At 50.1% G+C, this 115,343-nt stretch carries 109 protein-coding genes and 1 pseudogene (2 of these 110 only partly in view); 47 read left to right on the top strand and 63 right to left on the bottom strand.

Going from position 1 to position 115,343, the window contains the following annotated elements:
• The 5 genes in view from BM331_RS05935 to def are tightly spaced (at most 25 nt apart) and all read right to left on the bottom strand, a layout consistent with a single transcriptional unit that may run on beyond the window.
• Positions 1-487, bottom strand: partial view of a sensor histidine kinase gene (locus BM331_RS05935; protein WP_074927929.1) — the 5' end (the start) only. Its footprint begins 1,691 nt before the window's first position; only the first 487 of its 2,178 coding nucleotides appear in the window; it begins with the start codon at positions 485-487; the stop codon falls past the left edge of the window.
• A 9-nt stretch (positions 488-496) separates the two neighbouring features.
• On the bottom strand, positions 497-1,105 hold the full coding sequence (locus tag BM331_RS05940) for a DUF4390 domain-containing protein (protein ID WP_074927931.1): 609 nt from the start codon (positions 1,103-1,105) through the stop codon (positions 497-499).
• Between the two features lies 1 nt (position 1,106).
• The gene (rsmB, locus tag BM331_RS05945; protein ID WP_074927933.1) at positions 1,107-2,387 is read right to left on the bottom strand and encodes a 16S rRNA (cytosine(967)-C(5))-methyltransferase RsmB; all 1,281 of its coding nucleotides are present in this window, start codon (positions 2,385-2,387) and stop codon (positions 1,107-1,109) included.
• Between the two features lie 12 nt (positions 2,388-2,399).
• Complete coding sequence (gene fmt / locus BM331_RS05950; RefSeq protein ID WP_074928172.1) at positions 2,400-3,350, bottom strand: methionyl-tRNA formyltransferase; 951 nt, start codon at positions 3,348-3,350, stop codon at positions 2,400-2,402.
• Positions 3,351-3,375: 25 nt separating this feature from the next.
• Positions 3,376-3,882 (bottom strand): peptide deformylase, encoded by a 507-nt coding sequence (def, locus tag BM331_RS05955; protein WP_074928171.1) that lies wholly within the window; start codon positions 3,880-3,882, stop codon positions 3,376-3,378.
• Positions 3,883-4,057: 175 nt separating this feature from the next.
• On the opposite strand from def, the gene BM331_RS05960 reads away from it, so the two are divergent.
• The 4 genes from BM331_RS05960 to BM331_RS05975 all read left to right on the top strand — a co-directional run bounded on the left by BM331_RS05960 (position 4,058) and on the right by BM331_RS05975 (position 9,469).
• A complete protein-coding gene (locus tag BM331_RS05960; RefSeq protein WP_074927935.1) occupies positions 4,058-5,086 on the top strand; it encodes a LysM peptidoglycan-binding domain-containing protein in 1,029 nt (342 codons plus the stop codon).
• 96 nt (positions 5,087-5,182) lie between these two features.
• Entirely contained in the window at positions 5,183-6,304 is a 1,122-nt protein-coding gene (gene dprA / locus BM331_RS05965) for a DNA-processing protein DprA (protein WP_074927937.1), read from the top strand.
• Positions 6,305-6,384: 80 nt separating this feature from the next.
• Positions 6,385-6,843: a Smg family protein gene (locus BM331_RS05970; protein WP_074927939.1), complete on the top strand. Its 459-nt coding sequence runs from the start codon at positions 6,385-6,387 to the stop codon at positions 6,841-6,843.
• A 127-nt stretch (positions 6,844-6,970) separates the two neighbouring features.
• Entirely contained in the window at positions 6,971-9,469 is a 2,499-nt protein-coding gene (locus BM331_RS05975) for a DNA topoisomerase III (protein ID WP_074928175.1), read from the top strand.
• Positions 9,470-9,522: 53 nt separating this feature from the next.
• Here the strand turns inward: BM331_RS05975 and BM331_RS05980 are convergent, their stop codons facing one another.
• Positions 9,523-9,774: a hypothetical protein gene (locus BM331_RS05980; RefSeq protein WP_074927941.1), complete on the bottom strand. Its 252-nt coding sequence runs from the start codon at positions 9,772-9,774 to the stop codon at positions 9,523-9,525.
• A gap of 493 nt (positions 9,775-10,267) precedes the next feature.
• On the opposite strand from BM331_RS05980, the gene aroA reads away from it, so the two are divergent.
• The 6 genes from aroA to pyrF all read left to right on the top strand — a co-directional run bounded on the left by aroA (position 10,268) and on the right by pyrF (position 15,671).
• Positions 10,268-11,569 carry a 3-phosphoshikimate 1-carboxyvinyltransferase gene (gene aroA, locus BM331_RS05985; protein WP_074927943.1) on the top strand — a complete coding sequence of 434 codons (1,302 nt, stop codon included), beginning with the start codon at positions 10,268-10,270 and terminating at the stop codon, positions 11,567-11,569.
• A gap of 79 nt (positions 11,570-11,648) precedes the next feature.
• Positions 11,649-12,323 carry a (d)CMP kinase gene (gene cmk, locus BM331_RS05990; protein WP_074927945.1) on the top strand — a complete coding sequence of 225 codons (675 nt, stop codon included), beginning with the start codon at positions 11,649-11,651 and terminating at the stop codon, positions 12,321-12,323.
• 102 nt (positions 12,324-12,425) lie between these two features.
• A complete protein-coding gene (gene rpsA / locus BM331_RS05995) occupies positions 12,426-14,138 on the top strand; it encodes a 30S ribosomal protein S1 (protein ID WP_074927947.1) in 1,713 nt (570 codons plus the stop codon).
• Between the two features lie 9 nt (positions 14,139-14,147).
• A complete protein-coding gene (locus tag BM331_RS06000; protein ID WP_074927948.1) occupies positions 14,148-14,465 on the top strand; it encodes an integration host factor subunit beta in 318 nt (105 codons plus the stop codon).
• Positions 14,466-14,827: 362 nt separating this feature from the next.
• On the top strand, positions 14,828-14,962 hold the full coding sequence (locus BM331_RS12375) for a LapA family protein (RefSeq protein ID WP_177217842.1): 135 nt from the start codon (positions 14,828-14,830) through the stop codon (positions 14,960-14,962).
• Positions 14,963-14,975: 13 nt separating this feature from the next.
• Complete coding sequence (gene pyrF / locus BM331_RS06010) at positions 14,976-15,671, top strand: orotidine-5'-phosphate decarboxylase (protein ID WP_074927952.1); 696 nt, start codon at positions 14,976-14,978, stop codon at positions 15,669-15,671.
• Here the strand turns inward: pyrF and BM331_RS06015 are convergent.
• The 6 genes from BM331_RS06015 to BM331_RS06035 form a co-directional block, all read right to left on the bottom strand.
• Positions 15,666-16,706: a phytoene/squalene synthase family protein gene (locus BM331_RS06015; protein WP_074927954.1), complete on the bottom strand. Its 1,041-nt coding sequence runs from the start codon at positions 16,704-16,706 to the stop codon at positions 15,666-15,668. The two genes, pyrF and BM331_RS06015, sit on opposite strands and share 6 nt — an antisense overlap.
• Before the next feature lie 21 nt (positions 16,707-16,727).
• Positions 16,728-17,981 carry a diaminopimelate decarboxylase gene (gene lysA, locus BM331_RS06020; protein WP_074927956.1) on the bottom strand — a complete coding sequence of 418 codons (1,254 nt, stop codon included), beginning with the start codon at positions 17,979-17,981 and terminating at the stop codon, positions 16,728-16,730.
• The gene (gene lptM, locus BM331_RS12175; protein WP_371265341.1) at positions 17,978-18,100 is read right to left on the bottom strand and encodes an LPS translocon maturation chaperone LptM; all 123 of its coding nucleotides are present in this window, start codon (positions 18,098-18,100) and stop codon (positions 17,978-17,980) included. The genes lysA and lptM overlap by 4 nt, the downstream gene beginning before the upstream one ends.
• A gap of 96 nt (positions 18,101-18,196) precedes the next feature.
• Complete coding sequence (locus BM331_RS06025; RefSeq protein ID WP_083414698.1) at positions 18,197-18,799, bottom strand: ABC-type transport auxiliary lipoprotein family protein; 603 nt, start codon at positions 18,797-18,799, stop codon at positions 18,197-18,199.
• On the bottom strand, positions 18,796-19,701 hold the full coding sequence (locus BM331_RS06030; protein ID WP_074927960.1) for an MlaD family protein: 906 nt from the start codon (positions 19,699-19,701) through the stop codon (positions 18,796-18,798). Before BM331_RS06030 ends, BM331_RS06025 begins: the two co-directional genes overlap by 4 nt.
• 27 nt (positions 19,702-19,728) lie before the next feature.
• Positions 19,729-20,556 (bottom strand): inositol monophosphatase family protein, encoded by an 828-nt coding sequence (locus BM331_RS06035; protein ID WP_074927962.1) that lies wholly within the window; start codon positions 20,554-20,556, stop codon positions 19,729-19,731.
• Between the two features lie 50 nt (positions 20,557-20,606).
• Between BM331_RS06035 and BM331_RS06040 the strand changes: the two genes are divergently transcribed.
• The gene (locus BM331_RS06040; RefSeq protein WP_074927964.1) at positions 20,607-21,350 is read left to right on the top strand and encodes an RNA methyltransferase; all 744 of its coding nucleotides are present in this window, start codon (positions 20,607-20,609) and stop codon (positions 21,348-21,350) included.
• Between the two features lie 83 nt (positions 21,351-21,433).
• Here BM331_RS06040 and BM331_RS06045 read toward each other — a convergent pair whose 3' ends face one another.
• A complete protein-coding gene (locus BM331_RS06045; RefSeq protein ID WP_074927966.1) occupies positions 21,434-22,048 on the bottom strand; it encodes a glutathione S-transferase in 615 nt (204 codons plus the stop codon).
• Between the two features lie 138 nt (positions 22,049-22,186).
• On the opposite strand from BM331_RS06045, the gene purB reads away from it, so the two are divergent.
• From purB to dnaJ, 4 genes are all read left to right on the top strand, one after another.
• A complete protein-coding gene (gene purB / locus BM331_RS06050; RefSeq protein ID WP_074927968.1) occupies positions 22,187-23,563 on the top strand; it encodes an adenylosuccinate lyase in 1,377 nt (458 codons plus the stop codon).
• A 136-nt stretch (positions 23,564-23,699) separates the two neighbouring features.
• The gene (grpE, locus tag BM331_RS06055; RefSeq protein WP_074927970.1) at positions 23,700-24,290 is read left to right on the top strand and encodes a nucleotide exchange factor GrpE; all 591 of its coding nucleotides are present in this window, start codon (positions 23,700-23,702) and stop codon (positions 24,288-24,290) included.
• Positions 24,291-24,353: 63 nt separating this feature from the next.
• The gene (gene dnaK / locus BM331_RS06060; protein ID WP_074927972.1) at positions 24,354-26,294 is read left to right on the top strand and encodes a molecular chaperone DnaK; all 1,941 of its coding nucleotides are present in this window, start codon (positions 24,354-24,356) and stop codon (positions 26,292-26,294) included.
• A gap of 198 nt (positions 26,295-26,492) precedes the next feature.
• Positions 26,493-27,602: a molecular chaperone DnaJ gene (gene dnaJ, locus BM331_RS06065; protein WP_074927974.1), complete on the top strand. Its 1,110-nt coding sequence runs from the start codon at positions 26,493-26,495 to the stop codon at positions 27,600-27,602.
• A 61-nt stretch (positions 27,603-27,663) separates the two neighbouring features.
• Here the strand turns inward: dnaJ and BM331_RS06070 are convergent, their stop codons facing one another.
• The 4 genes from BM331_RS06070 to BM331_RS06085 all read right to left on the bottom strand — a co-directional run bounded on the left by BM331_RS06070 (position 27,664) and on the right by BM331_RS06085 (position 33,761).
• Positions 27,664-31,008, bottom strand: a complete 3,345-nt coding sequence (locus BM331_RS06070; RefSeq protein ID WP_074927976.1) for a mechanosensitive ion channel domain-containing protein — start codon at positions 31,006-31,008, stop codon at positions 27,664-27,666.
• A gap of 313 nt (positions 31,009-31,321) precedes the next feature.
• Positions 31,322-31,888: a TetR/AcrR family transcriptional regulator gene (locus BM331_RS06075; RefSeq protein WP_074927978.1), complete on the bottom strand. Its 567-nt coding sequence runs from the start codon at positions 31,886-31,888 to the stop codon at positions 31,322-31,324.
• A gap of 87 nt (positions 31,889-31,975) precedes the next feature.
• Positions 31,976-33,157 (bottom strand): flavin-containing monooxygenase, encoded by a 1,182-nt coding sequence (locus BM331_RS06080; RefSeq protein WP_074927980.1) that lies wholly within the window; start codon positions 33,155-33,157, stop codon positions 31,976-31,978.
• Positions 33,158-33,218: 61 nt separating this feature from the next.
• Positions 33,219-33,761, bottom strand: a complete 543-nt coding sequence (locus BM331_RS06085) for an OsmC family protein (RefSeq protein WP_074927982.1) — start codon at positions 33,759-33,761, stop codon at positions 33,219-33,221.
• A gap of 308 nt (positions 33,762-34,069) precedes the next feature.
• Here BM331_RS06085 and BM331_RS06090 point away from each other — a divergent pair.
• Positions 34,070-34,372: pseudogene (locus BM331_RS06090) on the top strand (transposase); the annotation flags it as partial.
• A 384-nt stretch (positions 34,373-34,756) separates the two neighbouring features.
• On the opposite strand, the gene BM331_RS12380 reads toward BM331_RS06090, so the two are convergent.
• Genes BM331_RS12380 through BM331_RS11850 form a run of 3 tightly spaced genes read right to left on the bottom strand, consistent with a single transcriptional unit; the run spans position 34,757 to position 37,576 of the window.
• Positions 34,757-36,451 carry an Eco57I restriction-modification methylase domain-containing protein gene (locus BM331_RS12380; protein ID WP_074927985.1) on the bottom strand — a complete coding sequence of 565 codons (1,695 nt, stop codon included), beginning with the start codon at positions 36,449-36,451 and terminating at the stop codon, positions 34,757-34,759.
• The gene (locus tag BM331_RS06100) at positions 36,448-37,419 is read right to left on the bottom strand and encodes a XamI family restriction endonuclease (RefSeq protein ID WP_074927987.1); all 972 of its coding nucleotides are present in this window, start codon (positions 37,417-37,419) and stop codon (positions 36,448-36,450) included. Before BM331_RS06100 ends, BM331_RS12380 begins: the two co-directional genes overlap by 4 nt.
• On the bottom strand, positions 37,409-37,576 hold the full coding sequence (locus tag BM331_RS11850; protein ID WP_021446695.1) for a hypothetical protein: 168 nt from the start codon (positions 37,574-37,576) through the stop codon (positions 37,409-37,411). Before BM331_RS11850 ends, BM331_RS06100 begins: the two co-directional genes overlap by 11 nt.
• 224 nt (positions 37,577-37,800) lie before the next feature.
• On the opposite strand from BM331_RS11850, the gene BM331_RS06105 reads away from it, so the two are divergent.
• On the top strand, positions 37,801-38,100 hold the full coding sequence (locus BM331_RS06105; protein ID WP_074927989.1) for a helix-turn-helix domain-containing protein: 300 nt from the start codon (positions 37,801-37,803) through the stop codon (positions 38,098-38,100).
• Between the two features lie 97 nt (positions 38,101-38,197).
• Here the strand turns inward: BM331_RS06105 and BM331_RS06110 are convergent, their stop codons facing one another.
• The 11 genes from BM331_RS06110 to BM331_RS06160 form a co-directional block, all read right to left on the bottom strand.
• Complete coding sequence (locus tag BM331_RS06110) at positions 38,198-38,428, bottom strand: type I toxin-antitoxin system ptaRNA1 family toxin (RefSeq protein WP_074927991.1); 231 nt, start codon at positions 38,426-38,428, stop codon at positions 38,198-38,200.
• 64 nt (positions 38,429-38,492) lie between these two features.
• Positions 38,493-38,741, bottom strand: coding sequence for a hypothetical protein (locus BM331_RS06115; RefSeq protein WP_074927993.1), 249 nt, complete (start codon positions 38,739-38,741; stop codon positions 38,493-38,495).
• Between the two features lie 4 nt (positions 38,742-38,745).
• Positions 38,746-40,323 (bottom strand): P-type conjugative transfer protein TrbL, encoded by a 1,578-nt coding sequence (trbL, locus tag BM331_RS06120; protein WP_074928177.1) that lies wholly within the window; start codon positions 40,321-40,323, stop codon positions 38,746-38,748.
• 10 nt (positions 40,324-40,333) lie between these two features.
• Entirely contained in the window at positions 40,334-40,570 is a 237-nt protein-coding gene (gene trbK / locus BM331_RS06125; RefSeq protein WP_074927995.1) for an entry exclusion lipoprotein TrbK, read from the bottom strand.
• A 12-nt stretch (positions 40,571-40,582) separates the two neighbouring features.
• Complete coding sequence (gene trbJ, locus BM331_RS06130) at positions 40,583-41,362, bottom strand: P-type conjugative transfer protein TrbJ (RefSeq protein ID WP_074927997.1); 780 nt, start codon at positions 41,360-41,362, stop codon at positions 40,583-40,585.
• Positions 41,363-41,577: 215 nt separating this feature from the next.
• Positions 41,578-41,742: a FitA-like ribbon-helix-helix domain-containing protein gene (locus tag BM331_RS06135; RefSeq protein WP_074927998.1), complete on the bottom strand. Its 165-nt coding sequence runs from the start codon at positions 41,740-41,742 to the stop codon at positions 41,578-41,580.
• Positions 41,743-41,802: 60 nt separating this feature from the next.
• Positions 41,803-43,596 carry a TraI/MobA(P) family conjugative relaxase gene (gene traI / locus BM331_RS06140; RefSeq protein WP_074928000.1) on the bottom strand — a complete coding sequence of 598 codons (1,794 nt, stop codon included), beginning with the start codon at positions 43,594-43,596 and terminating at the stop codon, positions 41,803-41,805.
• Entirely contained in the window at positions 43,593-43,967 is a 375-nt protein-coding gene (gene traJ, locus BM331_RS06145; protein ID WP_074928002.1) for a conjugal transfer transcriptional regulator TraJ, read from the bottom strand. Before traJ ends, traI begins: the two co-directional genes overlap by 4 nt.
• Before the next feature lie 21 nt (positions 43,968-43,988).
• Positions 43,989-45,458, bottom strand: coding sequence for a hypothetical protein (locus BM331_RS12190; RefSeq protein WP_256214836.1), 1,470 nt, complete (start codon positions 45,456-45,458; stop codon positions 43,989-43,991).
• Positions 45,445-46,296, bottom strand: a complete 852-nt coding sequence (locus tag BM331_RS06155) for a helicase RepA family protein (protein ID WP_074928004.1) — start codon at positions 46,294-46,296, stop codon at positions 45,445-45,447. The genes BM331_RS12190 and BM331_RS06155 overlap by 14 nt, the downstream gene beginning before the upstream one ends.
• Position 46,297: 1 nt before the next feature.
• On the bottom strand, positions 46,298-46,525 hold the full coding sequence (locus tag BM331_RS06160) for a helix-turn-helix transcriptional regulator (RefSeq protein WP_074928006.1): 228 nt from the start codon (positions 46,523-46,525) through the stop codon (positions 46,298-46,300).
• A gap of 245 nt (positions 46,526-46,770) precedes the next feature.
• On the opposite strand from BM331_RS06160, the gene BM331_RS06165 reads away from it, so the two are divergent.
• Positions 46,771-47,601 (top strand): hypothetical protein, encoded by an 831-nt coding sequence (locus tag BM331_RS06165; protein ID WP_218154552.1) that lies wholly within the window; start codon positions 46,771-46,773, stop codon positions 47,599-47,601.
• Positions 47,602-47,845: 244 nt separating this feature from the next.
• Here BM331_RS06165 and BM331_RS06170 read toward each other — a convergent pair whose 3' ends face one another.
• The 15 genes from BM331_RS06170 to ilvD all read right to left on the bottom strand — a co-directional run bounded on the left by BM331_RS06170 (position 47,846) and on the right by ilvD (position 69,122).
• Positions 47,846-53,893, bottom strand: coding sequence for an ATP-binding protein (locus BM331_RS06170; protein ID WP_074928179.1), 6,048 nt, complete (start codon positions 53,891-53,893; stop codon positions 47,846-47,848).
• A gap of 144 nt (positions 53,894-54,037) precedes the next feature.
• Positions 54,038-54,532, bottom strand: coding sequence for a tyrosine-type recombinase/integrase (locus tag BM331_RS12435; RefSeq protein WP_442753233.1), 495 nt, complete (start codon positions 54,530-54,532; stop codon positions 54,038-54,040).
• Between the two features lie 2 nt (positions 54,533-54,534).
• Positions 54,535-55,122, bottom strand: coding sequence for a tyrosine-type recombinase/integrase (locus BM331_RS12440; RefSeq protein WP_442753234.1), 588 nt, complete (start codon positions 55,120-55,122; stop codon positions 54,535-54,537).
• Between the two features lie 305 nt (positions 55,123-55,427).
• Positions 55,428-56,987 (bottom strand): glutamine-hydrolyzing GMP synthase, encoded by a 1,560-nt coding sequence (guaA, locus tag BM331_RS06180; protein ID WP_011635259.1) that lies wholly within the window; start codon positions 56,985-56,987, stop codon positions 55,428-55,430.
• 12 nt (positions 56,988-56,999) lie between these two features.
• Complete coding sequence (gene guaB / locus BM331_RS06185; protein ID WP_074928010.1) at positions 57,000-58,463, bottom strand: IMP dehydrogenase; 1,464 nt, start codon at positions 58,461-58,463, stop codon at positions 57,000-57,002.
• A gap of 124 nt (positions 58,464-58,587) precedes the next feature.
• The gene (locus BM331_RS06190; protein ID WP_074928012.1) at positions 58,588-58,953 is read right to left on the bottom strand and encodes an exosortase system-associated protein, TIGR04073 family; all 366 of its coding nucleotides are present in this window, start codon (positions 58,951-58,953) and stop codon (positions 58,588-58,590) included.
• 45 nt (positions 58,954-58,998) lie between these two features.
• Positions 58,999-59,664, bottom strand: a complete 666-nt coding sequence (locus BM331_RS06195; protein ID WP_074928014.1) for a histidinol-phosphatase — start codon at positions 59,662-59,664, stop codon at positions 58,999-59,001.
• Between the two features lie 136 nt (positions 59,665-59,800).
• Positions 59,801-60,466 (bottom strand): DnaA regulatory inactivator Hda, encoded by a 666-nt coding sequence (hda, locus tag BM331_RS06200; protein WP_074928015.1) that lies wholly within the window; start codon positions 60,464-60,466, stop codon positions 59,801-59,803.
• Between the two features lie 159 nt (positions 60,467-60,625).
• Entirely contained in the window at positions 60,626-61,687 is a 1,062-nt protein-coding gene (locus tag BM331_RS06205) for a GNAT family N-acetyltransferase (protein ID WP_074928017.1), read from the bottom strand.
• Positions 61,688-61,808: 121 nt separating this feature from the next.
• Positions 61,809-63,083, bottom strand: a complete 1,275-nt coding sequence (locus BM331_RS06210; RefSeq protein ID WP_074928019.1) for an MFS transporter — start codon at positions 63,081-63,083, stop codon at positions 61,809-61,811.
• An 82-nt stretch (positions 63,084-63,165) separates the two neighbouring features.
• The gene (rfbC, locus tag BM331_RS06215; protein ID WP_074928021.1) at positions 63,166-63,711 is read right to left on the bottom strand and encodes a dTDP-4-dehydrorhamnose 3,5-epimerase; all 546 of its coding nucleotides are present in this window, start codon (positions 63,709-63,711) and stop codon (positions 63,166-63,168) included.
• An 80-nt stretch (positions 63,712-63,791) separates the two neighbouring features.
• Positions 63,792-64,760, bottom strand: a complete 969-nt coding sequence (locus BM331_RS06220; RefSeq protein WP_074928023.1) for a 2-hydroxyacid dehydrogenase — start codon at positions 64,758-64,760, stop codon at positions 63,792-63,794.
• Positions 64,761-65,028: 268 nt separating this feature from the next.
• Positions 65,029-65,340 (bottom strand): c-type cytochrome, encoded by a 312-nt coding sequence (locus BM331_RS06225; RefSeq protein ID WP_074928025.1) that lies wholly within the window; start codon positions 65,338-65,340, stop codon positions 65,029-65,031.
• A 23-nt stretch (positions 65,341-65,363) separates the two neighbouring features.
• On the bottom strand, positions 65,364-67,433 hold the full coding sequence (locus BM331_RS06230) for a thioredoxin domain-containing protein (RefSeq protein ID WP_074928027.1): 2,070 nt from the start codon (positions 67,431-67,433) through the stop codon (positions 65,364-65,366).
• Between the two features lie 15 nt (positions 67,434-67,448).
• Positions 67,449-69,122: a dihydroxy-acid dehydratase gene (gene ilvD / locus BM331_RS06235; RefSeq protein ID WP_074928029.1), complete on the bottom strand. Its 1,674-nt coding sequence runs from the start codon at positions 69,120-69,122 to the stop codon at positions 67,449-67,451.
• A gap of 132 nt (positions 69,123-69,254) precedes the next feature.
• On the opposite strand from ilvD, the gene lgt reads away from it, so the two are divergent.
• The 4 genes from lgt to dapE are packed head-to-tail and all read left to right on the top strand — an operon-like array spanning position 69,255 to position 73,228.
• The gene (gene lgt / locus BM331_RS06240; protein ID WP_041353581.1) at positions 69,255-70,091 is read left to right on the top strand and encodes a prolipoprotein diacylglyceryl transferase; all 837 of its coding nucleotides are present in this window, start codon (positions 69,255-69,257) and stop codon (positions 70,089-70,091) included.
• Between the two features lie 24 nt (positions 70,092-70,115).
• Entirely contained in the window at positions 70,116-71,261 is a 1,146-nt protein-coding gene (locus BM331_RS06245) for an MlaE family ABC transporter permease (RefSeq protein WP_011635245.1), read from the top strand.
• Positions 71,261-72,043, top strand: coding sequence for an ABC transporter ATP-binding protein (locus tag BM331_RS06250; RefSeq protein ID WP_074928031.1), 783 nt, complete (start codon positions 71,261-71,263; stop codon positions 72,041-72,043). Before BM331_RS06245 ends, BM331_RS06250 begins: the two co-directional genes overlap by 1 nt.
• Positions 72,044-72,091: 48 nt before the next feature.
• On the top strand, positions 72,092-73,228 hold the full coding sequence (dapE, locus tag BM331_RS06255) for a succinyl-diaminopimelate desuccinylase (protein WP_074928033.1): 1,137 nt from the start codon (positions 72,092-72,094) through the stop codon (positions 73,226-73,228).
• 139 nt (positions 73,229-73,367) lie between these two features.
• Here the strand turns inward: dapE and BM331_RS06260 are convergent, their stop codons facing one another.
• The 5 genes from BM331_RS06260 to BM331_RS06280 all read right to left on the bottom strand — a co-directional run bounded on the left by BM331_RS06260 (position 73,368) and on the right by BM331_RS06280 (position 78,273).
• Positions 73,368-73,838 carry a signal peptidase II gene (locus BM331_RS06260; protein ID WP_074928035.1) on the bottom strand — a complete coding sequence of 157 codons (471 nt, stop codon included), beginning with the start codon at positions 73,836-73,838 and terminating at the stop codon, positions 73,368-73,370.
• Positions 73,839-73,976: 138 nt separating this feature from the next.
• Complete coding sequence (locus tag BM331_RS06265; protein ID WP_218154554.1) at positions 73,977-74,615, bottom strand: FmdE family protein; 639 nt, start codon at positions 74,613-74,615, stop codon at positions 73,977-73,979.
• Positions 74,616-74,792: 177 nt separating this feature from the next.
• Entirely contained in the window at positions 74,793-75,974 is a 1,182-nt protein-coding gene (locus BM331_RS06270) for a CynX/NimT family MFS transporter (protein ID WP_256214837.1), read from the bottom strand.
• An 87-nt stretch (positions 75,975-76,061) separates the two neighbouring features.
• Positions 76,062-77,057, bottom strand: a complete 996-nt coding sequence (gene lhpI / locus BM331_RS06275; RefSeq protein ID WP_074928039.1) for a bifunctional Delta(1)-pyrroline-2-carboxylate/Delta(1)-piperideine-2-carboxylate reductase — start codon at positions 77,055-77,057, stop codon at positions 76,062-76,064.
• Between the two features lie 79 nt (positions 77,058-77,136).
• A complete protein-coding gene (locus tag BM331_RS06280) occupies positions 77,137-78,273 on the bottom strand; it encodes an alkene reductase (RefSeq protein WP_074928041.1) in 1,137 nt (378 codons plus the stop codon).
• Between the two features lie 827 nt (positions 78,274-79,100).
• On the opposite strand from BM331_RS06280, the gene BM331_RS12015 reads away from it, so the two are divergent.
• The 7 genes from BM331_RS12015 (at position 79,101) to BM331_RS06295 (ending at position 83,394) form a co-directional block, all read left to right on the top strand.
• Positions 79,101-79,562, top strand: coding sequence for a hypothetical protein (locus tag BM331_RS12015; RefSeq protein WP_218154555.1), 462 nt, complete (start codon positions 79,101-79,103; stop codon positions 79,560-79,562).
• Positions 79,563-79,577: 15 nt separating this feature from the next.
• Positions 79,578-80,105 carry an SNF2 helicase-associated domain-containing protein gene (locus tag BM331_RS12020; RefSeq protein ID WP_218154556.1) on the top strand — a complete coding sequence of 176 codons (528 nt, stop codon included), beginning with the start codon at positions 79,578-79,580 and terminating at the stop codon, positions 80,103-80,105.
• A gap of 53 nt (positions 80,106-80,158) precedes the next feature.
• Positions 80,159-81,172: an SNF2-related protein gene (locus BM331_RS12025; RefSeq protein WP_218154557.1), complete on the top strand. Its 1,014-nt coding sequence runs from the start codon at positions 80,159-80,161 to the stop codon at positions 81,170-81,172.
• The gene (locus tag BM331_RS12030) at positions 81,172-81,783 is read left to right on the top strand and encodes a DEAD/DEAH box helicase (protein ID WP_218154558.1); all 612 of its coding nucleotides are present in this window, start codon (positions 81,172-81,174) and stop codon (positions 81,781-81,783) included. The genes BM331_RS12025 and BM331_RS12030 overlap by 1 nt, the downstream gene beginning before the upstream one ends.
• A gap of 3 nt (positions 81,784-81,786) precedes the next feature.
• Positions 81,787-81,930, top strand: coding sequence for a hypothetical protein (locus BM331_RS12035; protein ID WP_218154559.1), 144 nt, complete (start codon positions 81,787-81,789; stop codon positions 81,928-81,930).
• A 51-nt stretch (positions 81,931-81,981) separates the two neighbouring features.
• Positions 81,982-82,713 carry an SWIM zinc finger family protein gene (locus BM331_RS06290; RefSeq protein WP_218154560.1) on the top strand — a complete coding sequence of 244 codons (732 nt, stop codon included), beginning with the start codon at positions 81,982-81,984 and terminating at the stop codon, positions 82,711-82,713.
• 108 nt (positions 82,714-82,821) lie between these two features.
• Positions 82,822-83,394 carry a peroxiredoxin family protein gene (locus tag BM331_RS06295; RefSeq protein WP_074928043.1) on the top strand — a complete coding sequence of 191 codons (573 nt, stop codon included), beginning with the start codon at positions 82,822-82,824 and terminating at the stop codon, positions 83,392-83,394.
• Positions 83,395-83,694: 300 nt separating this feature from the next.
• Here BM331_RS06295 and gloB read toward each other — a convergent pair whose 3' ends face one another.
• Positions 83,695-84,462 (bottom strand): hydroxyacylglutathione hydrolase, encoded by a 768-nt coding sequence (gloB, locus tag BM331_RS06300; RefSeq protein ID WP_074928045.1) that lies wholly within the window; start codon positions 84,460-84,462, stop codon positions 83,695-83,697.
• Positions 84,463-84,521: 59 nt separating this feature from the next.
• Between gloB and BM331_RS06305 the strand changes: the two genes are divergently transcribed.
• From BM331_RS06305 to dnaQ, 3 genes are read left to right on the top strand one after another with little or no spacing between them, the layout of a single operon-like run.
• Positions 84,522-85,256, top strand: a complete 735-nt coding sequence (locus tag BM331_RS06305; protein WP_074928046.1) for a class I SAM-dependent methyltransferase — start codon at positions 84,522-84,524, stop codon at positions 85,254-85,256.
• Positions 85,257-85,313: 57 nt separating this feature from the next.
• Entirely contained in the window at positions 85,314-85,802 is a 489-nt protein-coding gene (gene rnhA / locus BM331_RS06310; RefSeq protein WP_074928048.1) for a ribonuclease HI, read from the top strand.
• An 11-nt stretch (positions 85,803-85,813) separates the two neighbouring features.
• Complete coding sequence (gene dnaQ / locus BM331_RS06315; RefSeq protein ID WP_074928184.1) at positions 85,814-86,521, top strand: DNA polymerase III subunit epsilon; 708 nt, start codon at positions 85,814-85,816, stop codon at positions 86,519-86,521.
• Between the two features lie 155 nt (positions 86,522-86,676).
• Here dnaQ and BM331_RS06320 read toward each other — a convergent pair whose 3' ends face one another.
• Positions 86,677-88,065: an aspartate aminotransferase family protein gene (locus tag BM331_RS06320; protein ID WP_074928050.1), complete on the bottom strand. Its 1,389-nt coding sequence runs from the start codon at positions 88,063-88,065 to the stop codon at positions 86,677-86,679.
• Between the two features lie 412 nt (positions 88,066-88,477).
• Between BM331_RS06320 and BM331_RS06325 the strand changes: the two genes are divergently transcribed.
• From BM331_RS06325 to BM331_RS06390, 14 genes are all read left to right on the top strand, one after another.
• Positions 88,478-88,894: a nitrosocyanin gene (locus tag BM331_RS06325; protein WP_074928052.1), complete on the top strand. Its 417-nt coding sequence runs from the start codon at positions 88,478-88,480 to the stop codon at positions 88,892-88,894.
• A 292-nt stretch (positions 88,895-89,186) separates the two neighbouring features.
• Positions 89,187-89,612: a nucleoside-diphosphate kinase gene (gene ndk / locus BM331_RS06330; RefSeq protein ID WP_074928054.1), complete on the top strand. Its 426-nt coding sequence runs from the start codon at positions 89,187-89,189 to the stop codon at positions 89,610-89,612.
• A gap of 37 nt (positions 89,613-89,649) precedes the next feature.
• Positions 89,650-90,789 carry a dual-specificity RNA methyltransferase RlmN gene (gene rlmN, locus BM331_RS06335; protein ID WP_074928056.1) on the top strand — a complete coding sequence of 380 codons (1,140 nt, stop codon included), beginning with the start codon at positions 89,650-89,652 and terminating at the stop codon, positions 90,787-90,789.
• A 36-nt stretch (positions 90,790-90,825) separates the two neighbouring features.
• The gene (pilW, locus tag BM331_RS06340; protein ID WP_256214838.1) at positions 90,826-91,626 is read left to right on the top strand and encodes a type IV pilus biogenesis/stability protein PilW; all 801 of its coding nucleotides are present in this window, start codon (positions 90,826-90,828) and stop codon (positions 91,624-91,626) included.
• Positions 91,616-92,692, top strand: coding sequence for a helix-turn-helix domain-containing protein (locus BM331_RS06345; protein ID WP_074928058.1), 1,077 nt, complete (start codon positions 91,616-91,618; stop codon positions 92,690-92,692). The genes pilW and BM331_RS06345 overlap by 11 nt, the downstream gene beginning before the upstream one ends.
• Before the next feature lie 34 nt (positions 92,693-92,726).
• Positions 92,727-93,971, top strand: coding sequence for a flavodoxin-dependent (E)-4-hydroxy-3-methylbut-2-enyl-diphosphate synthase (gene ispG, locus BM331_RS06350; protein ID WP_074928060.1), 1,245 nt, complete (start codon positions 92,727-92,729; stop codon positions 93,969-93,971).
• Positions 93,964-95,226 carry a histidine--tRNA ligase gene (hisS, locus tag BM331_RS06355; RefSeq protein ID WP_074928062.1) on the top strand — a complete coding sequence of 421 codons (1,263 nt, stop codon included), beginning with the start codon at positions 93,964-93,966 and terminating at the stop codon, positions 95,224-95,226. Before ispG ends, hisS begins: the two co-directional genes overlap by 8 nt.
• 22 nt (positions 95,227-95,248) lie before the next feature.
• Positions 95,249-95,890, top strand: coding sequence for a YfgM family protein (locus BM331_RS06360; RefSeq protein ID WP_074928064.1), 642 nt, complete (start codon positions 95,249-95,251; stop codon positions 95,888-95,890).
• Positions 95,890-97,119 carry an outer membrane protein assembly factor BamB gene (gene bamB, locus BM331_RS06365; protein WP_074928067.1) on the top strand — a complete coding sequence of 410 codons (1,230 nt, stop codon included), beginning with the start codon at positions 95,890-95,892 and terminating at the stop codon, positions 97,117-97,119. The genes BM331_RS06360 and bamB overlap by 1 nt, the downstream gene beginning before the upstream one ends.
• A gap of 51 nt (positions 97,120-97,170) precedes the next feature.
• Positions 97,171-98,577 (top strand): ribosome biogenesis GTPase Der, encoded by a 1,407-nt coding sequence (gene der, locus BM331_RS06370; protein ID WP_074928069.1) that lies wholly within the window; start codon positions 97,171-97,173, stop codon positions 98,575-98,577.
• Positions 98,578-98,820: 243 nt separating this feature from the next.
• The gene (locus BM331_RS06375) at positions 98,821-99,153 is read left to right on the top strand and encodes a VOC family protein (RefSeq protein ID WP_074928071.1); all 333 of its coding nucleotides are present in this window, start codon (positions 98,821-98,823) and stop codon (positions 99,151-99,153) included.
• A gap of 59 nt (positions 99,154-99,212) precedes the next feature.
• Positions 99,213-99,629 carry a hypothetical protein gene (locus BM331_RS06380; RefSeq protein ID WP_074928073.1) on the top strand — a complete coding sequence of 139 codons (417 nt, stop codon included), beginning with the start codon at positions 99,213-99,215 and terminating at the stop codon, positions 99,627-99,629.
• Between the two features lie 89 nt (positions 99,630-99,718).
• The gene (locus BM331_RS06385) at positions 99,719-100,459 is read left to right on the top strand and encodes a Dph6-related ATP pyrophosphatase (RefSeq protein WP_074928075.1); all 741 of its coding nucleotides are present in this window, start codon (positions 99,719-99,721) and stop codon (positions 100,457-100,459) included.
• A gap of 28 nt (positions 100,460-100,487) precedes the next feature.
• Complete coding sequence (locus BM331_RS06390; RefSeq protein ID WP_011635180.1) at positions 100,488-100,829, top strand: putative signal transducing protein; 342 nt, start codon at positions 100,488-100,490, stop codon at positions 100,827-100,829.
• A 268-nt stretch (positions 100,830-101,097) separates the two neighbouring features.
• Here BM331_RS06390 and BM331_RS06395 read toward each other — a convergent pair whose 3' ends face one another.
• The 10 genes from BM331_RS06395 to rpmH all read right to left on the bottom strand — a co-directional run bounded on the left by BM331_RS06395 (position 101,098) and on the right by rpmH (position 114,677).
• The gene (locus BM331_RS06395; RefSeq protein ID WP_074928077.1) at positions 101,098-104,292 is read right to left on the bottom strand and encodes a multidrug efflux RND transporter permease subunit; all 3,195 of its coding nucleotides are present in this window, start codon (positions 104,290-104,292) and stop codon (positions 101,098-101,100) included.
• Positions 104,293-104,309: 17 nt separating this feature from the next.
• A complete protein-coding gene (locus BM331_RS06400; protein ID WP_074928079.1) occupies positions 104,310-105,518 on the bottom strand; it encodes an efflux RND transporter periplasmic adaptor subunit in 1,209 nt (402 codons plus the stop codon).
• Between the two features lie 83 nt (positions 105,519-105,601).
• The gene (locus BM331_RS06405; protein ID WP_256214842.1) at positions 105,602-107,083 is read right to left on the bottom strand and encodes an efflux transporter outer membrane subunit; all 1,482 of its coding nucleotides are present in this window, start codon (positions 107,081-107,083) and stop codon (positions 105,602-105,604) included.
• A gap of 631 nt (positions 107,084-107,714) precedes the next feature.
• Positions 107,715-109,832 (bottom strand): polyribonucleotide nucleotidyltransferase, encoded by a 2,118-nt coding sequence (gene pnp, locus BM331_RS06415; RefSeq protein ID WP_074928082.1) that lies wholly within the window; start codon positions 109,830-109,832, stop codon positions 107,715-107,717.
• Between the two features lie 177 nt (positions 109,833-110,009).
• Complete coding sequence (gene rpsO / locus BM331_RS06420; protein WP_074455931.1) at positions 110,010-110,279, bottom strand: 30S ribosomal protein S15; 270 nt, start codon at positions 110,277-110,279, stop codon at positions 110,010-110,012.
• A 295-nt stretch (positions 110,280-110,574) separates the two neighbouring features.
• Positions 110,575-111,930 (bottom strand): tRNA uridine-5-carboxymethylaminomethyl(34) synthesis GTPase MnmE, encoded by a 1,356-nt coding sequence (mnmE, locus tag BM331_RS06425; RefSeq protein ID WP_371265343.1) that lies wholly within the window; start codon positions 111,928-111,930, stop codon positions 110,575-110,577.
• A gap of 70 nt (positions 111,931-112,000) precedes the next feature.
• Positions 112,001-113,842 carry a membrane protein insertase YidC gene (gene yidC / locus BM331_RS06430; protein WP_074928087.1) on the bottom strand — a complete coding sequence of 614 codons (1,842 nt, stop codon included), beginning with the start codon at positions 113,840-113,842 and terminating at the stop codon, positions 112,001-112,003.
• Between the two features lie 92 nt (positions 113,843-113,934).
• Complete coding sequence (gene yidD / locus BM331_RS06435) at positions 113,935-114,144, bottom strand: membrane protein insertion efficiency factor YidD (protein ID WP_074928089.1); 210 nt, start codon at positions 114,142-114,144, stop codon at positions 113,935-113,937.
• A complete protein-coding gene (gene rnpA / locus BM331_RS06440) occupies positions 114,141-114,506 on the bottom strand; it encodes a ribonuclease P protein component (protein ID WP_074928091.1) in 366 nt (121 codons plus the stop codon). The genes yidD and rnpA overlap by 4 nt, the downstream gene beginning before the upstream one ends.
• A gap of 36 nt (positions 114,507-114,542) precedes the next feature.
• Positions 114,543-114,677, bottom strand: a complete 135-nt coding sequence (rpmH, locus tag BM331_RS06445) for a 50S ribosomal protein L34 (RefSeq protein WP_074928093.1) — start codon at positions 114,675-114,677, stop codon at positions 114,543-114,545.
• 334 nt (positions 114,678-115,011) lie between these two features.
• Between rpmH and BM331_RS06450 the strand changes: the two genes are divergently transcribed.
• On the top strand, positions 115,012-115,343 hold the 5' portion of the coding sequence (locus BM331_RS06450; RefSeq protein WP_074928095.1) for a DUF5658 family protein. The gene runs 133 nt beyond the window's last position; 332 of the gene's 465 nt are visible here — the first part of the coding sequence; it begins with the start codon at positions 115,012-115,014; its stop codon lies off the right edge, out of view.

The following is a 115,343-nucleotide window of genomic DNA, read 5'->3' on the forward strand; positions in this document are numbered from 1 at the left end:
TTTGTGATTGAATCAGAAGCTGATTCAAGACGGTCAAAGGAAATGATGACGGTTCAGCCAGATCGATTGCGGCGCCCCGTGCTTTTTTCTGCAATTCCTCCAACAGATTATCCAGTATCGTTTGCCCCAGCGTTAGCCCGCCTTCCAGTGCGCGATCCACTTTGACATCAAACCAGGATTCAATACTTTTTCCCAAAAACTGTACTGAAATACCATACACCAGCGCGCCGGGCAGAATGGCCATCAGGGAAAAAACCATCAGAAGCCGCAACGCTAGTTTTGAACCAAATACACCAGTCTTGAGTCTGCGCCGTAATCGTCCGAGCAAAAATACAACGATTCCGATCAGAAGCAGCAGAAAAATTACGATGCTAACAATCAGCCAGCGGTAATGACGCTCAAAAAATTCGGTATTGGCCCCGGCTGAAGCTAACAGGTATAGCATGATGATGCTTAATCCCGCGACAACGAAAATAACGTATTTCATAAACGGGCTCTAGCGATAATCAGATTCGTTGTCGGCTTCGGGGGCAGGCGGAAATGTAACCTGCCAGACTTTCTTTTCGGAGCTGAGGTTCCAGTCCTGGGTATCAAGCCATTCCAGTTGAAACGGTTTAGATAGCCGTGAGACATCCAGCCATACCTGCAGAACTGCGGTGTAGGTAGTGTCGGGGAGGAGTGGGGTGTGTTCCCTGATCAAAAGATCTGACTGGTGTCCCAAAGCCTGTAATGCAGCTTTTAGCGTTGGAAAATTTTGTGACTGGCCGTGTTGAACCAGGCGATATTGCCTGGTTAACGCCTGATAGCTGAGCGTGGTTCTTTCTTTATAGCGAGCGACTTCTTCATTCAGCCAATACCAGCGCGGTTTCATAATCAAAAGCCGGGTGACGAAATAAAGATCAACCCCTTTTTTCAGGGCTTGCTTCATCGTTTTACTTAAACCAATGTCAGCCTGGACATCGATATAAAAGCGTTCGCCTGATTCTTTAAGCTGGAAGGACTCTATTTCTATATGTCCTTTGGCGGCAAGCGTGGTTGATGAAAACAGTGCGATTAACAATAGAAATACGATGCTGAGCCAGGAATTCCTTATGACAGCGTACATGTCAGTTTTTTTGGAACAGGGCATAAAAGAAGCCATCATGGTGCGGCCCCGGCAGCAGTTGGCCGTCGTTAATTTCTTCGTGGGAACAGGGCAACCTGCTGGCATCCTGATGGATTGACAGGAATTTTTCAGCAACCAGGTTATTTTCTTCGCTGAATACGGAGCAGGTGGCATACAGCAGTTTTCCTCCACGCTGCAATAATAGCCATAATTCATTCAGTATGGCTGTCTGTACCTGTGCAAAATTACCTATATCACCTGGTCTTCTGAGCCATTTGATATCCGGGTGGCGGTTGACCACGCCTGAAGCGGAGCAGGGGACATCAGCCAGAATTCGATCATACAATTGGCCGTCCCACCATTGCGACGGATGCATTGCATCACCACAAATCAACTGATAATTAGTTATTTGCAGGCGAGAGAAATTTTCTGTCAGTCTGGTAAGCCGATCTTCATATTTGTCCAGCACCGTCAATTTGATATTTTCAGTCAACTCAGCCAGATGGGTACTTTTCCCGCCTGGCGCGGCGCAAGCATCCAGCACGCGCATCCCTGCTTTGACATCCAGCAGGGGAGCGGCAAACTGTGCACCGGCGTCCTGTATAGTCACCAGTCCTTCGGAAAATTTGGGTAATTTTTCCACAGCGACCGGCCTGATAAGTTGCAGGGCGTTGTCTCCCAACCATTCAGAACCAATACCCTGAGCATCCAGCATTGCCTGATAATGATTCACCGAGGTGCGTAACGAATTAACGCGTAAAATCATAGCAGGGTGCTCATTGCCTGCGAGCAGAATGGCCTCGTAGTCCTGCGGATATTGCTGACGCAGTTTGTCAATCCACCATTGCGGATAGGAATAGCGGGCGACTTCATTGACTTTGATTTGATCAAGCAACGAAGTGCGCTGGCGCATGAAATTACGTAACACAGCGTTGATCAATCCCGATGCGGCAGGATTGCGTGTGATTTTTCGGGAAGATGACACGGCATGATCGACGATGGCGTGTACCGGGGCTTTGCTGTAACAAAGCTGATAGAGCGCGATTGTCAACAGGTAATGAAGTGATTTGTCTTGTACCGGTTTGTTTAATAATTTGTGAAGGATGGCGTCGATTTGGCCATAATGGCGGAGCGTGCCATAGGCAATGTCCTGAATGGCGCCACGTTGCTGGGACGTAAGTCGGGAATTGATCTGCCAGATGTTACGCAATACTTCGTTCAGATTGGCACCTGCAAAAACCTCCCCGATTGCCTGTATAGCAAGCAATTGAATTTCAATCATTTTTAAGAGAAATCACAGGTGATCCTGTGTGGTTTTCTGGAAATATTCTCCAGGTTGTAAAGGGTGTCCGGCAAGGAATTGTGCAGCAGTCAGTTTTTTCCCACCCGCTTTTTGCAGAATGCTGATGGATAAAGTATCTCGTCCGCATGCCACGATTATTCCGTTGTGGTCAGCAGCAATAATTTCACCGGTCTGGTGGGTGTCGCTGCGATTGACGATATTGGCTTGCCACAGTTTGATCATACTTCCATGCAGGCTGGTAAATGCACCAGGATACGGATTAAATGTCCGGATCATCCGGTCAATATGAGCGGCATCACGTGTCCAATCGATCTCGGCCTCGGTTTTTCTGATTTTTGCTGCATAACAGGCATTTGCATTATCCTGTAACGTGGGAGTCAGTTTGCCCTGGTCCAGCAATATCAGGGTTTCCACAATACATTGACCACCCAGATCAGCTAGCTTGTCATGCAGGGTGGCTGTGGTGTCATGTGGCTTTATGAGAAACGCGCGTTTCAGCAGAACCGCTCCGGTATCCAGCCCTTGATCCATTTGCATGATGGAAATACCGGTTTCTGCATCGCCCTCCAAAAGAGCGCGTTGAATAGGGGCGGCGCCACGCCAGCGTGGCAGCAGGGAGGCGTGGATATTGATGCAACCGTGACGCGGAATACGTAATACTGCTTCTGGCAATATTAGTCCGTAGGCCGCGACAATCATTACATCAGGCTTGAGTGTTTCAAGTTGTGCTTGTATGTCCGGTGACTTTAATGTTTCTGGTTGTAACAGCGGAGTGTTGTATTGCTGCGCCAGTATTTTGACTGGGCTTGCCTGTAGTTTCATGCCGCGTCCAGCCGGTCGATCCGGTTGGGTCAGGACTAGGGAGATATCGAATCCTGATTTTTGTAATGCTTCCAGGGCTTGCGCCGCAAAAACGGGAGTGCCTGCGAAGATGATTTTCATGCGTGACCGTGCTCGCTGGATCTGGTCAGGCAATTTGTTTACGCGCCTGTTTTTTTAGCTTGCTCAGAATACGGGATTGCTTGAAAGGTGACAGATATTCGACAAATACCTTACCGATAAGATGATCCATTTCATGTTGAATACAAACCGCTAACAATCCGGTTGCATCCACTTCAAATGATTTTCCGTCAATATCAGTTGCTCGGACAGTAATCTGCTCGGCACGGGAAACTTTGTCAAAAATACCGGGTACGGAAAGACAGCCTTCCTGTGCTTCCGATTTTCCTATGCTGGCGATAATTTCCGGATTGATTAAAACCAGCAGTTCATCACGGATTTCGGAGGTGTCAATAACAACGACTCGCTTATGTACATCCACCTGGGTGGCTGCCAGACCAACACCAGCAGCGGCATACATGGTTTCAGCCATGTTGCTGACCAGGGTGCGTATTTCCTGAGTGACCGATGGCACGGCGGCTGCAATTTTATGCAACCGTTCATCGGGATATCGAAGTATGTTCAGAATTGCCATAACAAATTTGCATAGTTCAAATACTGGAGTTTTTGGGGAAGGCTCTATCATTGTGTACCGGTCAATTTTTATGATTAACCCGGTGCTCTGCCCAGTCTGGTGATTTTGTGGCTCGTCCGGAACAAACAAAATAACTTTACTCTTCCGGGTACCTTGATGGAGATGAAGAACCCTTATGCGTACTTTGACAATTATATCTGCGATTTTGTTTATCAGCCTGTTTTCCGGGTTGTCTTCTGCGGCTGGCGAAACCAGATTGCGAGAGAATGCACCTGAGCGTTATCAGGTTGTTCCCGGTGATACGCTTTGGGGAATTGCTTCCCGGTTTCTCAGAGAACCGTGGCGCTGGCCTGAAATCTGGCAGATGAACCGTGAGCAGATCAGAAATCCGCATCGGATTTATCCAGGAGATGTCATCATCGTGGAAAATACTTTGTATGGCAGACGTCTGAGAATGGCAGGTGAAAAAGGTACAGTCCGCCTTTTTCCCGGGATTCGCATTGAGGAGTCATCGATGCGGGCCATTCCCAGTATTCCAGCCGAGAAAATTGAACCCTTTCTGAGTCAGCCACTGGTAATTGAAAAGGGCAGATTGGATGGAGCACCTGTTATTTTAGGAGCAAGTGATGATCGGGTGATTCTGAGCACTGGTGACAAAATTTATATACGTGATCTGCCTGTTGATCAGGGTGTGATCTGGCAAGTGTTTCGTGACGGGAAGGCGTTGACTGATCCTGATCGCGATAATCGCATCCTGGGTTATGAAGCAGTTTATCTGGGGACTGTTGAAATTACTGATTTTGCAGCTATCAGTACCGCAAGAATTTCTCGCTCAGTACAGGAAATTCTGAAAGGAGATCGTCTGCTTCCGCTTTCATCGGCAAAAATAGACAATTACCTGCCGCATGCCCCTGATTTTTCTGTGGCCGGTCGAATCATTTCAGTCTATGGTGGAGTGAATGAAATTGGCGAGAATATGATTGTCACGCTTAATCTGGGGGGCAACAGCGGTATTGAGCCGGGGCATGTATTGGCTGTTTATCACGAGAATAACATTCGGTCGCATGAGGGAAAGCAGATTAATCTACCTGATGAGCGGGTGGGTTTGGCACTGGTTTTCCGTGTATTTGACACGGTTTCCTATGCACTGATTATGCAGAGTACCCGGTCAATCAAGGTGGCAGATGTCGTAAAAACGCCCTGACAAGGCGGTGTAAAGTTACTATACTCGCCCGCGTGTTAATTTTTGCAATACAGCTTTTCAGTTACTTAAAGTTGTTATCGGGGTGAGCTTTTTTCTATGCAGATTGACCGGGATATTGAATCTTGGCTGCGCCTTGGCCTGACAGAGGGTGTGGGGAGTGGAAACTTGCGCCGATTGCTGGTCGCTTTTGGCGATCCGGCTGAGGTACTTGCTGCAAACCAGCAGGCGCTTGAAGGTATCGTAAAAAAAACAGTTGCCACCAGTATTTTTCAGCGCAAAGTGGATGAGGATAAATTTGCCAGAACTATTGAATGGCTGCAAAATCCGCTTAATTCATTGATTACGTTGGCAGATCCAGATTATCCGGAACTTCTGCTCAATATCCCTGATCCCCCTCCAATCCTGTATTTTAAAGGCCAGCGGAAATTTTTGGCGCGACCGGCCCTGGCAATTGTCGGCAGTCGCAATGCAACGCCGCAGGGATTTGCAAATGCCGATGCCTTTGCCGAGGCTGCCAGTAACGCAGGATTCTGTGTGGTCAGTGGTCTGGCGCAAGGTATTGATACAGCGGCCCATCAGGGCGGGTTGCGCGGCGCGTCTTCCAGCATGGCTATTGTTGGCACCGGACTTGATCTGGTCTATCCCTCCAGGAATCGTGAACTTGCCCATAAGTTGGCAGATGAGGGTGCTTTGATTTCCGAGTTTCCCTTGGGGGTGCCCGCCATGAGCAAAAATTTTCCGCGCAGAAATCGTATCATCAGCGGTATGTGTCATGCATGTCTGGTGGTGGAAGCTACGTTGTATAGCGGATCACTCATTACTGCCAGGCTGGCGCTAGAGCAAGGGCGTGATGTAATGGCAATACCCGGTTCCATTCATTCTCCTCTGTCAAAAGGCTGTCATGCATTGATTAAACAGGGCGCAAAACTGGTTGAGAATATTCAGGATATTCTGGATGAGTTGAATCATCAGCCGGTACAGCAAATCGAATCCACTCGGGCTGATCATAATGAAACGGGTGGATCGGCAAGTACAAATGGTGATTGCATTGATGATGCCGGGCTACTAATATATTTTGACTATGATGCCATCGATATTGATACGCTTTGTACACGCAGTGGCTTGACGGTTGAGATGGTATCCGCCATGCTGTTGACCTTGGAATTGGAAGGCAGGATTGGTAGTCTTCCCGGGGGAAAATACCAACGTGTTCGCTGATTCATCGAGTATTTGGTGGTATTCGTTACCCTGTTTCAAGTGTCTTATAGTGGTTTTAATTTGAGGCTGCAGGGTGGGCTATGTTCGATATTCTTGTTTACTTGTTTGAAAATTACTTCGATACCGGAAACTATCCGGATCCTGCTACGTTGACCCGGAAATTAACCATGGCTGGCTTTGATGATGAAGAAATTACGCTGGCACTTGACTGGTTATCCGAATTTTCTCATCACGATGCGGAAGGTTATCTGGCTGGGTTGGCTGAAAGTAATTCAATGCGCCATTTTACAAAAGAAGAAATGGAGATTATTGATACGGAAGGACGCGGATTTATTTTTTTTCTTGAACAGGCTGGTGTCATTAATCCGTTGCAACGTGAATTGTTAATCGACCGGGTCATCCGTATGGATGGTGATACCTCCAGCGTGGAAAAGATAAAATTGGTGGTGCTGTTTGATCTCTGGATTCAGAATCAGTTGGCTGACAGCAATACCATCGAAAAATTATTTGTAGTCAGTGATTCCCACCAGCGGCACTGATGTTTTGCAGGCACTCTTTTCATCAAACCCGTTTATGACCAGCAGCCAGGAAATCGGATAATTTGATCGACTGACGTAGCTCGTGTGTCAGTTGTTCATTGTGTCTGTAGCAGTTTATAAGTACCTTATGAGTAAAAAACTAATTATCGCTGAGAAGCCTTCTGTTGCTAATGATATAGCGCGTGTCCTGGGCGGATTTACCAAGCAGGGTGACTATTTCGAGAGTGATGAATATGTCTTGTCCTCTGCAATCGGGCATTTGCTGGAACTGATTGTTCCGGAAGAATATGAAGTCAAGCGAGGAAAATGGAGTTTTGATCATTTACCCGTTATTCCTCCACGCTTTGATCTTGCTCCGATCGAGAAAACTATGGATCGCCTCAAACTGTTGAGCAGGCTGATCAAGCGCAAAGATGTTGATATGCTAATTAATGCCTGCGATGCAGGGCGTGAAGGTGAGCTGATCTTTCGTTATATCGTGCGTCATACCGGCAGCAAAAAACCGATTAAACGTTTGTGGCTGCAATCTATGACACCGGTGGCCATACGGGAAGCTTTTACAAATCTACTGGAAGATAGCGAAGTGCAGCCTCTGGCAGATGCAGCCGTCAGCCGTTCTGAAGCGGATTGGCTGGTGGGTATTAATGGCACACGTGTCATGACTGCATTCAACTCGCAAGAAGGCGGATTTCATAAAACGACAGTCGGGCGTGTACAAACGCCTACACTTGCCATACTGGTTGAACGGGAAGAGGCGATCAAGAAGTTTGTGGCCAGGGACTATTGGGAGATTCATGCTGTTTTTCAGGCAGAAAGTGGCTCCTATAAAGCGAAGTGGTTTGATGAAAGCTTCAGCAAGCGTAAGGATGAATCTGAATCCAGAGCGGATCGGATTTGGGATCATGCCAGGGCTGAAGCGATTCGGGATAAATGCCATGGGCGAACCGGGATTGTTTCCGAAGAAAGCAAACCGGCCAGGGAAAACTGTCCTTTACTATATGATCTGACCAGTCTGCAACGGGAGGCCAATAGTCGTTTTGGTTTTTCTGCTAAAACGACGCTAGGACTTGCTCAGGCCTTGTACGAGAAACATAAGGTGCTGACTTATCCTCGTACTGATTCGCGTGCACTCCCTGAAGATTATCCGGAAACAGTCAGGGATACGCTGCAGGCGCTAAAAGAATCACATTATGATCAGTTTGCCAGTCAGATTTTAAAATCTGACTGGGTGAAACCGAATAAACGGATTTTCAATAATGCAAAGGTTTCAGATCACTTTGCGATTATCCCTACAGCGCTTGTTCCAAAGAAGCTCAATGAAGCGGAAGAGAAGCTCTACGATCTGGTAACCAAACGGTTTTTGGCAATTTTCTATCCGGCGGCCGAGTTTTTGATCACCACCCGCATTACAAGGGTGGAAGATGAACCTTTTAAAACGGAAGGCAAGGTTTTGGTGCATGCTGGCTGGCAGACTGTTTATGGCAAGGTGGAATCTGTCCGGGGGCAGGAAGAAGAGTCAGTGCTGGTGGCAGTGACACCGGGCGAAGCAGTTCTGGCCCAGGAAGTGACTGCGGTTGCCAATCAAACGCGTCCCCCTGCCAGATATAACGAATCCACGTTGTTATCCGCGATGGAGGGTGCCGGAAAACTGGTGGAAGATGAAGAATTGCGTGCAGCCATGAGTGCTAAAGGGTTGGGTACACCCGCTACACGTGCAGCCATCATAGAAGGCTTGATTCATGAAAATTATGTTGAGCGTGCAGGAAGGGAGTTGCAACCGACAGCCAAGGCATTCTCGCTAGTGACTTTGTTGCGGGGAATCAAGGTTCCCGAGCTGATTTCACCCGAGTTGACCGGAGACTGGGAATTCAAGTTACGTCAAATTGAGCAGGGCCAGCTTAAGCGTGATGTCTTCATGGAGAAGATTGCCACGATGACCCATCATATCGTCGAGCAAGCTAAAAATCATCGGGGTAAGACTATCAGCGGAGATTTTGCAACTCTCCAGGTGCCTTGTCCTAAATGCAGTGGCGTAATAAAGGAAACCTATAAAAAATTTCAATGTCAGCAATGTGATTTTGCGTTGTGGAAGATTTTGGCAGGACGGCAGTTCGAGGTAAATGAAATGGAAACTCTGATTTCCACCCGCGAGGTTGGTCCTTTGTCAGGTTTTCGAAGCAAGATGGGGCGTGCATTCAACGCTCTTGTCAGGTTGACGGATGATCATGAAATGAAGTTTGATTTTGGCAATGAAGCCACTCAAACAGAAGAGGAGGTCGATTTTTCGGCGCAACACACGCTTGGAAAATGTCCTCAGTGTGGCCATTCTGTATATGAACACAAGTTATTTTATGTTTGTGAGAAGGCGGTAGGTACAAGCTCCTCCTGCAGTTTCAGAACTGGAAAAATTATTCTGAATCGTGCTATCGATACGGAACAGGTAATCAAACTGCTTCAGACGGGTAGAACCGATTTGTTGACAGGATTTATTTCCAAGAAAGGGCGGCCTTTTTCTGCTTACTTGGTTGTAGGACCGGAAGGCAAGATCGGATTTGAGTTTGAGCAGAAAAAAATAAAGAGCAAGCGTGCTGACGCTGTTCCGGAAACCGGCAAAGCAGTTTCTTGATCTGACCGGTAGATATCTTTCATTTTTTGTGTGTTTCCGGAACAGGCGTCAGGTTAGCCATATATATAAATAATATAGCGAACGATACCTGAAATAGCAGTGATAAGGATGGACAGGCTGCCTACCAGCGCAAGTCCTTCGACCACGAAGAAAGATAGTGCGTGTCCCAGGCTCCTGTATTCCATTTCTCCGGATTCATTACGGTGCCGGTCTTTGCGAATTTTAACCCAATAGAGAACCATGAAGGCAATCGGAAGGGCCAGTATCGAATAAAGCAAGTTGGCTATTGGTGCGGTATCTTCCATCAGTTAACCTCGTTGAATATGAATAAAGTTATTATAAGAAAAGGGTTGTATTGTATTTGATCTGAGGTGGCTTTAGTAGGGTCGGTTGCGTTAATGTTTCGGTGACAGATGTGAATTGTTAATTTATAGGTAAGTCATTCAATAAGGATCTGTTCAAGATCTTGATCAAGGGATACAGTGCAAGGCAAAATTAAACAAGAAAGCAGAGCATACTTGTGAAGTATATGAGAATTTTTAGTTCAATTTCAACGCCGTAATGCGCCCTTCAGTGAGATATTGAACAGATTCTAGGGGTTGTCGGTACAAAAAATATCCGGAGCCTAAGCGGGTAGAATTCGGCTAAATAATCTAAAAACAGAATTACCACTTTAATGTACATTTGCCTAATTTGAAAATGATTCACGAAGCTGAATCAACTATTGTTGAACGAATGAAAAGAAATTATTGTGTCTTGATTGGTTCTTGCCTTTTGCTGGTAGAAGGTCGCTAGCTTATGGAATGGCTTGATCTTCCTCTGGTTCGTTGTGCAACAGGTAAGGTGCGTTTGCCGGGTTCGAAAAGTATTTCTAATCGTGTTCTTCTGTTGTCTGCACTTGCTGAAGGTACTACCGTAATTAGCAATCTGCTCGAATCTGATGATACTGAGCGGATGTTGGATTCTCTAAAGATGCTCGGGATAGCTGTTACTCGCACTGATGAAGGTCGTTATCTGATAACGGGGTGCAGTGGAGGATTTACCGTAAAAGAAGCTGAACTGTTTCTGGGCAATGCCGGAACAGCCTTTCGTCCGTTAACTGCGGTACTGTCATTGATGCATGGTCATTATTATCTCTCTGGTGTGCCACGTATGCATGAGCGGCCGATTGGCGATTTGGTGGATGCGTTACGTCAAGTTGGGGCTGTAATTACCTACCTTGAGCGAGAGCATTTTCCTCCATTGGAGATCCATCCGGCTGCAATCCACCCAGCTGATATTCTTATCAATGGAAATATTTCCAGTCAGTTTCTCAGCGGATTGCTGATGGCGCTGCCTCTGGCTGGTGAGCCAGCAACCATCATTGTTAACGGTACACTTATCTCGCAACCCTACGTAACGCTCACCATTGCGCAAATGGCCCATTTTGGCGTACGGGTTGAACAGGAATCCTGGCTGCGTTTTATCGTGCCGGGGAATCAGATTTATCGCAGCCCGGGAAAGATCGCTGTTGAAGGGGATGCCTCGTCTGCCTCCTATTTTCTTGCTGCTGGAGCTATAGCAGGTGGATCGGTGCGTGTTGATGGCGTGGGGCGCGATAGTTGTCAGGGAGATATTCGTTTTGTTGAAGCGTTAGAAGCGATGGGAGCTTGTATCAAAATAGGGAGTGACTGGATAGAATCCAGTGCCCCAGGTTGTGGGCCTGGCGGTAAGGTTTTAAAGGCGATTGATTTTGATTGTAACCATATCCCTGACGCTGCCATGACACTGGCTACAACCGCATTGTTTGCGCAAGGGACAACTACGCTCAGGAATATAGCAAGTTGGCGAGTCAAGGAAACAGACCGGATCGCTGCGATGTCAACAGAGCTTCGCAAGCTGGGTGCTCAAGTGGAATCTGGCGATGATTTTCTGCGGATCACGCCACCGGGCGGTTCTTTGGCGGCTAATGCAGTGATCGATACCTACGACGATCATCGGATGGCGATGTGCTTTTCCCTGATATCCCTGGGCGCACCAGTGCGCATCAATGACCCGCATTGTGTGGCTAAAACTTTCCCGGATTATTTTGAAAAATTCGCAGCAATTACACACCAATAATTTCCAGCAGTGTATTGAACCCGAATTTTACAAGCAACAATTTAAATGCCGGAAGTATCTTGCTTGGATCGAGTGAATCATGAAAAATCAATATGTTCCGGTAATTACACTGGATGGTCCTTCCGCATCAGGGAAAGGTACAATCGCCCGTCTTGTATCACAGGCGCTCGGGTTTCATTACCTTGATAGTGGTGCACTTTATCGTCTGGTGGCGCTGGCTGCTATGAAGCGCAATGTAGATGCCGGTGATGAGCAAAGAGTGGTTGGTATTGCCCGGTGTCTGGATGTGTCTTTCATAGATTCATCAATTCGGCTGGACGGGGAAGATGTAAGTGATGAAGTCCGCGCAGAAGCATGCGGAGAGTATGCTTCTAAAATCGCACAATATTCTGCGCTCAGAGTAGAGCTGCTGGGGCGCCAACGGGATTTCCGCAAACTACCGGGTCTGGTGGCTGACGGACGCGACATGGGATCGGTCATTTTTCCTGACGCCACTTTGAAAATTTATCTTACTGCCAATGAAGAAGAGCGCGCGCGTCGGCGCCATAAGCAGTTGATGGAGAAGGGAATAAATGCTAACATCGCGAATCTTGTCCTGGCTCTTCACGAGCGTGATGGGCGTGACAGCAAGCGTGCTGCGTCGCCACTGCAACAGTGTGAGGATACACGTTTGCTGGATACAACTGGCCTCAATATAGATCAGGTTGTCGGCAAGGTATTGGGTATGTATGCTGACTCCGGTAGTGTTGAGTGACTTTGGAATTTAAGTTTTTCTGTTGTTATTTTTTTATTAACCAACCAACCTGTCCCCTTTTGTTTTTTAGAGGGGAATTGTTTACGATCGGGTATTTTTTAAATGACTATTGCAACCAGTGTAGCGGATTCTACAGAAAGCTTTGCCGAACTTTTCAATGAGAGCCTTTCGCATAAGGAAATGCGTGTGGGTGAAGTGATTACTGCTGAAATTATTCGTGTTGATTACAACTTTGTTGTGGTTAATGCAGGGCTTAAATCCGAGAGCTATATCCCGATTGAAGAATTCAAGAATGACAGGGGTGAGGTTGAGGCTCATGAGGGCGACTTTATCAGTGTTGCTATTGAAGCGCTTGAAAATGGTTATGGTGAAAGCCGATTGTCGAGAGACAAGGCAAAACGCCTGAATGCCTGGTATGAGCTGGAAGATGCAATGGAAAAAGGCACGATTGTTACCGGTATGGTTAACGGAAAAGTAAAAGGCGGTTTGACGGCCACAATCAATGGTATTCGTGCTTTTCTGCCAGGCTCCCTGGTGGATATCCGTCCGGTTAAAGACATGACGCCTTATGAAAACAAGGAAATGGAATTCAAGGTGATCAAGCTTGATCGCAAGCGTAATAATGTGGTTGTATCCAGGCGTGCAGTGCTGGAAGAGACTCAGGGAGCCGACCGGGATGAGTTACTGGCCAGTTTGCAGGAAGGGGCGGTTGTCCAGGGAATTGTCAAGAATATTACGGACTACGGTGCATTTGTCGATCTAGGTGGTATTGATGGATTGCTGCACATTACCGATCTTGCTTGGCGTCGTGTCAAACATCCAACTGAAGTTATCAATGTTGGTGATGAAGTTTCTGCCAAAATCCTAAAATTTGATCAGGAAAAAAATCGTGTCTCCCTGGGGTTGAAGCAACTCACGGAGGATCCGTGGATTGGTCTTTCCAGGCGCTATCCTCAGGGTACACGCATGTTCGGCAAAGTTACCAATATGACTGATTATGGTGCCTTTGTTGAAATTGAGCAGGGTATCGAGGGCTTGGTACATGTCTCGGAAATGGACTGGACCAACAAAAATGTTTATCCGTCCAAAATTGTGCAGTTGGGTGATGAAGTCGAAGTCATGATTCTTGAGATTGATGAAGATCGTCGGCGTATTTCACTGGGCATGAAGCAGTGCAAACCTAATCCTTGGGAAGAATTCTCAGTGAGTCACGAAAAAGGCAACAAAGTGACTGGTCAAATTAAATCCATTACAGATTTCGGTTTATTCATCGGATTGCCAGGGAATATTGATGGTTTAGTACATCTGTCCGATCTTTCCTGGATTCAGCCAGGTGAAAAAGCAATCAGTGAATTTAAAAAAGGTGATGAGGTGGAAGCTGTAGTGTTGTCCATCGATGTAGAGAAAGAGCGTATTTCTTTGGGTATCAAGCAGTTGGAAGGTGATCCCTTTAATATTTGTGTCGCTTCACATGATAAAGGCAGCCTTGTCAAGGGTACTGTAAAATCTGTGGATGCCAAGGGTGCCGTTATTGCGCTGACGGATGATGTAGAGGGTTATTTGCGCGCTTCTGAACTTTCTCGTGACAAGATCGAAGATATCCGTACTCGTGTTAACGAAGGGGATGAGCTTGAGGCCGTGATTATTAATATTGATCGCAAGAGTCGAAGTATCAGTCTGTCAGTTAAAGCCAGGATCCAAGAGGAAGAAGATAAAGCGATCAGATCGCTGGCCCCATCTCCAGCCAGTGCGGGTACTACTAATCTGGGTGCATTACTTAAAGCCAAGATCGATAGTAAATCTTCAGAAGAATAAAAGCTGGTTATGACGAAATCCGAATTGATTTCCAGGCTGGCGGAACGCTTTCCGCAGCTGCTGGCAAAGGATGCAGAATTAGTCGTCAAGATTATTCTGGATGCAATGGCCAAAAGCCTTGCCAGAGGGGAACGTATCGAGATTCGTGGATTTGGCAGCTTCGATCTAAATTACAGGCCTTCACGTGTTGGGCGTAACCCTAAATCAGGTGAAAAGGTTCATGTGCCGGAGAAATATGTTCCTCACTTCAAGGCAGGTAAAAAAATGCGAGAACTGATTGATTCCAGCCATAAACAGCACGGCCTGTTTGATCAGGCTACAGGTTAGAAATCCGTGTATCTTGAAAATAACGCTGCATCAGCAGGAAGCGTGTTTCATTTTTTTTCGATTTTTATTGCATAAATCTACAATATGCCCTGGAATCGTGAATTACTGATCACGCTTTCCTGCGTGATTGCTTGGAACAGGTAGGTTTTCCGGGTATGTTGCAATCAGATAAATAAGTGAGAGCGGGTTTAGGTTTATTATCTGGAAAATCTAATTGGAGTTGCTATCAGGTTATCCTGATGGTCTCATCTCCCTTTATTTTACTTTTCTGAGTTGAATCAGAAGAAATGCGCATATTTATGACCCTTGTACGCCTGATTGTCTTTTTGTTTCTACTCAGTGTTGCTGTCAAGAATTCTGAGATGGTGACAATACACTATTATCTTGGAATGGAATGGGAAGTCCCTGTAGTAGTCGTGCTTTTCCTTTGTTTCACAGTAGGCGCCCTGTTCGGATACCTATCCTGCCTCATTAAAAAAATCCGTAAAACCCCCTGATATTACTGGCTATATGAATGATCCGCGTATTATCGTCGCACTGGATTTTTCTGACCAAGGTACGGCGTTAAATTTTGTAGCTACGCTGGATAGCAGACTTTGTCGAGTTAAGGTTGGAAAAGAACTTTTTACCCTGGCAGGGCCACAGTTGATCGAGAAATTGATGCGACTGGGCTTTGATGTTTTTCTTGATTTGAAATTTCACGATATTCCGAACACTGTTGCGGCGGCCTGTAGTGTTGCGTCTAGTTTGGGTGTATGGATGATCAATGTACATGCGCTAGGAGGAAGCAAAATGCTGCTTGCTGCCCGACAGGCATTGGACGGGAAGAGAACCAGACTCATCGCTGTAACCTTGCTTACCAGTATGAATCATGATGACTTAAGTGAGATAGGTATATCTGGACCGCCGGAAATCATCGTGCAGCGACTGGCTCTGCTTGCACAGCGTTGTGGTTTGGATGGCGTGGTTTGTTCGGCGCTGGAAGCAGCTAATCTGAGAGAGGTGGCAGGTAAGGATTTCTGGCTGGTAACTCCCGGTATTCGATCATCAGATGATAATAAGGATGATCAGGCAAGGGTTGCGACGCCGACTATGGCAATACGGAACGGGGTTAGCTACCTTGTGATAGGCAGGCCGATTACCCGCTCACCAGATCCGCTTAAAGCACTCCAGCGATTTAATGACGAGATTGTTGCAGTTTTATAATTCAGTAATTTGTACTTCTGGCAGATTTCTGGAAGATATTGCAAAAACCTTTCTAAGTGCCCAGTCCTGACTGGCCAGAAGACTGGTGATTAAAACGGTTGCTTTGACGCTCCTGCGAGAAATTTTCACCTGCACCCCAGCAGTAAAATTACGCTTGTTATTAATTCTATTCAAAGTAAGTACAGCCATACCTATCGCCCACAGACAGAAGCGGCGTATCCCTGTTTCATGCGATGGGATCAGACAGGTGTAGATCATTGCGTTGTGCAGATGTGATTTTGCAATACCAATCAGGACACCTAGCCCATCATGGAAACCTTGTGCGCAATGGCCTGGTTGTAAATTATCGAGATCAAACCCTTCTTCCAGAAAAATATCTCTTGGCAACCAGCATGCTCCCCGCTTTCTATCTTCCCAGATATCTTTCAGAATATTGGTCATTTGTAATCCCTGACCAAAAGATACAGCCAATTTCATCAGGGTTGATTTATGTTGATTGATTTCCGGGGAATAATCACAGAATAATTCAGTTAGCATTTCACCAACTACACCGGCAACGTGGTAGCAATACAGATCCATCGCGGCCAGGTTTTCAAGTCCTGCCAGAGATTCTTTTTCCTGATATGCGGCCATTCCCTGCCCCATGATGCGAATACAACGTTCCAGCGCCTGGCGCTGCACAGCATTGAAGCTGTGTGTCATTCGAATAACGGCAGGGGTATTCTTGATGAGATCATGCTCTGCTGGAATAGTATGTTCTGAAAGTAGAGGGTACAAGGCTTGTGCAAAAATTTCAGCTTCAACGCTACCGCTGACGACCTTGGTGAACATTCCGGCCAGTTCACGTGTTTGCTCCAGCGTCAGGGCGCTGTCATCCTCAACTGTATCAACAATGCGACATAACAGATAGGCATTCCCTATCACTGCACGCAATGCTGGCGGCAATTGGGGAATAGTTAGTGCGAAAGTGCGCGATACGCCTTGCAGGATGAATTCCTGGTAGCGCACATCGTCGAGTGTGGTGATATCCGACATAATTGGAGTTATATGCGGGTTTCAGGTTGGTATCTTTTCCAGAGCATACAGATCTTCTATTGTTTCACGTGCGCGAATGAGATGTACCGAGCTGCCGTCCACCATGACTTCAACTGCACGTGGGCGGGTATTATAATTTGAGCTCATACTCATGCCATACGCGCCTGCAGACATAACAGCCAATAAATCATTATTTTCCAGAGTCAGGTTACGGTCATGGCCGAGAAAATCGCCTGTCTCGCAAACAGGTCCGACGATCTGGTAAATTTTTGTCTCTTCTGTGCGTCTGGTGATTGGCAATATTGAATGGTAGGCCTGGTACAGAGCTGGCCTCAACATGTCGTTCATTGCAGCATCAACAATTGCGAAATTGCGGTGTGGTGCGTGTTTGAGATAATGCACCCGGGTCAGTAGCAATCCCGCATTCCCTACCATTGAACGTCCTGGCTCGATAAGCAATTGCTGCGGATAATTTTCTGTAGCCGCGCATAATGCCTTGACATACTCCTCTATCGTGGGAGGGGTTTCCAGATCATAACGAACTCCCAGTCCTCCACCGAGATCCAGATGCTCAATGGAAATACCTGTTGCTTGTAATCGTGCCAGCAAATCCAGCATTTTATGGGCTGCTTCAATGAATGGCGCAATTTCAGTCAATTGCGAGCCAATATGACAATCCAGCCCTGAGACACGGATAAAGGGGAGCTGTTGCGCTATTGCGTATATCCGTTCAGCCTCTGCAGTCGGGATACCAAACTTGTTTTCTTTCATTCCTGTGGAAATGTAAGGGTGAGTGTTGGCATCCACATCCGGGTTGACGCGCAGGCTGACCGGCGCAATTTTTCCCATTTGTCCGGCAATTTCATTCAATGCGATCAGTTCCATTTCTGATTCAACATTGAAACAGAGAATATTGGCCGCCAGTGCTATACGAATTTCCTCAAATGTTTTGCCTACTCCAGAGAAAACCGTTTTTTGCAGATCGCCTCCTGCTTTCAATACTCGCTGCAATTCCCCGCCAGAGACGATATCAAAGCCGCTGCCCAAGCGAGCAAGCAGGTTCAATACAGCAAGATTTGAATTGGCTTTTACCGCGTAGCAGATCAGATGGTTTCTCTGACCGAAGGCGCGATCAAAGGTTTGGTAAGCTGTGCGGATTGCCGCACTTGAGTAAACATAGCAAGGGGTGCCAAATTCAGCTGCAATTGCTGTCAGTGGAACTTCTTCTGCAAAAAGCTGGTGGTCTCGATAATTAAATGAGCTGAAATGGCTCATGACTTTTCCTGCTTATTGTTTTTAACAGGTTGATCCTGTGGGAGATAAAGTGAACTTTTATAGCCACAGGCAGACAGGAGCAACTGTAATAAAAGAATCAGACTAAGTATGCGCATCATTGATTAGCCGAAGAAATAGATAGAAAGCTGGTCAATTGTGCAAAGTGTCGGGTAAGTAGCAGATTAGCGATCATAGAGCCAAAGATACTGTATTCATTATTGACGAATGTCGGATAACCACTGTACCAGCTCATTCAACAAGTTGTCACTTACCTGAATAAAGGCTGTAACTGAACCCGCTGCATCCGCTGTTTGAGTTTCTTGTCTTCCCAGAAAGCTCTGGTGTGCAATTGGCAAGCGTGAGGTTGGTTCATACAGAGAAGCACGTAGTTGAACAATAACCTGGCTATTACCCGGTGTATTAAAAATCTGGGTGAACTCCCCCAGATCAATTTTTAACAGATAGTTTACAGGCGTATCGTCTTTATGGTGTCTGTCGATGTTTCCAGTCGCAAAATACTGCCTGAGACGCTCGGTTAATAGTTCTGCTGGTGGTGCATTCCAGCGACTGTCAGCATAGGTGTAGATACGGGCAGGATCATGATAGGCAAGCCGGTAATGGATGGATTGAGTATCCAGCCAGACGGGTGCAGTGATATTTGCAATCTGAATAGTCGCTTGAGAGGACAGGGAAGCTCCGGGCGCGATAGCAGATGATGGACCAAGATCATAAACTGATATGGAGGATCGCACTTTGGGTGTCAAGGTACACCCTGTCAGCAAAACAGCCAGAAGTACAACAGAAATTTTTACCATCATTTTATTGGCTGTGGTGGCGTGAATCCTGGTTCACCAGGACCAGGCAAGGCGGGTGGCTTGCCAAATACCAAGCTTTGTGGATGTGCTTCCAGCAAATTTAGCAACTGATTCAGTTTGCGAGTGCTCTGCGTGACAGCCTGGCCAGTTTCATTCAGATTGGCCAGGGTATGAGCCATCTCAAGCGATCCCTGGGTCAGGTTGTCTATTAGTCCTTGCTGCTGATTCAGTTTTTGTAGAACCTGACTGGTATTTTCCATGACCTGACGGGTTTGCCTGAATGTCGATGTGAATTCTCCAGTTAGTTGCGGCAAGGTTTGCAAACCATTCTGGAGCTCCTCTGTCAATTTGTCATAATGCTGAACTGTCAGTTCCAGGTGGCTCAAAATCTTGCCAATATGCGCCTGATTTTTCTTATTAAGCAGATTGTTTATCTGCTTAATTACTGTGCTTGAATTCTTGAGAATTTCTTCCAGAGAGTCGGAAAGGGTTTTAATAAGAGAAGCTCTCAGGAAAATATGTGCTTCGTTTTCCAGGTAACCGGTTCCTGTTTCAGAGGCATCATCATTCAGTTCGATATAAGTCAATCCGGTGATACCCTGGCTGGCCAGTTGTGCGTAGATACTTTTGGGAAGCGTAACGTGACTACTGACAGCGATACGGACGATGATGTTGCGTATATTTTCCTTGTCAAAGTAAATTTCCTCGACTTTCCCAATATTTACTCCGCGGTAACGAACGGATGCTTCCGGATTTAATCCGGATACAGAGCCACCAGCAGAGATCAGAAAATAATGATTGTGATTGATATTGTCACGGCTGAGCCATTTGACCGCCATGACCGTCGCTACTCCCAGGAAGAGTACGAACAGGCCGGCAGCAAATGCGTGTGCTCGATTCTCCATCGGGCTCTCCTGTGATTAACCTCAAAATTACTTGGCCGCTTCGCGATTCTCAGCGAGAAGCTGTTCGGTCAGATGGGGAGTGATAATCTGGAGAAGCTGGGAGAAGATTTTGGGATTGCCTGCAACGATCTGCCCGCTTTGCATGTAATGTCCGTTCCCTTCCAGATCACCAACCATGCCACCTGCTTCGAGGATAAGCAGACATCCGGCTGCGATATCCCACGGTGCCAACCCGGTTTCCCAGAAGCCATCGTAACGCCCGGCGGCAACGTAAGCGAGATCCAGTGCTGCAGAGCCCGGGCGGCGAATACCGGCTGTTTTGGGAATCATATCTCTAAATATGGCCAGGTAGGCATCCATGTGCGTGAAATCTCTAAACGGGAATCCAGTGCCGATCAGGCATTCGCCCAACTGCGCTCGTTTGCCAACACGGATACGATGATTATTAAGAAAGGCACCGCTGCCGCGCGTGGCAGTAAATAATTCATCGCTTACCGGGTCGTAGATGACCGCCTGTGACAAAATTCCACGGTGTAACAACGCGATTGAGACACAGTATTTTGGAAATCCATGCAGGAAATTGGTGGTGCCGTCCAATGGATCAATGATCCACTGATATTCTGATTTATTTGCATTCCCGCTGGCGCCGCTTTCTTCTGCTAGAATCGAATGATCAGGGTATGCATCCAGCAATATTTTGATAATGGCATCTTCAGCAGCTTTGTCCACTTCGCTGACAAAATCGCTGTGAGCTTTGCGCGAAATAGTCAGCCGATCCAGATCCATTGAGGCACGATTGATGATGTTGCCGGCTCGGCGAGCTGCCTTGACTGCAATGGTAAGCGTGGGATGCATGATAAAGAATTTACTTTAGAAACAAATGACTGGAAAACCACTATTCTAATATGAATCCCGTCTCGCCGCTCGATAATGTCCGGATTGTGTTGAGCCATACCAGCCACCCAGGCAATATCGGTGCAACGGCCCGAGCCATGAAAACCATGGGGCTGAACAAGCTTTACCTTATCAACCCGAAATCCTTTCCAGATAGTGAGGCGGATGCCCGCGCCTCCAATGCACGCGACATACTGGAAACGGCGCACGTCTGCAGCAACCTGGAGGAGGCGCTGGGAGATACTTTTCTGGCTGCTGCCCTGACTGCTCGCCGGCGTGATTTGCCGCACCCAACCAGTAATGCCAGACAGGCAGCCATTGAGCTGATCCGACATGCGCAGCATCGTCCGGTAGCGCTGCTGTTTGGCCGGGAAAGTGCTGGATTGACTGCAGCGGAAATCAGTCATTGCCAGGTAACGGTGCAGATTCCGGCTAACCCTGATTGTTCCTCGCTTAATCTGGCAGCTGCGGTGCAGGTTATGGCTTATGAGCTGCGCATGGTATGTGAAGAAGATGCTGCGCAGTATTTTGCCTCCCGGTTGCCGGATGCCGCCAGCCTGCATGAAATTGAAGGATTACACTCTCACCTGGAGCGGGTTATGATCCACAGTGGATTTATGGATCCTGATCAACCCAAACACCTCATGCGCCGGATGCGCCGTTTGTTTGCACGTACCCGGCTGGAAAAAGAAGAGGTGAATATTTTGCGTGGCCTGCTGACTGCGGTCGATCCGCGTCATTCATCCAAAATCTGATTTTTTCCGGGCACTCAGCCTATTTGGCTGATGTTCCCGGAACCACGCTGTTTCCTGGCTTTGTTTCTTGGTGATTCGGTTGATTAATTCGGAGCAACGGTTGTTTTAAATGATTGGCGTTCTGCCAGTTTATTAGCCAGCCGGACAAGATTGGGGTAAGTACCACGCCATTTAACCTCGGCGAAACGGGCATCCAGATAACCAAATGCACAGCCGAGTGCGATATCAGCCAAGGTCATGGATGCTCCTTCGCACCATGTTTGATCACCCAGATCCGATGAAGTAGCCTGCAATCCCTGGTCAATTTTCTTTTGCTGACGTTCTATCCATTCATGGCTTTGCTGTGATTCAGGGCGTTTCCGTTCAAGATAAATTGCCACGCAGGCATCAATGATTCCATCAGCAAGTGCTTCCCAGCGCTTGACGCGCAGTCGTTCAGATCCGGAGGCCGGGATCAGCCGGGTTGAGCCGGTTGCACCGTGATCGTCCAGATATTCAACGATCACTCGTGAATCAAACAGAATAAAGCCATCATCCAGAATCAGAGCTGGTACCTTGCCAAGCGGATTAACTTGGGCAACCTTGGTGTCAGGGCTGAATGGAGGATCATTGGTAAATTCATAGTTGACGCTTTTTTCAGCAAGCATGATGCGTACTTTGCGTACATACGGGCTGGTCAGTGATCCAATAAGCTTCATTTCATTGTCCTTTTTATTTTTGGAATATTGATTACGTCATTCTATCCCAGCCGGAGAGGGATGATGGCGAGCTGTGATAAAATGCGTGCTCCCGCACCGTGAATGCCCGAATTCAAACAATCATTTAAGCATTAATTGATGGATATCCAGACACTTCTCGCACTTTCTCCATTAGATGGCCGGTACCAGCAGAAGGTGGTAGCCTTGCGCCCCTTCTTCAGTGAATATGCGTTAATCCGTCACCGGATTCATGTGGAAATTGAGTGGTTTAAAGCAGTAGCGAATATCCCGGCCTTGACCGGTGTTTTACCTCTGTCAACTGGTGTGGTTGCACAGTTGGATCAGCTTTCGGAGAATTTTTCCATTGCCGATGCAGAAGCTGTCAAGGCTATCGAGGCGCGTACCAATCATGATGTAAAGGCGGTAGAGTACTGGCTGAAGGAGAAACTGGCTGGAGATCAGGAAATTGTGGCGCTCTCCGAGTTTATTCATTTTGCCTGCACTTCAGAAGATATCAATAACCTATCACACGGTCTGATGCTCAAACATAGCCGAGATCAGGTCATGCTCCCCGCGCTTGATGACATCATTAAACGACTCACAACGCTTGCCAGGGAATTGGCTGATGTTCCCATGCTTGCCCGTACGCATGGACAGGCAGCCACGCCGACTACCATGGGTAAGGAAATGGCCAATTTTGTCTACCGGTTGCGTCAGGGGCGTGAGTGTCTTGCCGCTATCACCATTTCCGGTAAAATCAATGGAGCGGTGGGCAATTACAATGCCCACATGGTTGCCCTTCCAGAATTCGACTGGGAAACGTTTGCTCGTTCCTTTGTTGAGAAACTCGGCATCACCTTCAATCCCTATACGATCCAAATCGAACCGCATGACACCATGGCCGAGCTGTTCGATGCCTACGCTCGCATCAATACGATCCTGCTTGATCTGAGCCGTGACATCTGGGGCTACGTTTCGCTGGGTTACTTTCGGCAGAAAACCAAAGTGGATGAGATTGGTTCCTCTACCATGCCGCATAAGGTCAATCCGATTGATTTTGAAAATTCGGAAGGCAATCTGGGTATTGCCAATGCCTTGCTCAGACACTTGAGTGAAAAATTACCGATCTCACGCTGGCAGCGTGATCTTACCGACTCGACCGTATTGCGCAATATGGGGGTGGCACTTGGTCATACGTTACTGGCCTATGACTCATGTCTTAAGGGGCTTGGAAAGCTGCAAGCAGATCCAATGCGTTTATCGGAGGATTTGCAGCATGCCTGGGAAGTTCTGGCCGAACCGATTCAAACCGTGATGCGTCGTTATGGAATAGCCAATCCGTATGAACAGCTCAAGGCTTTAACGCGCGGGAAAACGGGAATAGATCGCAACACACTTCAACAGTTTATCGAGCAACTTGATATTCCCGTGGCTGAAAGGGAACGCTTACTGCAGCTTACTCCCGCAAGTTACATCGGTCTGGCAGCGCACCTGGCAAAAAATATTAGCGACTGATTCCAGGAAGCTGATCTTCCCCACCGCCAATCTTTACACATTGAAACTGAGTACAGCCCCAATAATTTTTTTGTGATTGGGGTTGAAAAGGGAAATATTGACCCCACTATCACCGGCACCGTTACAGGAGGAGTCTATGCAAGAGCCACATAACCAGGAACCTATCGAAGAACAGAAGTTGCCGGAAATGGAGGATACTTTGGGAATACATCATTCCGGTGTATCAATGGAAAATACAGAAAAAGCCGGAGGGGGTGTTGTTATCCCTGATCTTGAGCAACAGCTGAGAGAGGCAGAGATAAGAGCAGCCGAGCATCATGATGCCTGGTTGCGTGCCAAGGCAGAAACCGAGAATATCCGCAAACGTGCGCAAACAGATGTTGCCAATACACACAAGTATGCTATCGATAATTTTGCTGCCCAGTTGCTGGCGGTGATGGATAGTCTGGATGCTGCGCTGGCTGTGGAAAATTCCACCATTGAGAGTTTGAAAGATGGTGTGGAACTTACGCGCAAGCAGCTTGAGGCGGTCTTTGAGAAATTCAACATTTATACCATCAATCCACAGGGAGAAAAATTTGACCCGCACCAGCATGAAGCCATGTGCACAGTGGAATCGGATATGCCTCCCAATACAGTCACGCAAGTCATGCAAAAAGGTTATATGTTGCATGAACGGATAATCCGACCTGCCATGGTTGCTGTTTCCAAGGCAAAAAGTACTTGAGATTTTCAGGAAAACCCTCATTTCATGTTGGCAGGATAAATTTCAATTTTTAAAGGACATACTATGGCAAAAATAATTGGTATCGATCTTGGAACGACCAACTCATGCGTTGCCGTCATGGAGAGCAACAAACCCAAGGTCATCGAGAATGCTGAAGGCACAAGAACTACTCCGTCGATTGTGGCTTATGCAGAAGACAATGAGGTTCTGGTGGGTGCATCTGCCAAGCGCCAGGCGGTTACTAATCCGGAAAATACCCTGTTTGCCATCAAGCGACTGATCGGCCGTCGTTTCGATGAGGATGTGGTGCAGAAGGATATCAGTGTCACACCTTACAAGATCGTGCGTGCTGACAACAATGATGCGTGGATAGAAGCGCGTGGCAGAAAAATCGCCCCACCGGAAGTTTCTGCACAAGTGTTAATGAAGATGAAGAAAACGGCTGAGGATTATCTAGGTGAGTCGGTCACAGAAGCGGTTATCACAGTTCCGGCATATTTTAATGATTCTCAGCGACAGGCCACCAAGGATGCGGGACGTATTGCAGGGCTGGAAGTCAAGCGTATCATCAATGAACCAACGGCAGCAGCGCTTGCATTCGGACTGGACAAGAAGGAAGGCGATCGCAAGATTGCGGTATACGATTTGGGGGGCGGTACGTTTGATATTTCAATTATTGAAATCGCAGAAATAGAGGGCGAGCATCAGTTCGAAGTACTGGCAACCAATGGCGATACTTTTCTAGGAGGTGAGGATTTTGACTCCAGCGTGATCGGTTATTTGGTAGATGAATTTAGGAAAGAGAGCGGTATTGACCTGAAGAAAGACATGCTGGCACTGCAGCGGCTCAAGGATGCAGCAGAAAAAGCCAAAATTGAATTATCTTCCAGTCAGCAGACGGAAGTGAATCTGCCGTACATTACAGCTGATGCTTCGGGCCCTAAACACCTGGCTGTCAAGATTACACGAGCTAAACTGGAAAGTCTGGTTGAAGAACTGATTGAACGTACTGCTGGTCCTTGCCGAACTGCACTTAAAGATGCAAATTTGTCTATTTCTGACATTGATGACGTTATTCTGGTTGGTGGTCAGACTCGCATGCCGAAAGTTCAGGATAAGGTTAAGGAAATTTTTGGAAAAGAACCGCGCAAGGACGTTAATCCTGACGAGGCGGTTGCAATCGGTGCTGCGATTCAAGGTGGAGTATTGCAGGGCGATGTCAAGGATGTGCTACTGCTGGATGTTACGCCGCTGTCATTGGGAATCGAGACGCTGGGTGGGGTGATGACCAAGCTGATCCAGAAAAACACCACTATTCCAACCAAGGCTCAGCAAGTATTCTCAACGGCAGATGACAGCCAGACAGCGGTTACCATTCATGTGTTGCAGGGCGAACGGGAAATGGCATCCGGCAATAAAAGTCTGGGGCAGTTCAACCTGACCGATATTCCGCCAGCACCACGCGGAATGCCGCAGATTGAGGTGGCTTTCGACATTGATGCTAATGGTATCTTGCATGTATCGGCTAAAGATAAGGCAACCGGCAAAGAGAACAAGATCAAGATCCAGGCAAGTTCCGGATTGTCTGAAGATGAAATCCAGAAGATGGTGAAAGATGCCGAAACGCATGCGGAAGAAGATAAAAAAGCGCTGGAGCTGGTTAACAGCCGTAATCAGTGTGACGCCATGATCCATTCAGTCAAAAAATCATTGACTGAATATGGTGACAAGCTGGAGGCGGATGAAAAATCCAAAATTGAGGCGGCCTTGAAAGCTGCTGAGGAAGCGCTCAAATCCGGAGATAAAGAGGCGATTGATGCGAAAACACAGGTATTGACCGAAGCCTCACACAAGCTGGCCGAGAAAATGTATACCCAGGAACAGGCACAAGCCGGTCAGCAGGCAGGCCCGGATGCCGGATCAGCTTCTGGTCAACCCGGAGAGAAGCCAGTTGAAGGCGAGGTTGTTGATGCCGAGTTCGAGGAAGTCAAGGATAAAAAATGATTTTCCGCAGGGCTGAGGCGAAATTTGCATAGCAGTAACTCATACTGAAAGTATACGCAGAGGTCCGAGAAAAGAGGAAATGACATATTTTCTCAGACCTCCGCGTTTTATATCCCTTATTACAATGGATTTTTTATTAAATTGCTGGAGTAATCGGCACAACGATGTCTGGATGATTTCTACCAGCAGGAATTTTTTATGAGTCAACGTGATTATTATGAAGTGCTCGGTGTCGGCCGGGATGCGGATGAGAGTGAGCTAAAGAAGGTATATCGGAAGCTGGCAATGAAATACCATCCTGATCGGAATGCGGGTGATGCTAAGGCAGAAGAGCGATTCAAGGAAATCAAGGAAGCTTATGAGGTACTGTCTGATTCCAGCAAACGTGCTGCTTACGATCAGTTTGGTCATGCCGGCCTGAATGGCGGAATGGGGGGAGCGGGAGCGCAGGGATTTAGTGATGCCTTCAGTGATATTTTCAGTGATCTGTTTGGCATGCGTGGAGGTGGACGCTCCAATGTTCATCGTGGTGCTGATCTGCGCTATAACCTGGAAATTACACTGGAGCAGGCCGCGCGTGGTACAGAAACCAAAATACGTATTCCCAGGCAGGAAGTCTGTGATACCTGTCATGGCAGCGGTGCAAAACCAGGTACATCTCCCAAAACCTGCCCAACTTGTAATGGACATGGCCAGGTTCGTATGCAACAAGGCTTTTTTTCGATTCAGCAAACCTGCTCACATTGTCATGGAAGCGGCAAGGTTGTTTCCGATCCTTGTACGGATTGCCAGGGGGCAGGTCGAGTCAAGCGTCATAAAACTCTGTCTGTCAGAATTCCGGCTGGTGTGGATGAGGGTGACAGTATACGCTTGACTGGGGAAGGAGAGGCTGGCGCAAGCGGCGGGTTGGCAGGTGATCTGTATGTGGTCATTCATCTGGCCAGCCACCCTGTTTTCCAGCGGGAGGGGAACCATCTGCACTGCGAGATTCCGATCAGTTTTACCGTGGCGGCATTGGGTGGGGAAATCGAAGTGCCCACGCTTGATGGTCATGCCCGTATCAAGGTACCGACTGGAACTCAGACGGGTAAAATTTTCCGTTTGCGTAGTAAAGGCATAACGGGTGTACGCAACCAGTCAACGGGTGATCTGCTGTGCCATGTTGCAGTGGAAACACCTGTCAACCTGACTGCACGCCAGAAAGAATTGCTGGAAGAATTCGAATCCATCAGTCAGGAAGATGGTTCACTGCATCATCCGCGCGCAAAATCCTGGATGGAGAAAGCGCGCGAGTTTTTCACCGAATGACGCTAACCTGGTAATCGGCGGCAGGTATTTTCATAAGTCTGATCTGCCGCTGATACCAGATTTATCTGGCCTTCACCACCTGATCAGAGGCTTTCTTTTCTGCACTCTCAGTGTACAAATGTACATCCTTCTGCGGGAATGCGATTTCGATTCCTGCTTCTGCAAAATTCTGGTTGATTAGCATATGCAGCTCATGCACCAGTTTCATCCTGTCTGACAATTGTCCGGTGAATACCCGTAATTCAAAATTTAGTGAACTGGCGCCGAATTCCAGGAGTAATGCGGCCGGTTCCGGATCGCGCAGCACCAGCGGATGATCATGTGCAATTTTCAGTAACAGTGCGCGCGCCTTATCGCAATCCGAGTGATAGGCAATCCCTACCGGAATTACCACGCGCGTAATCTGATCACTCAATGTCCAGTTAGTTAACTGTTGCGTGATAAATATCTTGTTGGGCACGATCACTTCTTTACGATCACCATCGATCAAGGTTGTTGCGCGAATGTGAATCTTACTGACAGTACCACTGATATTGTTCAGCGTAATCACATCCCCGATTCTGATGGGGCGTTCGAACAACAGAATCAGGCCGGATACGAAATTGGCGAATACTTCCTGCAGACCGAAGCCCAGCCCGACGCTCAGTGCGGCGACCAGCCATTGAATATTTGACCATTCCATCCCCAGTTTCTGCAGCGTTACCATAAGCCCGATGATCACGATCGTGTATCGGAGCAAGGTGGTCATGGCGTAGCCCGTGCCAGGATTGAGCGATAAATGGCGCAGCACCAGCAGCTCAAGTGTGCCTGGCAGGTTATGTGCGGCGATCATGGCAAGGCTTAAAATAACGCTGGCAACCAGTAATGTTTTTAAGGTAATGGGTTGCAGGATAACTTCACCATCAATTTCCACCAATGTACGCCAGATCGTGATTTTCTCCAGAAAACTGAATGCTGGCAGTACATCGACCCAGATAAAGCCAAGCCCGGTAATCAGCAATGCCCAGACACTGATTTTCAGGACAGTTGCTGATTGCTTGCTGATTGTTTTGACATCAATGTAGTTGTCATCCAGCAGATCGGCTTCACTTTTACCCGATGCTGAACGTTGAGCCTGTATCTCCTCCCGTTTCTCGATTGCTCGTTCAAACGCAATCTGGCGCTGGATGATCAGCAGACTGCGGAAGCCCGTGAAAAAGACCAGGCCACAAAATATAGCCCAGGCGATTGAGTGGAATACCAGCAGATATTGATAAATTGCCGCGAAGTAATAACCGATCGCCGCCATGACAATCATGCCAATCTGCATAATGAAGAAGAAAAACATCCAGAATGCAGGGTTGAGTATCGGCTTGAATGATTCACCCTGATACAGTGCCTTACCTGAGCGGGTGAGCGCCATCCAGCCAGATGCAAAAATGGCAAGCACCAGGCATAGCAGTATGAAGGCCAACCGGCCAAAGCCGTTACGAACCAGATCATCATCCAGTGCATCGGTGAACGCGATGATAATGCTCAATGCAGCGACAACTGGTGCAAAGTGCCGAACATCCCGATACATTTTGTTAACGAGTTTTTCAGAGCATTTGAGTTGTCCGATCAACACACCTTCTGGATGAAGTAAAAGCAATACGAATACCCATATAAACACTGCAATAGCTGCTACCTGCAGGCTGATCGAGAATGCATGGCCAATTTCCGTATTAATACCGTATCGCAAAATCAGTGATGACAGCTGAAAAGGCAGATATACGTATCCGGCAATCAACAGTGTGGATAGCAGTATGCCCACCGGGTATAGCAGCCTGTCCTGATTGACCTTGCCCCGCAAACTGTTTCCGGTCCGTACCCATTCACGATAGGTTGGCCAGTAGGTATACCGGAAAACAGCAAATATCAATGTAAATAGTGCAAAAATAATGGCGATGTTTTTCCAGGTTGCGTTGATTGCTTTTTCAATTGCAGTCTGTATTTTGCGTGAAACCAGCCAATTCATGGCATCCTGGATGTTCTGCACAATATCCAGGGAAATGGGTTCCGCATTGCGTGTCAGCAGCAGATTTTCCTTCAGCAGCAGCTTGTGCTGACCTATTTTTTCAATCAACTGTTGCTGAACAGCCAGATGAAGTTGCAGTTCCTTGATATAGCCATGCAGCACCTGGATAAGCTGATCAGCCATCTGTTCGCGGGATTGTTTTAATTCATGAAACGTATCGGTGAGCTGCTGGTAAGCAGGGGTATTATCAGGAGGCAGATCTTCCCCATTCATTTTTTGTTTGAAATAGCTGCGTTCATTCATCATTTGCAGCTTTTCCTGCTCGAAGCGGAACAGCTCCAGTTTGGCGTTGTTCAGCTCTCTTTCAGTTTGTGCCACAGCCGGCTCAACCATGATTTCCTTGAACTGCTTTCTGACCTCTGTTCCTAGTGCGGTATCTTCTCCCTTAAGTTCAAGTCGCTGTTGCAGTGCTGCATAACTTTGTGTAATGAGGGAGAGCTGTTTTTCACTATTTACTTTTCGATTAACCAGTTGAGTGGAGAGATCGGCATAGCTGCTGAGTTTCTTAGCCAGTGACTGATTGTCTTGGGCAAGCTTTTGCAGCCCAAGATACCGCCATTCTTTCTCGACCAGTAATTGCTGGGACTTCTCAACCACTTGCTCGGTTTCAACCCGTTTTTTCTGACTGATTTCTTCTGCGAATAGCTCAACTTCCTGTTCCAGTGCCTGAATTCCAGGAATTAGTGTGAGTTTTTCCTGCAGGGAAGCGACTTCAATGGCATTGGGCAATACCAGAGATTCCAGTTCCAGCATACGTGTTTTGTCGGTGAGTGCCTGTAGCTGGGCATCCTGATAATTCTCCAGTGCATCGAGTATTTTTTTATCTGCTGTTTTCTGAGTTTCGGCCGGATTTTCCGTTAGTTCTGCCCGCAATGTATTAACTGATGCGAGCTCCTCGCGAATAGTCACTGCGCGCTGTCGTAGTTTGGCGATTTCAGCGGCAAGTTTTTGCTGCTGATTTTGCAGATCGGACAGGTCAGCCTGTGCTGCAACATGGCGTTGCTCCAGTTCTTCCGGTGGCAATTTGGCCAGCTTGTCCGGTGTGGTGATAGCAACTCCGGGTGGTGCCTGGCTCTTTTTGAGATTCTCCAGCTGTTTTGGATATTGTTCCAGTTGCCGGGAATAATTGGCAGTCTTTTTCAGATATTCCTGATGATCAAGCAATACCTGCTGATGATTATTATAAATTTCACGTAACCGCTTCTTTTGTGGTGTTTCCTCACCACTGCCCAATACACTGAGTTTTGCTTGAATCGCCTGGAGTTCTTCATCCAGCTCGTTGGCATGGCCGTATCCAATACCTGTCATGGTCAGTAATAAAAAAACTGTAATGCGAAGCAATCTGTTCATGTATTAATCGTAATGAGGGAAGTCTGTCGAACCGATTTTTATCGGTTGCTAAGGCCTGTACTGATTCTTTATCAGCCAGATGAATGACTGATGCTACCAGCTTTTCTGGGGTGGTATTCCGGGTATCTAATGGTGACAGTTATCAGTCCGGGTAAACGGGAGATTCTTCAGATCTGGGGGAATAGGGAAAGAAGAAGGGAAGTGTGCTATATGCTATAAATCTAACCAATATTTTTTCAGATGCCTCTTGTGCATTATTGGCCAAGTGCGATTATCTTGTTGTGTGATCATTAGGGAATTGGAAAATATGAATTTATCTGGCACTGCGTAAAATATCGGCAGCGGCCAGCTTGCCGACATGCGCAATCTCGCCATTACCGGTAACCATGGCCGCTACAATCGTCCCGTCAATCAACAGATTCAGCTTTTCCGTGACTATTTCAGGATCACGCGCCCCGCTTTCTGCCACCATTGCTACGAGTCTGGCAGTGATTTTTTCTCTGTGATCGTTGGCGATTTCCTGTATCCAGCCGTTACATTTTTCATGTTCTGCGACGGCATTGATAAACACACAACCGAAAAAATCATCACTGGCGAACCAGTCCTGCATTAAATCGAACAAGGCCAGGATACGTTCGGCAGGTGAGCACTCCATCTGTGGAAGATCGTAATCGAACCAGTGAAACCACATCCCTGCCTCGGTTTCAAAAACTGCCTTGAGCAGATTTTCCTTCGATCCATAATGAGTATAGAGGCTGCGCCGAGATACCCCGGATTCTTCGATAATCCTGGCAATCCCCGTAGCATGAATGCCCGCCTGACAGAACAGCCGTCTTGCTGTCTGCAGGATTTTTTTCTCAACTGAAATTTTTCCTGACATGATCGTTAAGCTAACCGGTGTTGCAGGTATCCATTACCGGGCAACAGATACAATGGGAAAGAGACTGGTAAGAGTGGTATCAATTTTTTATTTTACCTCCAGTTGTTTACTTAGCTTTTGCGCGATCTTGCCAGCTTCTTGTCGGATTTCATTTAACTGCCCGCTGAGTGGATTGACCTGGCCGATGAAATACAGACGTGGTGCGTCTGGAAATTCTTGGTCACTGGTTACTTTTGGTCTGCCCTTTTCATCGGTGATGCCAGGCACCTGAATGAGCTCGGGAAAACCGGTGCGGAAACCAGTGCCTGCAACGATGACATCGGGGTGTATTGTTCTGGTAGTGCCGTTATTTTGTGAGGTAGTTACAGTACTGAAAATTTCTACTGCTTTATCCGATATTTTTTGTATTGTCCCAACAATTTTGATGCGCCCAGCACGGACATCATCAATAAATGGGCGATAGAGAATTGGTACCACATTATTGATGGCATATTGTTTTGACATCGGCATGGTGGGGGAGGGTAGTCCATAAGCGGACAGATCGCCAATCATGGTGCGCCGCAGAAAACCGAGCAGACTATCCACCAGTGCCATTGGCAGACGTCTTGTCCATACTCCAATCCCGATCAACGGAATGCCATAAATACTTTTGGGCAGAATTTGCGGCGGCGTTCTAACAGACATTGTTACCGAAGTAGCGTGTTTTGCCAGCCGACTGGCAATTTCTGCAGAAGAATTACCACTGCCAACCACTAGCACATGCTTACCTGCGTAATCTTGTGCATTCTTGAATTGTGAGGAATGAATGATTTCCCCGGTAAAGGTATTTTTGCCTTCCCATTCAGGAATAACCGGGATGCGATTGGCACCCACTGCAATAACTACGGCGCGGGATTCAAATTGTTGGTTATCTGTACTGATTATCTGCCAGACATTACGTTCACGGTCATAGCTGACATTTTTAATCTCAACGCCGGTTTGTACAGAAAACCCTCCTCGCTCTGGCATGCTCTCAAGCAGGGAGACTACGGCATCACGGGAAGGCCAACTGCTGGCTGACAATGGAAATTTGCTACCAGGCAGAGCTGAGTAATAACGGCCAGAATTCAGACGCAGGCCATCGTAATGATGGCGCCAAACATCTCCTACTGCCAGGGTGCGTTCCAGCACTAGAGGAGTAAGTCCTAAACGGGTTAGTTCAAATGCAGCCGATAAACCTGACGGGCCGGCACCTACTACGGTTACATCATGGATATCACTGGTATTCATCTGTTCTCTCCTTTCGGTTTCAATCAGAACTGCCTTGCAGACACATGGATTGTGGCGTGCTTTACTTCGACTGGTGATGAATTTCGATATTGACTGGTACCGGGCGCATGATGGTGTCCGGTATCGGCGCAGTTGCTCTCAGCTTCTCTAGCAGTGCAGTGACCTTTTCCTGGGGTGCATCCGTCTGTATTTCCACCACGACGTTAATATCTTCAAATCCGGGATTGCCTGTCTCGACGGCATAAGCCACGCCGAAGTTGACGCGCCCGGAAACATGTAATCGCAATGATTCCACGTTGATACGAGCAGCAGATAATCCACCGATATAAGAGGCGGCCAGACAGTGACCGACAGCAGTCAGCAACAGATCCTGCGGAGAGATGCCCATGCCTTCACCACCGTAACGCGGAGGTTCATCGCCGATAATCGTCTGGCCATCGGTTACATTCGCCGTGGTGTGGTAGCCGCTATCCCAGACAACCGTTGTCTGGTATTTGGGTTTTGCCATATTGCCGCTGCGATCTTCACTAATCTGTTTCTGTATGACAAAAGATTGTTCAATGTTGATTCCATTGACAATGTTTTTAGTATCCGGGGTACTCATTGTTCATCTCCTGGTATGAGTTATTGCTATAAGTAGACCAATCATTCTCTTTCTGGGCGATGATATACCGGGAAGAATGAAATGGCAAGGTTGGGGTAATCCACTCTCCCCCTGCCATTGTGAAGATCATGGGATTGAAACAATCCAGTAATGAGCAAGTAAGAGCCTGTTTGCAATCTGTTTCTCACCCCTGATAATAGATAGATGAAGAGACTAAAATACGCCAGCGACATCAGCCGAGAGAAGTTTGCCGAGATAGAGCCATTACTGCGCAGTGTACGCCGCCGCACCAAGCCTACGACAGTGGATCTGTAAAGCGTTGCAAACCGAACTTGAAGCAAATCCAAAGTCTGCTGTGTGATAGCAGCTACGTCGGCCAGCCTTTTGCCCAGGGCGTCAAGGATATCCTGGGCAAGCACGTGACAGTGCAGATTGCCAAGCGTAGTGAATTGCACACGTTCAAGGTTATGCCCAAACGCTGGATTGTAGAGCGCAGCTTTGCCTGGCTGGAGAAGAGCCGAAGGTTATGGAAAAACTGCGAGCGCAAACTTAACACCAGCTTGCAGTTCATTCATCTGACCTTCATGGCATTGATACTCAGAAGATCATAAACAGATTCTTATGGAAGGACGTTGCTGTGCTTCAGTAATTTGTGGTACGCCAGCGAGATGAGTAGCGATCTATAACTTCGATTTCTTCAACCGAAAACGGTGATCTGACCATTTCCTGCTACCGATATTCAAGTGTGATCAGCAACCGCTGCAATCAGAAAGCAGCACTGCAGCCAGAATTTATGTTCTATCGTGTTTCAGTTAGATAGTGATACATAAGTCTGTGCAGGGCGTCGTTACTGTGTGGTGGTTTATTCCCCACTCGATCATCAATAGATAAAAAACTTACTTGTATTTCAATAATTTAATCTATCCCATCAAGATAATGCCATGAAAAATACCATGCTTAGCTTTTTATCTTGAAGTAGCTCGCTCTTCACGACTCTACCGGTTTCGGACTATGGCTTCGGACACGGTTTCACCCTCCCGTAGTCCGTAGAGCTCATAAGCATTGGTCGTCGAGATAAACGCCGGTAGGTCGGCACTTGGGCCGTTTCCGTCCAGGAAGGCGGGTTCAAACAGCTCCACTTGCTGCCCGTGAGGAGCCAGTTGAGGTAGGCGATCAATCAGATCGTCAACGCTGACGTTTCGAAGCTCCCTCGGCTCCATCTTATGCAGCCCGCCGCCATAGACGCGACCATTACCGAGAAGTTCTTCAGGGGTAATGGCGTTGAGAAACTCCCAGATGGTTCGTTTCAGCTCCGGATCACGGTCAAGAATGCGCGCCAGGCTCGGCTTCGGATAAAGAAGTAGGTATGTATTGCAAGCCGTCGCGCACGAGTGATTGAGGAAAAAGCGGAAGGGGCGTTTACCCTCTTTCTGCCTGCCCATGTAGGTGCAGAGGAAAGGCGCTGCGGGCCGTTTTTCCTGCGCATACCAAGGTGAACGTGACTTGCACAGGTAGCCGCCCGAGACGGGCTTTTCGCCGATTTTCCCAGTATCGAGATAGGCTTTCAGGGTCGGATAGCGATGAGCGATTTCATCTTCGGAAAGACGGGTATTGAGTAAGAAAAGCTGCTTGTCGAGGATCGGAGTGCCATCCGCATCGGCCAGTATCTCGTCGCTGGGAAGATAACGAGTACTCGGCAAGACCGGCGTGAAGCACTCGAAAGGCAAACCCTGATCTTCGATCTGGGTGCGTGTCATGATGAAAAAACTGTTATCGCCCGTGGCAAGACCGCGCTTCACGTCAAACAAGTCACCAAGAGTAACGTGCCCCTTAGCGGCCGCGCCGTCCGCCATCGGATAGCGGGTCCATTTGGGTTCAAGCTGGAGCGTGGCGGCAGGAACGTGCCGCTGCATCGCAGGGGTGGCCAGCGTGCCACCATAGCTGAAGAGAACCTCGTGATCCTTCGGTGGCTTAGCATTGCGGAACCACACAACGGCGGATGAGACGAGGGCATCCGCGAACTGCACGTCGGACGGATCGAAACGATGGATTTGCAGGAGAGTGACCTTGGTTAGAAGGTACTGCTTCACCTGCTGACCATAGTTGACATCCATGAACTCGCTGGGAATCAGCCATCCCGCGATACCGCCTTCCTCCATCCAAGGATGCGACAGGCCCATGAAATAGCAGTAGAGGCCGGATAGCCCGCTGATCCGAACGCCGCAGGCTGCTTCGGTGCGGTGCTGAAGGTAGGCCTTGGCCTCGGAGTTAAGGTGATGATGCCGGACATAGGGCGGGTTGCATATGATGACATTCGCCCTCGCATGTCCTTCCGGCTGCGCATGTGTAAAGTCACCATGCCGCAGGCCTAAGGCGTGATCCTTCCAAAAGGCTTGGGCAGGGCCGTAATAGTGCGGGTCGACCTCGAAGCCGGTGGCGCGCTCAATCTGCGCGACCGACGTGGTGGCACGTAAGGCGGAATAGAATGAGCCGGTGCCGATACCAGGATCGAGAAAGCGCACGCGTTCACCTTCCGGAAGAAGGCTAACGCCATGGGCGACAATTTCCCTCGCAAGTGCAGTCGGGGTGGCGAATTGCCCCATGCGATTACGATCTTCGGAGGTTTTCTGGTCATCAAGCAAGGCTTGAAGATTGAGCCGCTCGGTCTCAATACGATCCCACGTGGTCATAAGCCAAACCCCTGTAGATCATCGATGCGGTGCTCCCATACCCAATCAATACCCTCGGCGGCCTCGTAACCGAGATAGCCACTATCGAAGTATCCGCACAGAAAGAGGATGAACTCTATCGGTCGAATATGGCCGTAGGTCGCACGAAGCTGGTTGACCTTCTGGGCTTCCTCCTTACGGCGCTTGTTGGTGTTGGTGAAGTCGCCCGCAGACTTGGCCTCGATCAGCAGAGGATAGTCACCCTTTGCAGCGGTTTTGCGCATGACCACGGCATCAACAGGGATATTGATACTTTCGTCGCCGCCCGCCCCCTTGGCCACAGAGACATTCATACGAAAGCTGTAGGTTCCAGGTGGCATAGTGTCGAAGGTGACATTCGAGCGGTCAGGGAGCTTGGTATACCCGCGCGCTTCTAACCATTGCCCGATATAGGCAAGCTGGCGTTGTTCCTGGGCATTGCGGATGATCGGGTTTGCAACAGAACCACAAAGCCGGTCGGCGACGATGGTTGCAGCGCGGTGAATTTCGGCTTCAGTCGCGGGATCAGATCGCTTTATCCAGACGAAGATGTCGGGATCAGCCAATCGCTTAATAACGGCTGCGATCTTAACCAGTTCACGATCAATGTTAGCGGCGGCCATACGAACGGGAAGCTGCTTTTCTTTCTCCATCCTCTTGACCATGCTGCTAGACACACCTGCCAGCCCGATGAGCCTATCCACAGCTAACGGTGGGCAAGTGGACATACGCAAGGTCGGCAGGACGCCCGGCCACTTGCGAAGAATTTCAGGACGAATATTGGTCAGATTCTCAGTAGACTTGAGGGTCGTTTCCACGTCCTTCGTGGTCTGAAGGCGTGTTTCCCGGAAAGCCGCTGGCGCGAAATCCATGAACCAACCATTGTACATATCAACTGAGCGCGCAATGTCTGCTTTCCAAAGATGGGGCTTATCAAGGTTAACTGGCATTCTGTGTCTTCTTGCTCTCTTGGTAGGCATCCCACATGCGCTCAAAGAGCTTGCGGATGGACACTCCCTCACGGGCCGCTTCTTCCTTAACCCTCACAGCCAAGGCAGGAGTCATGCTGACTCCTATGATCTTTCTAGGTTTTATGTTGTCGGTCATGGGTACCCCTCGAATCCCCCTTATTGTCGACATGTCGACTCAGTGAGTCAAGGAAATGTTGGAACTGAAGGAGCATCATCCACACCAAACATGGTCTTGCCTTCACCGTGTACGCTCGCTCATGCTCTTTCGAACAAGGTCGCTTTCCGAGTACCGTGACCACATACAAAAGTGTTGCTTCAAGGCTTAGTGCAGCGACCAAGGACCTCAAAGGAGGCATAGGCATGAGTAAGAAAAAGGCAAATACATCGACCCAAAAAACACCGGTGCCAGCTAAGCCATCCCACACACTGGCTGCGCTGCTGGCCGACGTGGAAGCCCCCGGGGCTTACCCGCTGTCGCCCGAGGAACGCGAATGGGTTGATGCCCCGGCAGTTGGCCGTGAATTGTTGGTCGAGGACTTGCAAAGCGCGGAAGCCATACATGTGTATCTGGCCCACGCTGAGGCCACTGGCGATGTGGCCTATATTGAGCACGCCCGCGAAATTGCAGGCCAAGCGAAGATCAGATACCGCATCAAATAGCAGAAGACGGCCACCTGGCCGCCGTCGTAGTTACTGCCGGGCTGGGTAAGACGGTAAGAATAATAATCTTCTTATCATTCTTACCTGTTCCGCCGGGCTACGCTTGGGGCAAAGATCGGCGAATCGCCTCCAGAGCTTCGCAGAAGTCATTCCGAGTCGCACGGCCTGTTTCGGCCTGGTAGTACACCACCATGAAAGCGTTCGCCACGGCTTCGGCCAGCGGCCCCAGGCGCTGCGCCGCACCCTGGTCGATGTACTCCAAGGAAGCAAGGATGGCGGCCGCCTGGTGCACGACCTGGCCCGGTTCGATAAGATGTTGAGTTGTCATGATTCACCTCTCAGACAGGTGTTGATTGAAAGTGCCGGGATGGCCACAACCAGCCCGGTGCGCCTCACAGATACAGCCCTGCTGCTTCTGCAAATGGGGATCTACCATTGCCCGCGCCCTGGTAGTGCTTTGTCTCCGTTGGCCTGGCTGGCTCACGCTCCTGTGTCGGATCAGGACGCGACACAAAAGCGGCTGTTTCTGCCTCTCGATCAACCTCGGCCGTTTGATCGCCCAAGGGTGAAACAAACTCCGGCACTTCTACCCTTGGCGTTTCATCCAGGGCCGCTATAGCGGCCAGATATGGCTTTTCCATTGTCTTAACCCCTATCGTTTTTGTTTTCGTTATTCACGAAACTGGCTACTTCGGCATTTCGCTCTTGCTGCGGCTCCTGGGCATACGAAACGTAGTCCTCGACTCCGAACGTATTGCCGTCGCTCTTGGCCTGCCATTGGGCATGGGACTCCATCGCCTGCGCCTGGTCGGCTTCGGATAACGCGCTGAATCCGCCGGTTTGGTTGATCCAGCCGCCGCTTGATTTGTCGGAAGTGCCGGCATTACCGCCAAGGCTGTTGTCCTCAAATTGCTGGCCGCCGGCGCTCTGCTCTGCGCTTCCTTCTGGCTCCATGCTGGCTCGGATGCCGGCGGCCAGTTTTCCGCCGGTTGTCTCTGCTACCCGCTCCTGGAACCCTTGCTGCATTTGAGAACCGACGCCCTTGGCCAGCTCGGATGCAGTACCTGCAGCCCGGGCAAACGGCGAACTGCCAGCCGTACCCGCTTCACCACCACCGCTGCTGCCGCCGTTGACGATTGACCCCATGCTGGGCATATTGCCGCCGGCACCCATGCTTGCTGATGCTTTCTGGAATGCTGCCTGGATAGCGGATGCGCCGCCCACAGCCCCGGTAGCAGCTCCCATCATGGCCTTACCAGCCATTGCCGCGCCGCCGGTGGCCATGCTTGCCGCTGTCATTGCAGCCCCCATCGCTGCGCCTGCGCCGAAGCTACCAGCTCCACCGATAGCACCCAGGCTCGCGCCCGTCACAATCCCGGAAATCATCGAAGGAACCTTGTTAACCAGGAACAGCAATATCAAAGCAATCACCAACATAACGGCCAGCTCTTGAGAGGTCACACCCTCGCTGATCTGCGCGTAATAGTGATTGATGAACTGCTTGCCAATTGCGACCAGCAGCACCATAGCCATGAGCTGCGAGGCCACGCCCAGCACGGTCTTGTAGTAGTTGATGGCCATGTCGGAAGTCCAACGCGATCCACCAAAGCCGAGAAAGAAAATGCCGGCATACATCAGAATCCAAGCCGATGCCATGACCAGCAGTAGGTTAATCGCTATCAATGCCATGACGATCAGCACAGCAATGGCCAACAACTCCATGACCAAGGCCGTTGCGAACTGTCGCCACCCCAGTTCCGACGTGGCCTGTACTGTTTTGTGATACAGCTCAAAACCCAAGTCGAGGATGCTTGATGGTCCCAGCTTGCTATCAGACAAACCACCTGCCTGCGCTCCCAACATTTGCAAGGACTCAACCATCGTTCCAGCGATATTCATGCCGGTAGTGGCATTCACCAGCAGCCACCAAAAAAAGCCGGTGAAGATCGTGAAGCGAACGAACTCTGCGAAGAACTCGTCAATGTCGGCCTTGCGCAAAGCCATCATGCCGAACGTCCAGACCATCGAAATCACAACCAGCGTCCAGAGCAAACGCGATGCAGCGGACTCAATAGCTGGCCCCCACGTTGCAGCAGCATCATGAAAACGCTTGAGCACATCATTCATAACACCGCTGCTACTAAGCTCCTGCGCCATTGCAGGTTCAGCCAGCACCACTGTGGCGACCATCATCAAGCCACCTAGAGCAATTTTCTTTCTCATGGCGACCACCTCAATAATCATCTTTAGGGCTGGGCTTGAACTCCCACTGACGCATCTGCTTGGACTTTTGGAATGCTCTGCATTCCTCGGTGAAAGCCGCTCGGTTCGCTTCGCTGCGCATCTCATTCAGTGCTGCCTGGAACGCATCAGGGGCACAAGTCGCCGCGTTTGGTTCGGGCATCTTTTCCAGTTCACATCCAGCCAACAACAGCACTGCAGCCGCCGTAGTAAATAAGATTTTTTTCATCTCACCATCCCCCTAGTAGTTGTCTGCCGGACTAGCGCGAAACGTCCAGGTACGCATTTGCTCGGCCCTGGCATCACCTCGCGCCTCGGCATCGAGTTCTGCCGCAATCCGGGCTGCCTCTGCGTTGTGTTGGGCGGTCAACATGGTGCGAATCTGCAGAAGTTGATTGGCCTGCTGGCTGGCGAGTTGATTTGCGTAACCGATGGCCTGGAGCTGACCTTGTGCGCCCTGAGCTGCGCCTTGCAGCCGTTCCAGGGTACGGGCGTCATCCTTCAAAGCCTTTTGCTGGTCGGCCACGGTCTGGAACAACGCATCGTTGGCTCTCTTTTGCGACTCGGACACCAGGCGGCGGTTTTCAACCATTGCGGCCCGCTCCGCATCCGTGCAGCCGCCGCTGCCGTTGAAGCATGGCGAGCTGCGGTAATAGGCCACGTCCTGGAACTTGGCCAAGTAACGATCCAGGCTGCCCAGCTGGTTCTCGTAATAGGTCAGCGTGTTTTGCGCGGCAATCAGCCGGTTGATCGTGGTCTGCGCCTGATCCCAGATATACGCGGCCGGGGCCATCGTGTTCTGTAGCTGGTTTTCGTACTGCTGCAATTGGGTCTGGTACTGTTCGATCTGCTTTAGCGTCTGCGCCACAGACTCGATGGCAGTCATGATGTTCTGGGTCAGGTTGCCGCCGTCGATGACGGGGATACCGGCCTGAACAGGGGTGATGGTAGTAGTGATAAAGCCGGTTGCGAGCGCAACGGCCAGGGCTGATTTAGCCGCTAAAAGGCGGACACGTTTCATGGTCGAGTACCTCTCGATGTGATGAGTTAGCTATTGCGGCTAATCTGCCCCACAACGCCGTTACTGCTGCGCTGCTGTGGGGTTGGGCCATCACGAGACAGTTCGCCAAAATCTGTCTAGGTACCCGCCCGGGTCGACACCGTCACGCCCTTGCAATTTTTTGTTGAGTTCGGTGTGTGTCGTGCAACCCTGCACGAAATTACTGCTTTGTTACGTTACTTCTTAGCTGGTTTCTCCAGGCCGACAGCTCGGCCCATTTTTTCTAGATCCAGCGGCTGGACTGCTGCGGTCAATATCTCGCGTATTTCCGCCTCGGTGCTCCGGTTGTTCAGCGCCTGGTGCACCTCATCGGGTAAATTGCGAATGTTCAAATTTGCCATTCTCTTACCTTTTAGTGTACCCGATACCAATGATAGCAAAAACACCGAAATGCACAAGCACTAACGGCCCCACCCTTTGCGCTGCTTTGCTTTTTCCTTCTTGGCGTTCAATTCCGCTTGCAGCTTGGCTTTACGCCGTGCCAGCTCGCCCGGCGCGGACGCTGGGGTAGGCGCGGGTTTCTGCGGTGTAACCGCTGCCGCTGCGCCCTCGATATGCAACGCTTCGGCTTGAGACAAGGAACGCAAACGGCCCGCCCTGGCCACTGCTGGCGGAACCTTGCCGACACCTGGAACACCGGGCTTGCTGGTCACGCTGAAATTGTCTTGCAGCAGTGCCAGGCGGTGCTTTTCCAGGGCTGGATCAGCAAACGTAATGGGCAGCTTGCCATCCACGGCGGCCCGGATCGCCTGGGCCTTGAACTCGGTTGTACCATTAACGGTGATACGGCTGCCGTATCGCTCTGCGGCCAGTCTCAAGGCTTCCTGCACACCGGCACGGTCGGTGCCGGTCGAAACCTGCAGCCGGTCGCCGTCATCCCTCACGGCACTGGTACCGGCCCGGTAAATGATCGTGCCCTTCTTCGTGATGTTGTCGATCACCGGCGCATGTCCGGGCTTCGCCTGCCCTTGGCCTTTGACCGTGTTGCCCTTCAGCCCCTGGGCGGCCTCTTTGGCCCGTAAGGCGGCCAGCGCCTCGCTGTTACCCTGGGTAGCCTCTTGCTTGAGCCAATCGGCCCACTGGCGGCGCTGGTGGCCCTGGTACAGCCGTTCGCGCTCTTTGGTGTACTCCTTGTGTATCCCGTCCAACTCGGCGCGTAGCGTCGCACTGGTTTGTGAATACAGCAGCTTTTTGGCCACCCGACCGCCACCGGCCAGCTTGATTGCTGCCCGCTTGGTCGCCGCCTTCTGTTTGGCATCGGCCACGGCTCGATCCTTGCGCCGCTTCGCCGCGGCCAATACCTCGGCCCTGGCGGCGGTCAAATTCTTTTGCTCGTCCTTGCACCTGGCATAAAGCTCGGTGGTGTCGGCGCGTGACCGAGCCGGCTTCTTTTGGTACTGCCGCCTGGGCGGCTTCTCCTGCTGACCCGGTGGCGCCTCAAAGGCTCCCAGCCGCTTTTCCAGGGCCGGCTTGGATAGATCCCGAGCAAGGGTGCTGGGCTTGACCATCGTGCTGTCATCGGCCCGGATCACCAGCCCGTTACCCCTTGGCGTAATCTCCAGGCCGTTATCACGCATGACCTGGTGCAGCTCCATCCAGGACTGCGCAGCTTTAATGTCATCCAGGCATTCGCGCTTGATCCAGCTCACCAGACTTTCAACGCCAGCATGACACTCCATGTTGGCGGCCCTCGATGCCGCCCCGCGCTGCTGCGGTCGGTGATTGTCCGCCTCCAGGCCATAGTCCCGTTCCAGCGTCTCGCACAAGTCGGCCCGCGCCAGGTGCGGATAGTACGGCTCGTGCATCGTGTGCCCGGTCGGGTGAATCTTGTTGATGGCAATGTGGATGTGCAGGTTGTCGGTATCGTTATGCACGGCGCTGATACGCTGATGCTCACCAAACCCTAGCCCTTGGCAAATCCGTTCCTCTATCGCCTTCAAGGTGTCAGTGTCGGGATTCTCGCCAGCGCGAAAACTGACAATCAGGTGATAGGTCTTATCGCCTTTGGCCCTGGTGTTCATGTGCTGGGTGGCCAGCACTTCGGTGATGGCATCGCGCACTGAATGCGCCTCGCAGTTCGTGACCTGGACATGGCCCAGCCGGTGGTCTTTGCTCTGTGCGTCGGTGATGTATTTGGCTAGATCGGCAAAGTCGGATTTGCCCAGGGAACGCATGGCAACATGCTTGGCTATCATGATGCTGCCCTTGGTCGCACAATAGATTCCATCAATCGGCTCATCTCGTCTTGGTTGGCCTCGATCCGGGCCAGCAGGACCAAGACAGTTTCAGCGCTGAACCGGGCCGTTCGGGCATCGTCGGTCAGCCACAATTTCAACAGACCACCGAGGCGGCCCAGGTCGCCATTGACCCGCACCAGCTCGCGCACGTTCTCGCAATCGGTCACGCCCTGGACGGCGTAACCCTGCCCCACGGCCAGCAAAAAAGCGGACGTACTTAAGCTAGCCGCTTGCGCGTTGGCCTCGATGACGGCCCGCTCTTCTGGCAGGCAATACACCTTGATCGGCGTGCTGCTTTTTCTCGTTACCTTCTTCTCTGTCGCCTCCATCTTGGCGTCCTCTTGGTTCTCTTATTCCGGCGTCCGCCGATGGCCCCGCAGGGCAGGATTCCCGTTGAGCACCGCAGGTGCGAATAAGGACAAGTGAAGACTTGCGGGTGGGCCTACTTCACACATCCTGCCCGCGTCACAACCGCGTTTTCTGCACGTATGCAGGTTGGAATCCATCGCTATTCCGTCGCTATTTATCTGCGATTGCTCCGCAATCGCTGCCCAATCGGCAGAATCGCGCTGTAATCGTGAAAAATCGCCATAGAGTCGCGATAAAAACGGAATCTCCAACCGATTTCCTACCGCTTCCCAGCGTGCGAAACCAACACTTTCCTTGCACTTTCCTCGCACTCGAAAAAAGCCAAGTTGAACGCCAAGGGAAAAGCCATGCCACCGCCCCTCAAGTGTCAACAAAGCACTCTCGATGCCGCCGGCATTCAGTAGCGAATGACTTCCAGCCGCCCCTTCAATGGGGCGCGATGCGATTCTGGTAGCGCGGGCCGGTGATCTTGTGGCCGCCGCACTCCGTTGATGTTGACACTTGAGGGGCGGCCTGGCCGTAGCCGGTAAAGCTCGATGACTCGTAGCTGCCTCCCTTCCCCTCCTGGCGTTCAACCATCGGCCTCTGGCCGATTGAGCAAGTCCGTCAGGACTTGATCGAGAAGGTGCAAGCGCCCGCCTCAAGCGGGCGGTTACACCGCCTGAATATCCTGCCAAAACCGCAAAATATCGGGCCGCTGTGACACGCTTTACCCTGTCTGTGGCATCTATTTTGATACCGATTTCGATCAACCCGGCGACATCGTCCTTCAGCCGTCGCCGATAATTTCGCAGCATCATGCTGTTGACCGCCTCACCTCCTACGGCACGAATCAAGGTGTCCAGGTGCCAGCCTCCGGCGGGGTCGTATCTGTGGGTAAGTACATGCCGTGCAAGCGCCTGGCTGATCCCGTGTTGAAGCCGGGCAATGGGGGCAGGCGAGTAGTACAAAGACAAATCCCTTTCCAGCAGCATCACCAGGGCAACGCCCAGCCGGGCGCGCCACAAATGGCGCTCGCCGCCGGTAAGCGGATCACGGCGTGTCATGGGTGATGGCCTAACGTGATCAATCAGGCCGCCAATGATGCTGTCACCGGTGCTCTCCATTTCCGGCGTCACGATTTCTACCGTGGCAGCCCGCAGGTCGGTCAGAAGCTTCTTGATGCGGTCGTAGCTGTACTGGTGATCGGATAGCATCCGGCGCAGCTTTGCCTGATCAATCAGCAGCTCGATGCCGCCGTCCGATATTTCGCGGCGGCGCTCCGCCACATACAACATGGATTCCACAATATCGGCATGACGTTGACCCAACCTGCCGGTTACACGGCATCGACCGAAACCGGTGTCTATCCACTGCCCAGCACGTTCCCGTGGCCGCTGGCTGGGCTGATAGATCATCACTCGCGCCTGCAATGCCGTGCTGGTCGGGGCGACCTGATTACCAGTTGTCATTGCCGCCCCTCGCTACGGATTTCAGCTTCGCGGCCAGCTGTCGTTTCTGCCGTTCAAGTACAGCCGGCTTGAGGACGCCACCCTCGTGCCGCCTGAACCAACATTCCTGAAAGGGCGCACCATAGTTGGCTTTGCTGACGCCATAGCGGACGAAGAACCCCCGCTGACTCTCATCAACACCCCATTCCTCGGCCTCGGCCAGCGTCATGCCGGACAGATACGACTGCCAGCGGATGTTATCGACCAGCACCGACGATCCACGGCTGGCCTGCTGTTGATCGCCAGCACCCGCCATCGCCGCGCCTTTGCTAGCGTGGTGCAGAAATACAATGGCACAGCCGGTATCGGCGGCTATGGCCTCCATACGGCCGACGACCTGAGCCATAGGCCCGCTGGCGTTCTCCTCCTCGATATGGAAGCGGCGCAGAGTGTCGAGAATCATTAGACGACGGCCCTCGGCGGCCCGCGTGAGTCCGTCGAACCAATCTCGGGCCATGACGTTGGGGCATTTGCCAATCAGCGGCTCGATCAGCAGGCCATCCGCCACGGCTCGCCGCTGGTTGGCTGTGAGGTGTGCGCCAAGTGCGTGCAATCGGTGATGGATTGCAACAGGTGGATCTTCGGCTGGCAGGTAGACCACCGCGCCGGTGGGCAGCTCGTCCACTTCCAGCAAATCAGGGCCGCCTGCAATCTGCGCAGCCAATTGCAGGATCAGCATGGACTTGCCTGCCCCGCCTGGCGACACAAGTGCGCCCACCGTGCCGGCAACCATATTGGGTAAAACATAATCAATCGGCGGCGGCGATTCAGTAAACGCCGCCATCAGGTCAAGGGCCATATCAACCCCTCGCGTCGCCGGGTCGATCCGCCTGAATGCCCGACGACTTACGCGCTTCGATCCACTCTTCAACCTCCGACAAATCCCATGCGACATTCCTGCATGTGAGCGTAATACGGCGTGGGAATTCGCCCCTTTTCTCCAAGTTGTAGATGGTTCGCGTCGAGAGAGGAATGATCTCCAGAAGCTTTTTTCTGTTGATCAGTACTTTGCTGATTGCGGTCTGCATGGCCTGGCCTCCAATTGCTAACAAGTGCCTTATAGTGCCTAGCAATTCATTCTTCGACAGCGTTATAATTACTCAAAGAGGTTGACGCCATGAAAAAAGGAAATTCCACGAGGTTCATAGAGGCTCTAGATCCCGATGTTGTCATCTTCATTCATGACGACTGTTCACCCACTGTTGCGGAAGCCCTCCAGAAATTTCAGGAACGTTGGCGACCATACTCCACGGCCTCACGCCACTATCCAATAGTGGGCTTGATCCGAGAAGTAATTGATCCAGCCGTAGCCACCTACATGACCACCCTTCCTACGCGTTATTCGAGTTTTGTTCCAGGTGCGGGCACTGGCACCGACTTCAGTGAGATCATTCAACTGGTGGGACTTGATGCCATGGTTCGCCTGCAACGAGAACTGCTGCGTCGATTCATCAAAACAGTAGATCGGCAGGACTCAAGAGACCGACGGTTTATCGGAACACTCGAATCTTTAGCCGGCCTGGCTTTGAGCTGCGCATGCAAACGTCCCAAGAAAGCGGCTTTGCGTGGCTTGAATGGAACCCGCTCACAAAGCTTCTGCCGCTTGTGCGGCAAACCTGCCGGACTAAAGTCATTTGCAGACGATGATTTTCAAACACGCGGCAACGACGACAAACTACGGTTAAGCACCAAGTATTGCGCTGACCATCAACCTCTACTGTCCAGCGGGGCATCCAACCTGGCTTATAGGCGAGCAAAGCGATCTGTCGCACAATTCGACATGGAACTTGGCCGACTTAACCGCCAATGCGCGAACCGAGGCACGCCACAAGCGGCGTCAGGCGACCCGCTGGTGGATCGTTATTTTCACCAGTACCTGCTGGCCCAGACCGTACAACCAGCCGACAAAGGGGAACTACGCAACCAAGCGCGTTTGATGGTGGACTCGAAGCTATCAGACCGCAAAAAGCAAATACTGATACTCCAGTGGAGCGGACTCAATCAGTCGGAGATAGCGCGAAAACTGGGCATCCAACGTCAAGCAGTATCGAAAGCGCTGAAATCATTGGCCTCGACGCCCCGAATGCTCCAACTGAAGGAGTAAAACGCCAAGAAAAATTTTAGCGGCTAAAATTTACTGACTAAGATCTGGTCCGGGTTCTTGTCAGACAGAAAACGTCCCAAAGCAGAAGTTCGATTTGGAAAGTCCGATGGCTGCTTCGCAGCGGGAACGATCGATCGTTAGGGTACTACGAACGCTAGCCACCGGCCGGAAGCAGCCCTCCGGGACAGCCAGCTCGAGCCAGCATGGCCCCTCTCGCTTGGCATCGCTGCTGAATCTGCATGGCTTAGAGTGAGTAGCCGTTCTTCGCCGTCTTCAAGAGAGATTGCCCGTAGCTGCTCGGTTGCTTGATCTGCCTGCTTGCGAACACGTTGATGTCCAGGCCCAACTTCCCACGGGCAGTGGTGACCTGTTCAATACCTACCGGCGTTAGAACGAGGTAGCAACCCTCGCCCCATAGAGACTCCGTATCGATATCAACTGGACCGGCGTCACGCCACCAATGGAGCTTTGCGACCACAACTCCGCTCTCGTCGAGGAAGACGCTCGGTTCGTCGTCATGCGCGCGCCAGCGGAGCCTCATCACCCAGTTCGGGCACAATACGAATGGATAAGCTGCTGCGTCGAAGCCTATGTCCACGGAGCAAACAACTCGCCTTACTAGCGTTGGAGCCAATTCATTGTCGAGGGCGACGTGCTGGCCTAGCCACACAGCGATTGGCAATGCGACATAGCACTGGTCAAAGTTCTCCCCATCAGTTCGTGCCGAGGGTGATCGAAATCGGTAAAGGTGATGCTCTGACAGGCGTGGCTTGAGGATCTTGAAGCGAGAGATTTCGGCCACGACCTGGCCGTCGCACTGTGCTGGGAAGGGGGCAACGTCGCCGTCGACTTCGTCAACCCACTTCTGCTCTCGCTCGGACCAACCCGCACTTCGGTCAAACAGCGGCATTCGGACCCACTCGGGACGCACTCGCGGGAGCGTCAGTGGCCGAGGCGGAAGCGGGCAACCCAGACTCTCCAACAGCGTCGGCTTATCGCGGCCGTTAAGCTTGCCGGCCAGCCGCAGCTCTCCCGCGACGTGGCGAAGGGCGGCAATGGCAATGTAGGCATGAGGCTTCAGGTAAGTGATTTGCATGTCGAGGGCGCGTAGCTGAGCCTCAAGCCTTTTGACGCCAGCGGGCCCGAATGCCTCAAGTCCACCCCAATCTTGGATGAACATCGCCGCGCGCAGGCGGACTGCCATCTCGTCAATGCCTGCCACCTTCGCGATGTGCCGTGCCGTCGAGCTCAACATCTCGGTCCAGCCAAGCGGCGACTCGATGCGCATTGCACCAGTTCTCTCGTCCCTGAACGCAGGGTCGCTCTCTGAAGAGTGCTCGAGTTCGAGGTTATAGAAGAGCGGCAGTGGCGTCGCGTCCAAAGAGGCTGCCAGCCCCCACCGATGCGATAAGAGCGAGGCTGACTCTGCCACCGCGATGTCCCGGTGACTGACCAACGCAGCCACGGCGGCACCCAAGTCGGATGCAAAGTCCGCGCTGTCAGCAGCCAGCAGCGTTCCGAGCGCCTGCAAGGGGGCATCGGACTCGCCGGCTAGAAGTCGCCGCATAAGGGACTTGAACAAGGCTTGACCATGTCCGGTTTGCCCTGCCAAGCGCAGCGTACAATTGCGTGCGTGTCGCTGAACTTCTACGACGGGCAGCCGATATGCAAAGTGCAGCAAGTCCTCCAGAAGATCCGTGTCGCTCAGCGGAAGCTCGCTCGGCTGTAAGGGCCGTCCCAGTTGGAACTCGCGAGTGCAGGCCATCTGCTCCTCAAGCAGCGACCAGATAGCCGGCCAGTCCGGCGTCGCGCTGATTACTGGCAGTATCGAATCCAACTCCATCAGCAGCGACTGGGTACTTTCCTGGCCCGCCGTCACGGAATCGACGATGTTCTCGAAGGCGGCGGGGGACGTGGCTGGTCCTTCCAAAAGCTTCTTCGCCTCAAAGTAGAGGAACTTGCCGCCCCCCATCCACTGGCTCCAGGAGCTCCAAGGGTCCTTGCTTGTCTCGTAGCCTTGCATCAGCTTTTTGGCGTACTCGACCTCTCCCGCCGCAGCCAACCGCTTCACCAATAGGAAGCGGCAGTGCGCGTCGTTCTGCAAGACCTGCCAGCGCTCAAACATCCTTCGCATCAGATTAAGCGGAGCTTTCTCAGCCAGATCTCTGAAACGGTACGGGGCGTTGTAGTTGAGCTCGTCGCCATCCGCTTCAAACGCGCGCTCAAGCTCCTCGAGAGTGGCCTCCGAGTCGTACTTGCTGGGCGTAGACGAGTGTCGAGGTTCCGGCGCTTCTGACATCCATCGGGCCACAGCAGCTTCAAGCTCCGCGGACGAGAACCCATGTCTTCCGGCCGCGATGCGAAGGCGCTGGAGCAGTCCGGCCCTCTCGTGTGCTCTGCTGGCTACCTCGATCGCCCCCAATAGCATCAGCGTGAGCGTCTCAATCTGGCCGGAGCCTGCGGCGTCGGCAGCGATGTCGATGAAGTCGCCGACGTGGTACGGATCCCGGTAGTGCGGTTCCATGTAAAACGGCAGGCACAGCCCGCACCAGACTGTCGCGCAAGCCAAGACGAGTTCAGGGCTTCGCCGGACCATCCCCGTCATGAGTAGGTCGACGCGGTTAGGCCAGCCAATCAGATGCCAAGCCGTCAGTGTCTCTGACACCTCGAAGCCGAAGCGAGGCCCCACTTGCATGGCTTCCTCAATGAGCGACATCGTCAGGCGATGCGCGGCCGACGACCCTTCCGTTTCGGTCATGCCGCTGACCTGGCGCATCAAGTCTGAGACCCGCTTAACACGGTTCTCCGGGTCAGCGGTGTTCGCAAGGACCAGAATGTCCCGCCAGATTGCGTACTGTGGGTCCTTTTTAGGGGCCAGCGCGTAGCCAAGGCATTGCTCGGGAACTGTCGCCAACAACTGTTTCGCCTGTTCCACGTCCCCGACCGAAGCCAACGCGATGGTCAAATCTGCCAGCCCGTCGATCTGCTCGCTCGGCGTGCTCTCTTGAAGCTCCGCCACGAGGGCATTTAGGCGGTCGACGGCCCCCACACGGTCACCGTCAACCCGATACGCATCAACGGCCAATCTGCGTCGCAGGTACGCAGTACCCCCCAGCGTCGAAGATGCGATGGCTGCGTCAACTTCTCGAAGTACGGCGCGGTATTCGTCCTCGCCACATTTAGCGCCGAGCCTCAGTAGCGCTTGCGCCAGCACGGGAACTGCTTTAATCGCCTGCTGGATGCGATATGACTCACTGCCACCTTCTGATGTCAGACGTAGAACGTATCCAAGGGCAATGCGAGCTTCTTCCTTGATGCTGTCAGTCTGCACGGTCGCGTTCTCGACGGCAGCGCGACCTAGAAGCACGCCTATGGTCGAGGCGTGCTGCTGGAACGGATGAAGGAAGGAGTGCTTCGACAGTGTCGCGCTTGGCAGCGGCTTGTTGAGCAGCGTGCAAAGCCTCGCGTGATGCATCACCGCTCCGACTAGATCACCCAGCCCAGCCAAGTCCGTCTCGTCGTCGCACATGGAGATCGTAGGTGCGACCAACTTGTCGAACAGGGCTTCGGCTAGGTCACGACGGCCAGCTTCGAATGCAATCAGTGCCATACGGCGACGGTAGCCGTTGGGCACCTTTCCGAAGTCAGGAAGGGCGGCTGCTGCGTCAAACAGGACAAGCGCTAGCGCGACGTCGCCACGCCGACTTGCCACAAGTCCTGCGTGAACCATCACGGACGGTTTGTCTTCGTCGGCTACCCCGAGCTTACTGCAGAGTTCTTGTGGATCAGCGCTAACCTTCTGAAGAAGCGTCGCCTTGGCCGCTTCCCTCCTCAGATGCTGGTGCAGCTCGGCGACAGTTTCTGGATCAACCTTTTCGGGCTGGCGTAGCCCCTGAGCGGCGAGGTGATCAATAGCTCTCTGGATCTGCTCAGTGTCTCGGAAGTGGACGGCGCGCCTTGCCCACCTCTCGAATTCCTTGATGTTGTGGTCGTGCCCGTAGTTCTGGAACTTGGATGTGTGAAGCTGTGACAGTGGCTCGAGGCTTTCAAAAAGCTCCTTCGCGCGCTCGAAGTCGCCTCGCGCCAGCAAGGCGTCGACGACCTCGTAGCCCTGGTCGGGGAAGTACTGCACAAAGGAAAGGGCTGCATCAATGTCCCCGACCGCCAGCATCGCCAGCGGAAACTGGTTGGCGTACTCAAGGGCTGATTCGCGCCGGCCCACCTCGTCACGACATAACAGTAGCCGCGTGAAGGCGGTCGCATCGTGCGTTCCACGCGCTGCTAGCAGAGCTAATTGGATATCGACGTGGATATCGGCGATAGAACGCCCGTCAGCCAGTTGCTGCCTGAAGCGAGCGGGCATCGCGAGCCCAAGTACATCGGCACCATCTCCGGCGCGGGCGCGGTAGCGCAGCTCAAGCCACCGCTGCGCCGATTCGTGCGGCGCGTTCTTCGCCAGCTCGGCGAGGTCGCGGTACACCCGCTGGGAGTATCCGGCGTCGACACTTCCGAGGCGGGTTCGCGGTTGAGCGATGACGAATAGCCTTAAGCTGTTGTGGAAGACGCTCCATCCCTGGGGTGAACTGCGGAGCAGGTGCCGCGCAACGATTAAGGCGCGCTCAATCGCGGATTCTTTGACCACCGTGGCCAGCAACCGCAGGTCCATGGGCGCCTCGGCTCGGGCGATGAAGCCCAGCACGTCCATGGCATCGCTGTCGCTTGCGATTTCGCGCCAGGCGGCGGCATACACCGTCTCAATGTCGCCGTCGAACGGCATCCCGCCGCTGAGCAGGTGCTTGCGGCCGGCTTCGTCCGCGTGCAAGAGCGCCTGAATCAAGTAGCGCGTTGCCAGCGGGTGGCCATGCGTGAGATTGCTCAGGTCCAATCGGGGAATCTCGGCAGGCAGGCCAAGCGCGTCCGCCATCCGTGCGACCTCCTCGCGACCGAGGGGGCTCATGAGAATCAGCCGCTCGCTTTTCTCCGCTTGTTCCTTAACTGCGGGCTTCAGATTCGCGAGATCCAGCCGTTGCGTGCCGAGGACGAACACAACGCCGTTGGGGATGGCCGCCGGAAGAGGTAGCTCGCCCAGCAGCGAATTGGTCGGCCGCTCTTCGCGGGGCACATGGTCGAGCCCGTCGACGACGATGATCGTTCGAATCCCGTCGCGGTCGAAGCGCTCCTCAGCCTGCCGCACCAAGACGCCGAACTGTTCGCGCCGCTCATGCAGCGAGTCATCGCGAAGACGCAGTCCAACCAAACCTGTGTTGCGAAGCTGCGTGCCGACATCGGTAAGAAAGTTATCGGCCTCTCCGCGACCCACGCCCTGGGCAGCGCCCGGCACGTACGCCAAGTAGCGGACGAGCCGGATATTCGCTTCGGTGGCCAGCGCCACTTGTAGGAGAGTGGATTTGCCGGAGCCGGGCGGACCTATGAGTGAGACGTAGCCCTGGCCAGTGGTTTGCAGCGCGGCCAGCAGCTTGACCTCAGTGTCGCGGTTGCGCTGGACATAGGCGCCGACCGGGAATCGATGGATGAGCAGCGTCTTGGCAGGATCGCGCCAGCCAAGCTCGCGAAGCAACTCGTCACGTGTCCACCTGTCCTTGTCGCGTGTATCGGCGACCAGCTTGGGCAATACGCTGGCAATCTCCGATGCCTGTCGCGCCTGCTCGGTGTTCAGCTTGTGCGACTGGATGAAATCCGCCGCAACTCCGTACACCACACGGAGGCTGTGCAAGAACTGTTCGAAGCCGCCATCGCTGAGGCTGGCTTCGCGGCGCAGGTGATCGATCAGTTGGCTCCATTCCGACGTGCACCAATCCTCCAGCGACCGATTTGCATGCTGCTGAAACTCTTCCAGAAATGCTGCGCTGTGGGGAGGCGAGCCGTCGCCTGGTTTGTCCGTGGTCGATGGAAAGTCGTTAACGACCAAGCGAATCTCGACACGGCTTCCCGGATTATTCTTGCGCAGGCACTGCCAAGCATGAACCAGCGGCTTCAAGAGGCCGTTTGCGCCAGTAAACAGTGTTCCAACAGTGAAGGTGCTCGGAAACTTGGACGTCTTGAACTGGTGGCCGACCACCAATCCATCGAAACCGAGTACCAAGTCGTCGGCAATACCCGCGTTGCGGTCTGCGACGCCGATCCAGAGCAGCTCGTCGCGCTCGAGCGCCGCATAGATGGCAGCGCCCGCCCGCTCATACTGGCCGATGTATCCACGGAGTGCTCGACGTTCGCCTTCCGCCGGCGCAGTTGCAGGAGCTGCAGCGGTGGATTGATTCGGTTTCTTGGACATTTTCGGAGCCATGTCAGATCAGCCTATTCCTGCCGTTCAGTCAGGAAATTCGAGCGACAGGTCGTGGCCGAAAGCTGTAGTTGAAAAATCGCCTCAATCGTGTCTAACAACATGTACCGATTACCTTTAAATTCAGAGAAAAAATCAGCGTGCATTTCCGTCAGTCCATTCATCAATCATGTCCGCCCAATCCTGCAACATCGCTGCCCGTTGCTCACGATATTCCGCCTTGTTGTAGACCGCCCTCACACCCTTCTGCTCGTGCGCCAGGCACTTCTCAATCCAGTCGGTGTTGTAGCCGGCCTCATGCAACAGCGTGCTGGCTGTGCGCCGCAAATCGTGCGGCCCGAACTTGGCAAGTGACTTCCCATCTTTCTGCGCCGCCTTGTAAGTCAGCGTCAGCACCTGGTTGAGTGTGGCGGCGCTCATCGGCGCATCCGAGTCGTACCGTGATGGCAAAACGAAGTCGGAACCACCAGCAAAGGTTTTCAGGGCAATGAAAATATCCAGCGCCTGCCGGGACAGAAATACCAGGTTCGGGTTACGGCGCTTCATCCTCTCCTTCGGAATCGTCCACAGCGCTTCGCTGAAATTGATCTCGCTCCAGGTCGCATTGGTCAGCTCGCTTTTGCGCACCATGGTCAGCAAAAGCAGCTTGGCCGCACCAGCTCCGCAGGGTTCTCAACCTTCTGCCCGCGCTCGACTGCCCAGCGAAACACTTGCATAACGATTTCACGCACATGAACGGCGGTGGCCGGTGCTCCTCGCTCGACGATGGCATCGGTCAGCGCACGCAAGTCCTCATGGGTGATCTCAACCAGCTTCTGATTACTGAATTTCGGTTTCAGCTCGCGCTCATAGATTGGACGACGCATATCGCGGGTGGAGTCGGCCATCTGGTAACCGCGCAGCCACTTCTCCGCCCAGGCACCAAACGTCTCCGCATCTTTCACTCGCGCCTTGTCGCGGGCCTTCTCCTTGGCTGGTGACTTACCCGCCGCAACCATCTTCTTGGCGTCATTCAACTGCTCACGGGCTTCAGCCAAGGTAATGCCACCGACGCCATAGCGGCCAAAGGTAATGGTCTCCTGCCGTCCGTTGATTGAGTAGTTGTAACGGAACGAGATGAAGCCGGCTGGAGTCACGGCCACATAGAGACCTTCCCGGTCATTCACCTTGTAGAGCTTGTCCCTAGGCTTGAGATTTCGCAGCTTGGTATCGGTCAGCATGTAGCGTGTCCCTCTTTGTCTTCGATACCATGCTGAAAAAACGTCAAATTTATAGTGTTTTTTCTATATAGAACAACCACTTATCAAAATTCAATACCATGAAAATACAAAAAAAAGCTGCATGGTATCGGCTTCTATCATGGCATCGCCAGTCGATAGTACCAGCTTTAATGCCATGCTCAAACGGTGCTTGGCGCTTCCTTCAATTGCCAGACCATGCCAGACGAAATCACAAAAAAGCCCGCAATTACGCGGGCTTAGCGGCTTTTTATGCCATCAGATGCCTGGCCGTGCCAGACGCGGGATCATTCCCACTCAATTGTTGCCGGGGGTTTGCCTGAGATATCGTAAACCACACGGTTGATGCCACGAATTTCGTTGATGATGCGGTTGGAGATTCTGGCCAGCAGGGTGTAAGGCAGTTCAGCCCATTGTGCCGTCATGAAATCTTCAGTCTGAACGGCGCGCAGCGCGATGACATACTCATAACTGCGGTTATCTCCCATAACGCCAACTGATTTTATTGGCAGGAAAACAGCAAATGCCTGGGAGGTTTTTTCATACCATCCAGCGTTTCTCAGCTCTTCAATAAAGATGGCATCAGCCTGGCGCAATAATTCTGTGTATTCATATTTAACTTCTCCAAGAATACGGACACCCAGTCCCGGCCCGGGAAAGGGATGACGAAATACTAGGTCACGCGGCAGTCCCAGTGCCAAGCCAAGTTCTCGTACTTCATCCTTGAACAGTTCACGCAGTGGTTCCAGCAATTTGAGGCGAAGTGTTTCTGGTAGACCACCAACGTTATGGTGGGATTTGATTAATCCTGATTTCTTTGTGTGGCTGCCGGCAGATTCAATGACATCCGGATAAATGGTGCCTTGCGCCAGCCATTTGACGTTTTCAATTTTTGCGGCTTCCTGCTGAAAGATTTCCACAAATTCGCGGCCGATGGTGCGGCGTTTCTGTTCCGGATCAGTGATTCCTTTCAATTGCTCCAGGAATTGTCTGCTAGCATCAACGTAGATGACGTTGACCGCAAGATTCCGGCTAAAGGTTTCCATGGTTTGCTTGGCTTCATTCAGGCGGAGCAGGCCGTTGTCTACGAATACGCATACCAGCTGATCACCGATGGCGCGGTGGATTAGTGCGGCGGCTACTGAAGAATCTACCCCCCCAGACAATCCCAGGATGACTTTATCGCCGCCGACGCGCGCGCGTATCCGGCCAATGGCCTCTTCTACGTAATCCGGCATGTTCCAGTCATAGCCCGCATCACAGATATCATGAACGAAACGATCGAGGATAGCTTTTCCCTGAAGGGTGTGAGTGACTTCAGGATGGAACTGGACACCGTAGAACCTGCGTGTTTCGTCAGCCATGGCTGCAAAGGGAGTGGCTGCATTGAAGGCAATGGCTGTGAACCCAGGCGGTAATTTATTAACCCGGTCACCGTGGCTCATCCATACATCAAGAGCGGGTTTGCCATCAGAGTTGATGCGATCCTTGATGTCCTGGAACAGCCTGCATGGTTCTGTTAACAATTCTGCATAGCCAAATTCGCGCGTTTGCGCATTTTCCACCTCTCCTCCGAGCTGAGCTGCCATGGCCTGCATTCCATAACATATGCCGAGAACAGGGACACCCAGTTCAAACACAATTTGAGGCACACGCGGCGCGTCATTGGTAAAGATGGATGCCGGCCCGCCGGAGAGAATGATGCCAACAGGAGAAAATTCCCGAATAAATTGCGGGCTGACATCAAAGGGGTGGAGTTCACAGTAAACACTGGTTTCCCGGATGCGCCGTGCGATTAAACGAGCGTACTGCGAGCCAAAATCCAGGATAAGAATTGCTGAATGCATATCAGTAAAGGGTTATTCAACGTGATAATTGGGGGCTTCTTTGGTGATCTGAACGTCATGCACATGAGATTCCCGGATTCCGGCAGACGTGATTTCGATAAACTCAGCTTTTTCATGCATTTCACTGATGGTATGGCATCCCAGATAACCCATGCTGGAACGGACACCTCCTGTCAGTTGATGGATGACATTGGCGAGAGAGCCTTTGTAAGGAACGCGACCTTCCACGCCCTCGGGTACCAGTTTGTCTGCTTCATGGCGCTCGGTTTCCTGAAAATAGCGATCGCTTGATCCTTGTTGCATGGCAGATAATGAGCCCATGCCGCGATAACTTTTATAGGCTCTACCCTTGAGTAGCTCGACTTCACCTGGGGATTCCTCTGTTCCAGCCAGCAGACCTCCCAGCATGACTGAACTTGCTCCTGCAGCAATGGCCTTGGCAATATCACCGGAATAACGAATACCTCCATCTGCGATAACTGGTACACCTGTACCCTGCAGCGCAGTAGCAACATTATCAATTGCTGAAATTTGCGGGACACCAACACCGGCGACAACCCGGGTGGTACAGATTGAGCCTGGACCGATTCCAACCTTTACGGCATCAACGCCATGATCTACCAGTGCTTTGGCTCCTGCAGCTGTGGCAACATTACCGGCGATTACCTGAATTTCAGGAAAATTTCTCCTGACCCAGTACACGCGTTCCAGCACGCCCTGTGAATGTCCATGTGCTGTGTCCACGACAATTACATCTGCACCAGCTTCCACCAAAGCAGCGGCACGTTCGTCACTGCCTTCTCCCACTCCGATTGCAGCACCCACGTATAAACGTTCCCGTTCATCCTTGCTGGCATAGGGGTGTTCAGTTGTTCTGGTGATGTCCTTGACGGTAATCATCCCACGCAATTCGAAGTTTTCATCGACGATCAGTGCTTTCTCAAGCCTGTGTTTATGCAGCAAGGCCAGTGCCTCTTCCTGTGAGATGCCTTCCCGGACAGTAACCAGACGCTTCTTCGGGGTCATGATATTTTTGACCGGCTGATCAAGGTTGGTTTCAAACCGCAGATCACGGTTGGTAACAATGCCTACAACCTTTTTACCCTTTACTACGGGCAAGCCGGATATGTTGTGTTGCCGGATCAGTTCCAGAACGCTGCTGACGGTCATGTCTGGAGAGACGACAATCGGATCAGTGACAATGCCGCTTTCGAAGCGTTTTACCTGTGCCACCTGCGCAGCTTGGGCGCTGATCGGCATATTTTTGTGGATAATGCCGATCCCGCCCTCTTGGGCGATAGCAATAGCAAGTCGTGCTTCGGTAACTGTATCCATCGCGGCTGAAACAATCGGAATCCTGATCCGAAGAGAACGGGTTAGCTGCGTGGTGAGGTCAACGTCCCTGGGCAAGACTTCGGAATGAGCGGGAAGCAGTAATATATCGTCGAAGGTGAGTGCTTTTTGTATGAGTCGCATGCTGCCGATCCTTCACAAAACCGATATTATATCGGAACCAGTTGTATTGTCTGTCTTGACTTCATGTGTTTCTTCCAGCCGGAGCGAATCCTGGCAAGGGTGATTGCTATCAAACTCAATATTATTAACGCATACGCCAGGCTGAATAGGTTGTTTCCCGATTGAAATCATTCCAGATATAAGTCGGTTGAACGAGGGAAGTGGTGGGTATTACGAAGGTGGCGATATCAAGCGCACCACTTAATGTCCGCCCTACTGTTTGAACGATACCCACAAAAAATCCTGCTGTTACACCGTAAATAGTTCCTTTTTTCTGGCTGGAAATCATCATGTTTTTAGGAATTTCACCAATGCCAGTAACGATATTGGCAACACCTGTCGCCAGTTTCTCTCCTGTTTTTTCAGGATAGCTGTCAGCAGCCTGTGCGCTAAATGAAAGTAAAAAGCTCAAAATTGCGGGTAACAGGAGTGCCATGGAAGCATGTTTCATTTTGTTTTTTCCTTGTTAAAAAATGTAAATTATCTGATTGAGGTGCTATTGGCGCAGGCTAATAATACGCCACCCGCATTTTTTTGCATGTTCATGGAGTGTGGCATCCGGGTCCACCGCAACAGGATGTGTCACCTTTTTGAGGAGTGGCAGATCATTGAGTGAGTCACTATAAAACCAGCTTTGCAGGAAAGAAAGCCAGGTGAGGTTATGCATATCCAGCCATTGTTCCAGCCGGGTTATTTTACCTTCCCGGAAAGAGGGAGTGCCGGTTACACGGCCAGTAAATTCACCATTTGCCAATTCCGGTTCGGTGGCAATTAGATGATCAACACCCAGTATGCGGGCAATGGGGGCTGTTACGAAGCTATTGGTGGCAGTAATGATAATGCACAAATCCTTTTCAGCCTGGTGCCCGGCAATTAATTCACAAGCGCCAGGGGCGATCAATGGTGCAATTTTTTGTTTGACAAAACGACTGCGCCATTCATTTAATTGTTCGCGTGGGTAGCGGGAAAGAGGCTTTAACTGAAAATTCAGAAACTCATGAATATCCAGTGTGCCCGCTTTGTATTGCTCGTAAAATTCAATGTTGCGAGCTTCGTAGACCTCTCGATCCAGAACATTTTGTTCAATCAGGAACTGTGCCCATTGAAAATCGCTGTCACCAGCCAGGAGCGTGTTATCCAGGTCAAATAATGCCAGTCTCATGATGTTGATCGGTATAAGAAAGAATGGATGTGATAAAACTGTGTAAGGAAAAACAGCGGATTTGTTTCAAAGTTGAACGGAGTAACTGCAATCATCTGACATTCCAAGATTGATGAGTGCTCGAAACCGGTGCTGATTATAACAGTTCACGCAACAAGGGAAGGGTAACGGGGCGCTGCCTGGCCAGTGAAAGCTGGTCCAACGCGCTGACCTGCCTGATCAGGGAGGATAAGTCCCGTTGTTCATGCTTCAGTAAATAGTTGCAGACATCCAGAGGCAGTTCAAATCCACAGCGGATAGCATAGTCTTGCATAACTTCTATTTTTTTTTCATCCGTCAATTCGTGTACCTGATATACCAATCCCCAGCCCAGGCGAGTGGCCAGATCCTGGCGCAAGTCCAATTGCGCAGGCGGCTGGGTGCCACTTGCCAAAAATATTCCATACTCACTTTCACGGATCTGGTTATAAAGATTAAACAGTCTGATCTGTTCAGCATCATCCAGTTGTTCAATGTTATCAACTGCTATGCAATCTGCGTTTAGACTGAAATCAATTTCATCAGCCTGGTTGCAATCAATGTAATGTGTATTGCGCTGCTGTTCCAGAAAAATATTGGTTACCGCCTGCAGCAGATGACTTTTACCGCTTCCTGTTTTTCCCCACAGATAATAAAAACGATCCTGCCGATTGTTGGCAACCAGATTCTTCAATGTGTACAGCAACTCTTCGTTCCCTTCAGGAATAAAGTTGTTCAGTGACGGCGGGCCGATTTCAGTAATATCAAGGAGAAGTTGTCTCATTGGCAGTTTTCAGAATCTATTTCTGCATAAAGGATAAAAGAGACAATATACTGATAGATTAAAGATATCCGAGTATCAAAGCAGTGTTATTGCGCAGTAGTAGTTTTTAAATAGATAGATACGGTTGAAGCAAGCCTCACAACCGAAGTATCTGCAAAGTTATTTCATGAGTTTTCTGATTTTCCCCGCAATATGTTTAGACATACAAGCCAGTCCCCAGAAAGATACGGGATTATAGGCAACTAATCCCAAGCGTTCGCGTCGGTGGCTCATCCAATCTTTCTTGTAAGCATCGTCCCCGGTAAGGTAGTCAACTTCATGTACCTTGTCCACGTCAATTGCGTGTTGCATCAGGTGTGCGGTCAGAATAGTGCCGGGAGACAGGTTGGCATATTTTTCGTTGTACGCTAATTTGTAGATCGCTGCTCGACCATGACTTATTATCCAGAGCTGTGCTGCAATTGGTTCTTCATCATAGTATGCAATTCCCAACCTTAGCCAGCCTCTGGCTGCACAAAGATTGATTAAAGAGGGCATAAATTCCGGGTAGGGCTCTGGTATTTTCCAGCTTGCACTATAAATTTTTTTCCAGGCATCAATTGCGATGGGGAGCTTGTCGTGAGTTGTAATGATTTCCAATTTTCCTCGCCCCCCCGCTAGAAATTTTTTCTTTCGTCGTTCCAGTGTGTTCCTCACCCGAGAGGAAAGTTTTTGCAAATAATCGGAGAATGACTGGTTGTTTACAGGTAGGTACCAATTTCCCCAACAGAAAAACCGATCAGTTTTAAAACCGATTTTTTTTAAAGCTTGTTCATGAAGATCAAAACCTGACCAGGATGGATCCATAATATCAAAGCGAAGTACATCAGCGCGTGTGTCTGACACAATCTTTCTTAAGCAATCAGCCAAGTTATCAAATGTCAGATTGGGAAGAATCAAAGGTTGATACAGTGAGGAATAAAAGCAAGTAAAACTGTTAATCTGTCGAGCGCCTAGCCTTCTTTTTTTTTGTAATAATGTCGGCCAGATGCCTTGTATAACATTCCCTTCTTCTGAAGTGTAAATACAGATTTCTTTTGTTTGCTGGATAACACTGGCTTCTAGCAGAAGAAACCAGTCTTTAGATAGATCAAAGCTTATTTTTTCACCTAATTCGAATAATTTCTGGCAGTTTGCAGGTAAATCATTAGGGCTTTTGTATTTATTAATTAGTTGTTTCATGGGTGATATTTGCGCTCGAATGTCCGATTATATGATCATGTGTGGTTCATAATGAACGGAAGCAAAGAAGATGGCTGTAGTTAAATTTGTATATGGACGTGTCATTCGGGTTGTAAATCTTTTATTGTGTTTTGTTTGGTACCAGTCCTCTGGCCATTTTTAATCCTACCAGGCTGAATATGCCTGCCATTGTCAGATAAAGGCCAACAAAGGATGTGCCCCCTGCATCATTAAGTGCTTGTGCGGCAATCGGGGCGAGTGCGCCGCCCAGAATACCTCCTAAATTGAAGGCGACAGATACACCTGTATAGCGTATTCGTGGAGGAAAAAGCGATGGCAGCCATACGCCAAGCGGGCCGTAAACAAACCCCATTATAAACAGGGCAAGCGAAAGCACCATCCAGACCAGCCATAGCGATCCCGCTCCCAAGGCTGGTCCAAATATTAATCCCAGGATAATTGTTGCTGCACATCCCCATAACAGTACCTGGTTTGCATGATGCTGATCGGCACGTATTCCCGAGAGAACGATACCGATAGCCAGAAATGGTATTGCTGCAAGCTGGGTGAGCAGAAACAGCTCACGATCGTATCCAAGTGTCGTAGTGCCATGCGCTAGTGCAAAAGCGGTTGAAAGATAAAAGATGGCAAAACAGGCAACCACTGTAAACGTTCCGGCAAAGGTGATAGCGGCATGCTTGCGTATCAACTCACCGATGGGAACCGGTATGGGGGGATCTTTTGCCAGTGCCCGGGTAAATTCAGGTGTTTCATTAATTTTCAGTCGCACCCATAAACCGAGACCAACCAAAATTGCGCTGGCAAGGAACGGGATTCGCCACCCCCATGCTGCAAAGTCCGCTTCACTCAACACCGTACCGAGTAGCAAAAATAATCCGTTTGCAGCAATGAATCCGATTGGGGCGCCTAACTGAGGAACCATGCCAAATCGGGCTCGCCATCCCCGGGGAGCGTATTCAACAGCCAATAAAGCCGCACCGCCCCATTCGCCGCCAAGTCCCAGCCCCTGACCAAAACGCAGGGTGCATAATAATAACGGAGCTATCCAGCCTGCCGTCGCGTAAGTGGGCAAGAATGCAATCAGCAGAGTTGATATACCCATCAGTAACAATGAGGCAACCAGTGTCGATTTTCTCCCGATCCGATCACCAAAATGGCCGAATAATATCGCACCAACCGGCCGCGCGAGGAAGGCGAGTCCAAAGCTCAGGAATGACAACATTAATTGCGCAGATGGAGATTCTGCGGGAAAAAATAAAGGTCCAAATATCAGTGCTGCTGCTGTGGCATAAATATAGAAATCATAAAATTCGATAGTTGTTCCAACCAAGCTTGCAATCAGTATGCGGCGATGCTGATAAAAAGGGTGAGGCATAGTCAACAGTTCTTTTCCAATATTTACGGGTTATCAAGTTACTTTAAGCGCCTCAGTGCCGCATATTTGGTAGAGGTATGGATCAGTCAAATACCTCAGCCTGATCAAATGGTGTTCCCAGGGCATCCTTGGCAGACAGGGCAGGCAAAATACCTGCTGGCCAGGCAATATCGAGTGTCGAGTCATTCCAGAGAATGCAGCGCTCATGGGCAGGTGCATAGTAATCCGTGGTCTTGTAGAGAAATTCGGTGGTTTCGCTCAGTACGACAAAACCGTGGGCAAATCCTTCGGGTATCCAGAGTTGGCATTTGTTTTCTGCAGAAAGAATTTTCCCTGTCCATTGGCCAAAGGTTTTTGAGCTTTTGCGCAGATCAATCGCTACGTCAAACACTTCACCTTGCACCACGCGCACCAGCTTGCCCTGTGGTTGCCGAATCTGATAATGCAGTCCGCGCAGGACATTCTTCATACTGCGGCTGTGATTATCCTGCATGAACTGAACCGGCCTGCCGATGATTTCTTCAAAACCGGCCTGATTGAAGCTTTCAAAAAAGAAGCCGCGTTCATCGCCGTATACTTTTGGTTCGATCAGATAGACATCAGGAATCGCAAGAGGTGTGGCTTTCATTCAGGTTTTTCCTTGGAGAGTTTTCATAAAGCAGCATAGTACGGTAGTGGACATTACCCGGTTTAGATGTGTATCCAGGATTACTGCAACACTGTATTAATCTGGTTAAAAGGCTTGTTTTGCAGGAAATTACCTATGTTATCTGCCAGCAGGTTGATCATGCGTTGTCTGGATTCCACACTGGCCCAGGCGGAATGCGGTGTAATGAGCAGATTAGGATGAGGGTAATCCAGTAGGGGGTTACCATTAACGGGTGGTTCTTCTTGCAGGACGTCGATAGCCGCACCGGCAATACGACCGGAATAAAGGGCCTGCAGCAGATCGTCTTCATTGATCAAGCCGCTTCTGGCTGTATTAATAAGGTATACCGAGGGTTTCATCAGACTTAATTCCCGCTTGCCAATCAAATGCCGGGTATCTGTCGATAATGGACAGTGCAGCGTAATGAAATCCGCCTGTTGGATAACATCATTGAATGCCGTGCGCCCGGGCCGGATGGATGAGGCAGATTTGTGTTCAGCAATCAACAGTTGCATACCGAATGCTTGGGCTATGTTTGCCACAGCGCTGCCGAGCTCGCCATGCCCGATGATACCAAGCGTCTTTCCCGCCAGTTCCATAACGCCGAAATCAAGCGGGCAGAAGTAGGTGCTGGTCTGCCAACCCCCTTTTTTTATCAGCTGCCGATATTCCACAAAACGGCAGGCAAAGTTCAGCATGAACATAAGCGTGTGTTGCGCAACGGAGCCAGTGGCATAGTTGCGTACATTACAGACCGGAATATTGCGTTCAGCGGCTGCAGCAAGATCGACGTTGTTATAACCGGTGGCTGCAACACAAATCAGTTTTAGCCGATCTGCTGCAAATATGGTCGTCCGGTCCAGCTGCACTTTATTGCTGACGATGATTTCAGCTTCTTTGATCCGCTCTGTAACCTGCTCCCGGGAGGTGTTGTCATGGTAAATCCAGGGGGATACGGCCTGCTCCAGCGCTGCCCGATCAATATCACCGCGCGTGACAGAGCCGAAATCAAGGAAAACCGTAAGCATAATCGTTATATAGCTGGATATTTAAAAAGAATGTTTCAAAGAAATGTATTGAAAGCCAGGTATGTTGTCAAATCAAGTAGTCTTGATAGCTTATTCCATTCCCAAATCAAAAATAACACGCAGGCGAGCCGCAGACAGTATAAATAATACGGCCAGGCGAAGCCGACAAAGTTAGTTCTGATTTAGAAATAGAATTAGATTGGCAGCCGGCAACAAAAAAGCCGATACAGTTCCCGGTATCGGCTTGAATTTATAGCTGACGATCAGATCATTTGAGTGTCTTGATCCATTCTGCTAGTGCTTTGGCATCATCATCACTGACATTGACGTTTGGTGGCATTGGAATCTGACCCCATACACCAGTGCTGCCCCCTTTGATTTTTCCTGCCAGATACCCGGCTTCATCAGCCTGATCAGCATATTTTGCTGCAATTTCTTTAAATGAAGGGCCAACAAGTTTTGCATCTACCTGATGACAAGCGACACAATTGTTTTTTGCTGCCAATTCAGGGCTGGCTTGAACATAACCGGCCACTAGCAATGCTGAAGCAGCAAATACACCTAACCAAGCTGTTTTCATCAATTTCTTCCTTTTATGAATGATTAAGGGAGTGCCATTCTACCGTGAACCCTGCAGACTTGCAGCAGTTCATTCAATGAATGAATCTCCGGGAGACAATGCCTGCCCTCACATACCCGGGCACTGACTTTTCCATCCGGGGCAGAGCGTTTCTTAAGACCATCAGATAGCCCGGAAAGTTCATGAGGCAGTGCGATTGATATTATATTTAATGAACAGGGAACCAGTGCCTTAAGCCATACTTGTAATTCTGTTTCATTTCCAGACAGGAGCACCGTCCGGGTTGGTTCCAGAAATTCCTCCAGTGCGACCAACATGCTGCAATGTGAGCTGGCCTGGTGTGACAACACATCAGAGAAAATATCTAGTGTACGTTTGGCGGATTCGAGGTAGCGTGGCTCACCTACCAGATAGCCCAGGCGTTGCAAAACTACGGTGGTAATACCGTTCCCGGCAGGAATTGCGCCATCGTGGCCAGTTTTAGGTCGGTGAATAAGCGTTTCATGGTCATGACTGGTGAAGAAGAATCCACCGGATGTTTTATCTTCAAACCGGGTGAGCAGTGCATCAGCGAGGGTGATGGCAAAATCAAGATCCGCCTGTCGAAAGCTGGCTTGCAGCAGCGTCAGCAGGCTATCCAGCAGGAAGGCATGATCATCCAGGTAGGCATTCAGATGTGCCTTGCCATCCTTGAACGTTGCCAGCAGGCAGCTATCCTGCCATAGCCTGTCATGAATGAAATCCATTGCCCGCATGGCTGAATCAATCCATTCCTCACGTTCAAAAATCTGTCCGGCGCGCGCCATGCCCTTGATCATCAGCGCATTCCAGCTGGTCAGTATTTTTTCATCACGCCCTGGCCGGATACGCTGCTCACGTTCGTTCAGTAACTTCTTGCGTGCGCTGTCAATGAGCTGTTGCGCAGCTTCCGAATTGATTTGATTATTTGCTGCAACTGCTTCGATTGATTGCACAACTTCAAGATGCCAGCGCTGATCTTCGAAGTTGGGGGGGCGATCAAAGCCAAAGTAAGGGGCTGCCACCGCATATTCTTCCCTGGTGAGAATCGCGGCAATCGCCTGCCGATCCCAGACGTAGAATTTGCCTTCTTCATGTTCAGAATCAGCATCCAGTGAGGAAAAATAGCCTCCACCCGCTGCTGTACTGGCTTGCATTTCCCGTATGACCCAAGCTGCTGTTTCTTCAACAACCTGTTTGAAAAGTGGGTTGCCGGTCACCAACCAGGTTTCTGCATAGAGGGGCAGCAACAGCGCGTTGTCATACAGCATTTTTTCAAAATGCGGAATCCGCCAATAACGATCAGTGCTGTAGCGGCAAAACCCGCCGCCCAGTTGGTCATATAAACCACCCTGCGCCATCTTTTCCAGAGTGTGGGTCACAACATGCAGCGCCTGAGTATTGTTATCAGCGACATAACGCCGCAGGCAGAACTGCAATTCAGCCGGATGAAGGAACTTGGGTGCATCGCCAAATCCACCATACGTTTCATCAAACTGGCGATTCAACTGTTGCCATGCCTGGTCAATTGGTTGCCGGGAAAGTACGGAAGCATCAGTTTCAGATGTAGGTAGTGATTGAACAAGCAATTTCAGTAATACTGCATTCTGCTGTTCGATATCCTCCGTACGAGTGTGATAAGCCTCTGCCACTTTTGGCAGCAGTTGCAGGAATCCTGGCATACCGTGGCGTGCTTCCTTTGGAAAGTAAGTGCCGCCGAAAAAAGGCTTTTGTTCGGGTGTCAGGAACATGGTTAGTGGCCAGCCGCCGGAACGATGATTCAGCGCATAGTGTGCACTCTGGTAAATTTGGTCAATGTCAGGGCGTTCTTCACGATCAACCTTGATATTGACGAAATGCGTGTTCATGGCAGCAGCCACTTCAGCATCTTCAAATGATTCATGCGCCATTACATGACACCAGTGGCAGGCGGAATAGCCGATAGAGAGCAATATCGGCTTATTCTGTGTTTGTGCAATTTCCAATGCCTCTTTCCCCCATGGATACCAGTCCACAGGGTTATCCGCGTGCTGCAGCAAGTAAGGACTGGTTTCTCCGGCAAGGTGGTTAGGCATTATTTTTTAGGGAGATTAATCAGTAACCGCGCCACGACTGGCGGTTGATACCAGTTTGGCGTATTTCGCCAGCACACCACGTGTGTAGCGTGGTGCAGGTGGTTGCCAGGCTACCCGGCGGCGCTCTAGTTCTGTTTCTGAAATATTCAGTTGTAACAGGCGGCGATGTGCGTCGATTGTGATTGAATCTCCTTCTTCCACCAGAGCAATTACTCCCCCGGCGTATGCTTCCGGTGCAACATGGCCTACGACCATGCCATAGGTGCCACCGGAAAAACGGCCATCGGTAATCAATCCGACCGAATCACCCAATCCTTCACCAATCAGTGCCGAAGTGGGGGAAAGCATTTCACGCATACCAGGGCCACCACGTGGACCCTCGTAGCGAATAACGACGACATCACCCGGCTTGATCTTACGCTCAAGAATGGCAGTCATGCAGGTTTCTTCGGATTCAAATACTCTGGCAGGCCCGGTAATACTGGGGTTTTTTACACCGGAAATCTTGGCCACCGCACCTTCCGGTGAAAGATTACCCTTCAGGATCGCCAGATGACCTTGTTCATACACCGGGTTATCCCAGGTGCGGATGACGTTTTGATCCGCACGCGGTTGTTCAGGAATATCTTTCAGTACTTCAGCGATAGTTTGCCCACTGATGGTCAGGCAGTCACCATGCAACAGACCGTGCACGAGCAGCATTTTCATCACTTGTGGAATGCCGCCTGCTCTGTGCAGATCAGTGGCGACGTAGCGCCCGGAAGGTTTCAGGTCACACAACACCGGCACACGGGCACGAATCGCTTCGAAATCGTCAATATGAAAATCTACTTCTGCTGCGTGGGCGATGGCCAGCAGATGCAGCACAGCATTGGTCGAGCCGCCTACGGCCATGACTACCGTTACTGCATTTTCGAGTGACTTGCGGGTAATCAGGCTGCGCGGCAGAATCTGTTTTTTGATTGCTTCCACCAGCACCTCGGCAGAGCGGGTGGCGCTGATCCGCTTTTCCTCATCTTCCGCAGCCATAGTGGAGGAATGGGGCAGACTCATGCCCATCGCCTCAATCGCAGAGGACATGGTGTTGGCGGTGTACATGCCGCCGCACGAACCTGCGCCGGGACAGGCATGGCGTTCAACTTCCAGCAGTTCCTGATCATCAATCTTGTGTGCGCTATGTTGCCCAACCGCTTCAAACGCACTGACGATTGTCAGATCGCGACCCTGGTAGTGACCGGGCTTGATGGTGCCGCCATAGACAAAAATGGATGGCACGTTCAGTCTAGCCAGCGCGATTAGGGCACCAGGCATGTTTTTGTCACACCCGCCAATGGCAATGACGCCATCCATGCTTTCCGCCTGCACGCAGGTTTCAATGGAATCAGCGATTACCTCGCGTGATACCAGTGAGTATTTCATGCCTTCGGTGCCCATGGAGATACCATCCGATACCGTAATCGTGCCGAACATTTGCGGCATGGCACCGGCATTTTTCAATGCATGTTCCGCACATTTGGCAAGCGTATCCAGCCCCATGTTGCAAGGCGTGATGGTGGAAAAGCCGTTGGCAATGCCGACAATGGGCTTATCGAAATCTCCGTCACCGAATCCAACTGCACGTAACATGGCGCGATTGGGAGCACGTTTCGCACCTTTAGTGATGGCCTGGCTGCGTCGATTGTCTGGCATATTATTCCCTCATAGATAGATAGATAGATGTGATGAATATAGTTAGGCAAGGTAACGATTGCTGGGGGTGATTGCTGTGGTCAGCAGATGTTGCCGTATAATGCGTATTTTACCGTAAGTCAGGCTGCTGCCATGTTCGTTCATCCACAATTTGATCCGATTGCGATTTCCATAGGTCCGCTTGCTGTTCGCTGGTACGGGTTGATGTACCTGCTCGGGTTTTTCTTGTTCATTGTGCTCGGGCGCTATCGTATCCGGCATCAGCCCGGTTGTATCTTTACCCGGGAAATGCTGGATGATGCACTGTTTTTCGGCGTGCTGGGTGTCGTGCTAGGTGGTAGGCTGGGGCAGGTTTTATTTTATGAGCCAGGTTATTTTTTGCAGCATCCACTGGAGATTCTGGCGATCTGGCATGGTGGAATGTCTTTCCACGGCGGATTTCTCGGCGTTATTGTGGCTATGATATGGCTGGCACGCAAATACAGGCTGTCATGGTTATCAGTCACTGATTTTATCGCACCACTGGTTCCGCTTGGCCTGGGTGCAGGACGTATTGGTAATTTCATCAACGGGGAATTATGGGGACGACCTACGGATGTGCCCTGGGGGATGATTTTTCCGTATGTAGACAATCTGCCACGGCATCCGTCCCAACTATATGAATTTGCATTGGAGGGGTTGGCATTTTTCATTCTGATGTGGCTTTATTCAGCCAAACCAAGACCACTGGGTGCTATCTCCGGAATGTTTATGATTGGTTATGGCGTTTTTCGCTCATTCTGCGAATTCTTTCGCGAACCGGATGACGGTTTTCTCGGCGTCATGACCCTGGGGATTAGTATGGGTCAGTGGTTATCACTGCCGATGATTGCAGCCGGTGTCGCACTGGTGTTCTGGGCATACCGGCATGACCAAAAGCCGGAAAAGATTGCCCAGGATTCGCGGAACAAACGCAAAAACCGGAGCTAACAGTCAAAATGGATTGGGATAGTCATGCCCTCTGATTTGCCGGTTGACCACAATCCCCGGCATCAACTTATTACCACAGAAGCAGGTAATTCCTGTCTGCAGCTTACCGGTAGCTATACCCTCGTTTCGCTTAACCCATCATTACCCGCAGTTGCAAGGGAGCTGGCGCAGCTGGCCAGTCAACCTGGCCTGTACTGGGATCTGACGAATATCCACCAGCTTGATTACGCGGGCGCCGTGATGTTGTGGCAGATTTGGGGCGAGCAGCGTCCTGATCATCTGCTGCTGCGCCCCGAGCAAGAACAAATGTTTCAGCGCTTGGAAAAAGTGGTATCGCTGCCTGAACCGACACAGCGCAAATGGTTTTTGCCTGTCTCCCTGCTCGGGCAACAGCTCCTCCGTTTTTTTGATCACCTCGCTGGCATGATTAGCCTTTCTGGCCAGATTGTGCTGGATATCGTTTACCTGATGACCCATCCAAGCAGGATTCCTGTGCGGGAAATTTCTGCGAATTTGTATCGTACTGGCGCACAGGCACTTGGCATTACTGCCATCGTCGGATTTTTGATCGGTATTGTGCTGAGCTATCTTTCCTCTGAACAGCTACATATGCTTGGAGCGGATATCTACATTGTCAATATTCTCGGGATGAGTATCATCCGGGAGCTGGGTCCAATGCTGGCTGCCATATTGGTTGCTGGGCGCTCCGGTTCCGCCATGACTGCCCAGCTGGGGGTCATGCGTGTGACCGAAGAACTGGATGCACTGACGGTAATGGGTATTCCTCATAGCCTGCGACTAGTATTGTCCAAAATTATCGGTCTGAGTCTTGCTTTACCGCTGATCGTGCTCTGGACTAGCTCAGTTGCGCTGCTGGGCGGGCTTTTAGCGGCGGATCTGCAAGTGGGATTAAGTATTCGTTACGCGGTGACTACCTTGCCCGATGCGGTACCAATCGCTAATTTATGGTTAGGACTGGGCAAGGGAGTGGTCTGCGGCATGGCAATTGCCCTGATTGCCTGTCATTTCGGGCTGCGCATCAAACCGAATACCGAAAGCCTGGGAGAAGGCACTACCAATTCAGTGGTGACTTCGATTACTGCCGTGATCATCATTGATGCCATTTTTGCAGTGGCTTTTTCCAGTATCGGCATCAGGGTTGCAGGCTGATGACAACTGCTGAACCAGTTATCGAAATTGCCGGATTGACTACTCGCTTCGGCCAGAATGTCATTCATGAAAATATCGATCTGACTGTGTTTAAGGGAGAGGTGCTGGCGCTGGTCGGTGGTTCCGGCAGTGGCAAAACTACCTTGTTGCGCCAAATGCTTGGATTGATCACCCCTGCACAAGGCAGCGTCAAGGTGCTAGGGGCTGCACGCTATGATTGCGGCCATGAAGAAGAAAGAAAGTTACGCACCCGCTCGGGCGTTTTGTTCCAGCAGGGCGCGCTGTTCAGTGCACTGACCGTTTTCAACAATATTGCTTTACCCATGCGGGAGTTGCGTACATTACGCGAAACCATGATTCGCGACCTGGTCATGCTAAAACTTGGCATGGTCGGGGTGGAAGCACAACACGCTCACAAGATGCCGTCAGAATTATCAGGTGGAATGATCAAACGGGTTGCTCTGGCGCGCGCACTGGCGCTGGATCCGGAGCTGTTGTTTCTGGATGAGCCAACTGCCGGTCTTGATCCCGCACTGAGTGAAAGTTTTGTTGAGCTGATACGTTCTTTGCGCGAGGAGCTGGCGCTGACGATTGTCATGGTTACGCATGATCTGGATACACTGGTTGCGATTTCCGATCGAGTGGCTGTGCTGGCTGACCGGAGTATTGTCGCGCTGGGGCCGATACCGGATATTATTGCCAACGGGCGGCATCCATTTATTAAAGATTTTTTTGGGGGCGCGCGCGGGCGTAATGCATTACGCATTTTTCAGCAACTCTGATTTTGCTGCCGGATTATTTCACTTAAATCTCAAACCAAGGAAACTCCCATGCCCAATAGTACCCTGACGCTTGCCCAAATGCTGATTGCGCGTCGTTCCCTGACGCCGGATGATGATGGTTGCCAGAAAATTCTTGTTCACCGACTGGCAGGGCTTGGATTCAAAAGTGAATCCATGAACTTTGGTGAGGTGGAAAATCTATGGACGAGAAAAGGCGTTGACGGGCCGCTGGTATGTTTTGTCGGGCATACGGATGTCGTACCAACCGGGCCGGTTGCCCAGTGGAACAGTGATCCTTTTACACCCACAGTTCGCGATGGTTTCCTCTACGGGCGCGGTGCAGCAGATATGAAGTCTTCTATCGCTGCTTTTGTTACTGCGATTGAGGAATTTGTTGAGCTTCATCCGGATCACAAGGGTTCGATTGCGTTACTGATTACTTCGGATGAAGAAGGGCCGGCGGTGGAGGGTACGGTTAAAGTGGTGGAAATCCTTCAGGCACGCAGTGAGGCGATTGATTATTGCATCGTGGGCGAACCCACCTGTACAGACCGGCTAGGGGATACTATCAAAAACGGGCGGCGCGGCAGTCTGTCAGGCAATTTGACAGTTAAAGGCATCCAGGGACACATTGCCTATCCTCATCTGGCCAAAAATCCGATTCACATTGCTGCACCTGCTATTGCTGAGCTTGCCCAAACCGTGTGGGATGATGGCAATGAATATTTCCCTGCCACTACCTGGCATATTTCCAATATCCGTGGCGGCACCGGCGCAACCAACGTTATTCCGGGAGAAGTCAACCTGCTGTTCAATTTCCGTTTTTCTACCGCCAGTACGGTTGAGTCACTCAAGACGCGCGTGCACGAAATCCTGGATCGGCACGAACTGGAGTATGAACTGGTCTGGGAGCTTTCCGGCAAGCCTTACCTTACTCCCAGGGGAATACTGGCCGATGCACTCAGCGCAGCCATTCGCGAGGTAACAGGCGTTGAGCCGGAACTTTCCACCTCGGGTGGCACTTCCGATGGTCGTTTTATCGCTGATATCTGTTCGCAGGTGGTCGAATTCGGGCCACGCAACGCAACTATTCACAAGATCAATGAGTCCGTGGAAGTTGCGGATATTGAGCGACTATCTCGTATATATCGCCTGACGTTGGAGAAATTGTTACTACGGGATTAATGGTATCGCGTTCATTGCGAGGGAATCGTCCATTCATTGCTTTCCCCATCTTGCATGCCGTCTGTTTAGGAATCTCTGCACAAATCCCGCATAGTCGTGCAGAGATTCCTAAACATAATGTATAACTATGCGGGATCAATCAGGCTGTATTCTTGGTTGGATTTTTTCCGTGTAGCAGCTCAATCAGTTTCTCGCTCAACTGAAATTTGGCTGACTTCTTGTCAGCTTCCCCTATCTGGCTAATCAATCCATGCGAGGTCAGCGCGTCGAGCAGTGGCAGTAAATCGTTGTGGTCGTCGGTGAAGTAAGCCAGGCAGGGTCCTTCACGATGGAATCCCCAGCGGTTCCAGTCCCACCAGTTTTTCTTTAACACATAAAATTCCCGATGAAACTTGAAATCCGGATTGTCCAAATCCTGTTTCATCTCGTTCAACAAGTGCTCATGTGCTTGCCATAATTGATCAAACAGATTCTTGGTGTCGCCTGTGATAATCACCCCTGTCGCTGTATCAGATGCCTTTTGCAGACCAGGTTTTAACAGAAAAGCGCTTACTAGATAAGTTGCGACAACACCCAGCAAAAATCCTGCTACCAGACTCAAAACATCCATCTATCCCTCCATTGATATAGTTTGATCGCTAATTTTTAGATCAGGCAGTATAACAAGTAACGCAAAAACTCAGGGGAATGGCGTACTTGAAGCTGCTGTGTTGGTAGCCATGTATGAACAGGGATAGCTCAGGATCAATCAATTTACAGTCCAGGTATTCACTTGCACCAGGTTAGCATCGTCGGCGTGCTCAATCAGCATCTGGCGCACCCGTTCCTGCCATAACTCACCAAAGCGCTGCAACTCAGCAGGGCTGGCCTGTCCGCTAACCGCTTTCGGAAGCAACTGACGCATCTCGTTCGGCCAGGGCACAACGGAAGCATCGAGCACCACCTGTACTGCTGCGCCTGTATCCTTGCGGCGCAGGCCAATTCCACCCTGTATGGGCTGATCAAAATGCAGCAGATTATTACGCCCGAAACGTCCGCCAATACCATGAAAGCCGGTTTCTGGCGCCGCGCCGGTAACAAGTTGCACCACAGTAGCCACGACGCCGGTAGTGCCGGCATCGCGTGCATCAGCCATGTAGACTTCAATTTCACCGCGTACTGGCAGTTCATTCCCGTACAGCGCACGCAGACCATGTAGCGTCATCAGCCAGGTGCCGGCTACCGTCGGGCAGGAATGCCCTGCCAACCGTACCGCATCGGCATACCGGTATTCCATGATCCCATCACGCGCCGCACCGAGGAACTGTGCCAACGGATCGCGTATGGTTACAGCAGGCGCATCAGCAAAGAAATCCGGAAATCCCTCTTCATGTATTGCTTTATCCATTACGAAAACTCCTTGTCCAAGATAACAGTCTTTTTTACAAAAAGACTTCTGTGTAATTCTGTAATTTTACAGTTGTGCAGGGGTTTTATGGGGAATGAACCGCGCGAAACTAGCATACAGCATCTTGGCGAGCTGATTTCCTCACAATGGCAAGTCAGCTCCGCGAACAGAGGGTCTTTAATGGCGTGCCCTGTTTGTATAGCACGCCTGCACCAGCCTGGTGCGTCCGGCACCCCAGCCGCTGATGGCTGCTCCCAGACACAAAATGGTAAATAGCCAGCCGCTGGCGGCATACCCACCAGTTAGATTGTGCAGTATGCCAATCAGCAAGGGACCCAGTGCCGCCAGTGTATAGCCAACACTCTGCGCCATACTGGATAGGTGTGTTGCGATGTGAGCGTCAGGAGAACGCAGAACAATTACGGTCAGTGCGAGTGCGAATAGGCCGCCCTGACCAATTCCTTGCAAAATACTGAATTCCCAGACTAATTCAATTGGGCCGAACAACATTCCCAGAAAGCCGATTGCAGCAGTGAGCGCCATTGCTGCATTGATCAGGCTCTGGTTCTTGCAGCGTACTGTCAGAGATGGCAGGACAAAACAGGCGATCAGTTGCACCACGATAGAAACGGACAGTATCAATCCGGCTTGTACGCCGTCTAAACCCCGATCGTGCAGAATAGGAACAATCCAGCCGAATATGCTGTAACCCAGTGCCGACTGTAATCCCATGAAGAACGTTACCTGCCAGGCGAGTGAGTCTCGCCATAAACTGACTGCCTGAAGTTGTCTGTTTCGTTGTGCCGAATCTGGCGCAACAGCGTACGGCAACCATAGCAGCATCACTATTCCTGCGGGTAGCGCCCAGAGTGCCAGCCCGGTTGTCCATGTTGTTTCCAGCGATTGGATGAGCGGTAAAGTGCCGGCTGCTGCAACGGCAGCCCCCGCGCACAGTGCCATGGTGTAGGAGCCGGTCATTAAGGCAGGGGATTGCGGAAATTCCTTTTTGACCATGGCGGGCAATAGTACATTACCGATTGCAATAGCCATACCTGCCATTGCTGACCCGAGAAACAGGGGCAGGATATCTCCCCATCCACGCATGGCTGTGCCTGCGGTCAACAGTGCCATGACGACCAAAAGGGTTTGTTTGTTTCCTATTCGTTGCGATAGCCAGGGTGCCAGTGGTGCAAAAATACCGAGGCACAACACCGGTAAGGTTGTCAGGTAGCCAGCCTGTGCAGAGGTGAGTACTTGCTGCTGCAACATATCGGGTAGCAGGACAGAAAGACTGGCAAATAGGGGGCGTAAATTGAACGCAATCAGCATCAATCCAAGCCCAAGCATGAATCGTCCCATTACCCCATGAGGCAAGGACGCATTACGGCGTTGAAATTGAACTCAAAATGTTCACTCACATACTTCAAGTATGCTCTGCTTTCTCGTTCAATTTTGCCTTGCACTGCATCCCTTGATCGAGATCTTGAACAGATTCTTGGTCTGAATGGCTTGCAGTGCTACGCGTGCGGCCGCGAGATCCCAAGCGCCGGTGCCAACACTCTTGAAAACCCTGGGGCGGGATTCGTCGATCCGGCTTTGAAGGGCGTGGGCCAGCGAGCGCACGCAAGACCAGTCAATGTCAGCCTGAATGAGGTCGCCAGCTTCATGACGCGCACTGGCCGGATCATCAGCGAAGATAGCGCTACCATTAAGTGTGGTTTTGCCAAGTTCGGCCATTTCTGGCGTGAAAGCCCCAACGCCGATCACCAGGCGATCGCGTAAGGCAGTTTCGTTATAGATAGCTTGTGTACTGGTTGTGACAGTAATGACGACGTTTACATGATCGGAAATCGAATGTTTTGCGGGAACAAGCTTGCTATGGAGAGGTTGGTGCCGATCACAAAAAGCTATTGAAGAAGTTTCACTACGTCCACGTACCCAGATTTTCGACTGTGGATACAATGCATAGAGTGCCTGAACGTGGTGGCGCGCCTGTACCCCCGTTCCAATAAGCAGAATTTCACGAGGTGCTTTCTTCAGAAAGGTACGGATCGCAAGCATCGTGACAGCAGCCGTTCTCCGCCCAGTCACCTCCGGGCCGTCAAGCAGGCAGATGGGTTTGCCGGTTTCCGTATCGCACACAGTTACCATGCCGTGGATGGTGGGCAGTTGTCGCTCCTTGTTTGCAGGTTGTACAGTCACAAGTTTGTGAATCCCAATATCATGCGCGGTGGCCGGCATGCTCAGCATTACGCCACCAGCCCCAAAGGGCACAACCATGCGCTCCGGGCTCTGAATCTGGCCGGCATCATACTCAAGAGCGGCGGTGGCAATGGCATCTACCAGCTTGCTGAAATCCAGTAATTGAGCTGTGCGCTCCCTGGACAGTACAATAAATTCTTCTGTAGCAAGGGATGTGGAGACAATGCTGGGAGGGTTCATGGTTTTTTCCTGAAATTGGAGTTTTGTGCTGAAGCAGGTAGCTTGGGTGCTTGTCTTACGGGTTCGACTTTTTGCCAGGTTAACTCTCTTGATAATCTACGTGTCTAAAAAAAGGATAATCCGTATAACCGTGTTCATCGCCACCATAGAAAGTACTGGTGTCGGGTGTCGCTAATGGTGAATCTTTACGCAGCCGTTCAACCAGATCAGGATTGCTGATGAACGGGCGGCCAAAGGCAATCAGATCTGCCTGACCGGTTTCGATTGCCTGCCGGGCAAGCGCGAAGTCGTAGCTGTTATTGAGCATCCAGGCGGCTTTGCCACCGGCATCGCGGTAAGCCTGCTTCAAGGTGGCATAATCGAATGGTGTATTGCCCTGTTGATGATTGCGGGTGCCGCCAGTCGCGCCTTCAATAATGTGGATGTAGGACAGCGCGTGGCTGGTAAGGCCGCGTATCACATGTTCAAACAGCAGTTGAGGTTCGGGGTCAAATATATCATTCGTCGGTGTGACAGGTGACAGGCGGATACCGGTGCGCGCTGCCCCGATTTCTTCTGTAACAGCTTTAACAACTGCAAACAGGAAGCGTGCACGGTTTTCAATGTTGCCGCCGTAGTCATCGCTGCGGTGGTTGGAACTCAAACGCAGGAATTGATCAATCAGATAGCCGTTGGCAGCATGAATCTCTATACCATCAAAGCCGACTTCAATGGCTGCCCGCGCAGCACGACGGTAATCATCAATAATGCCGGGCAGTTCGCTGGCTGCCAGTGCACGCGGTAGCGAGGTGGGTACGAAACTGCCCTGGCCATCGGCATCAATCAGGTAGGTTTTGCTCTGTGCCTGAATGGCTGAGGGCGCTACCGGCGGTTGGTTATCCGGCTGAAGGGTATAGTGTGAAATTCTACCAACGTGCCACAGTTGTACAACAATTTTGCCGCCCTTGGCATGTACGACATTGGTTACGGCGCGCCAGCCATCCAGCGCTTGCTGCGTATAAAGTCCAGGAACGTTGGCATAACCTTGCCCCTGCGCAGAGATCACTGTTGCTTCGGTGATGATCAGCCCGGCACTAGCACGCTGTGCGTAGTAGGTGGCAGTGATGGGCTGCGGAACAGCACTGGGTGAACGGTTGCGTGTCAGCGGTGCCATGACAATACGGTTAGTCAGTTGCAAGCCGGAAAGATCGAATGAATCAAAAAGTGTGGTAGTCATGGCTTTTCTCGGAAATGGAGGAATTGAAATATCAGCAGGCAGTTGAAGAAGGCTGTCAATATATTTCTCGGTATTCTACGTCTGGAGTCAGGTATACGTTATGAATACTGGCTACTCATTGATTTTACCGGAATGCCTGTTGTGCGCGTTATTGCTGCAAAGTGTTGTACCCCATTTATGCGCTCAGAAGTCAAAAAATAGCAGCAAAGCCCTGAAAAAATGAGAGGGTGGCTGACATTGCATGATTGACGGCCTACTTTGTAATCAGAAGGGGGTGTTGTGGGCGGATGCGGTGCCCGTTTTGTCTGCGTTGTAGAAGCGGTGAGAAAGAATGAGGCTATCAACCGGCGCGGGGTTTTATTGCTTCTTCAGATCGTAATCGGAGCCGAATGTTTGTCCACTTTACGTTTCTGTGATTCGGCAGACGCTATATCGGCTCCGTAATGTAGTACTGTTTGGGAATTTGTTATGGTAATGGCTGTTATTTCAACTTCCAAGAATAAAATGAGCAAGTATGACAAACAAGCAAATACACCATCTGGGCTTACTACGCGTGATTTATCCGGCTTTTCTGGGAGAACTCCATAGGACATGAAACGAGCGGGGTGCTTGCAGGAAGCCGGAAGATGGGATTTTAAGAACCTGTTCAATATCTCCCTGAAGGGTGCATTACGGCGTTGAAATTGAACTCAAAATGTTCACTCACATACTTCAAGTATGCTCTGCTTCCTCGTTCAATTTTGCCTTGCACTGCATCCCTTGATCAAGATCTCGAACAGGTTCTAAGAAATATATGTGGGCCGTAGAAAGGGGCTATTCAACAGAACATGATAACCCAATCAAAATCTGCAACTGTTGCATTGTCTTTGTCACTTACTCCTGCCGGTCGTCTGTCGTGCCTGCCTGATCCGGAAGCGCCATCATTGCCTGTCGGAATAGCCGAAGAAGTTGTCGCGGCTTTTGCAGTTGATGCAGGACATGGCTTGTTACAGTTGGGAAGCGCGTATGTTGCTATGGCGCTGCCGCCAGTGTGGGCGTACTGGCGCGATTTCGCGGTACGTTACCTGACCGCACTGTGTATTGCGCCTGATGCAGGAACAGTCCCACTACCCGATACGCTGATACTTGAGACGCTGATTCTCGATGTGCCGCCCATGTCTGGTGCTGAATATCTCTCACCAGAAATATTAGCTGCGCTGTGGAGCGGAACTGGTACGGCGCTGGAAAGCGAGCGTTCTGCCAGCGGATTGTCGCTAGCAGAATTCCTGAAAATAAGACATCCGGCCTAGAATCTGGTCGGGCGCGTGCATTTTAATCTCGCCGAGAACCGCAAGGATCTGGATATGCCGTTTGCTTTCCTGGCAACGTATACCACGCGGCTCTCAATTTACGGCAAGGCGCAACATTTGCCACTTTCGCAGGCGCTTATCGAATTTTCCGGCAGTCGTAAGAAGGCACAACTGCTCGCGTTGCTGATGCCGATACAGCGCGCGGCGGAGCAGTGCGAATGGATCGCTGCAATGATCGAATCCGGTGAGATTTATCATCTCTTGCGCTGGCAGGTGGAGGATGCCATACACCTTCTTGACGATCTGCCACGCATCGAGGCTGCTGGCATCGTGGTGCGCATGCCCGCTCAATGGCAGGCCGGGCGCCCGGCTCGTCCCAGGGTTCGCGCCGCTCTGGGTGCCGGTGCACCTTCCCGTCTGGGGTTGGATGCACTGCTCGATTTCCATATGGATGTGATGATCAATGGAGAACCGCTGACCGCCGAGGAGATTCGCGCCATGCTGATGGTTTGCAGTGGATACGTGGTAAGTAGATTGAGGTGAATCGCGAGTAACTCTCGCACGTCATCGATCGTTTCCGGGAAATTGAGGCCGATGTGGCGCATGGCTTGCCGCTGGCGGAAGCCATGCGCCTGCTTGCTGGCGCGACACTCGACGAAGAAGCACCGGATCCGGATTGGGCGGAATTTGTGGCAGGACCATGGCTGGCCGAAACATTGCGTGGTCTGCGGGCACCTAGTACGCTGGCTGCCGTGGATCCCGGCCCTGTGCTCAATGCTACACTGCGTCCCTATCAGCAGGAGGGCGTGCGCTGGTTGTCGTTTCTCACCCGTCTCGGGCTGGGTGCCTGTCTGGCCGATGACATGGGTCTGGGCAAGACTATCCAGGTGCTGGCGTTGTTATTTTTATTCAAGCGAGACGGGACGGATGGCACACTCACTGCGCGTCCCAGTCTGCCCGTTGCACCGGCTTCCCTGCTTGCCAACTGGATGCAGGAAGCGGCGCGTTTTGCACCCGATCTGTGTTGTATGCTGGCTCATCCTTCGGGAATGGCGCGCGAGGCATTGCAGGCACTGGATGCGCAACAATTGACTGGTGTCGATTTGGTGGTGACAACTTACGGCACGCTGCCGCGACTACCAAAATTGAGGGAGGTGAGCTGGCGACTGGTTGTAATTGACGAGGCACAGGCGATCAAGAATCCGGCAGCCAAACAGACACGTGAGGTAAAAAAACTCAAAGCCGATGCACGTATTGCGTTGACTGGCACGCCGGTGGAAAACCGGCTTTCCGACCTTTGGTCGATTTTCGATTTTACGCATCCCGGTTTGCTGGGTTCGGAGCGTGTTTTTTCCGGGTTTACCAAACGGTTATCGGAAACAGGGCATTTCGGGCCGTTGCGCATACTGATTGCACCCTACATCCTGCGGCGCCTGAAGACGGACAAGCGCATCATTTCTGATCTGCCGGACAAAACCGAATTGTCTGCCTGGTGTTCCCTGAGCACAGTGCAGGCGATCCATTACCAGGAGGCGGTAAAGGCGCTGGCTCGTGCGCTGGGATCATCGGTTGAAGGTATTGGGCGCAGAGGACTGGTGTTGTCTTTTTAATGCGTTTCAAGCAGATTTGCAACCATCCTTCGCAATGGTTGAACGATGGCGGCTGGAAACCTGAAGAGAGCGGTAAATTTGTGCGCTTGCGCGAAATTGCCGAGACAGTGGCGGCCCGGCAGGAGAAGTTGCTTGTATTTACGCAGTTTCAGGAGACCACCGCACCACTGGCTGCCTTTCTTGGTAGCGTGTTCGGGCGAGAAGGGCTGGTGCTGCATGGCGGAACACCAGTAGTTCGGCGACGCGAACTGGTCAGGCGCTTTCAGGAGGATGAAAGTGTTCCATTCTTTGTGCTGTCCATCAAGGCGGGCGGATCAGGTCTTAATCTCACGGTCGCCTCGCATGTCGTCCATTTTGATCGTTGGTGGAATCCGGCCGTGGAAAATCAGGCAACCGATCGTGCCTATCGTATCGGCCAGCACAAAAATGTACTGGTGCATAAATTTATTTGTCGTGGCACCATTGAGGAACGCATCGACGAGCTGATTCGCGCCAAGCAGCAACTAGTACAGGATGTGGTCGAAGGAAGCGGGGAAATCAATCTCACTGAGATGAGCGATGAGGCATTGCTCGATCTGGTGAAACTGGACATTCACGCAGCAGGGGAATGATTTATGAGTGACTGGGACTGGAAACCGTATGTGCCGGTGGCCAAGCGGCGTGAACAGGCCAACCGCGCTGTGGAGAAGGCAAGGAAGGCCGGCAAGGATTTATTTCCTGTTGTAGTGACTTCGCGCACCATTGCCAGAACTTTTTGAGGCAAAGCCTGGTGCGCTAATCTGGAGGCTTACAGCGACTATGAAAGCCGTTTGCCGCGCGGGCGCGCCTATGTGCGTAATGGTGCGGTGATCGATTTGAAGATCGAGCCGGGCCGGGTGATTGCACAGGTAATAGGTTCTCGTCGTTACCGGGTCGAGATCGGCATCGTACCGCTTCCTGCCGCAAGGTGGAAGAAGCTGGTTGAGGACTGTACGGGCTCTATCGCCACACTACTGGAGCTGCTGCAAGGAAAATTTTCCAAAGCCGTTATGGCGCGCCTGTGTGAACCAAAGAGCGGGATGTTTCCATCGCCGCAGGAGATCAGTCTCGGCTGCTCCTGTCCCGATTGGGCAACGATGTGTAAACATGTTGCTGCGGTGCTCTATGGTGTTGGTGCACGGCTGGATGAACAGCCAGAGCTGCTGTTCGTGCTGCGTCAGGTCGATGCCAATGACTTGCTGACTGCCCAGGTGGCTGTTATCCCTGCTAAGGTGAAGCAGCCCGCGAAGGCAAAGGTGCTTGATGATGCTGCGCTGGCGGATGTATTCGGTATCGAGATGGCCACATTGGATGTTTCGGTCGATGTTCCGGTTGAACAGGTGTCCGGGAGGCGGCGAGTGGCAACTGTGACGAAAACGGCAAAAGCAACAAAAGCAACAAAAGCAACGGCGGTAACAACCACTACGGAACCCGCAAAGAATGCGGCTGCAAAGACAGCTTGGGCAGTTGTCACGAAGAAGAAGGTTGTCACTTCCAAGGTTGCCGCACAGCGAGACAAATGAGCGGTGTGTGGCGGGTATGGGCCCGGTTTCCTTGGGAATAGCTGCGCGTGCTATCATCAACCAGCAAAAAAAGATTCTTGTTTTCAGTAACGTATCTCAATTTAAACCATGAAAAAAAATACAACTATTGAGAAAATTAAGGCACCAGAGTTGATCACTTCAGGCTGGTTGAATGCATCTGAGCCGGTTACGCTGGCCTCTCTGCGCGGCAAGGTAGTATTAATGCATGCCTTTCAGATGTTATGCCCTGGCTGCGTGCAGCAGGGGATTCCGCAGGCGCAGCAGGTATTTAATGAATTTGATCCGGAGCGGGTGGCAGTAATTGGTCTGCATACGGTTTTCGAGCATCATGAAGTTATGGGACGCGATGCGCTGGAGGTGTTTGCCTATGAGTACCGGCTGCGTTTTCCGATCGGAATCGACAAGCCGAATGGGCAGCATTCCATTCCGCATACGATGATGACTTACCACATGCAGGGCACGCCAACCACGATTCTGGTAGATAAAACCGGCCACTTGCGTTTGCACAAATTTGGCCACGTTAGCGATCTTCTGTTGGGAGTTTCAATCGGGACATTGCTGGCCGAAGAAGTCTCTGACAAGGAACTGGCAGCGGCTTCAGCAGCAGATCAATCCAGCGATACACAGCCAGGGTGCGATGATGAGGGCTGTCGGGTTTGATGAAAACGGGTTGATTATCGGATTGCCACAGCCTCTGCGGGCTTTACGATGACGAAGTGAGTACCGATTACGTGCTGGTGGAATGACGTGTGGGTGAGGTAATGACAAATGTCGTCTTTGCGAACGCCAACGGTGTGAAGCAATCCAGTGATCGTGGTAGCGAAGGTGCTGGATTGCCGCGTTGGCCTGGCCTCCTCGCAAAGACAGAAATCTTGTAGCTTAAATTACCTTTGTAAAAGGTGGTATGAATCAGTCCGCCACCACGCAATCATTGCATTCATGATCGCGATGACGAGGTGCCTACTGAAAGTTATTTTTCCAGTCGCGGATTGCAGCAAAAACGCTGACTGGATCATTAAGGTGCCGGCCAACATGCTGGCTGGCGCTGTGGATAATAGCTGGTTGATCACAGCGCAAAAACGGATTGGTGGCTTTTTCCATAGCCAGGCTGGAGGGGAGTGTGGGTATATTCTGCTCCAGTTTTTCTTCCACAGTGCTTTCCAGTTGGATTAAATCGGGGTTGTCAGGGTCGATTATTCGGGCAAACCGGATATTGGCCAGCGTGTATTCATGAGCGCAATAAACCAGGGTTTTATCCGGCAGACTGGCCAGTTTCTGTAAAGAAGTAAACATTTGTTGCGCGTTGCCTTCAAAGATTCGTCCGCAACCACAAGCAAATAGTGTATCCCCGCAAAACAGGCAATTATGGCCATGATAGGCAATATGGCCCGCGGTGTGTCCGGGGATATCCAGCACATTGAATTCCAGCGATAGTTCCGGGAAGCTGAGCATATCTCCCTCCGTTAATGGATGGGTCAGCCCCGGTATTTTTTCATGGACAGGGCCGTAGACAGGTATCGCAAATTCCTGCACCAGTGAGGGGATGCCGCCCGTGTGATCGTGGTGGTGATGTGTGCAGAGTATGGCAATTGGTTGCAAGTTCTGCTGGCTTATCCAGGTGAGAACTGGTGTTGCATCACCTGGGTCTATGATGAGTGCGGACTGTTGATTGTGAACGATCCAGATATAATTGTCTTTAAAGGCGCGGATGGGAAAAATACTGATCATCTTTTCTCCTTGCAGGACATGACAAACGAATCATCATCATAACTAATCATTCTGACAATATGTTTGATTCTGCATTACAGCAAAATATGCAACAGTGGTTTGAAACTGCATTAGGACAGTACGTGCTGGAGCAGGAGCAGCGTTATTTCGATCGTGTTGTGGCGGATGTTTTCGGTTATAACGCGACCCAGATTGGTTTTGCCGGATTTGATTTTTTGCGGAACAACCGGATGCCTTTCAAGTTTGTGCTCGGTGTGGAAAAAGGAGCTTCAGCCAGTGCGTACCCTGGTTTTTTACCGATCAGGAGTAATAGTCTGGATCTGGTGCTATTACCACACACACTGGAATTTAATTCATATCCTCTCCAGATTTTTCACGAAGTGCAGCGGGTGCTGATTGATGAGGGCAGGGTCATCATCAGTGGATTCAATCCTTTCAGTCTCTGGGGGATACGCCGGCGCATGGCAAAATCCAGAATGGATTTTCCGTGGCATGGTCGTTTTATTGATTTGTCGCGTGTGAAGGACTGGCTGGAATTGCTTGATTTTGAAATCGTTGCCGGGCAGTTTGGCTGTTATGTCCCGCCGTGTACCGGGGAAAAATGGCTTTCCCGGTTGCGTTTTATGGAGGCAGCTGGAGATCGTTGGTGGCCTGTTGCCGGGGGGGTATATTTTTTGCAGGCGGTCAAGCATGAATGTGGTATGCACATCATTAAACCTCACTGGGAAAATCCATCTGCCCGCGAGAGGAGAGCAGCAGCCGTTCCACAAATAGAGCTCGGGGGAGATGGGTAATTTCCGGAGTTGCGGGGTAATGCGAAAAGAGTGGATAGGTTGATAACGGGAATAAATATGCAATTGAAAAGTGATGGGAAACGGGTGGAAATTTTTACGGATGGTGCCTGCAAGGGTAATCCAGGCCCGGGAGGATGGGGAGTTTGTTTACATTTCAATGGCGAAACACTGGAATTTTTCGGGGGGGAGCCCGTAACCACGAACAATCGTATGGAGTTACTGGCTGCTATTCGTGCCTTGCGGGAACTGGAATCCCTGGAAGATAACGGACAGCAGCCCTTGCTGGTACAGCTGTATACCGATTCGCAGTATGTGCAGAAAGGAATCAGTGAATGGATACACGGCTGGAAGAGGCGCGGGTGGCGGACAGCGGATAAAAAACCGGTCAAGAATGAAGCGTTGTGGAGAGAGCTGGATGATTTATCTCAACGTCATCAGGTTGAATGGTTCTGGGTGCGGGGACATAATGGACATGCAGGTAATGAGCGGGCCGATAGGCTTGCCAATCAGGGAGTGGAATCGGTATTATCTGAAAAGTCAGATTGACCGGACAGATTATGCGCTACATCTTTCTCGATACTGAAACGACCGGCCTGGATCCGGCGCTGGGGCATCGTATTGTCGAAATAGCAGCGGTAGAGGTGTGTAATCGGTGTTTGACCGGCCGCCATTTTCATCGTTATCTCAATCCCGGGCGGGAGAGTGATGAAGGCGCGCTGCGGGTGCATGGACTGACCCGGGAATTCTTGCGAGATAAACCCGTTTTCCAGAAAATTTGTAGCGAGTTTCTGGGATTCATAGAAGACGCCGAAATTCTCATTCATAACGCGCCATTTGACGTAGGCTTCATCAATCACGAACTTAGTTTGATCCAGTTGGAGCCCATGCAGAATTATTGCCTGGAGATTGTTGATACGTTGATGCTGGCAAAGGAGCTGCATCCGGGGAAACGAAACAATCTGGATGCGTTATGTGAGCGTTATCAGATTGATAACGCTCACAGAACACTGCATGGCGCTTTGCTGGATGCAGAATTGCTGGCCGAAGTTTATCTGGCAATGACGCGCGGCCAGGAAAGTTTACTGATGGAACCGGAAGTTCCGGAAGAGGGACAGTCTTGCGATTCAAGGCTGCGTGCAATAGAAAACTTTACATTGATCGTTCAGTCCGTCAGCCAAACAGAACTTGAATTGCATGACCGGCTGTTGGAGCGTATCAACACAGAAAGCAAGGGAAATTGTTTGTGGAACAGCAGCCCAGGTTAATCAGGGATTCCCTAAGAACTTGTTCAATATCTCACTGAAGGGTGCATTACGGTGTTGAAATTGAACTCAAAATGCTCACATACTTCAAGTATGCTCTGCTTTCTCGTTCAATTTTGCCTTGCACTGCATCCCTTGATCGAGACCTTGAACAGGTTCTAAGCATGTAATTTTGCACGCAGTGCCCGGGTTGCCAGTACTTTGCCAAAATCCCAGACTGCAGCAGGGCCGCGATGCGCGCTGGCGACAACATCACTAACTGCTGAAACAATCCATTGCACATCAGATTCCGTCAGGATGAGCGGTGGAATAAACTTGACGATATTCATGCCGCGACCGGCCACTTGGGACAAAATCCGGTGCTGTCTGAATAGCGGGACGGTTATCAGTTGCGAAAACAATCCTTTGTTGGCAGCCTCAAGCATTTTCCATGACAGTTTCAGCGAAAGGCTTTTTGTCGGTTCGGTAAATTCCAGTGCAATCATCATTCCTTTGCCGCGCACTTCCTTGAAGCATTCATATTGCTCCGTCAGAGGGGTTAGTGCTTCCATGATGACAGTACCAGTGCGGGCGGAATGTTCGATCAGGTTTTCTGCTTCTAGCACTTCCAATGTGGCCAGACCGGCTGCCATGGCCAAATTGTTTTTGCCAAATGTGCTGCCATGGACGACAGCACGGTCCATGCGATTGAAAACACGGTCAAAGATCCATTCCCTGCAAACCAATGCGCCTACTGGAACGAATCCTCCGGACAGCGTCTTGGAGATGCATATAATATCGGGCTCGACCGACCAGTGTTCGACTGCCCACCATTTACCGGTTCGACCCAGCCCGGTTTGTATTTCATCGACGATGAATACGGCGCCATATTTACGGGCAAGCTTTGCTGCTTGTGGTAGGTAGTCATCATCCGGTATCCACACGCCGTGTCCTTGAATCGGTTCAGTAATAAAGGCGGCAACATCTCCTTGGGCAAGTGCTTGCTCTAGTGCTTCAAGATCGTTGAACGGGATTTCAATGAAATCAGGTACCAGCGGGCCGAAACCTTGTTTGTAATGATCGTCTCCTGTGGCGGAGAGCGAGCCGAGGCTCAATCCGTGGTAGCAACCATGGCAGAAAATGACTTTAGATTTTCCGGTGGCATAACGACTGAATTTAATCGCTGCTTCGACTGTTTCAGTGCCTGAGTTGGCAAAAAAAACACGATTTAATCCATCCGGAGTCAGTTTTACCAGTTTTTCTGCTAATAATCCGGCTAGTAACGACACATCGAGCTGGACGAGATTGGGTAAATCAGCTTCCAGTGTACTTTTAAGTACTTCGACGATCTCCGCGTGGTTGCGTCCCAATGCGAAAACGCCAAAGCCACTCAACAAATCCAGGTAGCGGTTGTCCTGATCATCAAACAGGTAAGCGCCCTGGGCTCTGACATAATAACGGTCAAAATCAATTGTTTTAAGTACCTTGACCATCTGGCTATTGAGATACTTGTCATGCAGGGAGAAATTTTCTCTGCCGCGATTCTGGATAAGATCCTGGATTTTCATGAATGGGGACTCCGGAGCAAGACGGATGCTGGTAAGAAAATATAGGAGTGTAAAAGATCAGATCAGCGACATTCTACATTAATCTAAGCGGGGTTATTGTATGCAGACAGAATTGAAAGTCTTTATGTATGATTTTACAGTGTTTTTTGCAGGAGAGTGATTGCTCGTCAGTTGAGTTGACATTGACATTTTTTGTCATTTTGTCTAGAATCTTGCGCCGGAGCTCTAGAGTTAAAGAGTAGTGAGTTCCTGAATAGCTGAAATGGTAGTAAACAGGTTTTTCTGATGGGCGGCAATGTGCTTTTCAGAGAAATATCTATTGGCTAGCTTGCGGGTGATCGCATGATATGGCCGTCAGATCGGCGAAACTCTTTCGCCAAATAAAACATAAATCTAGGTAGAGGAGCTAATAATGAAATTGACAAAGACAATGCTTGCTGGTTTTGCTGCTGGAGCGTTGCTGCTGGCAGGTGCTGCTCAGGCGGATGATCATAGCGAATTGAAAGTGGTTATCAATGCTTATGACACCACTATTCCCGAGCTGAACGTGGAAGGTGTAACAGTGAAAAATATCCGTGCATTCAATGTATTGAATGAGCCGGAAGCACTGGTTGTTGAGAAGGGAGATAAGGTCAGTATCGTTGTTGAGAACAAGTCACCTATCAGTGAAGGATTCTCAATTGATGCCTATGGTATCAAGGAAGTACTTAAAGCTGGCGAAACCAAGACCATCAGCTTTACCGCTGACAAAAAAGGTGCTTTCAATATTTATTGCCAGCTTCATCCACAAAACATTCATTTGCCCGGTTCCCTTAACGTTGTAGATTAAGTTTTAGAATTACGGTAGATGAGAAAACAGGCCGGATTAATCTGGCCTGTTTTTTGTAAGTGTGTGTAAAACTCTGTCTGAAATTGATTCGGTGTTCTACCGTATCGTAGATATCTTTGCTGCGTTTTAAAGCTTGATACCAGGAGATATCAGAGCCTCTTTTTTGTAAGTATCCAACTGCACCTTTTGTGCGCTTCCTTTTCTAATTCCCTAAGTTACTGTTTGGTAAATCACATAAAGGTATTTTTGTTAGAATACTGGTTTGTGATGAACTATTTCTATGAGGTATTTGATGGCAGTTGAAAGGACGTTGTCCATAATTAAGCCCGACGCAGTAGCAAAAAATGTTATTGGGCAGATCTATGCAAGATTTGAAGCGGCTGGCTTGAAGATTGCTGCTGCTCGCATGGCGCATTTATCAAGAGTTGAAGCAGAAAATTTTTACGCAGTCCACAGGGAAAGACCTTTCTTTAAAGATCTGGTTGAATTCATGATTTCCGGGCCGGTGATGATCCAAGTGCTGGAGGGGGAAAATGCAATTGTCAAAAATCGTGAGTTAATGGGTGCCACAGATCCGAAAAAAGCAGAAAAAGGCACGATTCGCGCTGATTTTGCAGAAAATATTGATGCCAATGCTGTGCATGGTTCAGATGCACCAGAAACCGCCGCTGTGGAAATAGCCTGTTTCTTTCCATCTTTAGAAGTTTATTCACGCTGAAAATCTGTGAATTTACTGATCTAAAAGGCCGGATACAATGATTAACCTGCTTGATTTCAATAAAACGGGACTTATCCATTTTTGCGAAGAGATGGGTGAAAAGCCTTATCGTGCGAGGCAATTATTGCGCTGGGTACACCAGTCCGGCAAGACGGAATTTATGGAGATGAGTGATCTGGCAAAAACCTTTCGTCAAAAATTGATCGAGTGTGCTGTTGTTCATCCACCTGAAATTATTAGTGACCATACTGCGGGAGATGGTACTCGTAAATGGCTGTTATCGACGGGTACGGGGAACGCGGTGGAAATGGTTTTCATTCCCGAGCCTAATCGGGGCACGCTTTGTGTTTCCAGTCAGGTTGGCTGTGCACTGGCATGCAGCTTTTGTTCTACCGGCCGGCAGGGTTTTAATCGTAACTTGAGTGTGGCAGAAATTATTGGCCAATTATGGTGGGCTAACCGACTACTCGAAGCCCGGGTTAGCGAGTCATCTTCTCCAGATGCTGCGCAGATTCGAGCAGATAATACAGACACAAGACGACCGGTTACGAATGTTGTCATGATGGGAATGGGAGAACCGCTGGCCAATTTCGAAAACGTGGTGACTGCACTTGATCTGATGCTGAGTGATGATGCCTATGGTTTGTCACGCCGTCGGGTAACGGTGAGTACATCTGGCCTGGTTCCTGTGTTGGATCGCCTGCGTGAACGTTGTCCGGTGGCGCTCGCAGTTTCGTTACATGCACCGAATGATGCCTTGCGAGATCAGTTGGTGCCAATCAATAAAAAGTATCCAATCAGGGACTTGCTGGCAGCCTGTGAGCGCTACCTGTCGGCCGCACCGAGAGATTTTATTACGTTTGAATATGTTATGCTGAAAGGTGTGAATGACAGCATAGCGCTGGCGCACGAGCTGGTGCAGGTAGTCAGAAATATCCCGTGTAAACTCAATTTGATTCCGTTCAATACGTTTGCAGGTTCTGGCTATGAGCGATCAAGTGCTGATGCTATTAACAATTTTCGGGATGTATTGATGCAAGCAGGAATCGTCACGACAGTACGCAAAACGCGCGGGGATGATATTGCAGCTGCTTGTGGCCAACTGGCGGGACAAGTAAAGGATAAGACGCGCAGAACAGGTACATGTGGATCTGTCCGAGCCGTGGTTATCGGGTGAAAAGGTTTATAAATCCAGTGTTGGCGGTGAACAATTGTGAGCAATATAAGCAAGCTGATTAGAGCAGGTGTTGTCGGATTTCTGGTCTGGCTGGCGGGTTGTGAGCATGTGCCGGTTCAGGAAAAACCAACTCCTGAGGAATTGAAGCAGCGTGCATTGCAGAGTGCAAAAATTCATACTGAGCTGGCAGGGCAGTATTATCATCGTGGTCAGTACCGGATAGCGATAGAAGAAGCCGGCATAGCACTGCGAAAAAAATCCGATTATGCACCGGCTTACAATATGCTTGGGCTGGTTTATATGGATCTGCAAGAGGATGGTCAGGCAGAGTGGAACTTTGAGCGTGGACTTGGAATTACGCCGAATGATCCGGATATACGCAACAATTTTGGCTGGTTTTTATGCCAGAGAAAGCCCGATAGAATGGAACAGGCGATCGATCATTTTATGGCGGCTGTGCGTGATCCCTTATATGAAACTCCCGAGAGAACTTATACCAATGCAGGGTTATGTGTTCTGAAGCAAAATAATTTTGAGCAGGCACAAGGTTTCTTTCAGCAAGCGTTGGTGATCCGTCCTGGCTATGCTCTGGCTCAGCTTGGGATGGTGGAGCTGGATTTCAGCCGGGGGGAGGTGAAGAAAGCCTGGTCATCGATTATCCAGTATCTGCAAACCTATTCTCCTACGCCGGGTAGTTTATGGCTGGCTGTTCGTATCGCGCGAGCGAACGGCGATATCAATGCAGAAACCAATTATGCTTTTCAATTACAGAAGCGTTTTCCCGATTCCAGTGAAGCCAGGGAATTGCGTGCAGATAGATTGAATCATGAAAGATAATGAGATAGATAAAAAAGATATGCCAGGTACGGATCAGAATTCGGTATCTGATAATAATATTGGTGCGACTCAGGAGAATTCTGATCAAGTTGCATCGTTTCGACCTGAACGTCTAGAGACAATCCCGTCATTTCAAACTACTCAGGCCAATCTCTCAATTGATTCAGAAAAGACAGGTGGTGCGGCAACTCCCAATTTTGGGCAAAGATTGCATGATGAGAGAATCAGGCGCGGCATGAATATTGGTGAAGTGGCGCACCGGTTGCGTTTGTCTGAACAACAGATAGAAGCAATCGAAGCGCAAGATTTTTCCAAGCTCCCTGCTGCTGTATTTTTGCGTGGTTATGTGCGTAATTATGCCAACCTGTTGCAGCTCGATGATACGACTCTGCTTGTGGAGGCTGTGCCTCAATCCCGGCCAGCAGACAGTGTTTTTACCAGCAGGAATCCATCACAGCGTTTCAAAGCGATGGAACCTGTTTATCAGTCCGGTCGTGGTGGTCGAAGTGGATGGCTGCTGTATGTTGCGGTGATACTGGTGGCATTTGTGGCTTATGGGTTTTATCATGAAGAAATACCGGAAAAGATGGCGCCCTATATGCTGAATGAGGGGGATCAGGTTATCCAGTCTGGTTCCAGTAGCGGGAATGATCAGGTGGCGATAGATCTGACATTGCCCTTGTCTCCGACTGCTTCGGTGTCTTCTTCTGTGGCACCACCTGCATCGGTGGGTGTCAATTTGCCATCAGCTGCGGCAATCTTACCTGCTTTACCTGCCCCATCTGCTCCGGTTGCGGATACAGCTAAGGCTCCGGACAATGGTAAAAAATCATTACACTTTGTCTTTTCCAAGGATTCCTGGGTAAAAATCAAGGATAGTAATGGCCAGATCATTCTCGAAAAAATTAATTCGAGAGGAACTGAGCAGACGATAGAAGGAGAGCCGCCCTTGTATCTCGTGATCGGCAATGCGGCCGGAGTCAGCCTTACCTATAACGGACGTAAGGTTGATCTTGCACCCTATACCCGCGGCAATGATGATGTCGCACGCTTTTCACTTGAATAACCTGTATAAATTTCTGAGATCCGAGTGTTAAACCATGTCTTCTAATAACGTACCTGCCCCGCGCCGGAAGTGTGTGGGTGTCAAAGTGGGTTCGGTGATGATTGGTGGTGGTGCACCGATTGTTGTGCAATCAATGACCAATACCGATACCGTTGATGAGCTGGCCACTGCTCAGCAGGTTGAGCAGCTTGCGCGTGCCGGTTCCGAACTTGTCAGAATTACCGTCAATTCCATGGAGGCAGCGCGAGCAGTTCCCGCAATTCGCGCGCGGCTGGATGATATGGATTGCCATGTTCCGCTGGTGGGTGATTTCCATTTCAACGGGCACAAGTTGCTGACTGCTTATCCGGAATGCGCAAAGGCACTGGCCAAATACCGCATTAATCCGGGAAACGTGGGCCATGGAAAAAAGCGAGACGAACAATTTTCCATACTGATTGAAATGGCCTGCAAGTATGATAAACCAGTTCGTATCGGAGTAAATTGGGGCAGTCTCGATCCGGAGATGCTGGCGCGGATTATGGATGAAAATGCGCATTCTCCAGAGCCACTAGGTGCTTCACAGGTCATGCATAAGGCGCTCATCACCTCTGCACTGGAAAGTGCAGCCAGGGCAGAAGAGCTGGGCTTGGGTCGGGATCACATTGTGTTGTCATGCAAGGTTAGCGGTGTGCAAGATCTGATCGCGGTTTATGGGGAACTGGCTGCACAGTGTGATTACGCACTGCATCTGGGGTTGACTGAAGCCGGTATGGGATCAAAGGGTATTGTTGCTTCGACAGCAGCACTGGCGGTGCTTTTGTTCAAGGGTGTTGGCGATACGATTCGTATCTCTCTGACGCCAGAGCCGGGCGGAGATCGTGCACGTGAAGTTATCGTCGCTCAGGAAATCCTGCAGACAATGGGGTTACGTGCGTTTGTTCCGCTGGTGGCATCCTGTCCGGGATGCGGGCGCACAACCAGTACCTATTTCCAGGAACTTGCCGAAAGCATTCAGATCTATGTGCGTGAACAAATGATCATCTGGCGCGAACAATATGAAGGTGTCGAGAATATGTCGCTGGCGGTCATGGGATGTGTGGTCAACGGACCAGGTGAAAGCAAGCATGCCAATATTGGTATCAGTTTGCCCGGATCAGGTGAAACTCCGGTGGCACCGGTTTTCGTGGATGGTCAAAAGACTGTTACCCTGAAAGGTGACAACATCGCTGGCGAATTCCGTGTGATCGTTGATGAATACGTGCGCACCAAATACCGGAAGAAAGCAGCCAATGCCTGAAGCAATCAGGGCGGTACGCGGGATGAACGACATCCTGCCTGACGAAAGCGGTTTGTGGGAGTTTTTCGATGACACAATCCGTACTTGGCTGGCTGGCTACGGTTATCGTAATTTACGAACCCCTATTGTTGAGCAGACCGATTTGTTCGTCCGTTCAATCGGGGAAGTTACTGATATCGTCGAGAAAGAGATGTATTCGTTCATTGATCAACTCAATGGCGAGAATCTGACATTGCGCCCGGAAGGAACAGCTTCCTGTGTGCGTGCGGTAATTGAACATAATCTACTATATTCCGGCCCCCAGCGCCTGTACTACAGCGGTCCAATGTTCCGGCATGAACGCCCGCAGAAAGGGCGTTATCGCCAGTTTCATCAGGTTGGTGTGGAAGCGCTTGGATTTCCCGGCCCGGATATCGATGCAGAACTCATTATTATGTGCGCGCGGTTGTGGCGTTTGCTGGATATTCCGGATGTACGTCTTGAAATCAGCACACTTGGCAGTATTGAGTCACGTTTAGTTTATCGTACGCGCCTGATCAGCTATCTGGAAAAATTTTATGATGAACTTGATGAAGATGCGCGCCGGCGATTGAAAACCAACCCGTTGCGTATTCTTGATAGTAAAAATCCGGCCATGCGTGAAATACTGGAAGGCGCCCCCCACCTGTTCGATGATTTGGATGAAGATTCACTTATTCATTTTGATGCACTGCAGCGGATTTTGCGCAACCAGGGGATCAGTTTTGAAATCAACCACCGTCTGGTCAGAGGGCTGGATTACTATAACCGCACGGTGTTCGAATGGGTGACTGACAAATTGGGGGCTCAGGGAACCATCTGTGCAGGTGGGCGTTATGACGGACTGATTGCGCAGATTGGCGGCAAACCAGCGCCGGCGTGCGGTTTTGCGATGGGAATAGAGCGGATACTGTCTCTGATCCGTGAAACTGATGCTGCTGAAATACACACTGTTCCTGATGTTTATGTTGTTCATCAAGGAGATATTGCGGCTGGATTTTCCTGGAAAGTTGCAGAATCTTTGCGGGATGAAGGCTTCAAGGTTGTGCTACATAGCGGCGGGGGAAGCTTCAAGGCACAGATGAAAAAAGCTGATGCCAGTGGCGCACGGTTTGCCGCTATCATCGGGGACGATGAGGCTGCAACCGGACAGGTCAGTATCAAGTCATTGCGTGAGGCAGCGGAGCAGGTCAAAATTGATTTGACGAAAGTCACCGTATTTCTGGGAAATATTTAATGAAGATGGAAGGTAAGAAATAATGTCTGCATACGATTTTGAAGAACAGGAAAAAATAGATCGGCTGAAGGCTTGGTGGTCTGCTAATGGCGCAACGTTGTTGCTTACCATAGTTGTTTTTGCGGCAGCAGTGGTGGGTACCCGGTTATGGAATCATTACAAGGGCGAACAGGCCCAACAGGCGGCTGATTTATATACCGTTCTCCAGCAACAGGTCGAAAAAGGAAGCGAGCTTGTAAAAATAACAGATGCTGCACAGCTGCTCACCCAAGGTTTTCCCGAGAGTGGCTATGCCTCGCGTGCAGCGCTGATTGCTGCCCATTCTGCAGTGCAGGCTGGCAATAACCAGTCTGCCAGGGATATGCTGCAATGGGTGCTCGATCATACCGAGGAACCCGAAGTAAAAGATCTTGCCCGGATACGACTGGCAAATGTGCTGGTGGATGAGGGTAAATATGATCAGGTACTGTCATTATTGAACGCGCAGCATGGTGCTTCTTTTACTGGACTTTATGCGGATTTGCGGGGAGATGCACTGGCTGCTTCCGGGAAAACAGATGAAGCACGTGCAGCCTATCAAAAGGCACTTGACAGCCTGGATACGCAGGGTGCCTACCGGAACGTGGTACAGATGAAACTGGATGTCTTAAGAGAACATCAGTAGTGGCTGGAAATATTCTGTTATTGATTCTTGATTATGTTTTTCATGCAGGCAGCCGGATGTTGCGTGCCTGTATCCTTTCTTTACTGATCCTGCTAAGCGGTTGTGCAAATTTGAACGAACTGGGAGGGGGACATTTAACTGATCTTTTCAGTAGCGAAGAAGATGAGGTTGAAATCGATGAAGCCGAGATTGCTGCGTTGCAGACATTGGCTCCGATCAGCCCGCTCTGGCAAATCAAGCTGGCGGAAAGTAAAACTGCAGTTTTTTTGCCAGTTTACGATAACGGAGCCCTGTACGTTGCTGATGAAGATGGGCGTTTGGTCAAACTCGACCCGGTGACTGGTCACGAGATTTGGCGTATAGAGACCAAATCACAGCTTTCCGGGGGAGTTGGTGCTGGCGGGGGAATGATTCTGCTTGGAACCTACAAGGGTGAGGTGCTAGCATTTGATGAAGCGGGCAATGCCTTGTGGCAATCCCGGGTTCCCGGTGAAGTTTTGAGCCCACCTAAGACAGACAGCGGCATTGTAGTAGTGCGTACCGGTGACAGTAAATTATTTGGCCTGAGCGCAACGGATGGAAAACGTATCTGGAGTTATCAAAGTGTAACACCACCGCTGACAGTAAGAAGTTTTGTCGGTGTATCAATTACCCGGGGTGCTGTTTTTGCTGGATTTCCCGGCGGAAAATTAATTGCACTGGATTTACTTACCGGTAATGTAGGCTGGGAAGAAACCGTTTCACAGCCGCATGGTGTTACCGAGCTGGAACGTATGACTGATATCAGCAGTCTGCCGATTGTCGATGAAAACCAGGTGTGCGCCGTGGCTTATCGCGGACGTGCTGCCTGCTTCGAAATTTCCAGCGGCAATCAGATCTGGGTGAGAGATGCGTCAAGCAGTATGGGTATGGTGATTGATAGCCATCACGTATACATCAGCGAAGAACATGGAGTTGTCGCTGCTTATGACAAAAGTAGTGGTACGGCCGTCTGGAAGCGTGGAAAGCTGGGCAGCCGGAAGCTCTCTGGCTTGCTGATCGTCAGAGGTAACCGGCTGGTAGTCGGAGATGATCAAGGGTTTATTACTCTGATCAATCGTCAGGATGGCTCCCTGCTTGCCCGTTCACCCACCGATGGGAGCATGATTTTGTCGCGTGCTGAATATCTGCCGGATGGCTTTGTTGTACAAACACTCAAAGGCGGTGTTTTCGCTTTTTCCTTGCAATAACCGGATTTTTCTATGCTTTCCGGGTAAAGCATTTTTCATATCTCCTTTATCATGAAACCCACTCTCGTACTGGTTGGGCGTCCGAATGTCGGAAAATCGACATTATTCAACCGTCTGACTCGCAGTCGTGATGCGATTGTGGCAGATATTCCCGGATTGACGCGTGACCGTCACTATGGCCACGGCAGGCTGGGCCTGAAACCCTATCTCGTGGTGGATACCGGCGGTTTTGAGCCTGTAGTCAAATCCGGCATCCTGCATGCTATGGCCAGACAAACCCTGCAGGCCGTGGATGAGGCCGATGTTGTGCTGTTTATCGTCGATGGCCGTCAAGGCCTGGCCTCGCAAGACAAAATCATTGCAGATCAGCTGCGTAAAACTGGCCGAAAAATAATACTCGTTGTCAATAAAGCCGAAGGGATGTCTTATTCGACAGCAGCAGCTGAATTTCATGAATTGGGACTGGGTACACCCTGTGTTGTTTCAGCTTTGCATGGAGAACATCTCGGTGAGTTAATTGATTTTGCACTGGAGGATTATCCGTATGCGGAAGATATCGAAGCCGAGCCCGGTCAGGAAAAATACCCCGTCATTGCCATTGCCGGTCGCCCGAATGTCGGCAAATCCACACTGATCAATACGCTTCTGGGTGAAGAACGGATGATTGCTTTTGATCAGCCAGGTACTACCAGGGACAGTATTTATATTGATTTTGAATATAGCCAGCGCCGCTATACCTTGATCGATACGGCAGGCTTGCGCCGATCAGGTAAAGTTTGGGAAACCGTGGAAAAATTCTCGGTAGTCAAAACCCTGCAATCGATTGAAGCTGCCAACGTGGTTGTCCTGGTACTGGATGCGCAAAGCGGTATCTCTGAACAGGATGCACATATTGCCGGGTTCATACTGGAAACTGGTCGTGCACTGGTTATTGCAATTAACAAATGGGATGGTATGGATGATTACCAGCGCGATACCACCAAACGAGAGTTTGAACGAAAGCTCGCTTTTCTGAATTTTGCCAATCTGCATTATATTTCTGCCCTGTATGGCAATGGAGTAAAGGCATTGATGCCTTCGGTTGATGCAGCCTACACTGCAGCCATGGCGCATATTCCGACACCTAAACTCACGCGTGTCATGCTGGCTGCTGTTGCCAGGCAACAGCCACCGCGCGGCGGAGTATCACGGCCAAAACTGCGCTATGCGCACCAGGGAGGGGAAAACCCTCCGCTGATTATTGTGCATGGCTCCATGCTTGATCATGTTCCCCAAACCTATCGCCGCTATCTCGAAAATACCTTCAGAGATGTGTTCGAGTTAAAAGGCACTCCGTTACGAGTGGAGTTCAGGACAGGCCATAACCCCTATGCTGGCAAAAAAGCGCCACCTTTGACCGAAGAAGAGGCGCGGCGCGCCCATAGTCGTCGTCGTCGCAATCGCAAGAAATATGGTTGATTCCGAGAATAAGAACTTGGGTTAAACTTGTTGAATTGTTCGTAGTATCGAGTAGGTTGAAGATGTATCACTTTTACTTCCTGCAGATAGATACCTGTAATGGATTGATAAGCAAGCTGATAGCTTCTAATTCTATTGATAGCGATTACATGATCAATACTATTCTGGAAATATGTGACAACACACAAGTTTTATTGGATAAATTGTCTTGTACATTGCGTTAGACCTGCTGGGAGATTCTACATGCCATTAACACTTCTCTTGCACACTGGTGACCTGAAAGAGACCCGCAAATTCTATGAATCGGTGCTGGGCTTCGACGCATTCGATACTGCGGAGGGCACGCTCACCGTTGAAAAGCAAGGTGGCAAGCTCATCTTCACTGAGCTTTGGGGCGCGCCTGATGGCTTCTCTGGCACCATCTACTTCACGGTTCCGGACGCAGATAGCTACTTCACATCTATCCAGAACAAAGTTGACGTGGCTTGGCCAATCCAAGACATGTCATATGGCTCTAGAGAGTTTGGCATCAAGGACTGTAATGGCTACCATTTGGCCTTCCAGCAGCAGGTCTAACGATTCGTTCAAGCCGAACCCGCTTCTTAATTCAGGTGTTATGTATTAAGGGTGATTCAGTGCTCAAGCCAGTAGTACAGGAAGAAACTACCGGATGCGGAATTGCATCAGTTGCCAATATCTTGGGTAAAACCTATTCGGAGATGAAGGCCATCGCTAATGCGATGGGTATCCATGCCTCTGATAAATCGCTGTGGTCGGATATTCAGTACGTCCGGCGTATGCTGTCTTGCGCGGGTGTGGAAACATCTAGTAGTGAAATTCCGTTTGAGTCCTGGGATACATTACCTGATCTAGCATTGTTGTCTATCAAGCATTATCAAGAAGAAGATAAAGACTTCTGGCACTGGGTGGTGTTCAAGCGCGTGAATGACCAACCTCTTGTGCTGGATTCGGCCAGTTATCTACCTTCTAATATCCGCCAGGATTTCGATGCGATGCAACCCAAATGGTTTATCGAGGTCAAGAATACATAACGATTCAATCCAACCGATTATCATCTAACTACTTGGATTGTGCCAATTATCTTAGGCGTTAGCCACTTGAAACGACAGAGCTTTCATCAATGAAGCAGCGAGTCTTTCTCTCCTGGAGTACTGGTAAGGACAGTGCCTGGTCGCTGCATGTACTGCGGCAAGATCCGGATGTAGAGGTTATCGGCCTCCTGACAACCGTTAATGCTACATACGAGCGGGTTGCAATGCACTCAACTCGGCTTGCGCTTGCCGAGGCGCAGGCTCATACGGTTGGGCTTCCGTTGCACATCATTCCACTGCCGTGGCCGTGTTCCAATGAAGTGTATGAGCGCGAGATGCGTCGCGCTATCAAAGGTATTGTTGAGAGCGGTGCAACGCATATCGCCTTTGGTGATCTGTTTCTGGCAGATATCCGTGCGTACCGCGTCAAGCAGCTCGAAGGCTCTGGTCTTCAACCATTGTTTCCTATCTGGCATCAACCCACTGATTCTCTGGCACATCGTATGATTGATGCCGAGGTCGTCGCTGTGGTGACGTGCGTTGATCCGAAGCAACTTTCACCATCATTCGTTGGCCGGATATTCAATCATACCTTTCTGAACGATTTGCCGGAGAGTGTTGATCCATGTGGCGAAAACGGAGAGTTTCACACGTGCGTCCTTGCAGGGCCGATGTTCCAGGAGTCACTCTGTGCAAGCGTCGGCGAAGTAGTAGAACGTGATGGATTCTATTTTGCCGATCTTATACCGGATGGTGCAATCGGTTATGCTCCGGCAGCTAACAACGTAATCCAGCCGATGCCCGCCCGTTACACGGGTTTACGCCGATGATTTCGGGCGTTGGATAACAATTTGTCACATGAAAAAACTTTATACAGCCAATAATTTATTGGAGGCGCACATTATCCAAGATTTTCTGGCTAATGCTTATATTCCGTCCAGGTTGTTCAATGAGTATGCGCAGGGAGGGGTAGGAGAAATTCCGTTTACCCATGCTTATCCGGAAGTTTGGGTAGTACGTGATCTTGACTATGATCGCGGGCGAGCGATTGTTGCGGCCTATGAACAGGCCCCACAAATAACTGATAGTGTTTTCTGCTCGCAGTGTGGTGAGGAAAATCCGAGTAATTTTCAACTATGTTGGCAATGTGGTGCCGGGCTGGAGGTTGTCAAGGAAGGGCTCTCACCTCCTGACGCCTGAAAATCACTTTGATGGATACCAGCTACACACCGATTGTGATCAAGCCATTGTTTTGCATCCATTATCCATGGGAATCGTGAGTAATGGATTTGTCTGTAAATAAATATTATAAGTCTTTCAATTCTTTATCAAGCGTTAGGGCATGCCGGTGGATCCATTCCAACAGCATTATTGTAGGTTCCTCTTTATCCCGGCTTTGGGTATCAGTATTGTTTTCAGCTCCTCGTGCAGCGAGATAATTCTTACGCAGGTTTGGGATGGATAGCTATCAGTTATCATTAGTATTTTTCTGGTTATCAGTGAGGGTTGTCTGATTCCCAGTTTCAACCTGTACAACTTCAGGAATGGGGCGTCTGGTTCGATGTGTGATTTTTCCAATTAATACGAAAAAGAGTGGCACGAAAAATATAGCGAGGAAAGTGGCTGCCAACATGCCTCCTAGTACAGTTGTACCAATAGCGATACGACTGGCGGCCCCTGCGCCGGATGAGATCACAAGTGGGGATACCCCCATGATAAAGGCCATGGAGGTCATGATGATCGGGCGGAAGCGAACCCGGGCTGCTTCCAGAGCGGCTTCGGTCAGTGATGCACCATTGGCATACAGATCATTGGCGAACTCTACAATAAGGATGGCGTTTTTGGCAGATAATCCGATCAGGGTAATTAACCCGACCTGAAAATAAATATCATCAGTCAGTCCGCGCGTCCAGATGGCTAGCAATGCTCCTAATATACCGAAAGGCACTGCCAGAATCACAGCAAACGGAATAGACCAGCTTTCATACAGGGCTGCCAACACCAGAAATACCATAAGCAGGGCAAAGGAAAGTATCCATATTTTTTGTCCACTGGCTGCCTTCTTTTCCTGATAAGTAATTCCGCTCCAGTCGATGGTATAGCCCTTGGGCACCAGTACTTCATTGGCCACTTCTTGCAGTGCATCCAGAGCCTGTCCGGAACTATAGCCTGGCGCTGCACTGCCTAGCACGAGTGCGGAGTTGAATCCGTTGAAATGGGTAACTGGATCCGGACCACTGTTGAACTCGGCGGTCACTATAGAATCAAGTGGAATCATTGTGCTAGTTGTTCCCGATTGAGCGCGGACGTAAATATTGCTGATATCGTTCGGGCTGGATCGATACTCAGGCGGTGCTTCGGTTTGTACCCGGTAGACGCGGCCAAACTTGATAAAGTCATTCACATACAAGTTGCCAAAATATGCTTGCATCGTATCGAAGACATCAGATATGGGTACGCCTAAAGCTTTGGCGCGCTCGCGATCTACATGGGCATATAGCCTGGGAGCGCTGACACGAAAATTGGTGCCGGCCATTCCTATAGCCGGGTGTTCCATGGCTTTGTTTACGAATACCTGTGTTGTTTCGGCAAACTCTGAAAAATCTCCTCCACTTGGATCCTGCAATTGGATTGAGAAGCCGCCGGTAGCACCTAGTCCACGGATTGAAGGTGCGTTAAAGGCAAGCACTAATGCTTCAGGAATTTTTGCAAATTCACCAAAGGCGTTGGCAATCAGGCTTTGAACTTGCTCATCGGAATTTTTTCGAGTGTCCCAGTGATGCAACGGCACGAACATCGTAGCGTGATTCGGACCACGGCTGCTGAAGACAAAGTTCATACCAGCCATTGCATCAGTTGAATGAACAGCTGGATTTGACAGAAAATAATTCTCTATTTTTTCCAGAACCTTCTTGGTACGGGAAATGGAAGCGCCATCTGGCAGCTGTACTATCGTAATAAAATAGCCCTGATCTTCTTCTGGAAGGAAGCCTCCCGGCACTGTTTTGAATAAACTGACAGCAAAAAATATTGCTATTAAAAAAACGAAGATTGATAGTACCGACTTTTTTATGATTGTGCCGGCCATGCTGACGTAACGAGTCTGCGCCCAATCAAACGTTCGGTTGAAAATTTTCCAGAATCTATTAGGAGAATCATGGCCGGGTTTGAGTACCAGGGCGCATAAGGCAGGGCTCAGTGTCAGTGCGACGAATCCAGAAATCATGACTGACAATGCAATAGTTACAGCAAATTGTTTGTACAGTTCACCGGTAATGCCACCCAGAAATGCGACGGGCAAGAATACCGAAGCAAGTACCAGAACAATAGCAATCAGTGCCCCAAATAATTCCTGCATGGCTTTTATTGCAGCATTCTTGGGCGTGAGGCCGTCGGCTATGTGGCGTTCGACGTTTTCTACCACAACAATCGCATCATCCACCACGATACCGATGGAAAGCACCATGCCAAACAGGGTGAGCGTGTTAACCGAGAATCCCAGTGCCTCCATTCCCATAAATGTACCAATAAGGGAAATAGGCGCAGCGATAGCCGGTATCAGCGTGGCACGCCAGCTTTGTAAAAAGACAAAGACAACCAGCACAACCAGCAGCAAGGCTTCTGCCAGTGTTTTTACCACTTCATGGATAGAAACTTCAATGAATGTAGTGGTATCGTAAGGAACATCATAGGATGCGCCAGCAGGAAAGTCTTCAGCAAGCCTGTCCATTTCATTCCGGATACGCTGTGCTGTTTCAAGCGCGTTGGCGCCAGGTGAAAGATAAGTCAGCAGGAAAGTATTTGGTCGTCCGTTCTGTCGTGCTTGCAGATCGTAGGATTGTGCCCCCAGCTCCACTTGTGCGACATCTTTCAGTCGTACCATGGAACCATCCGGGTAAGCCCGGATGATCATATCTTCAAATTCTTTTACCTCGCTCATCCGTCCTTTGGTCATAACGGGAATAGTGAGCTCAGTTTCATTGATTACGGGTTCGCGACCGATCCGTCCTGCAGGAAAATCACGATTCTGTTCACGAACGGCAGCGACGATATCATTCGGTGTGAAATTAAGTTGCGCCATCCGGACGGGATCGAGAATCAGCCGCATGGAGTAATTCTGGCCACCGAAGATTGAAGCATCTCCAACACCGGGAAGTCGTTTTATATTATCGAGTACCCTGAGCAGAGCATAATTTGACAGGAATATGGTGTCGTGAGCGGGGTCAGTAGAGCTCAGTGCAACAACCAGCAATAGATCAGGTGAGGTCTTTTTGACCGTTATACCTTGCCGGATAACTTCATCGGGCAGTTGCGGTTCGGCCAGTTTTTGCCGGTTTTGGGTTTGTACTTGCGCGATATCAACATCCGTTCCGATTTCAAACGTGAGCCTCATTGTCATGTGGCCGTCATTTGTGCTGGTGGATTCGTAATACAGAAGATTATCGATACCGGGAAGCTGCACTTCTATCGGGCGCGCAACGGCTTCCGCCACTACATCTGCACTGGCACCCGGATAATCCGCATCAATTTGCACGACAGGCGGCGTAATCTCAGGAAACTGGGCGATCGGGAGATCTCTTAAGGAAACCAGACCGACGATAACGATGATGATGGACAGTACCGATGCAAAAATCGGTCGTTCAATAAAAAAACGGGAATTCATGGCACGCCTTACGCGGTTTATTCTTGATGGTTGCTTGAGGAAGTCTGACTTTCTTCTTTCTGGTAGGGAACAGGGTTTACTTGGATTCCCGGGTGGATTCTGTGGATCCCTTCCACAACCACCTGTTCTCCCGTACGCAGGCCGCTTTCAATCAGCCATTCACTGCCACGCCATGCGCTGGCCAGTACCGGGCGGAGTTCAACCTTTCCTTCATTGATGACATAAACGAATGAGCCGCTTGGTCGCTGCTGCACGGCACGCTGAGGAATCAGAACTGCTTCTGCTCTGCTGTAACCTTTAATACGAACCTTAACAAACTGGCCTGGGTAAAAGTGAGCTTCTCCAGGAGCATTCTTACCAGCGGGGTTGGGAAATGCGAATCGTCCCAGCAACATACCAGTTTCAGGCCGTATGACGATATCTTGAAAATCCAGTAAGCCTTCTTCCGTGTAGACACTACCATCGGAGAAAGTCATTACACCGCGCAACTGGAAAATACTTTCAGGTCTTTCAAGTTTGTGCTCGGAGAGTTCGCGACGGAGGCGCAGCAAATAGCTTTCCGGAACATTTACGTTGACATACATGGGGTCCAGCTGATCAATGGTGGTCAGCAGATTGGTTTGAGCTTCGATCAGGCGCCCTTCATAAAATTGACTACGGTTGATCCGGCCTTCTACCGGAGCGGTGATGAGCGTGTTATCCAGGTCAAATTTGGCCTTGATTACATCATTCTGTGTCGCATCCAGAGTTGCTTTTGCACTACGTACTTCGGCGATGGCATCGTCAACATCTTTTTTGCTGACTGCTTTTTGTTTCAACAGCGGCTGTACCCGAGCGAGATCCTTGTTGGCTTGCTCCAGCCGGGCACGTGCCTGAGTGACCATTGCTTTGCTGCCCAGATAGGCGGCTCTGAAGGGTGTTGGATCAATCAAGTACAGCTTGTCACCTTTTCTGATATTTCGGCCTTCGATATAGAAGATCTTTTTGATAATGCCACTTACCTGTGAACGAATTTCAACCGGCCGGAAAGATTCGGTTTGTCCAATGAACTCAGGTTCATCTGCAATTGTGCGAGTGGTGACAGTTATGACTTCAACCTGCGGAGCAGGGGGGGGGGAATCAGTGGATGATTTTGAGCAACCAGCTAGAAAAGCAAGGAGTAACAAGAAACTTGTTGTTATAACTGCATTGGCTTGCGTGGTTGTTTGACGAAGCGTTTGATACATAATGTTATTCTCGGTAGCTCTGAAGAAATAATCAAAAGATATTCTTAAGTTGGGATAAAAGTCATGAAAGTGCTGTTTACAGTTTATTTCAGTTGTTTGTGCAGTAGCCCGGTTGATATTGGCAGTGGTACATCGGCATCGTCGGCTAGCCAGCCTCCGCCCAGCGCCTTGTAAAGCTGGACGACAGAAACCAGATGCAAATGGCGAGCGATCACAAGTGCGGATTCGGCATCAAATAATTTGCGCTTTGTAAGTAACACGTCAACGTAACTTGTAATTCCTCCCTGATAGCGCAGATTTGCTATCTGTAAAGCCGAACTTAATGCTTCAACCTGTTTCTGCTTGGCTTTGTACTGATCATTTGCTGTTCGAATGGCTGCCAGTGCATCTTCAACTTCCTTGAACGCTACCAGGATGGTTTGTTCGTACTGTGCCAGTGCCTGTTTTGCCTGTGCTTCTGCAGCACGTTGTTCGTATCCGAGTGTTTGTGCATTCAGCAGCGGTCCCGCAAGCCCGAATCCAGCAACGCCAAATTTACTGTCAGAATCCAGCAGACTCGCCAGTGCCGGGCTGGAAAATCCAAAAAATCCTGTTAGCGTTATTCTGGGGAAGCGTGTGGCCTTGGCGACTCCAATTCTGGCAATAGCTGCTTTCAGCGTTTGTTCTGCCTGCAAAATATCAGGGCGCCGTTGCAGTAATTCGGAAGGCAGGCCAGGTGGTATATCGGGAGGGGTGGATTGCCCACTCAGTGAGTATCCTCGTACTACTGGCGCGGGAGTTCTGCCTGCCAGTACGCTAAGCTCATTTTCCTTTTGTGCAATCTGTCTTTCCAGTTCTGCCACTTGGGCAGCGGCTGCAGCACGCTCTGCTTCAAACTGATCCAGATCAAGCCGGGTAGCCAGCCCACCTTCCAGTTGCGCACTGGAGATGACGACAGACTCCTCCCACGAAGTTAATGCGCGGTGGGCAATTTTCAGTTGCGTATCAAACTGTAAAAGATCGAAATAGGATTGTGCCACCGAGCTTACTAACGTCAGAACAACAGCCCGGCGATTTTCTTCGCGTGCCAGCAGATCCGCCCGGGCGGCCTCGTTAGAGCGGCGGATTCTGCCCCAGATATCCAATTCCCAGTTCAGAATGGATTGACCAAAATAGTTATAGGGCGTCGGAAATCCTTTGCGACTGAATCCTCCCAAGGTCTCTATCGGCGCATTACCTTCGATGCTGATGTTCGGAATGAAGTCCATCTGTGTAATACCCAAGCGAGCCTGAAGTTCTTCAACACTGGCTGCCGCTTGTTTGAGATCTTTGTTTTCAGTCAAGGCCTGATCAATCAGCAATTGTAGCTTCTCATCCCGGAGCAGCTCCCACCAGGGAAGATTGGCAATGGATCGCCCCTCTGTTTGAGACAGACGAAATTTTTCTGTGGTATCGATCTGAGGGCGTGAATAGTCAGGGCCCATGGCGCAAGATGTTATTAACAGGCTCGAACATAACAGCAGAACGGGTGTTTGACGACGATCCGACCTGGCTGAAATAAGCCTTCTATTTTTGAAATAAGATATTGCGGTTAATCGAGGCAGTATAGATGTAACGATTCCAATTATATGGAGATGGAAATTTAAGTGTGGCGACATGCCATTACCTTTTTAAACCTTGAATGTATAAAAATTTATTATGCCCTGATTTTCTACGTTTGGCTAAAATTCAACTGGGTTGTGAATAAACAAGTCTGTTGAAGAGGTGGTTGATACTTGCTTGGAACCTGTTCAATATCTCACTGAAGGGCGCATTGCGGCGTTGAAATTGAACTCAAAATGCTCACATACTTCAAGTATGCTGCTTTTTCGTTCAATTTTGCCTTGCACTGTATCCCTTGATCGAGACCTTGAACAGGTTCTTACACAGATACCACTTATGTGGTCGATAAAATTGATGACAAGGCAAATATTCATACCTTATTCCTGTGATATGGACAGAAAAAAACCTGATGTGCCTTTTATTCGGGTGCATGCAGCGAAATCTGTTGCAAGCCTTCTCCCACACTGGTACTGGTACAAGCCAGTCAGATTAATGAATTTGAAAAATGAGGAAGATTTCTCCGGAGATGCTATTTCTCGATTGAAACAAGCATGATTTCCGGAGAACATTCCGAAGTAGAGATAAATTATGATTTATTAAACGGATAACACCAACTTACTTTTCACCGCTTTCAGGAGTGGCTGTTGCTTCTGTGCTGGCTGCCTTCATGCTAAGCCGCAGCCGACCTTTCTCATCTGCCTCCAGCACCTTGACACGAATAATCTGGCCTTCCTTGAGGTGGTCAGCAACGCTTTCGACTCGTTCATTGGCAATTTGCGAGATATGGAGCAAACCGTCTTTTCCAGGAAGAATGCTGACAATGGCACCGAAATCAAGCAATTTGAGTACTGTTCCCTCATAAATCTTGCCAACCTCAACATCAGCAGTAATATTTTCGATACGCCTTTTTGCCTGTTCACCACCTTCATTGCTGATACTGGCAATTGTCACAGAGCCATCATCAGAGATATCGATAGTGGTTCCGGTTTCCTCGGTCAGCGCGCGAATAACTGCTCCACCTTTACCGATCACATCACGTATTTTTTCAGGATTAATTTTGAATTTAATAATACGTGGTGCGTGAACCGATACGCTATCTCTCGCTATTGGGAGAGATTGTTTCATGATATCCAGAATATGGAGTCGCCCTTCTTTTGCTTGAAGTAAGGCTACCTGCATAATTTCTTTCGTGATTCCCTGGATCTTTATATCCATTTGTAATGCAGTGATACCTTCTTCAGTCCCTGCGACCTTAAAATCCATATCACCCAGGTGATCTTCGTCACCAAGGATATCAGTCAGTACGGCAAAGCGATTACCTTCCTTGATTAGCCCCATGGCGATGCCAGCGACATGAGCTTTCAGGGGAGCTCCTGCATCCATCAGTGCAAGACAACCTCCGCAGACAGAAGCCATCGAACTTGAACCATTTGATTCTGTAACTTCAGAGACTACCCGCATCGCATAACCGAATTCTTCCACTGGAGGGAGGACAGCGAGCAGAGCACGCTTGGCCAATCGTCCGTGGCCAATTTCACGCCGCTTGGGTGATCCCACTCTTCCGGTTTCACCCGTGGCAAAAGGAGGCATGTTGTAATGCAGCATGAAACGTTCGGAATAATCCCCTTGGAGTGCATCAATTTTCTGCTCGTCCCGGGCAGTTCCCAATGTGGTTACTACCAGAGCCTGCGTCTCACCCCGTGTAAACAGTGCTGAACCATGAGTACGCGGTAATACGCCATGACGAATGGTAATTGGTCGAACTGTACGTGTTCCGCGGCCATCAATGCGGGATTCCCCATCAAGGATGCTGTTACGCACAATTTTGGCTTCAAGCGCAAAACCGATTTCCTTGATCGCTTGCTCACTGGGACCTTCCTCGGTACCTGCTTTCAATTCGGTAAATACACGTTGCCAGATTTCACTAATTGCTTCTGTTCTGATCGATTTTTGTTTCAGCCGGAATGCATCGCGCAAATCTGCTTCAGCCAGTTGAGTAATTTTTTCAATCAGTGAAAGATCTTTTTCTGCTGGCTCCCAATCCCATGCGGTTACACCAGTCTCATCAGCCAGTTCATTGATCATGTTGATCACCTGCTGCATTTGATCATGGCCATAGGTTACTGCCCCAAGCATGACATCTTCGGAGAGTTCATTAGCTTCTGACTCAACCATCAGCACAGCTTTCTGGGTGCCTGCCACTACGAGATTGAGCTGCGATTTATTGAGCTGGGTAGTGGTCGGGTTAAGGACGTATTCGTTGTCAATATAACCTACGCGTGCTGCACCGATAGGCCCATCAAAGGGGATGCCGGAGAGTATCAGTGCTGCAGATGCACCGATCGTTGCAGGAATATCAGCATCGATTTCAGCGTCTGATGACAATACCATTGCGATGACTTGTACTTCATTGTAAAAACCATCGGGGAAGAGCGGACGTATCGGCCGATCAATCAGCCGGGATGTTAGTATTTCCTTTTCAGAAGGGCGACCTTCACGTTTAAAGAAGCTTCCTGGAATGCGCCCGGCGGAATAAAATTTTTCCTGATAGTCAACTGTGAGCGGGAAAAAATCCTGTCCAGGTTTGGTTTTTTTATCTCCTACTACTGTAACCAGCACAACTGTGTCATCCATGGAAACCATGACAGCGCCATGTGCCTGTTTCGCAATTTCTCCAGTTTCAATGGTGAGCGTATGGCTTCCGTAAGTTATGCTTTTTTTTATCGGTTTCAATTAATAATCCTTCTTTGATCAGATCATGCCCAAGATTGACTGCAAAATTGTATTTAAGTGCAAATCGATCATGGTTATCCGGTTTAGAGTGCAGACGACTGACCAGATTCATCTGCAGCTTTGCAATCATCTGCGATAATTTGTGGAGTGCAGTACGATTAACTACCACATGATTTTTTATTTTCTTAAACCCAGGCGTTCGATCAGGATCCGGTAATTGTCACTATTTTTAGATTTCAGATAATCCAATAGTTTGCGTCGCCGACTAACCATACGCAGCAGGCCGCGACGGGAGTGGTGATCTTTGACATGTTCCTTGAAATGATCAATCAGGCTATTGATTCGTGTTGTCAGTATAGCCACCTGTACTTCTGGCGAACCGGTGTCTCCTGCTACTCTCTGATAATCCAGTATAACCTGGCTTTTTTGATCGGTTGTTACAGCCATTTACTTTCTCCTGCTTGATAATTAATCCATATACTTAACCAGCCACAATTTTACTCTTTAATAAATAGCTTGCCAAATAAAATCAAGGTATTGGAAGCAATTGTGTTTTATTATTCACCAGATTTCTATCTCTATTAAGTAATATCCTGAATCCATACTCGTCTGCTATTGATGAATCACAATTTATTAAATTTTTGTGGATGCATGTATTGCAGTTTTTTATCCAGTTGATCGCACTTCGCTTGGAAAGCAGTTATTTATTTGGAGCGTGACAGCTGGAAACACTTAACACTTATCATTTTCCAATACAAAAACTGGAAAAAATTTCACCCAGTAGATCATCACTTGTGAATTCGCCAGTAATAGATGACAGGGCTTGTTGCGCAAGGCGAAGTTCTTCAGCAAGTATTTCCAGCTGATTTGTAGTATGCAACCAGGCTTTTGCTCTTTCCAGCAATTTTTTTGTGTGCAGCAATGCTTGCAAATGCCGCTGGCGAGCCATGTAAGCACCTTCTCCAGCAATGTTGGTCTGCCAGCCGACAGTTTTAAGTAGTGCTGTCTGTAGCAGCGCTATGCCTTCACCACTTTTTACTGAAAGATAGATAACTGTTCCTGAAGTATCTTCTTCTATACGAGAGAGCTGTCCGGATAAATCAATTTTGTTGTGTACAATCAATACAGGCAGTTTTTCCGACAAATGAGCCAGTACAGAGCGATCTTCCTTGGTCACGCCATAACGGCTGTCAACCAATAGTAATACCAGATCGGCCTGTTCAATTGCAGCGTAGGTACGGGCAATTCCCTGTTGCTCAACGATGTCGTTGGTTTCTCTCAATCCTGCGGTGTCAATTAAATGCAGTGGTATTCCTTCAATTTCGATCGATTGCCGAATGGTATCCCTTGTTGTACCGGGTATTTCGGTGACGATAGCTATCTCATCTCCAGCAAGTCGGTTCAGTAAACTGGATTTACCCACATTGGGTTGGCCTGCCAGTACGATTTTGATTCCTTCCTGTAATAAATTTCCCCGACGGGATGCGGTCAATACTTGTTCCAGTTTTATCTGGATTGAGGCCAGCTGTTCTGCGGCATGAGCGGACTGGAGAAAATCAATCTCTTCTTCCGGGAAATCAAGCGTTGCTTCGACTAGCACACGCAAATCAATCAGCGCGCTTACAAGCTGATGAATCGTCGATGAGAATTCCCCATGTAGTGAGCGCACAGCACAACGTACGGCATTGGCAGTGCTGGCTTCTATCAGGTCGGCTACTCCTTCAGCTTGTGCAAGGTCAAGCTTTTCGTTGAGAAACGCGCGTAGTGTAAATTCACCCGGTTCCGCCAGGCGAGCACCCAGTTGAAGGCAGTGAGCCAACAGCAGGTTCATCACAGCGGGGCCGCCATGTCCGTGCAGCTCCAGTACATCTTCTCCAGTATAGGAGTTGGGAGAAGGGAAATACAGCGCGATTCCCTGATCAATGACTTGATTGTTTTGATCAAGAAAGTTGAATAAACCGGCATGACGCGGATCAGGAAGCTTGCCCAGGATTGTCTGGGCAAGCTGTTTTAGATCTGTCCCTGAAATCCGGACTATTCCAATGCCGCCACGGCCAGGTGGTGTGGCGATTGCTGCGATGGTGCCATTGTTCTTCACCTGGAGAATGACAAGGTGTTGCATACCTTCTTTATCAAAAGGGATGCAGAGCAGTTAAAGTTATAAATGTTTATTTCTTTCTCGTTCTTTTGTACATTCTTCTCGGATTGTTGACGGGTTTTTTAGGGCTATCAGCCGGGCTGCTGGCAGATGCTTCTGTATTTTCCGAATCGCTAGTCACCTGGTTGCTGATGGGTAGTTCAGGGGCATCTTTACTAGGGGCAGTCCCGTACATTTTTGTAATCTTCCATTGCTGTGCAATCGACAGAATATTGTTAACCAGGGAATAAAGAACAAGACCGGCCGGGAAGAAGAAGAAAATGGCACTGAAGGCAACAGGCATAATTTGCATTATTTTTGCCTGGATTGGATCGGTTGGCGTCGGATTAAGCCTGGTCTGTATAAACATAGAAATACCCAGCAGAACTGGCAGCAGGTATTTGGGATCCGGAGAAGACAAATCAGTGATCCATAGTGCAAAAGGAGCGTAACGCAATTCTACTGCTGCAAGTATTGTCCAGTATAGTGCAATAAAAACCGGGATTTGTACCAGTATGGGAAAACACCCTCCCATCGGGTTGATTTTTTCCGTTTTGTAAAAATCCATCATCGCCTGGTGCATGCGTTGTCGATCACCCTTGTATTGATCCTGAATGCGCTTCAATTTGGGCGTTACTAGGCGCAGTCTTGCCATAGATCGGTAGCCGGCCGCAGATAGCGGAAAGAACAGCAGCTTGACGGTTATGGTCAGAAGGATGATTGCCATTCCCCAGTTTTCTGTCCATGAGTGGTAAAAAGAAAGTAAACGGAACAATGGTTTGGCGATCATGGTCAGCCAACCGTAATCAACGGTGAGCTCCAATCCCGGAGCTAGTTCGGCAAGCCTGTCCTGTTCTTCCGGGCCTGCATAAAGTGGCATGGTGGTTGTGGCAGTTTCGCCTGCGGTGATAACTCCAGCCGGAACAATCACTCCGGCTGTATAGAGATTGTCGCTTTGTCGCTTGGCAAAATATTCGCGTGGTGTTTGTTGTGGTGGCAGCCAGGCAGTCAGGAAATAGTGTTCCAGCATGGCGATCCAGCCATTATTCGCATTGGCCGGATAATCTGTCTTGCCTTTGTCCAGGTCATCAAACGGAATTTTTTGATATTTTTCTTCGTCAGTGTAAACAGCAGCACCCAGGAAACTGCGAATCATCATGGTGTGTGCTGGTGGCGGAATGTCATCACGCAACATCTGGAAATAAGCAAATGGGCGGATTGTGGCATCGCTCTTATTTGCTATCTCGAAGCCGATGTCAATTACGTAGCTGTCACGGTGAAAAGTATAGGTCTTGATAACCTGAACTCCCTGAGTTTCGGGCGCCAGCAGGCGGATGACAACTTTATCCTCGCCGGCAGTTAGTTCGTAGTTGCGTATGCCTGATTCCACCTGATAAACCGTTTTATGGTTAGGCAAACCCTCGCCTACCAGACCGGATTGTGCGACATAGGTACGCGAAGCTTCGCTATGCAATAGAGAATAAGGTATGTTCTCGTCTTCAGAAGAAGGTTGTTGCAGTAGTTCTAGTCGCCGTAAATCGCCTCCCATCGTGTCGATTTCTGCAATTACCTTGTCGGTGACAACACGTATTTGTTCGCCTGAAGGCAGTAGGCGCGGGGTAACCGAATCGGTTGTATCTCCGTTTGAAGGTATCCCCTCCAGATCTGATCCTGTTTGTGATGCGGTGAGTTCACTACCTGGAACAGGAAGGCCATCGTTATTTTTTGACTGTGTGACTCCGGCCGTAGAATTGGCCTGGGCTACAACGGGGGGAGGGGCATTGAACTTTTCCTGTTCTTTTACCCATGCATCCCATAAAAACAGCAGTGATGTCGAAAAAATGATAAGCAGTACGATTTTTTTATTGTCCATTTTTTGAAGCTCGGGGATGCGGAAAAATTTTTTAGTAAAAACGCTTTAAGAATATAATAGATAAGTTGGTTGTTATAGGCGCGTTGGCTATTTTATGGGATAGGATCATGACCACCCGGGTTCCAGGGATGGCAGCGCAATATCCGCCTTGTGCCCAGCCATAATCCTTTTATTAAGCCGTATTTCATCAATGCTTCCCGCATATAATTCGAGCAGGTTGGGTAAAACCTGCAGGAAGGTGGAATCAGGAGACCGATACTGTATTGGTAGAGTTTAATAAGGCCAATGATCAGTTGCTTCATAATTGCCTGGCTGCTTTATGTAACAGCGTTACGGCTTCCTGATAGATACGCGCAGAATCTGACGTTTCCACAGAACGTCGTAGCTGCATGACGCAATCCATACCCTGAACCACTTGTTGATGCTTGCGAAATGCCTCTCTGATCAATCGCTTGATGCGATTTCTTCTGACAGCTTTCCGTTCGATCTTTTTGGCTACGATTAAGCCGATGCGCGCATAACTACCGTTGATCGGCTTCAGCCTTATATGCAATCGCAAAGAAAGGCTTTCGAACACAATCCGATTTCTCAGTGCAGCGCGAAACTCATCAGCTTTTCGCAGTTTGCACTGTTTGGGTAATGAGTAAACATGCTTGGTTGTCAAAAAACAGCTCGGGCAATAAACCCAGATTTGCCCATATTACACACTAAGCCTGACTCGCCCCTTTGCCCGACGTGCACGAATAACAGCTCTGCCACCACGTGTCTTCATGCGAGCACGAAATCCATGAGTGCGTTTTCTACTGATAACGGATGGTTGGTAGGTACGTTTCATTTTATAAAATGCCTATTTTTACTATAAAAATACGAAGAGAAGTCGGCAAATCTCTCAAACTAATGATAAAAACATTGCCGAACCAGTCCTTTCAAGGCCGAATAGTATATCTTAATCTGGTAGGTTTTCGCCACACGTGTTTTTAGTAGAGCACTACGAAAGCAAAATATAAATGGTACAACCCGACTTTTGTCCGCTGTCGGATTACAGATAACAGATTTTAGTAATATTGCGTGACTGGGTTGGCACCTTTACACTTTGTTTTCGTGTAAATGAGGTAAGGTATCGGGTAAATTTCCGGAAGTTGATTGGGTTATAGGTATAAGGACAGATAATGACGACGGATCAATTAATAACAGATCAGCGGTTGTGGGAAAGGCGGGCTGAGATTTCGTTTGTGTGTCCCTATCAGTTGGGAATAAAACCGGGCAGGCGGGTTGCGCAGCGGCGCTCCGATCATGGTGCGGCTTATGTTGATCAATATGGATGGCGTCTTGCGGTCTGTGTTCTTGCTATCGTGTTATTCAGTGCAACAGATGCCTTCTTGACGATGAATATATTGTCTGGAGGTGGTACAGAACTTAACCATTTTATGGCGATCCTGATTGAGGAAGGCGTGCAGAAATTTGTTTTCGCTAAACTGGCGCTTACCTCCCTGGCGGTGAT

It is taken from the genome of Nitrosomonas eutropha, assembly GCF_900116685.1.
In the GTDB taxonomy this organism is placed as follows: Bacteria; Pseudomonadota; Gammaproteobacteria; order Burkholderiales; family Nitrosomonadaceae; genus Nitrosomonas; species Nitrosomonas eutropha_A.

Excerpts from the sequence above, each read along its gene's own strand:
- traJ (WP_074928002.1), bottom strand. The coding sequence starts at position 43,967 with ATGGAGGCGACAGAGAAGAAGGTAACGAGAAAAAGCAGCACGCCGATC.
- BM331_RS06270 (WP_256214837.1), bottom strand. The coding sequence starts at position 75,974 with ATGGGACGATTCATGCTTGGGCTTGGATTGATGCTGATTGCGTTCAAT.
- BM331_RS06265 (WP_218154554.1), bottom strand. The coding sequence starts at position 74,615 with ATGGATAAAGCAATACATGAAGAGGGATTTCCGGATTTCTTTGCTGAT.
- rpsA (WP_074927947.1), top strand. The coding sequence starts at position 12,426 with ATGACTATTGCAACCAGTGTAGCGGATTCTACAGAAAGCTTTGCCGAA.
- BM331_RS06245 (WP_011635245.1), top strand. The coding sequence starts at position 70,116 with ATGCCCTCTGATTTGCCGGTTGACCACAATCCCCGGCATCAACTTATT.
- pyrF (WP_074927952.1), top strand. The coding sequence starts at position 14,976 with ATGAATGATCCGCGTATTATCGTCGCACTGGATTTTTCTGACCAAGGT.
- BM331_RS06260 (WP_074928035.1), bottom strand. The coding sequence starts at position 73,838 with ATGGATGTTTTGAGTCTGGTAGCAGGATTTTTGCTGGGTGTTGTCGCA.
- yidD (WP_074928089.1), bottom strand. The coding sequence starts at position 114,144 with ATGAAGCAACTGATCATTGGCCTTATTAAACTCTACCAATACAGTATC.
- cmk (WP_074927945.1), top strand. The coding sequence starts at position 11,649 with ATGAAAAATCAATATGTTCCGGTAATTACACTGGATGGTCCTTCCGCA.
- BM331_RS06085 (WP_074927982.1), bottom strand. The coding sequence starts at position 33,761 with ATGAGTACCCCGGATACTAAAAACATTGTCAATGGAATCAACATTGAA.
- rpsO (WP_074455931.1), bottom strand. The coding sequence starts at position 110,279 with ATGGCTGTAACAACCGATCAAAAAAGCCAGGTTATACTGGATTATCAG.
- BM331_RS06280 (WP_074928041.1), bottom strand. The coding sequence starts at position 78,273 with ATGACTACCACACTTTTTGATTCATTCGATCTTTCCGGCTTGCAACTG.
- BM331_RS06105 (WP_074927989.1), top strand. The coding sequence starts at position 37,801 with ATGAGTAAGAAAAAGGCAAATACATCGACCCAAAAAACACCGGTGCCA.
- dprA (WP_074927937.1), top strand. The coding sequence starts at position 5,183 with ATGCAGATTGACCGGGATATTGAATCTTGGCTGCGCCTTGGCCTGACA.
- BM331_RS06375 (WP_074928071.1), top strand. The coding sequence starts at position 98,821 with ATGCCATTAACACTTCTCTTGCACACTGGTGACCTGAAAGAGACCCGC.
- guaB (WP_074928010.1), bottom strand. The coding sequence starts at position 58,463 with ATGCGACTCATACAAAAAGCACTCACCTTCGACGATATATTACTGCTT.
- rlmN (WP_074928056.1), top strand. The coding sequence starts at position 89,650 with ATGATTAACCTGCTTGATTTCAATAAAACGGGACTTATCCATTTTTGC.
- BM331_RS06395 (WP_074928077.1), bottom strand. The coding sequence starts at position 104,292 with ATGAATTCCCGTTTTTTTATTGAACGACCGATTTTTGCATCGGTACTG.
- BM331_RS06100 (WP_074927987.1), bottom strand. The coding sequence starts at position 37,419 with ATGCCAGTTAACCTTGATAAGCCCCATCTTTGGAAAGCAGACATTGCG.
- BM331_RS12435 (WP_442753233.1), bottom strand. The coding sequence starts at position 54,532 with ATGGTGCGCAAAAGCGAGCTGACCAATGCGACCTGGAGCGAGATCAAT.
- ispG (WP_074928060.1), top strand. The coding sequence starts at position 92,727 with ATGTCTTCTAATAACGTACCTGCCCCGCGCCGGAAGTGTGTGGGTGTC.
- BM331_RS06195 (WP_074928014.1), bottom strand. The coding sequence starts at position 59,664 with ATGAGACTGGCATTATTTGACCTGGATAACACGCTCCTGGCTGGTGAC.
- hisS (WP_074928062.1), top strand. The coding sequence starts at position 93,964 with ATGCCTGAAGCAATCAGGGCGGTACGCGGGATGAACGACATCCTGCCT.
- BM331_RS06320 (WP_074928050.1), bottom strand. The coding sequence starts at position 88,065 with ATGAAAATCCAGGATCTTATCCAGAATCGCGGCAGAGAAAATTTCTCC.
- BM331_RS06070 (WP_074927976.1), bottom strand. The coding sequence starts at position 31,008 with ATGAACAGATTGCTTCGCATTACAGTTTTTTTATTACTGACCATGACA.
- lysA (WP_074927956.1), bottom strand. The coding sequence starts at position 17,981 with ATGAGCCATTTCAGCTCATTTAATTATCGAGACCACCAGCTTTTTGCA.
- lptM (WP_371265341.1), bottom strand. The coding sequence starts at position 18,100 with ATGATGCGCATACTTAGTCTGATTCTTTTATTACAGTTGCTCCTGTCT.
- BM331_RS06345 (WP_074928058.1), top strand. The coding sequence starts at position 91,616 with ATGAAAGATAATGAGATAGATAAAAAAGATATGCCAGGTACGGATCAG.
- BM331_RS05960 (WP_074927935.1), top strand. The coding sequence starts at position 4,058 with ATGCGTACTTTGACAATTATATCTGCGATTTTGTTTATCAGCCTGTTT.
- BM331_RS06035 (WP_074927962.1), bottom strand. The coding sequence starts at position 20,556 with ATGCATCCCACGCTTACCATTGCAGTCAAGGCAGCTCGCCGAGCCGGC.
- BM331_RS12440 (WP_442753234.1), bottom strand. The coding sequence starts at position 55,122 with ATGCTGACCGATACCAAGCTGCGAAATCTCAAGCCTAGGGACAAGCTC.
- purB (WP_074927968.1), top strand. The coding sequence starts at position 22,187 with ATGGATATCCAGACACTTCTCGCACTTTCTCCATTAGATGGCCGGTAC.
- trbJ (WP_074927997.1), bottom strand. The coding sequence starts at position 41,362 with ATGAAACGTGTCCGCCTTTTAGCGGCTAAATCAGCCCTGGCCGTTGCG.
- rnhA (WP_074928048.1), top strand. The coding sequence starts at position 85,314 with ATGCAATTGAAAAGTGATGGGAAACGGGTGGAAATTTTTACGGATGGT.
- BM331_RS06295 (WP_074928043.1), top strand. The coding sequence starts at position 82,822 with ATGAAAAAAAATACAACTATTGAGAAAATTAAGGCACCAGAGTTGATC.
- BM331_RS06400 (WP_074928079.1), bottom strand. The coding sequence starts at position 105,518 with ATGTATCAAACGCTTCGTCAAACAACCACGCAAGCCAATGCAGTTATA.
- BM331_RS06220 (WP_074928023.1), bottom strand. The coding sequence starts at position 64,760 with ATGCTTACGGTTTTCCTTGATTTCGGCTCTGTCACGCGCGGTGATATT.
- BM331_RS12380 (WP_074927985.1), bottom strand. The coding sequence starts at position 36,451 with ATGACCACGTGGGATCGTATTGAGACCGAGCGGCTCAATCTTCAAGCC.
- BM331_RS06080 (WP_074927980.1), bottom strand. The coding sequence starts at position 33,157 with ATGAATACCAGTGATATCCATGATGTAACCGTAGTAGGTGCCGGCCCG.
- BM331_RS12190 (WP_256214836.1), bottom strand. The coding sequence starts at position 45,458 with ATGACAACTGGTAATCAGGTCGCCCCGACCAGCACGGCATTGCAGGCG.
- BM331_RS06045 (WP_074927966.1), bottom strand. The coding sequence starts at position 22,048 with ATGAAGCTTATTGGATCACTGACCAGCCCGTATGTACGCAAAGTACGC.
- BM331_RS06000 (WP_074927948.1), top strand. The coding sequence starts at position 14,148 with ATGACGAAATCCGAATTGATTTCCAGGCTGGCGGAACGCTTTCCGCAG.
- BM331_RS06305 (WP_074928046.1), top strand. The coding sequence starts at position 84,522 with ATGTTTGATTCTGCATTACAGCAAAATATGCAACAGTGGTTTGAAACT.
- BM331_RS06225 (WP_074928025.1), bottom strand. The coding sequence starts at position 65,340 with ATGAAAACAGCTTGGTTAGGTGTATTTGCTGCTTCAGCATTGCTAGTG.
- BM331_RS06390 (WP_011635180.1), top strand. The coding sequence starts at position 100,488 with ATGAAAAAACTTTATACAGCCAATAATTTATTGGAGGCGCACATTATC.
- rsmB (WP_074927933.1), bottom strand. The coding sequence starts at position 2,387 with ATGATTGAAATTCAATTGCTTGCTATACAGGCAATCGGGGAGGTTTTT.
- BM331_RS06115 (WP_074927993.1), bottom strand. The coding sequence starts at position 38,741 with ATGGAAAAGCCATATCTGGCCGCTATAGCGGCCCTGGATGAAACGCCA.
- trbK (WP_074927995.1), bottom strand. The coding sequence starts at position 40,570 with ATGAAAAAAATCTTATTTACTACGGCGGCTGCAGTGCTGTTGTTGGCT.
- BM331_RS12015 (WP_218154555.1), top strand. The coding sequence starts at position 79,101 with ATGATAACCCAATCAAAATCTGCAACTGTTGCATTGTCTTTGTCACTT.
- lhpI (WP_074928039.1), bottom strand. The coding sequence starts at position 77,057 with ATGAACCCTCCCAGCATTGTCTCCACATCCCTTGCTACAGAAGAATTT.
- BM331_RS06015 (WP_074927954.1), bottom strand. The coding sequence starts at position 16,706 with ATGTCGGATATCACCACACTCGACGATGTGCGCTACCAGGAATTCATC.
- BM331_RS06205 (WP_074928017.1), bottom strand. The coding sequence starts at position 61,687 with ATGAAACAACTAATTAATAAATACAAAAGCCCTAATGATTTACCTGCA.
- BM331_RS06210 (WP_074928019.1), bottom strand. The coding sequence starts at position 63,083 with ATGCCTCACCCTTTTTATCAGCATCGCCGCATACTGATTGCAAGCTTG.
- grpE (WP_074927970.1), top strand. The coding sequence starts at position 23,700 with ATGCAAGAGCCACATAACCAGGAACCTATCGAAGAACAGAAGTTGCCG.
- ilvD (WP_074928029.1), bottom strand. The coding sequence starts at position 69,122 with ATGCCAGACAATCGACGCAGCCAGGCCATCACTAAAGGTGCGAAACGT.
- dnaJ (WP_074927974.1), top strand. The coding sequence starts at position 26,493 with ATGAGTCAACGTGATTATTATGAAGTGCTCGGTGTCGGCCGGGATGCG.
- BM331_RS06030 (WP_074927960.1), bottom strand. The coding sequence starts at position 19,701 with ATGGAGAATCGAGCACACGCATTTGCTGCCGGCCTGTTCGTACTCTTC.
- BM331_RS11850 (WP_021446695.1), bottom strand. The coding sequence starts at position 37,576 with ATGACCGACAACATAAAACCTAGAAAGATCATAGGAGTCAGCATGACT.
- rfbC (WP_074928021.1), bottom strand. The coding sequence starts at position 63,711 with ATGAAAGCCACACCTCTTGCGATTCCTGATGTCTATCTGATCGAACCA.
- BM331_RS06135 (WP_074927998.1), bottom strand. The coding sequence starts at position 41,742 with ATGGCAAATTTGAACATTCGCAATTTACCCGATGAGGTGCACCAGGCG.
- BM331_RS12375 (WP_177217842.1), top strand. The coding sequence starts at position 14,828 with ATGGTGACAATACACTATTATCTTGGAATGGAATGGGAAGTCCCTGTA.
- BM331_RS06160 (WP_074928006.1), bottom strand. The coding sequence starts at position 46,525 with ATGCAGACCGCAATCAGCAAAGTACTGATCAACAGAAAAAAGCTTCTG.
- BM331_RS12030 (WP_218154558.1), top strand. The coding sequence starts at position 81,172 with ATGCGTTTCAAGCAGATTTGCAACCATCCTTCGCAATGGTTGAACGAT.
- BM331_RS06360 (WP_074928064.1), top strand. The coding sequence starts at position 95,249 with ATGTCTGCATACGATTTTGAAGAACAGGAAAAAATAGATCGGCTGAAG.
- aroA (WP_074927943.1), top strand. The coding sequence starts at position 10,268 with ATGGAATGGCTTGATCTTCCTCTGGTTCGTTGTGCAACAGGTAAGGTG.
- BM331_RS06040 (WP_074927964.1), top strand. The coding sequence starts at position 20,607 with ATGAATCCCGTCTCGCCGCTCGATAATGTCCGGATTGTGTTGAGCCAT.
- lgt (WP_041353581.1), top strand. The coding sequence starts at position 69,255 with ATGTTCGTTCATCCACAATTTGATCCGATTGCGATTTCCATAGGTCCG.
- dnaK (WP_074927972.1), top strand. The coding sequence starts at position 24,354 with ATGGCAAAAATAATTGGTATCGATCTTGGAACGACCAACTCATGCGTT.
- BM331_RS05970 (WP_074927939.1), top strand. The coding sequence starts at position 6,385 with ATGTTCGATATTCTTGTTTACTTGTTTGAAAATTACTTCGATACCGGA.
- BM331_RS06170 (WP_074928179.1), bottom strand. The coding sequence starts at position 53,893 with ATGTCCAAGAAACCGAATCAATCCACCGCTGCAGCTCCTGCAACTGCG.
- guaA (WP_011635259.1), bottom strand. The coding sequence starts at position 56,987 with ATGCATTCAGCAATTCTTATCCTGGATTTTGGCTCGCAGTACGCTCGT.
- BM331_RS06385 (WP_074928075.1), top strand. The coding sequence starts at position 99,719 with ATGAAGCAGCGAGTCTTTCTCTCCTGGAGTACTGGTAAGGACAGTGCC.
- BM331_RS05975 (WP_074928175.1), top strand. The coding sequence starts at position 6,971 with ATGAGTAAAAAACTAATTATCGCTGAGAAGCCTTCTGTTGCTAATGAT.
- trbL (WP_074928177.1), bottom strand. The coding sequence starts at position 40,323 with ATGAGAAAGAAAATTGCTCTAGGTGGCTTGATGATGGTCGCCACAGTG.
- BM331_RS06075 (WP_074927978.1), bottom strand. The coding sequence starts at position 31,888 with ATGTCAGGAAAAATTTCAGTTGAGAAAAAAATCCTGCAGACAGCAAGA.
- hda (WP_074928015.1), bottom strand. The coding sequence starts at position 60,466 with ATGAGACAACTTCTCCTTGATATTACTGAAATCGGCCCGCCGTCACTG.
- dnaQ (WP_074928184.1), top strand. The coding sequence starts at position 85,814 with ATGCGCTACATCTTTCTCGATACTGAAACGACCGGCCTGGATCCGGCG.
- BM331_RS12035 (WP_218154559.1), top strand. The coding sequence starts at position 81,787 with ATGAGTGACTGGGACTGGAAACCGTATGTGCCGGTGGCCAAGCGGCGT.
- rpmH (WP_074928093.1), bottom strand. The coding sequence starts at position 114,677 with ATGAAACGTACCTACCAACCATCCGTTATCAGTAGAAAACGCACTCAT.
- yidC (WP_074928087.1), bottom strand. The coding sequence starts at position 113,842 with ATGGACAATAAAAAAATCGTACTGCTTATCATTTTTTCGACATCACTG.
- fmt (WP_074928172.1), bottom strand. The coding sequence starts at position 3,350 with ATGAAAATCATCTTCGCAGGCACTCCCGTTTTTGCGGCGCAAGCCCTG.
- gloB (WP_074928045.1), bottom strand. The coding sequence starts at position 84,462 with ATGATCAGTATTTTTCCCATCCGCGCCTTTAAAGACAATTATATCTGG.
- BM331_RS06250 (WP_074928031.1), top strand. The coding sequence starts at position 71,261 with ATGACAACTGCTGAACCAGTTATCGAAATTGCCGGATTGACTACTCGC.
- traI (WP_074928000.1), bottom strand. The coding sequence starts at position 43,596 with ATGATAGCCAAGCATGTTGCCATGCGTTCCCTGGGCAAATCCGACTTT.
- def (WP_074928171.1), bottom strand. The coding sequence starts at position 3,882 with ATGGCAATTCTGAACATACTTCGATATCCCGATGAACGGTTGCATAAA.
- BM331_RS06190 (WP_074928012.1), bottom strand. The coding sequence starts at position 58,953 with ATGAAACATGCTTCCATGGCACTCCTGTTACCCGCAATTTTGAGCTTT.
- BM331_RS06025 (WP_083414698.1), bottom strand. The coding sequence starts at position 18,799 with ATGATGGTAAAAATTTCTGTTGTACTTCTGGCTGTTTTGCTGACAGGG.
- BM331_RS06325 (WP_074928052.1), top strand. The coding sequence starts at position 88,478 with ATGAAATTGACAAAGACAATGCTTGCTGGTTTTGCTGCTGGAGCGTTG.
- dapE (WP_074928033.1), top strand. The coding sequence starts at position 72,092 with ATGCCCAATAGTACCCTGACGCTTGCCCAAATGCTGATTGCGCGTCGT.
- ndk (WP_074928054.1), top strand. The coding sequence starts at position 89,187 with ATGGCAGTTGAAAGGACGTTGTCCATAATTAAGCCCGACGCAGTAGCA.
- BM331_RS06110 (WP_074927991.1), bottom strand. The coding sequence starts at position 38,428 with ATGACAACTCAACATCTTATCGAACCGGGCCAGGTCGTGCACCAGGCG.
- BM331_RS05940 (WP_074927931.1), bottom strand. The coding sequence starts at position 1,105 with ATGTACGCTGTCATAAGGAATTCCTGGCTCAGCATCGTATTTCTATTG.
- BM331_RS06155 (WP_074928004.1), bottom strand. The coding sequence starts at position 46,296 with ATGGCCCTTGACCTGATGGCGGCGTTTACTGAATCGCCGCCGCCGATT.
- der (WP_074928069.1), top strand. The coding sequence starts at position 97,171 with ATGAAACCCACTCTCGTACTGGTTGGGCGTCCGAATGTCGGAAAATCG.
- BM331_RS06230 (WP_074928027.1), bottom strand. The coding sequence starts at position 67,433 with ATGCCTAACCACCTTGCCGGAGAAACCAGTCCTTACTTGCTGCAGCAC.
- BM331_RS05980 (WP_074927941.1), bottom strand. The coding sequence starts at position 9,774 with ATGGAAGATACCGCACCAATAGCCAACTTGCTTTATTCGATACTGGCC.